This window comes from Saprospiraceae bacterium, assembly GCA_016710235.1.
In the GTDB taxonomy this organism is placed as follows: Bacteria; Bacteroidota; Bacteroidia; order Chitinophagales; family Saprospiraceae; genus Vicinibacter.
In genome coordinates this window covers 3085041-3200383 of record JADJLG010000001.1, presented here as the reverse complement: position 1 = coordinate 3200383, position 115343 = coordinate 3085041, and the positions used below count along the sequence as shown (strand labels likewise).

Sequence of the window (115343 nt, the reverse complement as noted above, 5' to 3'; positions counted from 1 at the left end):
CCATTTAAATAAACTGATAATACCTGCGTCCCGGGAATGTCAGCTTCCTTGCAATGCAGCAAATCTCTGTCTAAAACGATGATATCGGCAGATTTGCCGGGAATCAAACTGCCTGTTCTTTTTTCATGAAATGATGCATATGAGTTCCAAATAGTATATGATTTCAAGGCTTCAACTCTTGTCATGGATTCTTCTGGAAAAAATACCAAATCATTGTCCAGACGTCGCCGTGTGACAGAAGCATAGATACACTCAAAAGGGTTTATGCTTTCCACTGGCGCGTCAGTACCATTCGCTAGCCTCGCATGGTGATCCAGAAGGCTCCTCCATTTGTAGGAGGTTTCCTTCGCACGTTGGATGCCAAGACGTTTGCTAACGAAAGGAGCGTCACTGGTACAGTGAATTGCCTGTATAGAAGCAATAATGTTTTGCTCTGCAAATCTTGGAATATCACTGGGATCGATATGCTGGGCATGTTCAATTCTCCATCTCAGATTTGGATTTGGGTAGGATCTGAAAATATTTAACACCTCTCTATTGGCCCGATCCCCGATGGCATGAGTACACAACTGGAGTTTGCGATCAAAGCATATTTTTGCCACAGAATCAATGGATGAAATAGTCATAGTATTCTGACCGGTACTTTGTGGATTGTCGGCATAGGGACTCAGCAGCCATGCCCCATAGGAACCCAATGCTCCATCTATGTAAAGTTTGATAGACTTGCATGAAAACATGTCTTCATTGGAGGAGTGAAATGGGATTTGATCAATGGTGCGCATGATTTCAGGATAATTATCAAAATGCATGAAAGAAAGTTTGATCTTTTGTTTTCCTTCCTGAAATATCTGGTATAATGCATTCAACTCTTCTAAAGTTACTCCGGCATCCTGAAAACTGGTTATTCCATATTTGAGTGCTTCTTCTGTAGCAGATTGAGCATACACTTTAATCTTTTCCTGATAAGTTTTCTTTTGAAATTCTCTCAGCGGTCTTGTGATCAATTCCATTGCATTTTCTTCGAATACTCCTGTTATTTGGCCGCGATCATCCTTTACTATTCTACCTCCAGCAGGAGCTACACTTTCTTTGCTGATTCCCGCAATATCCATCGCCATTTGATTTGCTATTAATCCGTGACCGGAAGCATGAATGAGGACCACAGGATTTTTACTTGTAAAGGAGGATAGTTGATCATGGTAAGGATATGAGTTTACAGAAGGATGAACTGGTTTGTCCCATTTGTCCTGATGCCAACCTCTGCCTTCTATCCATGCACCGGAATCGATTTTTTCCGCAAAATGACTGGCAAGTAACACTATTTCGTCCCAATTTCGTGCATTTTGGAGTTGAAGATTATTCAGGCTTTTTCCAAGAGATAAAAAATGTGCATGGCCTTCATGTAGACCAGGCATAGCAAATTTACCTCCTAGGTCAATTACTGTAGTTTGATCAGTTTTGTAATTCAAGATTAGATCAGTTTCTCCAACCGCTATGATATTGTGAGATTTAACTGCAATAGCCGAAGCGAATGGAATACTATCGTCAGCAGTGAAGATATTTCCATTTACGAAAATCAAGTCTGCTTTTTCACTTACCTTGCATCCATAAAAATTGCTTAAGTAGAGTGGAACCAGCCACCAGTATTTCAGGAAAATATAAATGCCCCTCATGTCAGCAAATGTAAGTTCATTTGAAGAGCTATTAGGTATTTACGAAAATTTTTACAGACAGAATGTAAAACATCTCCAACCCACTTCGCTTTACGAGCCGGTCCGTTACATGATGGATCTTCCTGGGAAAAAGATACGGCCTCTTGCAGTTTTGTACTGTGGAAATTTGTGTGGAGCAAACCATCAAGATACACTGAAAGCTGCTTTAGGTTTGGAATATTTTCACAACTTTACTCTAATTCATGATGACATCATGGACGAGGCTACCACAAGAAGAGGGCACACAGCCGTCCATATCAAATATGGTGTCCCCGCATCCATTTTGGCAGGGGATGTAATGATGATTGAAGCTACCAAGTGGATATCCGAAGCCGGAAAACACTTTAATATTCTAGATCTTTTCATGACAACTTCAAGGGAAATTTGTGAAGGTCAAGCTATGGATATGGACTATTCCCTCATCACTCCTTCTACGAATGAATACCTTGAGATGATAAAATTGAAAACAGCCGTTCTTTTGGCTTGTGCTTTTCAAATGGCTTGCACTCTTGGCAACCAATCAACAGTGATGTGCAAATTGTTTTATCAACTAGGAATTGAGACGGGTTTGTGTTTTCAAATAAAAGATGATTGGTTGGACTTGTATGGTGACACGCATTTAACCGGAAAAAGGAGGGGGGGAGATATACTGGCAGGAAAAAAGAACATACTTTTCTTAGAGGCATTAGCAGCTGCAGACAGTAAAGACAAGATCAGACTTGAATTTCTGTTTTCAGCTAACTGCCCGGCAGATTTGAGATTTGCTGAAGCAATTGAAATCTATTCAAAGTATAATATCAAGGATAGAGTGGCAAATGTGGAATCCCAGTATTCTGATAGAATCTGGACATTAATTGATGAAATCGGAGCCATTGATCCTGTATGTTCTGAAGGTATAAAGCCATTTATCCAGCTCATTATAGAACGTTCATTCTAGGCTTGAGGCGCATAGAATACCAATTTTGGATATTGATCTCACTTAAAAAGGAAGACATTGCATGTTTCTATGGAGGGATCTTATTTCCCAAAGAGCTAACTTTAATAAGCTTGATTCATAGAAGAGGAAATTCTCTTTAATACCTGTTATATATTTTGCGCTTTGGGTGAAACCAAGTACTTTTGCACCTTAAATTTTTTTAGCTTTGAAAATAGCTGTATTAAAAGAAGGCAGACCTGGTGAAAAAAGGGTTGCTCTGACACCAAATATTGTAAAACAATTACTTGCAAAGGGTTTTGAAGTAAACGTAGAGTCGTCTGCAGGAGAAGCCTCTGCATTTCAAAATTCGGATTATGAAGCTGCAGGCGCTTCCATCAAACTTACTGCAGGTGATTGCATACATGGTGCTCAAGTAGTGGTAAAAATCAACCACTTCACAGAAAGCGAAATCCAAATGTTGTCTGCCGGTCAAATCGTAATGAGTTTGATGTATCATTTGACCAATCCTGAGTATGTAAAGAAGCTTGCGGAAAAGTCCGTCTCTGCATTTTCAATGGATGCTATCCCCAGAATCAGCCGTGCTCAAAGTATGGATGTATTGAGTTCGCAGGGTAATCTTGCAGGATATAAGGCAGTCATATTAGGTGCAGAAAATATGACTCGGATATTTCCTTTAATGATGACAGCTGCAGGGACTATTACTCCATCTAAAGTCTTGATTTTCGGAGTAGGTGTGGCAGGACTCCAGGCAATTGCAACGGCAAAACGATTGGGTGCGGTTGTAGAAGCTACAGATGTCAGGCCTGAAACCAAAGAACAAGCAGAGTCATTGGGGGCAAAATTTATTACGGTTAAAGATGATGGTGTTAAAGTAGAAGGTGGCTATGCAAAAGAAGTGACCGCAGAATATTTGGCAAAGCAAAAAGAAGCTGTCAATAAGTCATTATATCAAGCTGATCTGGTGATAACTACGGCACAGGTAATGGGTAGAAAAGCCCCTGTTTTGATCACTGATGAACAGGTAAAAAATATGAAGTATGGTTCTGTCATAGTCGATATGGCGGTAGAACAAGGTGGAAATTGCGAATGTTCAGAGCTGGACAAAATCGTTGTCAAGCATGGTGTAAAAATTGTTGGACTGGGCAATCTTCCCTCTACTTTAGCTACTAATGCGAGTGAACTCTATGCCAAAAACCTGCAAAATTTATTGCTACATCTCGCTGATAAGTCAGAATTCAAATGGGATTTGTCGGAAGAAATTACATCGGGAACTCTGATCGTGCATAATGGTAAAATTTTAAAGTCATAATCATGGGAATTTTAGATTTTATACGCTCCAATATTGAGATGATATACCTTGTCATTCTCATGATATTCGTAGGGATCGAGTTGATATCACACGTACCTTCTGTATTGCATACACCTTTGATGTCAGGGGCTAATGCCATACATGGCGTGGTCATTATCGGAGCGATAATAGTGACAGGCCAAGCACATGGAACTTTAAGCCTGGTGCTAGGCTTCATAGCTGTGGTGTTGGGCACACTCAATGTTGTTGGTGGATTTGTCGTCACAGACAGAATGTTAGAAATGTTTAAGAAAAAGAAATAATGGAATCTATACTGGTACTAATTTATTTGATTGCATCCGTAACCTTCATGATCGGCTTGAAAATGTTGTCCAAGCCGGATACTGCTCGCAAGGGAAACTTGATTGCAGCTGGTGGAATGGTCCTTGCTATATTTGCAACCATTTTTCTCTATCGGGATGCTCATGGGAATTCATTGCATAATCTCATTTGGATTTTTGTTGCGTTGATTATCGGTACCATTGTTGGTTGGATCATGGCAAAGAGGGTCCAAATGACTTCCATGCCTCAGATGGTTTCTTTTTTTAATGGAATGGGAGGAGCTTGTGCTGCTTTGATATCCATAATTGAGTACAATCATTTGATGCAATTGCAAGAAACAGGATCAACTGTTGATTCCTCCGCAAAAATTATAGTCATTTTGGCAGGATTGGTGATAGGATCCATTTCATTTGCCGGTTCAATTATTGCCTTCGGTAAATTGGAAGGAAAGATCAATGATTATAATTTACCGGGTCAACAAGTTTTCAATATCGGGCTTCTCTTGTCTATTTTAGTACTGTCAGTATTATTTTATCTAGGTATAGTTTCAGGCAGTCTATGGTTTTACATCATCCTTGCATTATCATTGATGTATGGAATATTGTTTGTCTTTCCTATCGGAGGAGCTGATATGCCTGTAGTGATTTCTTTGCTCAACTCTTTCACAGGAGTAGCGGCAGCTTGTGGTGGATTTTTATATGATAACTATGTAATGTTAATCGGAGGAATCCTAGTTGGCTCTGCAGGAACCATATTGACAGTAGCAATGTGCAACGCCATGAATAGGTCGCTATTGAATGTACTTGTTGGTAATTTTGGTGGTGGTGCTGCTTCTACCGGTGTTGCTGCGGGTCCTACTGGAGGTTCAACTAAAGAAATTGCCAGATCCGATGCTTCGATATTGATGAAGTATGCAAAGAAAGTTGTCATCGTGCCTGGATATGGATTAGCCGTGGCTCAGGCCCAACACATTTGTCATGAATTGGAGTCATTGCTTGAAGATTCGGGAGTTGAAGTAAAATATGCTATCCATCCGGTAGCAGGTCGAATGCCGGGCCACATGAATGTTCTTCTTGCTGAATCCAACGTAAGTTATGATAAACTCGTAGAGATGGAAGACATCAATCCTGAATTTAACACCACAGACGTTGTGTTGGTCGTTGGTGCAAATGACGTAGTCAATCCAGCTGCGAAAACTGATCCTTCGTCACCTATCTACGGAATGCCAATCCTTGAGGTTGAACAAGCTAAGAACGTGATCGTCATGAAACGATCCATGAAAGCAGGTTATGCGGGCATTGACAATGCGCTTTTTTATCAACCAAAAACCTACATGTTGTTTGGAGATGCAAAAGATACTCTGACCAAATTGGTTGCTGAGATCAAATCGCTTTAATTCAGTATTTAGATTAAGATATTTTTACTGAAGTCATAGTGAGTGAACCACCTACAGCTTTGTCATTGTAAAAAGTGGCATTTTCATTCTTTTCCTGAAGAGCTAAAGTATAAAGCAACGGAATGTAATGTTCAGGAGTCGGAATAGCAAGTTGAATAGCTTTGTCTTGGCTCTTATAATCGGCCAGAGATAGATGGTTGTGGTTGGTGATGTTTTCCTTCATCCAATTGGAAGCTTGTTGAGCCCAATCAAAAGCATAATCTTCATTCAGTTTATTCCATGCAACCATACCAAGGTTGTGAACCAAATTGCCACTTCCAATGATCAAGACTCCTTTTCTTCTTAAAAAGCTGAGATCTTTTGCAAATTTGTAATGTTCTGAAGCCGATTTTCTAATATCCAAACTCAATTGAATTACAGGAACATCCGCATGTGGATAGAGATGTTTTACCACACTCCAACACCCGTGATCTAATCCCCAGGACATATCTTTTTGAGTGGATATCAACTTTTGGCTCAGCTCTTGGGCTAATTCAGGAGAGCCTGGAGCAGGGTACTGTACCTCGTACAAAGCCTGTGGAAATCCACCAAAATCATGGATCGTTTTAGGATTGGACATTGCAGTCACCTGGGTTCCATTGGTTTCCCAATGAGCTGACACACAAAGTATTGCTATCGGTTTTGAAATTTCTTGACCGATCTTTCTAAAACCTTGGACAAACTCATTTTCCTCGATGGCATTCATAGGAGAGCCATGACCCAAAAACAATGCTGGCATTAAATCCGTATTCGGCAATTCCTGCCCGGTCTTATAGAGATCGTATAATTTGTACATAGCTCCAAATGTTGGTAATAACGCCAAAGATTGGATAAACCTTTTTCGATTCATAATCATGCAGAAAACGCGAATATATGCTTCTCGGTTCACTAGTCTGAGTCAAACTTAGGCATCGTGCAAAACCATAGCAAAGGAATGACTAACACTCCAAGCAGGAGAGCAATCCACTTAGTCGTAATTCAAGAAATATTTAGTTGGCTTATGTTGGATCCAAAATGGAACTGACTACGAATAATCTAAAACGTTGTTCTCCTCGTGTAATGCACTTTGAAAAAAGCAAAAATAAATATTATTCCTAAATCGAGAACTTTAAGAATCGTACAGTCTGATCTCTATTTGAAAATTTCTATTTTAGAGTTAGGTATCAACACAGGTTTATTTGAATTATTGAATATCTAAAACGACGTTCTTTTAGGAATGGAAAATTGGATCTCAGTCAAGATTAGCAAGTAGATCTCACTAAGATTCCATTTTTTTGTATAAATTATCCAACAATCACTGTTTGGCTATAAAAGCAGATGAGTGAAATAAACCTGGTCTCTTAGATTAGAAACAGCTAGTATTTTAGACATCTTCAATGAAATAAAATTTACGATTATTAATTTGATCCGATTATTTTCAAAATGTCTAGCTCTTAGATATTCCCTTGAGTATAATTCATGCTTAAGGGTTTGCCTGATTATGGTTCAGATCAATAAGATTAAGATAAATATTTTTAAAAAATAATGATTACTACCCTAATTATATCTTACACATAAATTCTTGGGTCGATATTTATCTATGCGATTCCCATTTTTTTAAGATGGCGCGTATGTGAAACAATGGCATTCCATACATTGGAATATTCATTGTATTTTATTTGAAACTCATCACAAGTTTCCCGGATGATCTTACTGATAGCCGGATAGTGAACATGCGAAATTTTTGGAAATAAATGATGCTCGATCTGAAAATTTAAACCTCCCACGAACCAGGAAACCATTTTGCTTTTTGTAGCAAAATTAACCGTTGTATTTACCTGATGAATGGCCCATTCATTTTCAATTTCATGTGTGGTCTCGGTTGGCTCCGGAAAGCTTGCTACCTCAACAGTATGCGCCAACTGGAACACTACGCTCAAAATTAAACCTGCAGTAAAACTCAGTACCAAGTACCCGATCAGCCAAGGCAGAAATCCAACAAAATAAATAGGTATCACCAGCATGATGACAAAGTAAACGATTTTTGCCAGCCAAAATGTAAAGTGTTGTGTTATTTTAAAATTTTGGATTTTTATGACACCAATTTTTCCTGAGAAATATTTTCGGAAATCAGAATAGAATACCCAAAATATCAAAAGCAGAGGATACAACATCCAAACATAGATGAATTGAAATCTATGTAAAAGGTGCCTGCCCTGAGCTGGACTCATTCTTACAAAAGGCTGGAGATCGATATCATCATCTACTCCTGCAATATTAGTATAAGTATGATGGATGACATTGTGTTTAGTGTGCCACATCAGAGCACTTGCTCCCAATAAATTAACTGAGTTTGCTGCAATAAAGTTAATGAATTTTGAATTGCTGAATGAGCCATGCCCACCGTCATGCATAACATTGAATCCAATACCGGCTGTCAAAACGCCGAGTACCAAACATTCTAAAATGCCGAGCCATGGGTTTGGAGTGAAAAACACCAATTGCGTGTAAAGCAAAAAATATGAAAGCCAGAGCAAGATCGCTTTGAAGTATAAGCTCCAATTCCCGGTTTGAGATTTCCTTTTTGATTCGAAATAAGCCTGCACTTTTGTTCTAATGGCTCTGTTGAAATCGGTATGATTAACATTATGAAATCGTGGGATATAATTTGATTCTGACACTTTTATACTTTTGGTTGGTTCTATCAATAAAATTCAAATCTTATGCAAAGAACGCTTTTTTTTACTAATTTAAGATATCTTTATTGCAAAATATCAAAAAGACATCATATAAATATCATGGCGCATTTGTTAATTGTTTAAACGCTTATTTATCCGAATGAATTATTATTTTTCGAGATTCATACAGGCGATTCCCAAGATAGATTTGCAATACATAGGTAGCGCTCGTGAGCTGCAGTTTTCCTGTATCAAGTCTTTCAACATATTTTCCATATTCTTTTGGCTCCTGATCGAGAAATTTATAAATGGTATTACCTCCTAAATCCTTTAAAATTATACTGACTTTGCTGGATTTTCGCAATTTATATGATACCAATGTGTATTCTGATCCCGGGTTAGGGTAGTTTTCGAAATCGATCTTGGTAACCGACAGATCATCATTGGTTTGTGAACTTAAGAGTTTATCGTGTGTCAGCAAATCTGTCCAAATGCTCAACTGGCCTTTGTGTAATCTTGTCCAGATAGGTCTCACGATTCCAGCGTGTGCCGTAATATTTGTATAATCACCAAAGAAAACATTTGGACTAGGTACAAATGGAGAATCACTTATTTTTTTATTGGTGAAATTTTGTCCTCCGTCAATTGAAAAGGCAAGAAACACATCAGTACTGTCTCCTTTCCTATTCCTCCGATCATAGAAAATGCAATACAAATTCCCATTGGTTTGATCAATTGTCATCCAAGGGAAAAACTGTTGAGCCGTTCCAGTGTCATCATTTATTTTCTGTGGGGCTGACCAATGGTCACCTTTGTCGGTTGATTTTGCAAACCAAATGTCAGTATCATTCTCTCCATTCCTTTGGTCTGCCCAGCAAATGTATATAGTTCCCCTGTTTGGGCCATTGCTTTGGTCACACAAAGTGATGGGAAGACCATTTGCTCTAAATATGCCGCTGACATTATGATCCCAACCAAAGGGTATGGGGTCAATTTGTGATTCATGAGGCAACCAGGTTTTTCCACCGTCAAAGGAACGATTGAAAACTAAACCTTTCGGACCGGCCCATGAGACATAAACTTCTCCTTCCGGCCCCACAGCAGGAACTGCCCCTTCTGTGGTGTTGTCACTATCCACACAGTCTCCAGCTATTTGGTTAAGTCTTATGGGAGTAGTCCAGGTCTCGCCTTCATCGATTGACTTTGAAAACAGAATCGTACTGCTATCATTTGGATTGCTGCTTCCGTAAACATCAAATTGCGTCCAGGTCAAGTAGATTGTGTTTGTCACAGGATCAATTGCGCACCATTGCTTGTCTTGCGCTTTCTCATCATTGAGACCGGTAAAACTGCCATCGTTCCAAGTATTCCCATGATCAGATGTCTTTTGGCATATAATCCTATCTATCCAATTGCCGGTATCTGGGTTAGAAAGGTGAAAAAAATAAAAATTTCCTGCAGTATCCACAGCGAGGCAAGGATCCCCCCATACTCCTAGACTGGATTTTAGAATTGAAGCTGTCCAAGTTCTGCCGGTATCTGTGCTGATATAGTAATTGTTGATATTTGAAGCCGCCATCATCCTGGCTGGATTTTTCGGATCCAGAGTTATCGAAGGCTCATTCGGGTTGTGCTCATTACTGATCAATACATTCTGGCTATTCAGGATGTGGGGGAGCGCGATGCTAACGAGCATCCAAAGTCTAATTTTAATTGACATAAATGGCTTTTCAAAAATCAAATTTAGCCCAATTTTTGCTTTGCGATTCGTCGAGTTTGGCAAAAGGGCAAGAAAAATACACTGAAGTTTATAAAGGTCCAAAATACTAAAATGTTTGTTTTGGTAGGACCAGGTTCAAGCAGCAGATATCAGAGCGGCTACTTTGAAGGATTGTAATCAAGTATAGTCGAATTCATCTTTTATAATTGTTGTTCTATTAGGTAAAAATCCTCTGGAGTCTTTGAAATTGACTCGTTCTAGCCTTCTTTTTTCAGGCTTTTTTGTCTATTTAGTGTTTTGTAATTTATATTTTTTTGCTGACCGCTAAGCTTCCTCTGCCAAACAAACTGATACAACGTCTCATGGCTTTCACCTTGCATATTTTTTCTTTTCCATTGTACTGCCAATAATTCAAGTCCGTACTTTTTCCCAGAGAGCTTTTGTTTTGTTTCCTGCTATTAAGTTTTAGTAAATTGGTTGAGCTTGCGATTTTAAGCATGGCGTTTATCTGTCTTACTTTGAGCTTTTACAACAATATATGAATTAGTACCTTGGATACGCTTGGGTGTGCTGCAGAGCAGTTCTTTTGATATAGTACTTTTGTGCTTACTTAATCATTCCGCAAGCTTTGTTTTTGACTTTCCTCTGGCAGACAGACTTTTATCTAATACCCTTGTGTTGGGATTAGCTGTTTGTACTACTTTATCATGTAGTTATCACAAAGCTGGTCCAAGCAGCTTTACCCTCTGGAGATTTCGTATCGGCTAAGCATTCACTCTAGCTCTGTAGTGAATAAACCCGTTGCCCTTTTTACTTGAACATACAAGGTTTATTATTTTCAAAAAAAAAATAACATAATAGTTTGCAAAGAAGAAAAATGTTATAGTTTTGTCTCAGTTACCTCAGTTGAGATAACCCATATTGAATACTCGGAAGGCAGAGATCATCTAAATTGTGGTAATTACGTAGAGATTAAAAATAAAATGAAAAAGAGTTGTAATACATTTTCCTAGGTTTTGTATTGCAATTTTATAATAAGTTAATCAAAAAAAGTCCACAATCACCGATCGGATAGGGCACAGGCTTCCTTATTGCTAAAGAATAAAGCAAACATGTGAAAAGACTTTTTTATTGATTAAAAATAATTATAATGAAAAATAAAAAATCTTTCAAAAAAAATAATTTTATCTATTAGCACCATTGGCTTTATTATGATTGCTGTAGTTTTTTTATTTAATTCTACTTCATGCACAAAGGAAGTTGATAAAAAGCTTGATCCTAATCAAATATTGGAAGAAATGAAATTATTTGAGCATAAGTATCAACAAAAAAATGTGGATTTGAAAATCAGAACAGATAACAACGGTCAAGAGCCCAACTGTTTTGAACCTACAAGCCTTTGTAATCCTCCTGTAAGTATTGTGAATTATGAATTGGATACACCGGCCTATGCTCCCTGTAAAGCTATTGTGAAATGTACGATACAGACCTGTTATGGAACTAATGGATTAGGACAGATTACATATTTTGTAAATTTCTATAATTTCTCCGCAACACCAAAGCCGGGACCCGACTGTCAAAATTTAATTAACTGGTGGAAGCAATTGGCTATGAGTGGAAATTACGGGCAATTGAATTCAGAAAGACGGGCTTTTATTAATGCCGCTAAAGACCAATTAGAGAAAATTAATATGCAAGAATATTTACAATTATTTGGGCAACTCTTTTTATGTTCTCAAAACAATTATATTTTGAGTAGTAAATTCTATTTGGGCTCTTGTTATAAGACCTGTTTAAGTCTTAATCCTTTTGATATGATTGATTGGTACTGTAGTGATGCCTGTTGTAAAAGAACAACCGGATGGTGTGTTGAAGCAAATGGTAACATTTATCAAGGTCCACCTAATTATTTTAATATCGGTACTTGTGACAACCCTGCTGCAGCCAGTTGTCCTGCCGGATATTTTGAAATTAGTTCCTGTTCTTTAAACTGTCAACCTTAAGCGTTTACAACAATAGGGCAGTGCTAACTCTGTCCTATTGTTTTTAAAATTTTTACTTCCAAGATGTCCATGATTTGATAGTATAAAAACCGCACATGAACGAAAATAATTATCTGTTCTTCAATAAATTAAAAATTTTATACAAATGAAAAAATTATCTTTTTTACTTTTCTTACTGATATTACAAAACAGCCTATGTCAAACATCAAAGGATGATTTTATGATGGACATCAAACCAATATGGTCACATGTAGCTTTCGATTCAGCGTTCGTAAATCATCCAAAGTACTGGGGATTTGATGGCTATAATCAATATATTTTTCCAAATGTGGTGCCTCCTATTCTATTTAAAAATTCTTATTATAATGTATTAATAAATAGAACTGAATTTTTAAATGGAGCTAAGCTTGAAAAAATTGATATGAAAACAGGAAAACTAGAATGGACATCAACATTTGATCGCACCAATTCTACTAAAAGAGAATACCCTGTATTGTCGTACATAAATTCAAATAGTCAATTAGAACTCATTTGTTTTAGAGATAATGAAGACTCTACATGGACTTTTCCATCCTGGATCAGAAGCAAATTAGTTCGTCGAGTGTATGATATTAATTCAGGACAACTTATCGAATACAAAATTGGCAGTAATCTTTTATTCTATTTGGGATTTACATACATATACCCTAACTATTCTAACCATTCGACCACTCCATATACCTATGTCGCTTGTGGAGGACAAAAGCAAGATTTTTGGACACCAATACACGGATATAATTCCTCATTAGAACTTGTAACGGCAGATACCTTTTTAAGTCCTAGAACTCTAGAATATTTTGATGCATTTGGGTACGTCCGCTTCAATGGCCGATATGATACATTGGTTTCATTAAAAAGAACGAATTCTATTAAGCCTTGGAATCCAAGTTCATTATACAATATAAAAGTGGAGTTGTACAATAACAATATCGAGTTGTTGAAAACCTATGATTTAACAGATCAACTCGAAAATATGCGAAATTATAATATGAGCATTCCCATCAATAGCAGATATAATTTTATATTGAGTAACAACGAAGAATCTTTTATCCCTACGCCTATTATTATTAATTCATTTGATTATGATGGTCGGCTTCGAGAAAAAATAAAATTGGATACCGTTTTTTCACCTGTTATAACCAATTATCAAGTTAATAAATTGAGATATCAAGACGGTTTATTAATAGTACGGAATATTTTTAATTCCGATTTATTTTTCTCCATCGAATTCTTGCAAACTGACGGTAAAGGAAATATCATACACAGGAAAACTTCTAAAATGAGAGACGATTTGTTTTTAAGTGTTTTTAATATTTATGAATTGGAAGATGGAAACTTTGTATTGAACGCCTCTTTGCGATCCAGAGAAAAGAAAGAAATATTTTCCGAAAAAAATGGAAGAAGTATAGTTTGTTTATTAAACAAAGAGGATATTATTGATACGCATGTAGGAAATAAAGATATAGAAAATAAGCTTGAGAGCCAAATTAAATTTCAGGATTATGATCATTTATATGTTGAAAGCAAAGATGTCAAATCCTTATTTCTATTTAACTCATCAGGACAACGACTGAATCCAAATTTTGTTTTATCAACTGAGAATGGAATAAGTCTTACAACTTCAAATTTAATAAGCGGAATTTATTACCTACAAATTTTACATTCGAGTGGACAATCTGAAGTTGTAAAATTTTTAAAATAATGTATTGGTATGGGTTCCATCAAACTAATGATCAGGTATAATTTGCTATAACTGTATAGGTAATTGATTTACTCTTTTCATTAGTTGAAGCTGCACAACAAATGAAAGTTTTGTTCTTTGTGAATTTTGATGGTTGTATATCCTCATGAATTTACCCAGTCGTTGGTCCTGTTATCTTCTATAACCTGTTGAATACTGTCTTTTCGATGTTGAATATAATTATCTTATATTTTTATTACACCTAGTCCACTTAGTCTATTGTTTGGGTGGAAAGGAAAAACAGCCTTTAAAACATGGATTATAGAAATCTTGAGAGACTGAAGTGTAAAAAGTATAAATTACTAAAGCACACATTTTAACTTTAGCAGTATAGCTTGGCTATTTTTCTTGGCGATATATTATGGTTGAAAATTTAAAGATTATAAAGACTTCAATATAAAATCTGTTGAAGTCTATCCGGAATATTCTCTTGAGCACAGGACAAATATTCGTCGTAGGTACAAGGAAAGAGTCGGTTTTTTACAGTGCCATCTTCTTTCATTTCCTTAATCCACCATTTTCCAGAAGTTTCCGATTTGAAAAATCTCAGTGGAGAATTAGTTCCTTTGATGTCAACGATATATTCAGACATATTCTGATTTGAATAAATATCGTCATAACTTGCGAGGGAAAAACCTTCGACAAAATACCAAACCATTTGAGCAATTAATTTGGCAGATACTTTTTTGCGGTCTTCTACACTGTTCCATGAGGAAATAATGATTGATCTTAAACGGTCACCGTTTCCAGCAAGTTTCATCATGATACATGCCTCTTCAGAGCTCAAACCACTAGGTAAACATTGAATAGCTGCCGGATGGTCTGAATGTCGAATTGAATCCAGGTCCATAAAACAAAGGTCAGCACTCCTGGTGTATGGTTCGACACCATTGTGCTTACTTCTGAACTCACTTAAGGGCACTTGAAAATAATCGTGTTCGTGGATCAGATGGAAGCCGAATTGTCGTTGTGTAGCTAAGATGTATAGGTTTCTGCAGAATATATTTTCGGGTATCAACGATAGCACTTTTCTCAAATCTGGATTTACGACAGCGGTTCTAAATGGGAAGGCTATTTCTGAGTAGACTGACTGAATTTCAGCAAGCAAATCATAACTCGCACCAATCAAAATGGGTAAGACTCCGGCATCGATAAAATCATGAACTACCTGTGCTTTTTCTCTATTGGAAATCGCAGCAAAGTTCCCTGCATCAATGATGTTAAATCTATTGACCCATTTCCAGTATAAAGCATAAAATTGATCTCTAAAGTCGTTGGCACAGGTTTCATCGCAGCCAATAATTGCTAGCTTAAATTGATCCAATTGCCAAGGAGATGCAGGAAAAAAAGTAAAAACTTCTTCAGAATCCCCATGCGTGATTTCTGTTTTGAGTATTGGGGGTTTGGTAAAATAACGAATCATAAGATATACACAAAGTTATATATGATTTTTATATATCATCTGATAGTTTGATAAAAGTTTGCAAATTTGCGCTGAAATGGAAGCAATATTGAATCAATTTTTAGAGAAAAGACCTGAAATCGTTTTTGAATGGAAAGACGCATTAACTGATGCAGAAGGTTGGTTGGTCATCAATAGTTTGAATGGCGGTGCGGCAGGAGGAGGTACTCGCATGAGGCTTGGACTCAATAAGGAGGAGGTGCTTGCACTTGCCAAAGTAATGGAGATAAAATTTAAGGTTAGTGGTCCTGGAATAGGTGGCGCAAAATCTGGTATTAACTTCAATCCTGCCGATCCGGGAAAAGCAGGTGTCTTGGAAAGATGGTACAAAGCCATTAGACCATTACTGAAAACTTATTATGGAACTGGAGGTGATCTGAATGTCGATGAATCAGCAGAGGTATTACCAATACTGGAAAATCTGGACGTCTACCACCCTCAGGAGGGTGTATTGAGAGGCCATTTTCAACTGGATACAGCAAATACAAGAAAAAGATTGGAGCAATTGTCCATTGGAACTAAACTTCCGGTAGTTACAAAAGACTATTCTCCTGATGGTAATGGAAAATATAACGTTGCAGATATGATCACCGGCTTTGGAGTTTCTGAATCAATCAGGCATTATTATGATATTTATCACGATTCTGACCTGAAAGACAAAAGAGTTGTTATTCAAGGTTGGGGAAATGTCGGATCTGCTGCAGCATATTATTTGAGCCAATGTGGAGCTACAATAGTTTGTATTCAAGATAGGGAAGGTGGATTGATCGACGAAGGGGGTATGACATTTGATCGAGTTCGCGAGTTGTTTTTAAGCAAAGCCGGAAATAAATTGAATGCACCTGATTTGATTTCTCCCGATGAAGTTCAAAAAAGGAAATTTGATTTAGGTGCTGAAGTGTTTGTTCCTGCAGCTGCCTCCCGATTGATCAGCAATGAAGAAGCCCAAAATTGGATTAACAAAAAATTAACAGTAATGAGTTGTGGAGCTAATGTGCCGTTTGATGAAAACAAGTACATTTACGGTCCAATTTGCAAAGAGCTAGACCAAAAGCTTTCTCTTATCCCCGACTTTGTAGCCAATTGTGGTATGGCGCGTGTTTTTGCAAATTTAATGAGTACTTCATTAGAAGTCGAGGAAACAACAATTTTTAAGGATGTTTCTGTGACTATTCATGAAGCACTGCGTCTTTCAAAAGTACAGTCAGAAAATCTTTTTTATATAACTAAAAGATTAATTCAGAATTATTTAAATGCGTAATAATCTAATTAATAGATTATTATGTATTTTAAATATTAATTATTTAAAAGGAAAAAAAAAATGGCTGTATTTTTGCATACTTTTGCTTGTGTATTCCAAATCATAAGTGATTTGAGAAAAAGAGTTGTATATATGAATCAGAGTAAAATAACATTCCTATTCATACTCTCCTTGTTGGCGATGACAAGGATGATCGGACAGGATACTACTGTTGTGGTCACCGGTGACGGAGTAGATGCAACTGTGTCTACGGATTCAGATCCAGTAGCTATGTGGAAATCCGGTAAAGCGAAATATCCACCAAAACCAAAAAATATGTGGGAAATTGGTCTCCATGGAGGGCATTACTTCATCGATGGTGATGTTGACCCTGCTCTTCCCGGTTATGGATTCGGTTTGCATATTAGAAAGGCTGTGCATTATGCTCTATCTCTCCGTTTAGATGTAGGCTATGATTTCGCAAAAGGATTGGATCCTCAACCTTCTGGTGACAATTTGGAGAACGAACCTGAAATATTTGCAGGCTACAACGTTGCTAATCCTTGGTTTTTCAATTATAAGACACAATATTGTTATGGTGTGATTGAGGGCGTTTTGAATATTGGAAACATTTTGTTTCATAAAGACAAGAATAAATGGAACTGGTACCTTTTCTTAGGTACTGGACTTGATATGAATAGAACTTATCACGATTTAAGAGACGCCAATGGTGCTTTATATCGTGACCTTGTAGATAAAGTACCGACATCTACTTTTAATACTCGTCAAGGAAGGTTAAATATTAAAAAAGGTCTTCGAAGTATTTATGACGGAACTTATGAGACTGAAGCTTATCAGAAAAAAGGTATTTTCCGCATTAATGATAAAGACAATATACATGTTGTATTTATTGGAGGAGTAGGTGTTTCAAGGAAAATTACAAAGAGGTTTAACGTTTCGTTGGAACATCAAATGCACGTCACTGACAACGATTATCTGGATGGCCAAAAATATCGTACAAAAGTGGACCAGACAAATCAAAATGATATGCAACATTACACCAATCTTAGATTGGCATTTAACTTGGGATCTTTCAAGAAGAGAGTGGAACCTTTGTATTGGGTTAATCCTTTTGATCCGATTTACAATGATATTTCTGAGTTAAAGCAAAGACCAGTATTTGATCTTTCCGATAGTGACCAAGATGGAGTTATAGATATGTTGGATCAAGAACAAGACACTCCGGCGGGTTCACCTGTCGATACCAGAGGTATTACTTTAGACAGCGACAATGATGGGATGGCTGATTATAAAGATGAAGAGCCATATTCACCACCGGGATACCAAGTCAATGAAAAGGGTATAGCTCAACTACCAGTTCAACCTCAGATTACAGAAGAAGAGATTGGCCGCATGATTGACAAAAAAGTAGGTAGCATGGGTACTCCATCAGGACCAGGCGGTACCACAATAATCAATAATAATAATACAACTGGAGGAACTACCAATAACCCGGGAAACACAGGTGGGGTTACGAATAATAGTGGTGGAGTAGTATATTCAGGTTCAGGTTTAAGTGATTGGTTCCTTCCAATGATTCACTTCAATTTAGATGAATACTGTGTAAAGTCACAATATTTGGGCCAATTACACAATGTTGCGCAGGTCATGATATCACATCCCGAGCTGAGCGTGACTGCATTTGGGCACACGGATGTTAGAAATTCAAATGCTTACAACAATGTGTTGTCTTACAACAGAGCGAAAGCAGCAATCGAGTACTTAGTTACAAAGTATAATTTGCCAAGAGAAAGATTCAAATTGATGTACGGTGGAGAGGAAACTCCACTTGGAAACAATAATTATATGAACAGGAGAGTGGAATTCCGAATCAGCAAACCAGAAGATGTTGATATGGGAAGACCTGAAGGACCTGAAGCAGGGGATTGCCACAAAAAGCGTATGAGAAAAGCCGGTGCAGTGAAAACTGATTCCGGAACAGATGCAGATAAGAAATCAGGATATTAATCCGGAAAAAGATAAAATTAAAGAAAAAGGCAGTTCCTTACAGGGCTGCCTTTTACTTTTTTGTTGAACACATATTAAGCTTTCAGGGATTAAAGAGAAAATCTGATTGACAACAAAATCAAAGCTTCAGCTCGGCATCGTCTTTGCTTTTTGGAGAGTAAACTTGTATATTTTTGTTTTCATTTGAATCAATATTGAAGGAATTTGACGCAACTGCAATTTGTTTGTTTAGAAAAACATCCATTCGGATCAAACTTGGCGAAAGGCTGTGAGTTTGACCATAATTTGGTTTTTAACTTAATTTCAACCTTAAGATTAGGATTTAATTGAAGAGGAAAAATAAATACATTTTATCTAAGTAGTGACCTATTGTAATTCATTACTGAGAAAATTAAATATGAAGAGTGCATGTAATTAATGAACTCTATTATAAAGTAGGGTGCCGGATTATTACAATGCCCGAAGCTTTAACTTAAAACTTAAAATTCGAAAATCAGCTTCAAAGAGCTAAACTGATTGGATTTTCTAAAATCTGTTTTAAACTTTGCAAAAACTTAGCTCCCAGGGCTCCATCAACAGCTCTGTGATCGCAGGAGAGTGTAAGCCTCATTCTATTGGATACAATGATTTGATCGGCTTTGACTGCTGGCTTTTTTACAATAGAACCAACAGCCAGAATACATGCATCCGGTGGGTTTATAATGGCTGTGAATTGGTCAACATCATACATACCCAAGTTTGAAATGGTAAAGGTGTTGCCTTGCATTTCTTCGAGTTGAAGCTTTCTTGTTTTGGCTCTTTCTGCTTTGTCGTTGATTTCATCCCGAATCTGCAATAAACTTTTCTGGTCTGTATTTCTAATCACAGGTACTATCAATCCCTCTTCGACTGCCACTGCCACTCCAATGTGGATATCATGGTGTATAACCATCTTTTCTCCCATCCAAGATACATTGACAAGGGGATTTTTTCTCAAAGCCATTGCAACTGCTTTCACAATCATGTCATTGAAGGAGATTTTGGTTTCTTGCATTCCGTTCAATTGTGTTCTTGCGATCACCGCCTGATCCATATCAACCTCTGAGGTGAGATAAAAGTGAGGTGCTGCATTTTTACTTTCACTCAGCCTTCTGGCGATGGCTTTCCTCATTTGGCTCAGTTCGATGTCTGTATCGCCACTTTTGTTATAACTTGAAGAAGCTTGGACAATTGGTGCTGAAGCTGAAGGTTTTATCTCTTCGACATCTTTTTTTACAATTCTTCCATGGTCACCTGATCCATGTATTTGATTCAAATCAATCCCTTTTTCTTTGGCTATCGACTTAGCAAGTGGTGAAGCTTTGATTCTTTGATCCGCTGGGGCTTCCGCTTTAGGGAGATCTTGAATATTGTCAACGGGTTCTTGTTTTGCACTAGTCGGCTCTTTTTCAGCAACAGCTTTATTTTTACTATCTTGGCCAGATAACAAACCGCTGATATCCTCTCCTGCTTGACCTATAATAGCAATCATACCATCTACAGGGACCACACCTTGTTGGACCGCTATATGTAGTAGAACCCCTTCTTGGAAAGCTTCGAGGTCCATTGTTGCCTTATCCGTTTCAACTTCTGCCATGACGTCACCAGGCGCAATTTTGTCTCCTACTTTCTTGTGCCAAACCCGGATTACACCTTCTTGCATGGTGTCACTCAATCTAGGCATTTTAATAATATCCGCCATTGTCTGTTTTTTTTTGCGAAATTAAAGCAAAATGCTTGAAGCTCTGGATTTTCTACTTGTAGAAATGAAACTAAGTGATCGATTTGGGTTAAAAACCAGATTTTTGGCTAAATTTAATTTTACATTTTGTGTTTTGGCTATACTTTGCATTTTTTATTAATCTGGATTTTACTCGTATCACAATTGTAAGGCACATGAATTATGCATATTAATATATTACAAAAATAAATTATTCATATTTTTATGCTATGAAATTTGGTTCTGAAATTTTGAATGAGGTAGTTGAGCAGCTGGCGACATTACCTGGTGTAGGCAGACGGTCTGCTGTAAGGATGGCCCTTCATCTGGCTACAAGATCTACTGAAAAAGTAAATCTCATGGCGTCTGCGCTCGTTAAAATGGCTTCCTCTCTCAAAACATGTAAACAATGTCATGCTTTTGCCGACAGCGATTTATGCGACATTTGTGGCAACCCCAATAGGGATAGGGGAGTGATCTGCGTAGTGGAAAGTATCAGAGACATTATTGCTATTGAGGAAACCGGACAGTTTCATGGATATTACCACATCTTAGGAGGATTGATTTCACCTTTAGACGGAATTGGCCCAAGTGATTTGAAAATATCTCAACTCATTGATCGAATCCAATCGACCAAACCAGCAGAATTGATTATGGCTATTCGGCCATCTATTGAAGGAGAAACGACAATCTATTATATTGGAAGACACCTGCCATCAGATCAGAGTATAAAAGTTTCACTTATTGCAAGAGGTATTTCTTTTGGTTCGGAGCTGGAATTTGCTGATGAAATGACCTTAAGTAGATCGATTCTTTCCCGGACACCTTATCTTATCCAGGATAATGCACTGGCGTGAGACTCTCAGTGATCATTGTCAGTTATAATGTAAAGCATTTCATAGAGTTTGCTATCCGATCAGCCATATGGGCGATGAGGAATATTTCAGGTGAAATAATTGTCATTGACAATAGTTCTACTGATGGTTCTGCGGATTTTATTAGAACTGAATTTCCTGATTTGCGATTGATCGAATCTAAGGAAAATCTGGGTTTTAGCAAAGCCAACAATATTGGGATAAGTCAATCAAAAGGAGAATATATATTATTGATGAATCCTGATACCATAGTTCCCCAAAATGCATTTTCACAATGTATTGAGTTTTTAGATGTACACCGTGAAGCAGGTGCTTTGGGACTAAAAATGATTGATGGCAGTGGAAAAGTCTTACCTGAATCAAAAAGAGGATTTCCTACACCTTGGGTTTCATTTTGTAAGATGTCAGGATTGGGAAATTTATTTCCAAATTCAAATTTATTTAATGCCTATTATCTCGGAAACAGGTCTTATGATGTTTTTCAGGAAGTGGATGTATTGAGTGGAGCTTTTATGATGCTCAGAAGGAATATTTTTAAAGAAGAGCAGGTATTGGACGAAAGGTTTTTTATGTATGGTGAAGATATAGATTTATCATATCGCATCCAACTGGCCGGGTTCAAGAATTATTATTTACCTGAACCCGTGATCATACATTTTAAAGGAGAAAGCACAAAAAAGTCGAGCCTGAATCATATTAAAACATTCCATAATGCAATGTTGCTTTTTGCGGAAAAATATTCAGATCGTACCGGGAGCGTACTCGGAAGTTGGCTGTTGAAATTGGCTGTTTGGCTAAAGGGATTATCGACTGTTTTGTTTCGCGCAGTTGATAGAGTGAAGTGGTTGGTCATGGATATTTTATTCCTCGTAAGTGGTTTTTATTTTAGTAAATTGGCTTGGTCTCATTTCTATTTTAAAAATCCTTATTATTATCAATCGTACACAGTTTGGACAGGCGCAGTTATTTTTGCATTTTCCTGGATCATCAGTTTGTTTTACAATGGGGCATATGAAAAAAGCAAGCACAGCGGACAGTTGGTTAATGCGGTAATTTCTGCATTTGTATTGCACATTTTTTTCTATGCATTGATGCCTGAGGCCTGGAGATTTTCAAGAGCCATCATGTTGCTCAGTTTTGCATGGATGACGATTTATTTGTTTCTTAGCAGAGGTTTGTTTTCCTATTTTTCGACATCAAACAGATTCTTTAGAACGAAGAAAAGAATTTTGGTTAATGGACCTGAAGGGAAGTTAAATGAAATTGCTAATGCGGTGAGTCAAGCTAATAATATAGCCTCATCAGAAATAACTAGATCCGAGAAATTAAATTATAAGCGAGATTCACTTCCTGATCAGATTAACAAAATAGATGAAGTTTTTTTTTATCCATCCGGTGAAATTTTAAAAAGTATCATTCAGTTCATGGAAGATCATCAAGATCAGATGAATTTTCGATTTGTGAGTGAGGATATGAAAAATATCATTGGGAGTGATTCAAAAAATATCAAAAGTGATCTAAGCTCTTTATTGTTTTCTTATAGGCTTGACCAAAAAATATATAAGAGGCAAAAGAGATTGTTTGATCTTGTTTTTAGCCTTTTTTTACTCTTTTTTAGCCTGCCTTTGGTGTTGGTTGTGGAAAATAAAAAGAATTTCTTTCAAAATGTAGGAAGCGTGATATTAGGTAGAAAAACATGGGTATCTTGCACTCTGGCAAATATGAAATTGTCATTATGGCCAAAATTAAGGCCGGGAATAATTGATTTAAAAAATACATTTCCCGAATATTTATCTGAAGAAAATCTGAAGCAGCTTATTGACAATTATTACAGGAATTATAGCATTTGGTTAGATTTAGACATTTGCATACGAAATGTAAAACGATTGGGAAATGAATGAACAGCAGGCAATAAGTGAAATCAAATTGTTATCAGCACATTTTGATAAGGAAATCGAATTATTGAGACAAACACTTCATAAATACCCTGAATTGTCATTTGAAGAAAAAAATACTAGTGAGAGACTTAAAGAAAAGCTGTACGCTCATCATATTGAATTCACAACAGGTTGGGCTGGTTATGGTCTGATAGCGAACTTAAATCCTGAGGCTGTAGAACCATTTTCAATTGCCATACGCGCTGATATGGACGCACTTCCCATCCATGAACAGAATAAAACTTCCTATACCTCATGCTATCCAGGGATTATGCATGCTTGTGGGCATGACGTCCATATGGCAATAGTAATGGGTGCTGCCATAGTATTAAATGAAATGCAGTTGAAGCCGGATAGAAGATTGAAAATACTTTTTCAGCCGGCTGAGGAGAAATTGCCTGGAGGTGCATTAAAAATGATTCAGCAAGGTGCATTACGGAATCCACCGGTAAGTTCCATTTTTGGATTGCATGTTGAGCCTAAAATGTCGGTAGGACATGTAGGACTGTGCAAAGGTGGCTTTATGGCTTCGAGCGATGAAATTTATATTAGGATTGTGGGAAAGGGAGGACACGCTGCTCAACCTAAAATGACAAATAATCCGATTTATGCCGCTTCCAATCTTATTCAGGAGATGCGTTCACTTCCATTGTTACATGAACCCACTGCTGATACATTACTCAGTTTCGGGCGAATGAATACCGACGGAGGTGCGACAAATATTGTTCCTGAGACCCTTACTATTGAAGGAACATTCAGGTCTTTGTCTGAAACTAAGAGATTCATTATTCACAATGAATTGAAACATGTGGCTCTGAAAGTCGAGCAAGTATTTGCAGTACAAATTGAATTAGAAATTCGGAAAGGCTACCCTTCGCTTTATAATGATCCCGAGTTGACTCAAAGATCTTTTGATGCTTGCGTTTCTTTGCTGGGTGAAGATTCGGTTCATTGGATCAATCCACGGTTGACCGCAGAAGATTTTGCTTATTACTGCCATGAAGTGCCGGCATGTTTTCTGAGGTTGGGTATAGGTAAAGATCAAGGAGTGCATCATCCGCTTTTTGATGTAGATGAGCGTTGCTTGAAAGTTGGAGTTGAAGTTTTAAGCTGGATGGTTTGCGCTGAATCCTCGTTTCAAAGGCAGAAAGCTTAATTTGCTGATTATAATACTCGAGGCCTTAGATTCTGCCAGCAAAAATACCCTGGTAAACTCATTATTTCCAAGTTTTTATATATGGATTTTAATTATATACAAATAACAATCATTTACGTATAAAAAATAATTGTTATTTATAACTACATATTAATCAAATTCTTATTTTTGCCTTCGAATTGAATGATTGTTTTGAGTTAAGAAAACTAAGCGACTAAATGGCGAGAATTCTTATTGTAGATGATGAGCAAAGTATCCGCAGAGCTTTGAAGGATATTCTAGAGATGGAAAAGTACCAGGTTGATGAAGCATCAGATGGGCTGGATTGTCTGGTAAAACTCAAGCAGAACGCATACGAAGCAATTATCTTGGATATCAAGATGCCGAAAATGGATGGAATGGAAGCGTTGGATAAGATCCAACTTTTGGCTCCAGACACTCCTGTGGTAATGATCAGTGGGCATGCGACCATTGATACAGCGGTAGAGGCAGTAAAAAAGGGAGCTTTTGATTTTATCTCTAAACCGCCGGATCTCAACAGGCTGCTGATTACTTTGCGAAATGCTATCGATAAATCATCCCTAATCACAGAGAAAAAAGTACTTCAAAGAAAAGTTTCAAAGTTTAGAACACCTGAAATCGTTGGTGAATCCCGTCAGATCATGAAAGTAAGAGAAACGATTGATCTGGTAGCTCCAACTGAAGCCAGGGTATTGATCACCGGGCCGAATGGTACAGGAAAAGAACTCGTCGCCAGATGGATTCATGAAAAAAGCAATCGTTCGAAGGGCAGTATAGTTGAAGTAAATTGTGCAGCGATTCCTTCTGAACTTATAGAAAGTGAATTGTTTGGCCATGAAAAGGGTTCTTTTACCTCTGCTGTGAAGCAAAGGCTAGGCAAATTTGAATTGGCACATGGAGGAACCTTGTTTCTGGATGAGATCGGAGATATGAGTCTTTCCGCTCAGGCCAAAGTATTAAGAGCATTGCAAGAGAATAAAATTACGAGAGTTGGTGGAGATAAGGAAATTCCCGTAGACGTTCGAGTTATTGCTGCTACGAATAAGGATTTGCGTGAAGAAATCATGAGAGGTAGATTCAGAGAGGACTTATATCACAGACTTGCAGTTATTATCATTGAAGTACCAAGCTTAAATGAAAGATTGGATGATGTGCCAGTACTGGCAGAGTATTTTGTTGAACATATTTGTCATGAATATGGTATTTCATGTAAAAAACTGGATGACGGAGCTATAGAAGAATTACAAAAATACAATTGGACTGGAAATATTCGGGAACTGAGAAATGTAGTAGAAAGATTGATTATACTGTCTAAGCAAAAAATAGGAAGAAAAGAAGTGATGGACTACGTTATTCCTGCCAGTCAACGTAATAACAAGTATAAAGAACTATTTGAGCAGTTTGATAACTTGCAGGAGTTGAATAATTTCATAAAACGTGAGTTTACTGCTTATCGGGCTGAAGTTTGAATGAATGATATAATGAATGAAAAGCCTGTTTGAAAGTATTCGGACAGGCTTTTTTCTTTACTTAATCAGTAAGAAATGTTTAGATATTAATTTTAGATTTGATGCTTATGAAATCAATGAAACAATGGGGCGAGTTGAAGGCCCAGAATAGCTGGACGATGTTTAAAGTCATCGCTGAGTTAGTGGATGGATTTGAAATTCTCAATAGAATAGGTCCTTGTATTTCTATTTTTGGTTCTGCAAGGGTGAAGGAAAATCATCCTCACTATTTGTTAGCACAGAAAATTGCTGCACGGCTCACAGAAGAAGGATTTGGTGTGATTACTGGTGGAGGACCTGGTGTGATGGAAGCAGCAAACAAAGGTGCATTTTTACAAAATGGTGTAAGTGTTGGTCTAAACATTCAACTACCCTTTGAGCAAAGTTCAAACACTTTCATAGACCCTGATAAGAATTTGCATCACCGTTATTTTTTTGTAAGAAAGGTCATGTTTGTGAAGTATAGTCAGGCTTTTATTGCGCTACCAGGAGGCTTTGGTACCTTGGATGAGCTGTTCGAGGTATTGACATTGACACAAACAGAAAAAATCAGTAGAGTACCTATTATTCTTGTAGGAACGGAGTTTTGGACTCCTCTAAAGAATTGGATTCGGGAGACAATGAGTGATCAATTTCATTATGTGTCTGATCAGGATCTTAATCTTATGCCTATTGTTGATGATCCGGAAGAAGTTGTCAAAATCATACATGATTTTTATGAAGGTGACCATGCTTCAAGACTCAGACCAAATTTAGAACTTTGACGATGCTTGAGTACCAATCATTGAATTTCTGCCATGATTTCGAATGTGAATAAGATCATAGTCAGTAACGACAGTATTGTATGTTTAGATAAACAATAATATCACTAATTATAAAATTTCCATCGGATTCCAAGTTCCAGGGAGGTGTCAAAAATTGGATAGATACTCACATAAGATGGTCTTTGCTTCACCCACAGAGCGTCCAAATGGGAACCTCTTATTTCTAATTCAAAACCGGCAACATACAAACGTGCTGACGCAATCAAATTTTCTAAGATATTGGTATTTGTGGTACTGTTTTGACGATAAAAAAATTGATCGGTCAATGGGTGAAAATAAATTCCCTGTTTATCATATCTCAAATCAGCTCTCAAAGAAAGAACGATAGGGGATTGGTTACGAAAAAAATTTTGCTTATAGTACAATTCATGCTTCGTCGACCTGTAGCTTAATTCTTGTATCGTAGTGCTAAATTGTCTCCATACAATAAAATTAATTAACCCGAAGCGTCTAAATTGAAATTTTATTTTTCCATCGCAAGAAAGGAAATATATAGGTTTGTCGGCTTGAATACTCCTTGATGATTGATCAGGAATCACTTCATTTTGCAATCGGGTGGCACCAACCGTAAGATTGTCAATCCACTTGTAATTATATCCGATTTCCACTTTTTGTCGCACAATCGGTTTGAAATTATTGTTCCAGATCAAATTACTGTTATGGGATAAAACAATTTGCTGAATTTGGGGAGCATACCCTGTAGATGATAATTCTACAAAAATTAAATGATCCTTATGGATATGAAACGATGAGCTTGCCTTAAGCTGGTAATGTCTAAAATCAGTTTGATTGAGTTGAAAATATGACGACAATATGAATCTGAAAAGACCTTGCTCAAACTCACTCTTTCCTGACAATGCTATAATTGATTTTTGGAATTTGGCTGTATCTATTTCAAACCTTTGGAAGATTTGATTTATTCCGGCTTGAAGTTTGAAATTTCGGAATAATTCAAAATTAATTTTAAGTTGGTTGCTCCAATTGGAACATTTTGTAGTTAAATGTGCGAATGAGTCTTGAAGAGGGAATAATTGATAAATTCCGGATGTGCTTTCTGGACTTAGATCTAAAAAGTCTCTATTATTTGAGTGATAAATTGAATTTAAATCAAGACTAAACTTTAGATTGATTAAACTAACTCCCTGCCTCCTCAAAAATGCGCGATAGGTATAGTCTCTGTACAATGCTTTTGCACTTCCTGAATGTACAGGAATGGATTCACGAACGTCATACCTGCTCGAATTAAAAAAGCTGTCAGATATGATACCGTTATTGTATTGTGTGGAATAATTGTTAGTCATAAAAGTGAAATGCAGCTGATATTTTTTTTGCATCACACTGAACTGCGAAGAAAATGCATTGATGATATTTTTTTGATGACTGTAATTGCCTATGTGATTGATTCTATTGTAACGTAAATTCCAGTAAATTTGATCTTGGAAGGGAATTGAAAATAAAACCCCTGTTTTCAAATTATTGATGAGTCCTGATGATGAATTACCCAATGCTGCTGATTGCTGGACATTTATTTCTGCATATGGTTTGTTTGTGAAGAAATATGTGTAATCTTCCATTTTTTGCAGATATGGACTGAAGGCAGAATTATCTTTACGATAAGCTATCGTCTTTGGAAAAGTGTATAATGCTTGGGCTGTTGGGCTTCCATAATTATTTAGGGTTGGAAAAGGAGAGGCGATCTGATGACTCATTATAAATGAATCCATTGTGTGGATTTCAAGGCTATCTTCCCCATTCATAGTTGAATAACTTAATATATGAAATGGAAGCTTTGCCAATGAGTCAGAAATGCTCAAATGTGTAGAATCTAATTCTTCTTGTCCAATAGTAACTTGAACGCTAACTGTCAGAAACAGGAGCAGAAATACAAATAATTTACTACTTACTAAGTAAGTGAGATGTTTCACTGTTTTGGATAATTGAATTGTATTATTTATCTTCTTAAGAGTTGCTTAATCCTAGAATTGCCGGATTCATTCCCATGCTGGAAAATCCTCCATCATGATATAAATTTTGCATTGTCACCATCCTGCTTAGATCTGAAAACATAAGGACACAATAGTCAGCGCATGCATCTGCAGGAGCATTTCCGAGAGGTGACATTTTATCGGCGTAGTCGAAGAATTCCTGAAATCCTTTTATGCCTGATCCCGCAGTTGTCATCGTGGGAGATTGGCTAATTGTATTGACTCTGACTTTTTTTGAACTGCCAAAATGGTATCCGAAACTTCTAGCAAATGACTCTAAAAGTGCTTTTGATTCCGCCATCTCGTTATAATCTGGAAAAACTCGCTGTGCAGCTATATAGGTTAAGGCGAGAATGGATCCACCATCATTTATAGCATCTTTTTGCCAAGCACTTTGCATGAGTTTATGAAATGAAATTGCCGAAATGTCGAATGTTTTTTGCATAAAATCATAATTGAGATCCGTATATGCCTTACCTTTTCTTACATTCAAGGACATGCCTATGGAGTGTAATATAAAATCTATTTTGCCTCCCAGTTTTTCCATGGAAGTAGTCAGTAATTGATCCAAATCTGTAACAGAAGTTGCGTCTGCTGGAATGACCTCTGCATTCAGTTTTTCTCCCAGTTCGTAAATCTTTCCGAATCTCATAGCGACAGGTGCATTTGTCAGAGTGATTTTAGCACCATGTTGGACACATTTATCAGCTACCCTCCAAGCAATAGATTGTTCATCTAAAGCACCAAATATGATACCTCTTTTGTTTTGAAGCAGTGGATTTGCCATAATTTCAGGTTTTAGTTCTACAAAAGTAAGTAAAGTTTGGATATCAGGCCCTTTCCAGCAGTTCCTGTGCGTTTAGGAGGGCTGATTTTGCAGGAGGATCGCCACTAAGCATTTTCGCCACCTCATGGATCCTTTCGACAGAACTCAAAAGTCTGATGTTAGTGCGTGTTTCGTTTTTGAGATGTTCCTTATAAACAAGGAGATGTTGGTCAGCTCTACTTGCCACTTGAGGAGAATGCGTGATGGCAATCAGTTGTATTTTTTTCGCGAGTTCTGCCAAGATATTCCCCATCTGTAAAGCAATTTGTCCCGAGACACCGGTATCTATCTCATCAAATACCATAGTACCCATTTCTTTATCTTGAGCAAGTATAGATCTGATGCTCAGGTTAAGCCGCGATAGTTCCCCTCCTGAAGCCTGATTTTTTAATGGTGCAACTGACTTACCCTTATTTGCCGTAAATAAAAATTGTACTGAACTATTTCCGGATTCATTCAAAGAAGAAAGATTCAAAACTTCAATTTCAAATCTATTGTGTTCCAATCCAAGTGATTTGCAAGATGTCTCTACGTTTTTAGCAAACTTTTTGCTTGCTGTGATCCTTTTGGCATGCAGTTTTGCGGCATTGACGGATAAAATAGATTCCTTTTTTGCAATAGATACTAACAAAACTTTTCTTTGGTCTTCAAAATCATCCAAATTTTTTATTCTTGCAGCTATATCAATTTTTATTTGCAGCAACTCGCCAATCGTTGAAACGTGATGCTTGTTCATCAAACGATTGATTTGATCCACTTTATCCATTGCAAGCTGAGTAGTTTTTGGATCAAAATCAGAATTTTCAGCAATATTTTGTAGTTCATTTCCGATTTCTCTTAATTCCATTCGTAGGGGTTCAAATCGTTCCAGTATCTCATGTACCTGCTTATGTATTTGGATGGATTTCAAAAGTTGAATACATTCTGTTAGTTTGTCGATCACACCATTGTCCTGTGAAAAAATCATTGCAACTTGTGAAGTGTTTTGTATGATTTCTTCTGATTTTGATGCTGCCTTAATAAATTCTTCCAAATCTTGAAATTCAGATTCCGAAATCGTTAGCGTTGATAACTCATTATGTTGAAAAAGTATAAATTCTTGTTCTTTCAAGCTGGTCAGACGATCGGCTTCTAGATTTTTGAGGTGTTGTAGCTCTTGTTTCCAAGCTTTGAATTCCATTTTGTATTCATCCAATAATTCTCTATTTCCAGAATATTCATCAATAATTTGAAGCTGGTGTTCTGCATCCACGATATCCAATAGATCAAACTGCTGGTAAATGGATATCATTGTCTTTGAAATATCCTGAAGAAGAGAAGCGGATATCAAACTTTCATTGATGAGTGATCTGGACTTGCCATTAGCTGAGATTTCTCTTCTCAACTCCAAGGGGTTTTGTACGTCTATGTCGCATTTTTCTGAAATCATATCAAGCGTTTTCTGGTCAAGGTTAAATCTTGCTTCTACAATACATTTTTGAGTGCCCTCCCTGACAGCTTTGACATCAGATCTGCCTCCAAGGACGAGTTGAAGGGCTCCAATCAATATTGATTTACCTGCTCCTGTTTCTCCTGTAATCACTGACATTCCATCTTTCCACTCAATGAAAAGATGCTCAATGATTGCATAGTTTTTAATCTCAATGGAGCTAAGCATTTCGAAGATATTTATTTATTGATTTCTGATGCTGGAATACCGAGTTGTTGCGCAATAGTAAAGTCAGCTTGGGCTGCAGAATGATTTCCCAGAGTTCGATAAGTTCTACCTCGTTCAAGATAAAAAACGGCTCCATCAGATTTGTACCGGATTGCTTGATTGTAATATTCAATGGCTTGTTCTGATCGGTTGAGGGCACGCAGACATCTTGCGCCTTCGTACCACATGTCCGCTGATTTTGTATCTAATTTTAAGTATGCGTCAATATCGTTTAGGGCTGAAGCAAAGTCACCTCTTGAGTTATATAATATTGATCTGTTCAAATACCCAACTTTCCATTTTGGGTCCATTTGTAAACCTTTATTCAGGTCATTTAATGCTAAATCCAATTGGTTTAAATTTGCATAGACAGCACCGCGATTTACAAAATATTCCGCTGTCGGGTTTAATTCAATTGCCTTGTTATAATCCTCCAGAGCTTTTTGATTTTCACCCTTTGTAAAATAAAGCTTTGCCCGGCTATTGTAGGTTCCATGTCCAGCTTTCATGACTATAGCCTGACTGTAGTCAGCCAATGCTTTATCAAATTGCTTGAGGTCTCTGTAATAATTAGCTCTATTGTTGTAAGGCAAAGAAGTATTTGGAGAATATTCAATAACTTTTGTCCACAATGTTTCTGAGTTTTTCCATATTTTAATCTGCTTTATGCTCACCATGAATAATGCAGCCAGATAAATTCCTGTAATTGAAAAATATGCAATATTCAATTTGGGTTTTTTGATCAGCAACTCTTGTAAGCCATAACAGAAAATATAGAATAATCCAAAATACGCAACATAAGTAAATCTATCAGCTAGATAGCCCTGCCCAGCTCCAAGTATTTGTAACAGAAAAACGATGTTCGCGAAGAAGAAACCAAATCCAAAAACAATTTCTGTCTGTTTTTTCTTCCACAAAATATACATCAGAGAAAGAAGTGCTATGGCTGCAGGTAAAGATATATAGTGCCATACAGTGAGCTTTTCGTTATAAGGATACATGGGTGACATCCTATAGGGTACCAACCATTTTACAATATAAACAAAAAGGCTGTAGGAGCCAATAAAAAGCCTTTCGAAAAGATTGAAGTTTGTATTTGATTCAAGACTTCCCTGACCTTTCAAAAAATAAATACCTAGTAAACCGAACAGCATGGAACCTAAAAAATAAGGCCATTTCGAAAAGATCGATTTAATATTAATAGGTTTTTGGAAAAAATAGTCTAATACTATAAAAGTGAGAGGTAAGCTCACCATTTGAATTTTCGCAAATAAACCTATACAAAATAATGTGTATATCACATAGGATCGTTTCTTGCTATTAGAGTACAAATTTTGAATGTATAAATAAACAGCAGGAAAGAAGAATGCCGCATACAAGACGTCTTTGCGCTCCGTAATCCAGGCAACGGACTCAACTCTCAAAGGGTGAATCCCGAAAAGTATGGTACCAATGAGAGCAATTTCTGGTCTTAATTTTAACAACAATAAAATACGATATACAAAAAATACACATAGTAAATGCAACAAAAGATTCGTCCAGTGCATAGCCTGGGGGTTCATTCCAAAAAACTTGTTTTCTATTGCAAAAGTAAGAATAGGAAGAGGGTTGTAGTTACCTATTATTGGAGTTGTAAAAATCGCTTTGATTGATTTTGAGCTTACGTCAGTAATCAAAGGATTTTCATAAACATTTCGGTCGTCATCCCAATTTACAAAACCATTCTTTACGCTTGAGTAGAAACACAAAAAAGTAATAGCTAAGGCGATGAGTACGTACCACCATTTGTCATTCATCGAATCCAGCTGCTGAGGTACATTGTGAACTGGTATACTAACGTGTTGGGCTTTAATTTTTTTTTTGCTCATCTTACAGGAGGATCGAAAGCCAAAAGTATCGAATTGTATGAATATATTAAAATTAATTGGAGAATGTATGCCTGCTTTGCAGAATTACATAGATTTGTGAGTACTATTTTATTCAGTAGAAGATTTGTAATGAAAGCAAGTCAAATAGCAATGTTGGTAAATGGTTCACTGATTGGTGATCCTGATATAGTTGTACTTAAGCCGAGCAAAATAGAAGAGGGTGAACCAGGCTCCATTTGTTTTCTTGGAAACATAAAATATGAGCCTTACCTCTATACTACCAAAGCTTCGTTAGTTATAGTCGATGAAAGTTTTGAACCTCGGGAGAAGGTTTTCTGCACGCTTTTAAAAGTCCCAAACGTTTATGAAGCCGTTGCGAAGCTATTGGCTTTTTTTGAAACAACTGACTCTATTCAAAACACCGGTATAGACGATTTGGCAAGTATACATAGCTCTGCGAAATTAGGCAAGGGAGTTTCAGTAGGTGCCTTTTCTATAATATCTGAAGAAGTGGAAATCGCTGATGGTGTGACCATTTATCCCCAAGTATATATAGGGGCGAAAGTTAAAATTGGTACTGGGACAGTTCTCTTTCCAGGTGCGAGGATTTTAAAAGACTCAATCATAGGACAGAGGTGTGTGATTCAATCAAACACAGTTATAGGGAGTGATGGATTTGGGTATGCACCTGACAAAGAAGGCGTTTACAGCAAAATCGCTCAAATCGGAAATGTCGTTCTTGAAGATGATGTTGAAATTGGAGCAAATACATGTATTGATAGAGGAAGTATTGGTTCAACTATCATTAAAAAAGGCAGCAAGTTGGACAATCTAATACAGATAGCCCACAATGTACAGGTAGGCCAGCATACAGTTATCGCTGCTCAAGCAGGAATAGCCGGAAGTGCCAAGATCGGAAACCATGTGATCTTGGGAGGGCAGGTTGGTGTTGCAGGACATCTTGGTGTTGCGGATTATACTATGGTGCAAGCACAAAGTGGTATTGCGTCTTCGATTGAAAAAATGAAAGGAAAGTGGTACGGTTCTCCAGCCATAGATTATTATTCGTATCTTCGGGCGTATTCTGAATTCAAAAAGCTACCTGATTTGAGGAAGCAAGTGGATGAATTAAGAAAACAGCTGGACGAGTTAAAATCAGGTAAATGAAGCAATGCACGATCAAAAGCTCCGTTTCTCTTTCAGGTATTGGCCTCCATACTGGCGCTATGGTGCGTATGTCGTTTCATCCTGCTCCCGAAAATTCAGGAATTAAATTTAGACGCATAGACTTACCGGACCAACCCTTTATTGATGCAGATCTTTCCAAAGTAATTTCAACCAATCGGGGAACCACACTGCAGGAGGGTATTGCCCAGGTTTGGACTGTGGAACATACGCTTTCAGCACTTACTGGCCTTGGAATAGACAATGTGACGATTGAGCTCAATGGTCCTGAAATTCCCATTATGGATGGCTCAGCAGCTGCATTTGTACATTTGCTCCAGGGAGTAGGTATAGTGCAACAGAACGAAGAAAGGGAAGTCTTTGTCATTACAGAGTCTTTTACTTATGAAGACGAAAATACCGGAGCAGAATATATTGCCATGCCATCAGACAAGCTCGAAATCACTGCTTTAATTGATTTCAATTCAAAGGTGTTGGGCCAGCAATTTGCTTCAATAGAAGATTTAACTCATTATTCGGTAGAAATCGCACCCTGCAGGACTTTTGTCTTCCTTCATGAACTGGAACAGTTGATGAATCAAAACTTAATCCGAGGAGGAGATTTGGATAATGCTATTGTCATCGTGGACAGGATGATGACCCAACCTGAATTAGATGAGCTTGCAAGAAAACTCAACAAACCTAGTGTCAAAGTTGAAAGAGAAGGTGTTTTGAACACGGTTAAGTTGAACTTTCCTAATGAACCCGCTCGGCATAAATTGTTGGATGTCATTGGGGATCTTACCCTGGTGGGCAAATCTATTCAAGGCAAGATCGTTACCCACAAACCCGGACATAAGTCAAATGTAGAGTTTGGGAGAGTACTCCGCCGCAAAATTTTAGAGCAAGCCAAATTGAAAGGGCTTCCTGTGTATGATCCTGAGAAACCAGCTATTCTTGAGATACCTCAGATCCAAAAACTTCTTCCGCATAGACATCCTTTTTTATTTGTAGATAAGATCATTGAACTGAGTGAAAATATCGTGGTCGGAATAAAGAATGTTAGTTTTTCTGATGCATGTTTTTTGGGACATTTTCCTGATAATCCGGTTTTTCCAGGTGTTTTGCAAATTGAAGCCTTGGCCCAAACCGGTGGAATTTTAGCCCTCCATCAACAGGAAGAACCAGGAAATTGGGATACATATTTTGTAAAGATTGATGGTGCCAAGTTTAAACAGAAAGTTCTGCCAGGAGATACACTTATTCTTAAAATGGAGTTGCTTTCTCCCATAAGGAGAGGTATAGTTCAAATGAATGGCACGGCTTATGTAGGTAATAAATTAGTATGTGAGGGTGTCCTCACTGCCCAAATCGTCAAAAGGTCTGCTGAAAGTGATCAAAAGTAATATACATCCAGAGGCTCGTATTGGAGCCAATACTGTAATAGAGCCATTTGCTACAATTGGAGCAGATGTGGTGATTGGAAACAATTGTTGGATTGGTCCATATGTTACCATAATGGATGGATCTAGGGTTGGAAATTCTTGTAAAATATTTCCAGGGGCAGTGGTAGGTGCTATCCCTCAAGATCTGAAATTTGGAGGTGAAGCTTCAACATTGGAGATTGGAGACAACACCATCGTGAGAGAATATTGTACTCTAAATAGAGGTACTAAAGCATTAATGACTACCCGGATTGGCTCGAATTGCCTTCTTATGGCCTATGTTCATGTCGCACATGATTGTATTGTTGGAAATAATGTTATTCTTGCCAATAATGTGAATCTGGCTGGACACATTACTATAGATGATTATGCCATACTTGGAGGATTAACAGCAGTTCACCAATTTGTACAAATTGGACGACATGTAATGGTTGGTGGAGGATCTTTAGTAATGAAAGACGTCCCTCATTATGTGAAGGCAGCCAGAAACCCATTGTCTTATGAAGGAGTGAATTCTATCGGATTGAGGAGGAGAGGTTTTACTCAAGAACAAATCAATAATATCCACGAAATTTACAGGTACCTTTTTATAAAGAACAGTAATATATCACAGGGATTGAAAATGGTTCAAGCAGAACTTCCTGATACGGCCGAGAAGGATGAAATTGTACAGTTCATAATGGCATCTCAACGAGGCATTATGAAAGGGTATCACAGTACAATATCATGAAAATAAGCCTGGAAGGAGTCTCTAAAAAGTTTAATTCTTCCTGGGTGATCAACAACTTTGATTTTGAATTCAATGAAGGAATATCTTACGGCATAGCCGGTAGAAATGGAGTTGGTAAGTCTACATTAATGCAACTTATTGGCGGAATGATCAGACCCAACAAAGGAAAAGTTCATTGGGTAGTGAATGGAAAAGAGACCAGGGAACATATTGAGCCATTGATCTGTATGGCAGCTCCTTATATGGACTTGCCTTCTTATTTTACTATAAATGAATTATTGGATTTTCACTTTACATTTAAAAGCTACATTGACAATATTTCCAGTCGTGACTTTTGGGATCTGACTGATCTGAAAAGTCATCAAAGAAAAACAATTCTTGAACTCTCTTCGGGACTATATCAGAGATTAAAATTAGCGCTTGCGATACTCTCTGAGGGAGAGGTTCTCCTTTTAGATGAACCAACCACTAATTTAGACTCCGAAGCAAGAAAATGGTTCTCAAAACTGTTGCACGATTTTGCAAAAAACAGAACTGTAATTATAGCCTCCAACGACGAACAGGATTTTTTTCATACCCAAATAAAAATTGAGTTAAAACAGTATATGAAAGTATAAAATACTTACCTTGGGCACTTATTTAGTTCATATGCCAAGTTTAACTCCTTATTCAGGTCCATTTGGAAAAAAGGAATTGCTTCATCTTTTACGCCGTACACTTTTTGGTGTGAGAATTTCAGATCTCAAACAACTTAACGGCAAATCATTAATTTCAGTTATTGATCTATTGTTGATGGATCCTCCCCCAGATGCCGGACCTTTGAAGACTTATTTTACAGTAAGCAACAATGTCAAAACTGACAATCTGGATACCACTGTGCCTATGGGAACCAGCTGGGCAAATATACCTATTCCTATTGGAGCAAACCCAAACCCAAATGGGTACAGAAGACTCAGTTATAAAAATTGGTGGACTGGACTACAGATACATCAAGATATTAGCATATATGAAAAAATGGTGCTATTCTGGCACAATCATTTTGCAACTGAAGATTCTGTTGTAGAACAAGCATTGTTGTCATATTATACCAATGTTGCTCTGCGCAAAAACACACTAGGTTCATTTCGACAAATGGTAAAAGATATCACTCTGGATCCTGGAATGCTGCGCTACCTCAATGGAAATTTAAATAAGAAAAGCGCCCCGGATGAGAATTATGGTAGGGAGCTTCAAGAACTGTTTTGTATCGGAAAAGGATCAGGATCGGGATATACAGAAGACGATGTAAAAGCAGCAGCCAGAGTGCTCACTGGGTGGACTTTTATCACCCAAAAGAAAGACGCGAACAATGCGAATTATGCAATCCTTCCTGAGACTAGTTTTGTGAGTGCAAATCATGATGTTGCTGTAAAACAATTTTCAGCATTTTATAAGAACAAACAAATCCTTCGCACACCAAAAGCTGGTGAGGAGAGATTAATGGCTGAATTGGAAATCGATGATATGATTTCAATGTTATTGGAAACTGACGAATGTGCAAAATTCCTTTGTAGGAAATTGTGGATTTATTTTGTATATTATGATATAACTCCAGACATTGAATCCAATGTGATCGAACCTCTGGCAGAAATTTTTAGGAAGAATTATGACATAAAAGAAGTATTGCGTGCACTGTTCACGAGCGATTACTTTTTTAAATCTGAAAATTTTGGTTGTATGCTTAAAAGTCCTACAGACTTTACGATAGGAATGTTACGGACTTTTCAGTTGCCAATTCCCAAACCGGATGATGCAGTACATTCAGATTTAGCTTATGTAAATTTTTCTCAAATCAGAAATTATGTGATTAAAGGTGGATTTGATGTTGGTGATCCACCAAATGTTGCAGGTTGGCCGGCGTATTACCAAGCTCCCGTTTTTCATGAATATTGGTTAGATACGACAACTTATCCGGAACGGAAAAATTTCTTTGAAGCTGTAGGTAAGTCAGGCCTCAATAGTGGAAATTCAGTATTTCTGGACGCAAATAAAAACCAAAAATTAACTATTGATTATGTGAGTTTTGTGAAGCAGTTTGCTCATCCTGAAGATCCAAATGAATTAATCAATGAAGCAATCGAATTACTATTCGGAGTAAGTATTTCAGATGCGGTAAAAAGTCAAATAAAAACAACCTATTTATTACTTGGTCAAAGTTCAGATTATTATTGGACAGATGCTTATCAGATTTTTATCGGGGATCCATCTACGAGTGATCCAGAAGCAAAACGAGTGCCAAGCATGTTACAAGATTTATTTATCTATTTGCAATCAGCAGCAGAATATCACCTGTGCTAATATTTTCATTAAATTATTAATTTTTTAAAATGAAAAGAAGATCGTTTGTCCAATCCGTTCCACTGGCAATAGGTGGGGTCTCCCTGAATGCGTATAGTGCATCGCCGTTTTTCGGTGGTTTAGATTCTCTTTTGTATGATACTGATCGTGTGCTGGTGATCGTGCAGCTAACTGGAGGTAATGACGGTTTGAATACAGTCATCCCATTGGACCAATATGCCGCGCTGTCTTTAGATACCATCAGGAAAAATGTTTTACTCCCTGAGTCTTCAGTACTAAAATTATCCGGTACATTCGGAAAGACAGGATTGCATCCGGCAATGAATAGGTTCAGCGAATTATGGGATGATGGTCGGTTGAGTATAGTGCAAGGCGTTGGTTATCCTCAATTTAGTTTTTCCCATTTCCGATCTACTGATATTTGGATTACCGGTAGTGATACAAAAGAGTATCTCAACTCCGGTTGGACAGGTAGATATTTAAATTATGAATATCCTAACTTTCCCGTTGGTTTCCCAAATTCTATTATGCCTGATCCTCCTTCTATCCGGATTGGTGGCAGTGTTGGTTTAGGGCTTCAGAACCAAGGCGTGAATATGGGCATAGCCATCAACAACACTAAAGATTTACTCAACCTTACAGGAAATATTTTCAAAGATCCGGCACCTGTAAATTGCACCGGTAAGGAATTGCTTTATGTAAGAGAAGTTCAAAGACAGACAGATAAATTTGGAGATGCAGTTGAGTTAGCAGCAAATAAGGGAAAGAACTTAACATCGCTCTACCCAAAATCTTCACCTGCTGAACCCGGCGCTGCATTGGGAAGTGCACTTTCAATAGTTGCAAAATTAATCTCAGGTGGGTTAAAAACCCGCGTCTACTGGGTCAGCACAGGTGGTTTTGACACACACTCCGCTCAAGTGAACAGTACTGACCATACTCAAGGAAATCATGCCAACTTACTGAAAGGAGTCTCAGATGCGATTTATGCATTTACCGACGATTTAAAGTTAATGGGTTTGAGTGATAGAGTATTGGGAATGACATTTTCAGAATTTGGTAGAAGAATCGTATCCAATGCATCAGGGGGCACTGATCATGGTGCAGCTCAACCGATGTTCTTGTTCGGCTCAAAAGTTTCTGCTAGTGTTATAGGACAAAATCCTGTAATTGATTCCGCTTCGACATCAAAATCCAATCTGCCAATGCAGTACGATTTTAGATCCGTATATGCTTCTATATTGCAAGATTGGTTTTGTGTTCCGCAACCGGATTTGGATGCCATCATGCTTAATAATTACCAGCAGATTCCAATTCTCCAGAAATCAAACTGCATACCAACCTCTGTTCATGACTCTAATAACAGAGCTGGCCAGAATTTGGTATCAGCATATCCCAATCCTTTCGTTTCAAATACAACTATTAAATTTGAAAGTTTGGGAGGTCACACCATGATTCAAATTATCTCTGATTCAGGCCATGTGATTCGGACTTTAATCAATGAAAACATGTCGGTCGGATTGTATCAGGTAAATTGTGATTTAGAAGGTATGCCTGAAGGAATTTACTATGTTCGATTGCAAAACGAATCCATCCAGCAAGTCAAAAGTATGATGAAGGTAAGATAAGTCTTTTTAAAATCTTGAGAGGATCTGGAAGCAAAAAATTTCAGAATTTCCCTAATCTTGATTTACGAATTATACCAAACTATTTCCTGGATTAATGAATCAGCTGATTAATGCAAATAATTTTCTCGGGTAATTGAGCCGACATTGGACTATTATTTTCAATACCAATCTTTAGTTTTTGACCGGGTAAAATATCAAAGTAATTAGGAAAATATCTAATATTTTCAGATTCTTGGAGATAAACACCTTTTGCCGGATTGTTGCATGTAATGAAAAACGAGTAGACTCCATTGTATTCTGTAATTGATGTCATTTCAAACTGCGTTTCTTCCCACTTTATTTTCTTTGGGACATCAAACAGATGCCATTTTATGTTGGACATTTTTTGATTGAAAGGCTGAAGGACTAGTATGTGATTGTGTACATCAAATGGAAAACTCAATTTCGCAATATCTAGCTCATACACTATTTTGGATTCGTTCGCTTTGAGTTGGAAATTTATTTTTTCTTGCCATATTGTTTTACCCTTAGTCTCAATAATTTTAATGTCAAGTGAATCCGTGTAAGGATATAGCAAGTCTGATGTTGCAAAGACATGTACAAGGTTAAACTTAGACTCTGCTGAGATCAATACTGGTTTAAAGATTTCTTTAGTTTTATGCTGCAAGGCTTTCCATCGACCTGAATACTCTCTACCTGACCAGGAAATTCCGGGCCAACAATCATTGTACTGCCAGTATAAAGTACCCATGCAGTATGGTTTGGCTCTTCGATGCGCTTCTATTCCTACAGCCATTCCGTCAGCCTGAGTCAATTGGCTCAGGTATATCAAATTTGGAAAATTTGTAGGATCTGGAAAATCGTGCTGTATGTATTTTGAAATGAGCTTATTGCCTCGAGGATGTTTTTGATGTGAAAGTAAGGACGGAGATTGAAGATCCCATTCTGAAGAATCAGCGATTTGCACAATAGTTGACAATGATGGCAACGACTGGAATCCGGCTTCACTCATAAATCTGGGAACTCGGGTTTCAAAAACATCGAACGGCATCTCATCGTGCCAAACTCCCCAGTCATGGGCGTCGCCTTCAGATTGAAATCTACTATCGCCTCTCCCGAAAAGTGGTGATGATTCCCAATAATCCGTCCTGCTGAATGATTGAACAGCTGCAGGTAATATGGATTTAAAGAGTTTATCATAATCCGAACTGAGCTTGGATTTGATGGACTTGGCAAGTAATGTCTGCCAGCCCCAACGATCCCATCCTTCGCTAATTTCATTATTCCCACACCATAGTGCGAGGCAAGCGTGTGCGGAAATCCTTTTTACTTGATGGTCGGCTTCGGCCAATACATTGTCCAAAAAATCTTCATCACCCGGATACATCCCACAAGCAAACATAAAATCTTGCCAAATTAAAATCCCTAAACTATCGCAGAGCTGATAAAATCTTTCCGTTTCGTAAGTTCCTCCACCCCAAATTCTCAACATATTAAAGTGACAAGCTTTGGCGTCTTGCAAAAGTTGGATTGGGTCAGCATCTGGTTTCAGAATATCAGGGGGAATATAATTAGACCCCTTGATAAAAATTTGTTCGCCATTTACCAAGAAGTAAAATGACTTTCCATCTTTATCATTCTCATGTATCAATTTGATCTGCCTTATACCGCATTGCCATTGTTTGGAAAAATGGTGATTCAAATTCTTTGACCTTGCGTTCAATGTAACACGATACAATTTTTGATTTCCGTTTCCATTAGGCCACCACAATTCCGGATTTTTGATTTTTATTTTTTTTCGAAACAAATGAGTTCCAGCTTCCAAATTTTCCTGAAATATAAACTTCCGATCATCCATCAACAACTCGAACTCGTATTCATCAGAATTTGAAGCGGTATATTCTACCATGAGTTCTAGTTCAGCCTTACCCTTTTGAATTTCGATGGTTTGTAGACTAGCATAATCACAATGAATATTCTGATTAATAATGATTTCAGGCAAACTTGAAATTCCATTAATTATCAATTTTGGGCCAAAATCCCAACCAAAATGATATTGTGGTTTACGGATAGTTACTCTGGCTTCTCCCGGTAGGGGAGTGATTTGTTTTGAATAAAGATTTTGAGATATCAAATCTGCCGACTCGATTTTAATAAGGCACTCGTTTCTACCTTTTTGTATGTAATTTTTGATATCATACCTCCACCTGCGAAATGCATTATTACTCTCACCAACCAATCTGCCATTGATCCAAATTTTGCAGTAAGTATCTAACCCGTCACATTCCCACCAGACATGACTTGCATTCATCTGGAGTTCTGTTAAATCGAAATAGCTTCTAAATTGATTGCTCTCATCGTTGTAAATTTGAGCACTGAATTCATTTATCCCATTAAATGGGCTTTGGATCATGTGATTTTCAATCAAGGCTGAAATGTGGTTTCCTGGAATCGTACATGGGTACCACTCTTTCTGAGAAGAAATATTCCATTCCCAACCGGACAGATAGATTTTTTCTGTCTGCGAATGCAAATAACTTAAGCCTAATGCTGTCATCAATAAAACAAGATACACACGCATAGCACAAAAATACTGAAACTCATTCCCTTGAGACTCAATCCTATCAGATAGATGGTCTGAAATATTGAATTGATGTTATATTGCATGAATCACTCTTCGTGAGAAGGAGCGCTGCCATTGATGATTAGATTTTGGGATTGTTTTGCCCATTCGGCAATCCCTTTTCTTTGCTCATCAGACAAGTTGGCTTCAGGATGAAGCCCAAGAGCTGTATAGTAGTTAGGTGGCATTTCTTTTTTCTCAACAACCTCTGCAATCTCTTCCATTTTATGTGCTTGTTTCCTGGCTGAATATGCTGAAAATTCGGAAAAATTTAGTTTGCCTTTGCCCTCTTTTACGTGGTGGTTTAACCAAAAGCTCACCGGTTGTATTTTTGCATACCATGGATATTTAGTCATGTTGCTATGGCAATCAAAGCAGGATGAACGCATCGTTTGCTCTAGTTCAGGAGTTATTGGGTATTTATCAAACACCAAACCCGGATGTTGGTCAGACGTGTTGTTATTGAACTTAAATAACTGTAGCAAGAGTAAGAAAATGATTAAACCGGTAAATATTTTTTTTATCATAGCGCCAAAAATAAAAAAAGGCTACCTAAAGAGGTAGCCTTATCGTTAGAAAAATAAAATTATTACTTTGCTTGCTCGCTGGAAGCACCATCTTTTGAGCAGGTTTTAGCACCTTTCTTGCAACATGATTTAGCACCTTTCTTGCAACAAGCTTTTGACTCACCACCTGTGCAAGCTTTTTTAGAATCAGACATTGAAGAGCCATCTGCACTCACAAACATCGCCTTCCCTTCGTCAAATACCACATCATTATAAGTAACAGTCCCTGCAGCATCAGTAGATTTTCTTTGAAAACTCACTTTTCCTGATTTTTCACAAACTTTTTTCTCGATAGTAGCATCAGCTTCTGCTGCTTTTAGGGCAGCTTCTGAAACGGCTGCAGATGATGCGCTGCACGATTTTGCGTCTTTTTTGGCATGTTGGCAAGTTTGTGCAGATAATTGATTGAAACTCAATCCGATAAACAATCCTAAAACGATTAAGATACTTTTCATATTTGATTTAAATTTAATTAATAATCTTTGCAAAAATAAAACGAAATATGGGATCCTTTTGTTCCCTCGATCAAATATTAACTTACATTTATGATACTATAGGTTTAACTTGCTGTCAAATAGTTAGATCTTTAAGCTTTTTAGCTTTGGAATAAAGCTTTTTGGAAAACAAGCTATGTTATTTGAAATAATATGAAAGTTACTGAGATGAAGCAATACTGCATTTATATAGGGATTTGTGCCAGTGTTTTGGCATTGTCTGTACTTTGGGCGTGTAAGAGTGCAAAAGTTATAGATTACACTAAAGAAGATTACATTCGGATTGGCTCCGGTGGCGGTTTTGTGGGCAGAGAGCTTTTTACAAATTTGTATAAAGATGGAACCTTGATAAATTCTGCTCAGGTGAAAGCCAAAATGAAAAAAACTGACGCCACCCAAATGTTCCAGAATCTCAACTCACTTGGGCTCTTTGATGCGGAGGAGAGCAATCCCGGAAACATTTATAAGTTTATTGAAATAAAAATAGGTGATCAGGTGAAAAGACTGGTATGGGATGGGTCAAAGCAAGCTGCAGAGCCGAATTTAAATTTGTTTTATTCCAATATGGAACACTTCATTCAAAAAGCTTTTAAAGAAACAAAATAAACAAGATGAAATTCAGATTTACTTTGGTATTGATAGCCTTGGCTTTCGGTTACAGTGTGGGTTTTGGTCAAATGAAAAAGAATATTCGTTTTGATCAAACAAGTAAACCAAAGACGCCGGGAATTTTGACGAAAGCGAACACCCATGAGGGAAGTAATTTCGGGTGGAGTATATTGCAAGATCTACCATCGTTGCCACTTTCTAAAAGGGTATTGGAAAATGCATCTATGCGTATGTCTGTAATAAGTCAAGATAAAAGTGATCGACCTACGAGATTCGAATGCGTCTTACCGGCTCAAACCAGGTCCGATTCCAAAGAGTTTTGGAACGATTTTATCGGGCAAAGACTAGCTTTAGAAGGTACAGGGACTCAGTTCATAGTAAAGCGAAATGAGTTGGATGAACTAGGCATCCGGCATATTCGCATGCAGCAGTATTTTGCTGGTGTACCTATTTATGCATCAGAGTATTTTATTCATCTTTACTCTAAGGATCAAAAACTGATGGCACATGGTAATGCTGAAGTCCCCTCAATTGCTCCAGTACAGGCGAGAATAAGCAGTAACCAGGCATACCAATTTGCCAAAAAACATCTGCGCGATGTAGAAAAAATAGCCACTGACGAAGTGACTTATGGTATTGGCGGATTAAGAACCGGTCTCAAGTCTCAATCATTGGAGTATTGGAAAGACAAGACTAGTAATTGGTTTTTGGTATATATACTGGATATCATGCCGCAAGCTACTGAAAGATATCAAGTCATTGTCGATGCTATAAATGGTAAAGTACTTAAAAGCAGCACAAACATTTGTAAGCTTCATTCACAAGGAGAACTTCACTCTCATGACCATAATCTTGAAGGAACATCCATGCTATCACCTCTTGGAGATGAACCAGCAAACGGTACAGATTTATTGGGTGTAAATCGCAGTTTTAGAACCTGGAAAGAAGGTTCAAGATACTATATGATTGATGGGTCGAGATCTATGTTTAACCCATCTGCTTCCAAAATGCCTGATGAACCGGTAGGTGCAATTTTTACTATTGACGCGTTAAATTCAAGAGCAGGTAGCAGCAATTTTCAAGCTGATCATATCACCTCATCAAACAATATTTGGAATAATCCTACAGCTATTTCAGCACACTACAATGCAGGCAAAGCTTATGACTATTATCTGGGTACTCATCAAAGAAACAGTATCAATGGGGAGAAAGGCACTATCATTTCTTTCATCAATGTTACGGATGAAGACGGAAAGAAAATGGACAATGCATTTTGGAACGGAGAAGCTATGTTTTATGGAAATGGAAATCAGGCATTTACTCCTTTGGCAAAAGGGTTGGATGTAGCAGGACATGAGATGTCACATGGTGTCATTCAAAATTCTGCAAATCTGACTTACGAAAATGAGTCTGGTGCACTGAATGAATCATTTGCAGACATTTTTGGAGCAATGATAGATCGTGAAGATTGGAAAATGGGTGAAGACGTTGTCGTGAAAGCATATTTTCCATCAGGAGCCCTTAGAGATTTAAGCAATCCTCACAATGGCGCTAGTCAAGGTAATTATGCTTGGCAACCCAACCATGTAAATGAACAATATAAAGGAACAGAGGATAATGGTGGCGTCCATATCAACAGTGGGATTACAAATTATGCCTATTACCTTTTTGTCCAAGAGATGGCAAAAAATATGAGCGAGGAACAGGCAAAAATTATTGCCGAAAAGGTTTATTACAGGGCATTAACAAGTTATCTGACCAGATCATCCAAATTTCTCGATTTAAGAGCATCTATCGAACAAAGTTGTAAAGACCTTTATTCCTCAAATGCAAATGTTCTGGCAGCTGCACAGTCTGCATTTAGCAAGGTTGGTATCGGTGGAGGCGGAAGCACAGGTGGTGGAAATTATCAAAAGGACCTTTCAGCTAATCCTGGCAAAGAATATATCGTGTGTACAGATCAAAACCTGGAAGGAGTTTACTTGGTAGATGAACAAAATTCAAAATTCTTCGAGTTGTCGACAAAAAGTATAATTTCTAAACCAAGTGTAACTGATGATGGCACTGAGATCTATTATGTTGCCAGTGATAATTCTATGCATGGGTTGTTTTTTAATAGTCAGACAAGTGCTTATCAAGACGTCGATCTAGATCCTGGAAATAATATTTATAGAAATGTTGTTATATCAAAAGATGGAAGGTTATTAGCTGCATTGCTCAATGCAGAAGAAAAAATTATTCATGTTTATGATTTTGTTTCTCAACAATGGAAAAGTTTTACCCTATACAATCCGACCTACACTCAGGGCGTTTCAACCGGAGAAGTGAAATATGCGGATTTTATGGATTTTGATTTATCAAGCCAATATATACTCTATGATTCATATAGCTCCATTGCAAGCAATTCAGGAGGTGCTACGGTAAATTATTGGGATATTGGATTCCTAAAGGTTTTTGAGAGCAGCTCAAAAACATTTTCAGATGGAAAAATTGAAAAACTGTTTTCCGCTCTACCAGAAAATACAAGTATAGGTAATGCAATATTTTCTAAAAATTCACCTTATATTATTGCATTTGACTATGTACAAGAAGACCTGTTTTCAACAAATTATGCCATTCTTGGTACTAATATAGAAACTGGAGAGACAGAAGCAATTCTAGACAACCGTTCGGGAACAGGATATCCAAATTATAATGTTTTGGACAATCGTGTCATTTATGAAGACGAATCAACTCAATTTAATTTGTTTAAAATTCCAATAGGAGGAACAAAAATTAGTGGAAGTGGAAATCCTGCACGAGTAATAGATGCCGCAAGGTGGGGCTCTTATTTTGGACTTGGTAAAAGAAGTTTGATAAACACCAAGGATTTACCTGCAGTTAAAAAAATGGAGTTTGGGCCTAATCCTACAACAGAATTATTGAATTTGTATTTGGAAATGGATCATTCCACTGACCTTCAATATCAGTTAGTTGATGGTTCAGGAAAAATTTGGAGAAATGGTACCGAAAAACTCATAGATGGTAGTAATCATCTTCAGATTCGGGTGGCAGATTTGACCGATGGATTATACCATTTGGTATTAAGCGTGGACAATCAAACAAAGACATTATCAATTTTTAAGTAAAATAAAATCATCTGAAATCCCAGGCGAAGAAGATTCTGGTTATTCGATTTAGTTCGATCGGTGATATTATTTTGACTTCTCCGGTACTCAGGTGCGTGCATCTGCAAATGCAGGTTGATGTGCATGTGCTAACCCGAAATACTTTTGCTGGATTGTTTTTAAGTAATCCAAATGTCAGCAAGGTTTGGACGGTTGAAAAATTCGTAGATGGAGAACTTCTTGAGGCTCTTCGGGATCAAAAATTTGAATATTGTATTGATCTCCATAAAAATTGGAGAAGCATGCAGGTATGTTGGAAATTGGGGGTTAAAACCATAAACTATTCTAAGCAGAATATCCAAAAATGGCTCAAAGTCAGACTGAAAAGTTGGTACCCATTTCAGGCGCAACATATCGTAGATCGTTATTTTGAATCTCTCAAGCCGTTAAAAGTAGGATATGACGGAGGAGGATTAGAATATTTTTTTGATCCTAGTTTTCAAGCTTCTAAGGAAATGCTCAATAGTGTAAGGCAAAATTATATTGTAGGAGTTTTAGGAGCTGCCCATGCGACAAAACAAATTCCATATGATCTTTGGAAACGGATTATTGGCGTCAGGTCTTCCAGAAAAATTGTGCTGTTGGGTGGGAAGGATGTGCTAAGCTTGGGACAAAAGCTGAGTTTAGAATTTGACAATGTAATCGATATGGTTGGAAAGTGTAGTCTTGACGAAAGCGCATTTTGGATCAAACATTCTCAGTATGTGATTAGCCCTGATACCGGATTGATGCATATGGCAGCCGCATTTGACAAACCAATATTGAGTATCTGGGGTAGTACTAGTCCAGCTTTTGGTATGTATCCTTATTTTCGGCAGCAGAGATTTCATGATGAGAGACAAGTGGTAGGATTAGCTTGCAGACCTTGTAGCAAGATTGGTTTTGCGGCCTGTCCAAAAGGACATTTTAAATGTATGCTTGATCAAAAAGCCGACCTGACAGCCTTTGAGCGGGAGCTTTGATCTATTACTTTATATTTTAATTTATTTAATATGTAATGCTTAGGATTACAGGATTTGGTATGTTCAATTTGGACAGACAAAAAATGCTTACTTTTGCGTTCTAAATTCAGATCCATGTACTTGGACCTTAAAAGACGAAATGGAAATAATCAACTTTAATCATTTTTTCTCAATGTTGTGGCGAAATAGAAGGACTTTCTTTACCGCTTTGATTTTGGGATTAATTGTATCTGTACTTGTAGCGTTTATTTTGCCCGAATACTACAGATCTACGACTAGCATTTTTACAGTAAAATTATCTCAAATTCCCATCAATGAAACTTCCTTCAGACGAGGAAATATTGGTGATTTTGGTGAAACTACTGAAGCTGAACAAGCGATCGAATTGTTGAATTCAACCAGATTGAGAGAAAAAATTATCGACAAGTGGGATTTATACAAACATTATCAAATAGATCCAAAGGCAGAAGCTGCAAAAACTTATGTTCTTAAAACCCTGGATGGAAATACCAGTATTTCAAGAACCCGGTTTAATTCAATCGAAATTTCAGTGCTTGACAAGGACCCTCAAATGGCGGCTGACATTGCAAACTCGTTCGCAGTCTTTTTGGACTCTATCAAGTATGAAATGGTTCAAAGCAGGGCATTGTCACTTCTTGGCAGTTTAGAGTCCCAAGCCAGAAAACAACAAATATTGATAGATACCCTCAAGAAATCGATGGATTTTTTTAGTAATAATGGAGTAATGAGTCAGTTCCAAAGAGGATATCTCATCGAAGCATTTGCACAATCTTCTCCGACAGAAAGAGCTCAGTTGAAAAAACTGGTCGATTCCAATATCTTATATGGAGAAGAGTTTGATAAAGTAGAACGAATTTATGAAAAAGAGATTGATAATCTCATGCAGATCAACAAATTCGTTGTCCAAACAAGGGCTGATGTGGATACTTATCTCACACAAAAATTTATCATGGATAAGGCCGTCCCAGCCCAGAAAAAGTCATTTCCTATACGATGGCTCATAGTGGTGGTTGGATTATCATTTGCTGCACTTCTCGCTATGTTATTGATTTTTATTCGAGAAAAACAATCGGATTTTCGTCAAGCAATCGGAATGAGATGATTTCTTTTTTGCAGAAGTCGGATATTCAACTCATTATATTGACGATTCTTCTGGTGATCATATCGCTGTCAGGATTGTATTTCGGCAATTGGATCACGTTATTATTACCATTGGTGATATTTTTCATTGGTGTATTGGTTTTCAAGGCTGATTTATTATTTTTCTTGTTGCCTTTTCTAATACCACTTTCAATCAATCCTTCTGAAATGTGGGAGACAATGGATTTATCTTTGTCTATTCCAGTGGAGCCACTTTTGGCAATATTTGTATTTACATTTTTTTATTTGCTTTTTTCTCATTCTCTGGATGATAAAAGAATATTTACTCATCCTTTTGCTATCATCATTTATATTTATTTAAGCTGGATATTTATTACGTCATTGTCCAGCACAGAAAAGATCGTATCGATTAAGTTTTTGATTGCCAAATTGTGGTTCATCATTCCTTCTTTTTTTCTTGCTTATTTTTATTTTAAGGCAAAAGGTTCCAAGCAAGTATTTCTTTCCCTTTTCGTAATTTCTTTGAGCATCGTAGCATTGTATAATATTATTCATCTGTGGTCTTGGGATTTTGCAGAGAAACCATCACAATGGACCATGAAGCCTTTTTTTAAAGATCACACCATATTTGGAGCAGTACTGGGTATGGGAGTGCCACTCGCATTTGGCATGGCAATATACCATAAGTTAAATTTAAAGTTGTCACTGCTGTATTATTTGTGTTTTGTAGTTTTAATGGTAGGATTATATCTGACATATTCCAGAGCTGCTTGGATAAGTATTGTGGCATCTCTATTTTATTTTTTTTTATTTGTTCTCAGGATTAAATTCAAGACACTCATGTTTGGACTTGGGCTGCTGCTGGTTTATATTTTAATCAACCAAAATAACCTGATTAGGAAGCTGGAAGAGAATAAAGTTAGCTCAAGTAATGATTTTGTGGAAAATGTAGAGTCCATTAGTAATATTTCAAGCGACCAGTCCAATTTGGAGAGGTTAAACCGATGGTATTGCGCGATTGCTATGGGAAAGGCAAAGCCGGTGTTTGGTTTTGGGCCAGGAACTTATATGTTTCATTATGCACCTTTTCAACTGAGTAGTATGCATACTGAGATCAGTACGAATTTTGGTGATGTTGGAAATGCGCATAGTGAGTACCTTGGTCCATTTGCTGAAATGGGGATTTTGGGATTATGCCTTATGATCGTGCTTTTAATTGGAGTAATCTATTATTCCTTTAAGTCATTTTATCAAAGTCATGATCAACAAGAACGGATTATCATCCTAGCAGTAAGTTGTTCACTGATCGGGTATTTTACTCATGGATTTTTGAATAATTTTCTTGATTCAGATAAGGCGGCAGTAATATTTTGGGCAATGATCTGTATAATAATTACCAAGGACATTCAAACCAGACATCGGAGTAAGGATAATTCGCACATTTAGATACGTTAAAATTATTTTAATTTGTCGGATTGACTTTATTTGAGGAAGAGAGTTTTTATTTTTGTTTAATTTTTTGAAAATTTGGCATTCGTATTTTGGAATCATTGCTAAGTAGATTATTATGGATTTAAAGATCGAGAATCTTACCAAAAGGTATGGCCCTCAACTGGCTGTGAACAATATTTCTTTCGAAATTAAATCTGGAGAGATCGTGGGATTTCTAGGTCCCAATGGAGCCGGAAAGACCACAACCATGAAGATGTTGACTCAATATATCGAACCCGATCAAGGCAAGATATGGTATGGCAACAGTCGTGCGCACACCAAAGAGATCAGAAGAGACATCGGGTATTTGCCTGAACATAATCCACTTTATGAAGACATGCCAGTGTTGGATTATCTCGCATTTTGTGCAGAATTGCAGGGTGTCGAGAAGTCTAAAATCAATAACAGATTGCGGGATATGGTGGTGTTGTGTGGACTTGATGTTGAAAAACACAAAAAAATAGGTGAGTTGTCGAAAGGCTATAGGCAACGGGTTGGATTGGCACAAGCAATCATACATAATCCTAAAGTACTCATACTGGATGAGCCTACTACCGGACTTGACCCAAATCAGATCGTTGAGATAAGAGAACTAATAAGGAAACTTGGCAGAGAAAAAACAGTAATATTGAGTACACATATTCTTCCTGAGGTTGAGGCTACTTGTGACCGAATTCTAATCATTAATAAAGGAAGCATAGTGGCAAATGGAACAGTATCTGATTTGCGAAAGAAATCTGCAGGGAATATAATATTGCAGGTTGAAATAGAAGGGGTTGAACAAGCTACACTGATTGATAAACTGAGTGCTTTAGAAGGAGTAAAATCGATCGATTTTATTGGAGATAACAGATCTCGATTAGAAGTGGCTGCAGATATTACTGCTGATATTAACAGGAAAATTTATAGACTGTGTAAGTATGAGAATTGGGATTTACTGGCAATGATTCCGATGGAAACCAAATTGGAAGATATCTTCAGAGATTTAACCATAAAATAATTATTGATATGTCGTCAGCTGTTTTTTCTATTGCAAAGCGGGAATTGAATTCTTTTTTTGATAGTCTTATGGCATATATTATGCTGATCGCTTTTCTTGGATTTAGCGGATTTTTTACCTGGATTTATGGATCCAATATTTTTTTCAGGAAAGAAGCCGATCTGGATGTGTTTTTTGGAATAGCAAAATGGACTTTGTTCTTTTTTATTCCTGCCATAACGATGAAGATGCTCGCAGAGGAAAGAAAGACAGGAACCATAGAACTATTGCTAACTAAAGCTGTCAGTTATTGGGAAGTTATACTGGGTAAATTTTTTGCTTGTCTGGCTTTAGTCACTATTGCATTGTTGTTGACATTGCCTTATTACATATCCATTGCAAAATTAGGCAATATTGATCATGGAGTTGTGTGGAGTGGATATTTAGGATTGTTGCTATTGAGTGCTGCATACATCGCACTTGGGCTTTTTGCCAGTTCAATAACAAACAATCAAATTGTCGCTTTTTTGCTCGCTTTGTTCATCGGGATATTTTTTCAATTTTTATTTGATGCGATTGCTACCGATATTACCGGAATTACAGGGACATTTATCAGTTCTCTCAGTATGGGAAGACATTTTGATTCTATCTCTAAAGGTGTATTGGATACCAAAGACTTAATATATTTTATTTCATTGACCGGTTTCGGACTTTTATTAGCCGAACTGTTTGTTTCACAAAGAATTAAAAGCAGATTATGAGCCGAACCGTAAAAATTATTTTTGCTGTCATTGTATTGCTTTTGATAAATTTTTTATCCAACTATTTTTTTTACAGAATCGATTTGACGGCAAACAAAGAGTTCACCTTGAGTCAAGCTACAAACGATATATTGAGGCAACTTGATAAAAAAGTCAAGGTCAAGGCATATTTTTCAGATAATTTACCTGTAGATATCGATAAAGGTCGGTCGGAATTTAAAGATCTATTGGGTGAGTACGCTAGTCTTTCGAAAGGCCAATTGGAATATCAGTTCATGAGTCCGAATTCGGATTCAAAACTTGAAGAGGAAGCGATGAAGGAAGGGATTCAATCTGTATTAATTAATGTGAGAGACAAAGACCAAGCCAAGCAACTGAAAGCTTTCATGGGTGCTATTGTTGAAATCGATTCAAAAAAAGAAATCATTCCTTTGATTCAACCTGGAGTTGCTATGGAATACAGCTTGACTACCGCTATAAAGAAAATGACCAGTTTAAACAGACCTAAAATTGGCTTTATTCAAGGTCATGGTGAAGCAGCATTGCAAGAATTAGCACAGGTGTATGAGAAATTGAGTGTATTGTGTGACGTGAGTTCAGTTTATCTTAATGATACGATCGATCTAAGCATGTATCGTGCTCTTGCTTTGGTAAGACCAAAGGATAGTATTCCTCCCGGAGATTTTGTATTGCTGGACAGGTATCTTAAAAACGGGGGCAAATTATTGATAGCTTGCGATCAAATGAATGTGGAGTTGCAACAAGGTATTTCCAGCCAGTTGAATACTGGAGTTCCGGCCTGGCTCAATGAAAAAGGTATTGATATAGAGAATGCTTTGGTTCGGGATATTTCTTGTGGATCGGTTCAAGTACAGCAGCAGAGTGGATTTTTTTCGTTTGCTACACCTGTTCAGTTGCCATATTTGCCCGTAATAAAGACCTTTTCGGATCATCTGATAACGAAAGGATTGGAGATGGTCATCCTCCAATTTGCGAGCCCGGTTATTTATAAGGGTAAACCCAACATGAAGTTTACGCCATTGATGTATACTTCGGATCAATCAGGCAAACAAGCAATGCCAGTTCAAATCGATATCCAACATCAATGGTCTAATGCTGATTTTCCAGACAGACAGATTTGCTTGGGTGGTGTATTGGAAGGGGATTTTGGAGCTGGAAACAATGATGGTCGATTGGTCATTTTCGGTGACGGAGATTTTCCGGTAGGAGGACGAGGAAGACAAGTCAATGACGACAATGTAAGTTTATTGGCCAATTCAGTAGATTGGTTGAGCGATGATACCGGTTTGATAGAGTTGCGAACAAAGTCCGTCACAGGACGCCCAATAAAGGAAATTGATGATGCTACACGGAATTTTTATAAGTACCTCAATTTTTTATTGCCTATTGGTCTTGCTTTGGCTTATGGTTTATTTCGGTCTACTATGAACAGAAAGAAAAGAATCCGGAGAATGGAAACCAGGTATGTTTGATCATGCAAGCTGAGAAGACCCTTTAAATGAGAAGCTGGCTTTCTCATTTCGGCTTTAAAGGAAATCAATTATATCTTACTTTAATTGTATTTACAATAGCTTTTGTATATGCTATCGCTGCCTGGAAATGTGGAAATATTTATTTGTCTGATTCATTTGAGTATGTAGTTCAAGCTTCTAATATTTTGAATCATCAAAGCAGCTATTGTAATCTTTGGCAGCAAGAACTACTACCGGAATATTGGTCATTGAGAACTCCGCTGTACGCCTGCTTTTTGAGTTTTTGGTATATATGGAGTTGCCCAGACCATCTGATTGTTTTATACCAACTGTTGGTGCAGGCTGTTGCATTTTTGTGGCTGTATCGAATTTCAGACAATCGGTCTAAGAAATTTTTTGCATTTTTTGTTATAACATTAGTCCTAAGCCCGGTAATGTTTATTTCTGCCGGTCAAATCATGTCTGATTGGATGTTCGCATGGAGTTTATTCATCGCAATCTATTTTATATTCATGTTTGAGAAGAATCATGGAATTATATATTTACTACTGTACAACTTTATGTTGTGTGTTGCCGTATTGATTAAACCGGTGCTCTTGTATTTTTTTGTAATCAATTTTGTAATTCATTTGTATATTTATTACAATAATAAAAATAAGCTGGTTTTAGCATTAAGTATTTTAATGCCTCTGGTGATTTTATTCTGGTCTATGAGAAATGAAAAACTCACCGGTGTTTTTCATTATACATATATGACTACAAATAATTTGTACAATTATAATGCCAGGCTAACACTAGAACATAAATTTAATGTGGAGTACGCAGACTCTGCAGTGACCGAATGGCGAAAGGAATCGATAAATATGAATTTTCATGATAAGTGTTTGTATCTCAATAAGCAGTCTAGTTCGACAATTTTAGAATACTGGCACAATTATATCATGTTGCAGGTTAGGGGTATGGCAAAGTTTTGGCTGGACCCAGGGAGATATGATATTGTCAATTTTTTGCCACAATTAGATCGAGGAGCATCTTTGAGTTTTTTTTATCAATGGGATAAGTTCAAATGGACAGGTATGAAACAATACATTGTCGGTGTTGGACCTTGGTTTATACTTTCACTATTTTGTTTACTCATCTTTAATATTATTTTTTTTGTTGCTGTAATTAGTTCTTGTAAAAAATTGCAGAAAAGTGATTTGGCTGCTTTAGTCAGTGTTGTGATAATCATGTACATTTGGATCATGACCGGACCTATTGGCAATGCTAGATTTAAATTGGCAGTATTGCCCATTTCATTGTGGTTGATTGGAAAATATCTTTGGACTACAAATCGCTCTCAAACTTGCAACAGACCATTGGAATATCAAGAAGATTAATTGTCGATCGGAGATTGATTAGAGGTTTCAAGCCACAACTTATTCCGTATAAATTTATATTCTCCCCGAATCTTGAGAAGGGTGTATTGTTCTTCAATATCAACCGCCTTTATAATTTCTTCATCTAGCTTCCTGATGATTTGGTCAAACTTTCTCACTTTGATATGTCTCACAGTTTGTAGAATTTCTTCCTCACTGATCGATCCGAATTCATTGAAGGTCGCTTCGGCTAAGCCATACTTATCAGACCAGTTTTTACTCAGTTCATATTTTTGGAAGGAAAATTCAAGCGCAAGATCTTTAACTTCGGGTTCTTCATGGTGAATAAAGTTGTAGAGTGGAATGATCTCTCCATGATCAAACGCATGTTGGACCATTTGTAGAATTTTTGAATACAAGGGATGTTGGAAATACTCAGTGATATCAGCAATATTGGCCAATACAAATTCGGTCACCGTGCATTGTTCGGTAGTATACAACTTTGACCCGGAGAGCATCAAAATCCGGATGATGTCTCTTTCTTGATTTTCATCTGTAAATGGCAGCCAAAAAGTTTGCTTATGGGATGTGTTTGATTCTGTTATTTCAGGGTTGTCGCGCAGTATGATTTCATCATTTTCAAGTGCCTGTTGGCGTAGTTTGAAATTTTTGCTTTTTAAATTTTCATGTATATAGACATTGCATTGGTCTATCAATGTGCTCTCCGCAACCGACATCAGTTGAGCACAAGATTGAATGTAGAACGATCGCTTGATGTTGTCTTCCATTTTTGCAATTGTCGAAACAACATCTTTTACGGCACTTGATTTTAAAATTGGATTCGTACCGGCATTTTGAAGCAAGTACTCCGCCTTATACACTATACCATCCTTTTTATGATGTTCCAAAAGTCTTATGAATTCTTCACTACCATGTTTTCTCAGATAACTATCCGGATCATCATTATCAGGTATAAATAGCAGGTATGGGTTTATATTCTCTTTCACCAAAATGTCTAATGCGCGTAAAGCAGCTTGAATACCTGCCTGATCTCCATCATAAAGAATGGTGACATTTTCGGTAAATCTTTTTATTATATGTGCTTGCTCTTCTGTAAATGATGTACCTGAGGAAGCGATGGCATGATCTATTCCTGCCTGGTGAAGAGCCATTACGTCAGTATAACCTTCCACCAAAATAGCCATATTGCTTTTTCGGATTCCTTGTCTCGAGAGGTGCAAACCAAACAAGGTTTTACTTTTGTTGTAAACTTCAGTTTCTGGGGAATTTACATATTTGGCAACTTGCTGGTTTGTTTGTAGCACTCTTCCTGCAAAGCCAATAGTTTTTCCTGAAGCATTATGCAATGGAAAAATTACTCTCTCTCTGAAAAAATCCTTTTCATAAGAATTGGTGAGGCCGCATTTTCTGAGAAGGTCTATTGAATAACTTTGGGAGACAGCCGCCTTAGTGAGTCCATCCGGCAGGTCAGGAGTAAAGCCTAGTTCAAATTTTTTTATGGTGCTTTCAAGAAATCCTCTTTGTTTGAAATAATCCAATCCAATGTTCCTTCCTAGGTCAGTTTCCCACAATATCTTTTCATAATATTTTTTTGCCCAATCATTAATCAGGTTCAAACTTTCGATACTTTGCTGAGCTTCAAGGTTTTCTTTGGTGCTGGCCAGCTCTTCTAACTGGATATTGTATTTTCTAGCCAGAAATCTTACCGCTTCTACAAACGAAAGCTGCTCAATCTCCATAATGAATTTGACTCCATCGCCTCCTTTTCCGCAGCCAAAGCATTTGAAAAGATTTTTTGTAACAGAAACGGTGAAAGAAGGAGTTCTTTCCTTGTGAAATGGACATAATCCAATTTGGCTGTGTCCTCTGGTTTTTAATTGGACATAATCTTTGACAATATCTTCAACCCTTGCGGTCTCGATGACTTGCTGGATTGAAGCAGGTTTGATCATAAGGTTTCTTGAATTTATATAGTATTTAATACATCATTCATCGTAAAGATACCTGATTTGTTTAAAAGCCATTCCGCTGCGACCACAGCACCTAATGCAAAACCAGATCTGTTGAATGCTTCGTGTCGAATGAAGATGTGGTCAATGTCTGATTTCCAGTCAACTGAATGGGTCCCAACGACATTGTCTTCTCTTATGGAATGTATTGGAAGAATACCTTCACCCAAATTCAGATCAGACGATTCTTCCCATTGAGTATATTTAGAATTGTTTTCGATGATCTGCCTGGATAAACTGATCGCCGTACCACTTGGTGAGTCAAGTTTTTGTGTATGGTGGATCTCTTCCATTGAAGCTGAGTATGCCGGGTGGAAATTCAATAATCTAGCAAGTAAAATATTGATTTGAAAGAAAATATTGACGCCAATGCTGAAATTGGATGAATACAATAAACCGAGCTGGCTGTTTTCAACAATACTTTTGACATCGTTCATTTTGTCATGCCAACCCGTTGTACCTACCACTATGTTTTTTTTTAGATTAGAACACTGTTCAATATGTTTTAATGCAAGCTCAGGTTTAGAAAACTCTATGGCAATCTCGGACCAATCCAGAATTTCACCCATCTCCGTGGTGCTCGTGTTGCTGTTGATGTATTTGCATTCGTGGCCACGCTTAGTGGCAATAGTCTCAATGGCTTTACCCATTTTTCCATAACCCAGTAGGCAGATTTTCATATGAACTTCGTGTTTTTGTCAGGTTTTTTACACAATATTAACAGGAAATGCCGCAATACCCTAAATTTGCATAAGACGAATTACAAACAGGGCTATCATGAGTTGGTTTACCAGACTGAAAGAAGGCATTTCTACCGCCACAAAATCCAAGAAAGAAACACCGGATGGTGTTTGGTACAAATGTCCGGAATGTAATGAGACTACTACTGTGAAGCAGATGAAGGAGAATTTCTACAAGTGCCCAAAATGTAATTATCATAGTAGGATAGGTTCTGATAGTTATTTTGAATTGCTGTTTGATACCAAATGGGAGCTATTGTTTGAAAATTTAGAAAGCTATGATTTCTTGCAATTCACTGATCTTCAACCATATACAAAGAGGCTTCAGGATGCAGAAAAGAATTCAGGTAAAAAAGATTCCATTTCTGTAGCATTTGGGAAAATAAATAAAAAGCCGATCGTCATTGCTGCCATGGATTTCAACTTTATAGGCGGGTCAATGGGCTCTGTCATGGGCGAAAAGATCAGCAGAGGAATAGATTACGCAATTTCCCAGAATTGTGCTTTTATGATCATTTCAAAATCGGGTGGTGCTAGAATGATGGAATCGGCATTTTCGTTGATGCAAATGGCCAAAACTTCAGCTAAGTTGAGCTTACTTGCCCAGCATAGATTGCCGTATTTTTCATTCCTGACAGATCCGACTACTGGAGGAGTAACTGCCTCATTTGCAATGTTGGGTGATATCAATTTTTCCGAACCGAATGCATTGATTGGATTTGCTGGGCCCAGAGTTGTCAAAGAGACCATCAAGCGAGAACTTCCGGAAGGTTTTCAGCGTTCAGAGTTCTTGCTGGAGAATGGATTTCTTGATTTTATAATAGATCGAAAAGATTTAAGAGAACGTTTGGGAGATTTGCTCGAAATCTTTCATTCTAGTCCTGTTGCTTCAGAATAAAGCCAGTATTCAGCAACTTCCGGTTGATAGACTTGTATTAATTTTTCAAGTAGGGTATCACCAAATTTGAAATAAAAAATCAATCCGCCTTGGACTCTTTCTTGTAAATTATCTTGCGGAAAGATTTGTTTATGAATTTTCTCGATTTTTTTTAGTTGTATGTCGTGTTTTTCCTGGACGGATTTTAGAAGTTCGTTTTCAAACTGATGAAGTTGATTTTGAAGTTTTTTCAATTCTATTTCAAAAGTTTGTTGCTGCGGCCCTGATTTTATTTCATCAGATTGAGATAATGCGTCAATGGATTGTTGTAATTGATCTTTAAAAGAATGAATATTTGAAGGAAATTTTGAATGTGTAGAGAGGTATTTTTCTTTGCTTTTTGATTCGCCATCAAGGAAATCCTCAAAATTCAACCCCAAAGCAGAAATTTGTTCATTCAGGTTTTTGTCTAAATATTGTGCGGATAATCGTCTTAATAAGATTGGAAAACTGATGTTTTGAGATTGAAATGAAAGTCTGAGTTGCATCCAATAGCTGATCTCTGCACCACCACCAACAAAAGCTACATTGGGTAAAATGAACTCTTGATACAATGGTCGTAATAATACATTCGGGCTGAAATTTTGTGCTTCTTTTGAAATTCTTTCTTTTAAATGTTCGAGGGTTCCAAAATCTTGTCCTTCAGTAGTGTGAAATCTACCATTTGTTTCAATAATTCTAGTTCGGTCATCTTGCTCATCAATATAAAATAGATTAATTTCTCTGTGACCTGCTTGAGGTACAATGCCCATTTGGCTCATTATTTTTTCAGTGCGCAGAACATTATTTTGAGTGAATCTTGCCTCCACTTCATTGCACATGATCGGAGAAAATAAATGCTTACAGAAAGTGTCGTCCGGATTAAAAAATAAAAGTCCATAATGACCAAACATATCATTGATCATTTCCCTGTAAAAGTCTGCATATTGATTTTCTTTGAGCGAACTGAAGTTTCTTAATTTTTGGACGAATAACTGACTATTGAGCTCAAATTTGAAAATAGATTCTAATTGATCTATTATTTCATCAAGACCGTCTAGGTTTTGTCTTCCACTTACTTTGTTTACTTCTTGCCTCCAACTTAGTTTTTGTGAAAAGAAATTTACCTCATTGATTTCCAGTAAGTCATGATCTTCAGCGCCACAATAAAAAACGGGAACAAAATGATAATTAGGAAATTTATTATTCAATTGTTTACTAACTGATATTGTAGAACAAATTTTGTAAATAAAATAAGCCGGCCCTGTCAACAGCAAAGGTTGGTGTGCACAGCAAATAGAAAACGTTCGTTCGTCAGATAATTTTTCTATATTTTCCTTGACGGCATCTGAGACCTTTGTATTGCTGTATTGTTGATTGAAAATGCTACTGATGTGATGTCTGATAGAATATGTTTTCTGTTTGACGTTGATTTGGTTTTCTATATGTTGAAAATTCGGTTTTTGTTCAATCAAAGGGTCGAAATCAATGGATTGTAACCAATACTCAAGGTCATTCTTTTTAAAATATGAAATCTTTTCTGCCGGAAAGGATTTAAAATGTAGTTCTTGATTGTCCAATCGATTTGATATTTTTGCAAAAGTAGGTAAAAATTTACCATAGGATGAGCTGACAGATTATGAAGTACTTGATTGATCAATTGGTCTTTGCTGTTTTGACTATGCTAGCGGCAATTGTATTGATTTCTGCTATCATTTATCAAGCCCCGGTCGACCTGTCAAGAATGTATTTTGGACAGAGGACTGATGAGGCTGCGGTGAATCAAATGAGGAAACAGATGCATTTGGATGAGCCCGTATCCAAAAGGATAGCCTATTACTTAATAGGGCTGAGTCCGATTCGATGGGAGGGGGTGAGTTCTGGTGAAAGCAAGGGGCAGGGTAAAGGAATTAAGATCTATAGCGGAGAAACCAAAGTACTGTATCTTTCATTACCGGATTTGGGTACTTCTTATTCAACGGGAAGATCTGTATGGGAAATGCTCAGGACAGCAGTGCCTCCGACTCTGATTCTGGGTTTGATTTCAATGATAATTGCCAGTATTTTTGGTATTGGCCTTGGATTGCTGGGAGCAGCTTATCAAGGAAAATGGCAGGATCAAGCTATCCTTAGCTTTTGTACACTTGGAATCAGTGTCCCAAGCTATGTTTCCGCTATTTTTTTTAGTCTCCTGTTCGGTTTTGTTTGGTCTGGGTATACGGGTTTGGATGTTCAAGGGTCATTGTTTTCTTTGGATGATTTTGGAGAAGTGAGATTCACACCACAGCATGTCATATTACCTGCATTAGCTCTAGGTACCAGACCGGTGGCTATGATCGCTCAAATGACCAGAGTCGCTTATTTAGAAGTAATCCGGCAAGATTATATCAGGACTGCACGCTCAAAGGGAATCGCAACTGCCCAATTGATCAGAAAACATATACTGAAAAACGCTATGAACCCCATTTTTACTACAATTAGTTCATGGTTTGCGTCTGTATTGACAGGTGCTTTCTTTGTAGAATATGTTTTTAACTACAAGGGCCTTGGAGACCTGACCATCACTGCTTTAAACGCCTTTGACATACCTGTGATTTTGGGAGCTTCATTATTTACTATTTCAGTGTTTATAATGATCAATACAATTACCGATATAGTCTATCACTACATCGATCCTAGAGTAAGGATATAACAGAACAGAATTGACTAGAATTTATAGGAAAGCGAGAATATCAGGCGAGTCGGTCGAGAACCATATTTTACCTGGTCACCAAAATAACTGATGTGATCAGCAAACTCAGTAAAGTTGCCTTCGTGGCGTAGATCAAGCATGAGAGAACCGACATCAAAACCAAGGCCCAGCTGATAACCAAATGTCATGGTTTTAAACTTTTCGTCAAAGCCATTGACGTCTGTTAACTCTGAATTGCTCGAAATATGAATATGCCCTACGGGTCCTGCCATCAATCTCAGGACACTTATTTTTATACCCAACATAACTGGGATGTCTAAGTTGAAAAATCTCTCCTTCTGGATGCTGTCTATTTGAGATACAACCTTGTTTTTCAGTAACTTATAACTTACTTTATTGGAATTGAAGATCAACTCTGGTTGGATAACATAATTTCCTTTCCTATATCTCATTAAACCACCGAAGTGAAACCCATAGTTGGCATCTGCAAATATAAATCGAATGGAGTCAGCCGAGGTGGAGCCACTTAATATTTGCTCTTTTTGCTTTACATTCATAGTGCTGAGCCCGCCGATTATGCCAAAATCAAGTTGGGAAAAGAGAGGTGCAACGCAACAAAAACTTAATATTAATATATGAGTTATTTTTTTCATTGGTTTTGATTTTATTACAAAATAAACGACAAAAATGCAGAATTTCCTTGACGGGGATACCATTTATAGTTTTATTAACGACCTTTGCGCTTCCATGAGCAATATACAGTTTCAGCTGACCGAGTACATGAGCTCATTTGGTGAGTATCGTCAAATTCCAGAAAATGAGCTACCTGAGTTTTGTTTTTGGGGAAGGTCTAATGTTGGCAAAAGCTCCTTGATCAATTTTCTTTGCCAAAGGAAAGAATTGGCTAGAACATCATCTGTGCCTGGCAAAACACAAACTTTCAACCTATATGGACAAACAGGAAAATTTCATTTTATGGATTTACCCGGTTATGGTTTTGCCAAAGTCAGTAAAAGTGTGAGAGAAAAATGGGACAAGGAAATACCAAAATACTTAATGGGCAGAAAAAATCTACGTGTTGTGTTTTTGTTAGTAGATATATCCATACCTCCTCAAAATGCCGACATGCTCAAAATCGATTTTATTGGATCTCAACGTATTCCTTTGGTCATCATATTTACAAAATCAGATAAAATCAAAGCCGGGCAAAAGAAATTTCATATTGAGGAGTTAAAAAAAATTATTAGTCAAAGTTGGGAAAAATTACCTGTTATGGTAGAGACCAGTACTCAAATGAGAACAGGAAGGGAACAAGTTTTAGATATTGTCGAATCGATCATTCAAGTTGAAAATTGAAATTACGATGCCTGAGTTAAATTCAACAGAAAAAACTGTATATGAACATATATATCCGGATTTGCATGATTGGCCAATCTATAAATTTGGCCAGCAGCGAAAGGAGTTTATTCATCAGATCAATCAGGAAATTCTTCGGGATCTTTCAACACTAAAAGATTCTGAACTCGATCAGATACTTGCTAAGGCAATTTATGCAGAACGGCAGAGAGTGAAAACAAATCCCTGGAAAGCTGATCCTCCCAACCAAGCAATATTTTTTAGAAAATTACTTAAAGAGTATCATGAAAATCAGATTTCAGACGAAAACAAAAAATCAAAAAATCTGGAAACTGCATTTCGTTTGGTCAAGCGGTATTCCGAAGAAATAGCAGGTAACTTTAATATAAATACTTTCCAGTTTGTTCGGAAAGTTTCAAATGCAGTATTTTATGTTTTATTGAGTAAGCCAAAACTCTTAAGTCTTTTTTCTCAAAAGAAGATGAAAGCTGCGAATTTAAGCAGATTGAAAGTATTGGGAAATTTAGAAAATATACGTGCTCTTTTTCCTGAACATACCATAGTATTATTGCCAACTCATTCAAGCAATCTGGATTCCATATTGGTTGGTTATACCATTGACCTCGCTACAGGAATGCCGGCATTTTCTTATGGTGCCGGACTCAATCTTTTTGATTCGGAGTTTTTTGCATTTTTTATGAATAGACTCGGTGCTTACCGTGTCGATAGACGAAAAAAGAATTCAATTTACCTCAAGACTTTGGGAGTGTTTTCAAAAAATTCCATCAAGAGAGGTGTGAATACAATTTTCTTTCCCGGAGGTACCAGATCAAGATCAGGAGAAGTGGAGATGAAGTTGAAACTAGGATTGTTGAATTCTCTCATTCAGGCTCAACGAGAGCTGTTGGAAGAAAATGACAAACGAAAAGTTGTCATCGTACCTGTAGTGATCAACTACGAAAGTGTTTTGGAAGCGAGAGACTTGATGATTCAGCATCTCAAAACTACCGGACAGGAGAAATTTACAATGAGAGATAAATCACCCTCTATTTTCGAATATGTAAAATTTGCAAAAAGATTATTGACAAGGGAAAGTAGTGTGTATTTGACATTTGGTGATCCCATTGATGTATTTGGAAATCAGTTAGACAAAGATGCAAATAGCTTTAATGTTCACAATCAACACATAGACCTGAAAGATTATTTTGTACACGAAGGTAAAATCGCAATTGATACACAACGCGAATCTATTTATACCAAAGAATTGAGTGAATGTATCGTCAAGCAATTTAGGAATTACAATCTAATTTTACCATGCCATATTGTTGCCTTTGCAGCTTTCAGATTATTGGCGAAAATGAATCCACATCAGGATATGTACAATCTGGTGCAGATACCTGAAGAAGAAGTTGTATTTGGGGAAAAACAATTCCGTCAGTACATCATTTGGATTTGGACATTTCTCAAGAAAATGAAAGTATCAGACAAGCTTAAGTACATAAACCAAATTCCTGATGACATGGATGAGCTTATCAGTGAAGGTTTAGAGACTTTAGGTTGTTTTCATAATTTAAAACCTTTAACCAGAAATAAACAAGGACAGCTTTGTAGTGAAGATTTTATTACCTTGTTGTATTATTCCAACAAATTGAATAATCTATTTGCTGACGAAGAGATCAATTGGCAGGAAATTCATCTTGATCTTGACCCGCAAACCAAGTTGACATGATTTTTATTATTTTTGACCTGGAAGCTACATGTTGGAAGGATACATTTGTGCCACACCGACAAGAAGTAATTGAAGTAGGGGCCTATTCCGTTAATAGTTTCGGAGAATTTTTGGATACATTCCAAAAGTTTGTAAAACCGGTAAAATCACCCGTACTTTCAAGTTATTGCAGGAGTTTAACTGGTATAGATCAGAGAGATATTGACAAATCCGCTCGCTTTGACGTAGTCATGGATCAGATGCAGGATTGGGTCTTTCATTTTGAATCTGAATTTGTTTTTTGTAGTTGGGGAAAGAAAGACATGAGTTTGCTGTCGGCCGACGCGAATGATCTCAAACTTGATTTGAGTTGGATAACGCATTACATTGATCTCAAAGAGCAGTATAATGAGATGAAGGGGAATAACAAGCCACTTGGTCTGGCGCGATCGTTGGAAATGGAAAAAATTGATTTTGAAGGTAACGCACACAGAGCTTTACCTGATGCTTTTAATTTGTCTAAACTCTTTATTAAATATCTAGATCATTGGAGATATTAAATTTTCTGGAATTGTGAAAATCATTACACCGGATGAATTATATAACATTTCGAATGATAGGTCTATTATCATTGACGTAAGATCACCTTCTGAATTTACTGCAGGACATTTTCCCGGAGCAATTAATCTTCCCTTGTTTGGCGATCAGGAGCGCATACAAGTAGGTATACTATATAAAAAATCAGGTAAGCAAGCTGCGGTAGAGCTTGGATTAAAATTTGCTGGGGCCAAATTAGCTCAGTATTTTGAGAGAGCACAGGCTGTGTCGAAGGGGAGACATGCCATTATTTATTGTTTTCGTGGTGGGATGCGATCACAGAGCATGGCATGGTTACTTGACTTTTGTGGTATGGATATTTCAATAGTAAAAGGTGGTTACAAAGGCATTCGAAGGTGGGCACGGTCTGAGTATGAAACTCGTAATTATAAATTAATTTTGATCGGTGGAAAAACCGGGTCGGGGAAAACAAAACTTTTACAAATATTACAGAAGAAAGGTAATCAGATTTTGGATCTGGAAAATCTCGCCAACCACAAAGGTTCTGCATTTGGATGGATAGGAGAACAAAAACAGGTCAGTGCAGAGCAATTTGAAAATCTTGTTTTCAAGAGTATTTTTGCATTAACCACCGAAAAGGAAATTTTTATTGAGAATGAAAGTCGATTGATTGGATCGGTAGCTATACCAGTAGAATTATGGCAAAGCATGTTGACATCTCCTTTGGTAGTAATGGATGTTGAGTTCAATACAAGACTACAACACCTGGTAGAGGTTTATTGTAATTCTCATGAGAGTAATGACGAAAATTTAATTTTGTCGTTTAAGAAAATTGGTCGTAGAATTGGATCTGAAAAAATGAACTTAGCTATTAATTCTATAAACCAAAAGAGATATAAAGATGCCGCGGAGATTGCTCTAGATTATTATGACAAATGTTATGCTTATGATATCTCCAAAGTAGCCACAAGAAGTATTCATCAATATACAATAAAAGACTTAGAGTTTGAAAAATGGATTGATGATTTTATCGATTTTTGTAATCAAATAAAGGATGGAAAAAATTAGATTGACTCAATATAGCCATGGAGCTGGCTGTGGTTGTAAAATTTCACCTGCAGTTTTGGATGAGATTTTACAAAGCTCAATCAAGAGAGAAAGTTTCAAGAATTTATTAGTTGGATATGAGTTTAAAGATGACGCAGCAGTGTTTGATAATGGAGATGGTACAGCCATCATCAGTACCACGGATTTTTTTATGCCTATAGTGGATGATGCATTTGATTTTGGCAGAGTGGCGTCCGTCAATGCCATCAGTGATGTTTACGCAATGGGGGGAAAGCCTTTGATGGCAATTGGAATCTTAGCATGGCCTATAGAAAAGCTACCTGTACATGTCGCGGCTCAAGTACTTGAAGGCGCAAGATCAGTGTGTCATTTGGCGGGAATTCCACTAGCCGGAGGTCATAGCATCGATGCTCCTGAGCCCATTTTTGGATTGGCTGTTACCGGTAAAATTGATATAGAAAATATCAAAATGAATCGCGGCGCCAAGCCGGGTGATTTGCTCTATCTAACCAAGAAACTAGGAGTGGGGATTCTCACAACGGCCGAGAAAAAGTCATTGTTAAAACCCCAACATCAGACACTGGCATTGGATTCTATGTTGAAGTTAAACAGCATAGGAGAAAAATTTGGAAAATGCTCAGGAGTGCATGCGATGACCGATGTTACAGGATTCGGATTGGCCGGTCATCTTTTAGAAATGTGTACGGCATCAGGTGTTACTGCAGTGGTTTACGACCAGGCAATACCATTGCTTGACGATGCTGTGAAAGATTACGTGAGTCAAAAAGCAGTTCCTGGAGGAACCAATCGCAACTGGAAAAGCTACGGGTACCGTATCAGATTTGAAAACATAAGTGAAGACTATAATATTATAGCAGATCCTCAGACGAGTGGAGGACTATTGGTCGCTGTCAGTAAGGACTCCCAGGACGAATTTGAAAAAATTTGCAAAGATTTTCAAAACGAATATTTTCTGATTGGGGAACTGGAAAATCACTTATCGAATGAGGATGTATTCTTAATCATACGAAATTGATTTTCAATAATTCCTCATTATTGCTTCTTTATAAGATTGGTTGTACTGATTTTTAAGATCAATTTAAATTTTGATTGGTGCGATCGAGATATTGAAGATTAGAAAATTTGCCAATTTATTTCTGGCAAATTGTTTTTTCTCAAGTACTCATTGGCAAGGATAAAATGCCGATTGCCCATAAATTTGCCGCCGGCCAAAGGAGAGGGATGGGCGCTTTCCAGAATGAGGTGTTTGCTAGAATTTATGAGTTCCTTTTTGGAACGGGCGAAGTTACCCCAAAGCATAAAAATAATATGATTTGGTTGTTCGCTGAGTTTCTGGATTACCGCATCAGTAAAGGCATGCCATCCAATCGATTTGTGGGAGTTGGCTTCTTTGTGTTCGACTGTCAGCGAGGCATTGAGTAGAAGTACGCCTTGTTTTGCCCACTCGCTCAAATCGCCATGATCAGGTTTGGGATATCCAAATTCTTGATTCAGCTCTGCATATATATTATTCAATGAAGGAGGGATTTTGATACCTCTGGGGACTGAAAAGCAGTAACCCATGGCCTCACCTGGACCATGATATGGATCTTGACCAAGAATGACCACTCTTACACTTTCCACCGGCACTGAGTCAAATGCCCTAAATATCCATTTTCCGGGAGGATAGATTACTTTGCCCTTTGTCTTTGCATCTCGGAGGAATCGGATTAGTTCCCTAAAATACTCTTTTTCAAATTCAGGACCGAGTAGTTCTTTCCAACTGCTTTCAATACGGACTACCATTTTTATTACAATTTATCCCGACAAAAATAACCGTACATTAGAGAAAGGTATTAAATTTGCCCTCCTTTTTAAGCTAAAAGGACTAAGCATAAGAAATTTTCACTTTTGCTTTGAACATTGAGTGGGTTCCGTAGCTCAGCTGGATAGAGCATCTGCCTTCTAAGCAGAGGGTCTCAGGTTCGAATCCTGACGGAATCACTTTTTTTGCTCCCTTATTATAAAGTTAGTATAATTTGTGTTTTTATAACGGGAGAATATTATTGTTGAATGACTTAAATATTCATTACCTGAGCACCTTCGAGAAATGATATTTACTTTTAATAAGTTACGATATTTCGGAGTTTTCTGGATTATATTTTTGAAAGTGAGTAACATTTTAAGTTCTCAGTGTATTGAAAAAATCCCTCTTGAAATTGATCATGATATTAATCCAATAATTGGGAATAAAGTAGTTCCCAAATCAGGAAATTTAAGTTTAGCTTCTATTTATTTTGATGTGGATATCAGTGCATTTTCAAAGTTATCTTCTACATTAAATGAGGGGATCATTCATTTCAAAATTTCAAAAAACAAATTCAAAACAGATTTATTTGATGTAGAGATAATTAATGATTCGATTTTTAAATTTCAAGCTAGTATTTATAATAAAGTTTCCTTTGAATTTAATAAGCAGCATATTTTGAATATTGCTTGTGGAAATAATCTGATTGAGAATGATAGCATAAAATTTTTGATCAAAGTAAATCGGCTATCAAAGAAGAATCATAGTGTTAATATTGTTCCTCTTGCCAACTTCAGTTTAACTTCAACTCAAATTGATAGATATAAATTACGATATGATGCTGTGTTTAAAAAATTTATCATTCATAATTTAGTGGATACAGTGGCTTATGAATTATCTGAGCCATTTATCGTTCAGAACAAAGCATATTATTTTGATTCGCTGGATCTTTCAAATAGAACCATATGTCTTTTTTTATATCCGGATTCATTAAAATTGTTCGGGCATAAAATTGGATACTATGTGAATGATGTTTTGATGGAGAAGATAAAGAAATTTGGAAATTTACAAACGGAACTTTACGTTCTTTATTTTTGGGGGTCATGGTGTTCTCCTTGTCTGAAAAATTTAAGTAAAATCGTTAGTTTGGAAAGAATGTTGAATGTGGCCAATTCAAAAATCAAATTCATCTCAATAAAAGTGATCTTGAATAAGGATAATCGTGAATATCATCTGCCTGATTACAATGCAAATTTAAAATTCAGTTTGGAAATTGAAGAATTTGTTGGCAAGTTCATGTTGGATAAGAATCGTTCTTTCTGTAAGGGTCTTAATTGTTATTTTTTTCCCACTGCTGTTTTAGTTGCAGGGAATGGTAAAATAATGCAAAGAATTAATAATGATTATGAGAAGCTTTGAGGATTATTAGAATGATGTTTTATGATGGCAATTAAATGTCATTATATATGAATTTAATAATAATCGGATGTCACATAGGGCAATTTTGTTTCAATATTATTTTCTTAAACTTTAAGTCTGGTCTTCCATTCGGCTATTTTCATCATACATTCGATGGGAGTCATCGTCTGCACATCAATTTTTTGAATTTGTCCGATGATCTCACTTTCCTGGCTGCTGTTGCTGTCAATCAATGAAACCTGTACAAACTTTGTTTCTGCTGGTCCGGGCAAATGACTCCCAGCTTCTGTTTTTGATCTTGCAGCTTCCAATTCTTTTAGAATGTATTGAGCTCTGGAAATGATAGACTGAGGCATTCCTGCCATTTGAGCGACATGAATACCAAATGAATGTTCGCTACCGCCCTGTACCAATTTTCTGAGAAACAATACCTTGTTGTTAATTTCTTGTGTAGTCACGTGATAATTCTTAATTCCAGGAAAATGTTTTTCCAGTTCATTTAATTCATGATAATGTGTAGCAAACAGTGTTTTTGGTTTTTTATCTGTTTGTTCGTGTAAATATTCTGTAATTGCCCAAGCGATTGAAATTCCATCATACGTACTTGTCCCGCGTCCGATCTCGTCAAGGAGTACCAGAGATCTCGGCGATAAATTGTTTAAGATGGATGCCGTTTCATTCATTTCCACCATAAAAGTTGATTCACCTGATGACAAGTTGTCGCTCGCTCCAACTCTTGTAAATATTCGATCGATTACACCAATCCAGGCATGCGTAGCCGGTACATAGGACCCCATTTGAGCCATCAGACAGATCAATGCTGTCTGTCTAAGAATGGCAGATTTGCCGGACATATTCGGGCCGGTAATCATGAGAATTTGGTGGTCTTGTGGATCTAAGTAAATGTCATTTGGTATGTAGTCTTCCCCTAGTGGCAGTTGCTTTTCGATTACAGGATGTCGCCCATCTTTGATGTCAAGTGACATGCCCTCATCCAACTCCGGTTTGCAATAGTGATTGCGTATTGCAACCTGCGCAAAAGATATCAAACAGTCTAATTCAGCTATAGCCTTGGCGTTATTTTGAAGTGTGTTTACGTGCTCTTGAATGTTATCCAGGAGTTTCTGGTAGAGTTCTTCTTCTAATGTGAAGCTCCGCTCTTCAGCACTTAGGATTTTTACCTCAAGATTCTTGAGTTCTTCAGTGATATAGCGCTCCCCATTTACCATGGTTTGTTTCCGAATCCAATGTGCAGGTACCAGATTTTGATTTTTGTATTTATTTGTTACTTCCAGAAAGTAACCGAATACAGAATTGAATCCAATTTTGAGATTAGCGATACCGGTTTTCAAAGATTCCTCTCTTTGGATATCCAGGAGCATATCTTTCCCATTTGTCATCATGTGACGTAGCTCGTCCAACTCGCCGGAAACCTCCGGATTGAAAATTCCACCCTTGGATATTGTGTTTGGCGCTTCTTCTTGGAGTTGTGTAGCTAACAATTGCTCAAGATCAGTACAATCCTGCAACCCCGATGCTACTTTTTTTAAAAGTTCACTGTTAGTATGATGGATCGTATTTCGAATTGGACTGATTTTTCTCAGACAGTTCCTTATATGTAATAATTCTCTGGGGCTAATTCTTCTAAGAGGAATTTTAGAAACCAACCTTTCCAGGTCTCCGAAGGACTGCAGGTGCTGGTTGACATCTTCCACCAATTCGCTGTGGTTAATAATAAAATCTACTGCATCTAATCTTTGGCAAATCTGGTCGGGATGTATTAATGGCATCAGAATCCATTTTCGCAACATTCTGCTTCCCATTGGAGTCTTTGTCTGGTCCAGTACATGAATGAGCGCCGTTCCTTCCGGATGGATGACATCCACCAGTTCGAGATTTCTGATTGTAAATCTGTCCATCCACATAAATTGGTTCGAAGCCAATCTACTGATCTGGGCAAGGTGTGCAGGATTTTTATTCTCAGTACTTTCTAAATAATAAAGGATAGCACCGGCAGCAGTCTGACCTGTATTCATGGATTCAACACCAAATCCTTTCAGTGTTTGAACGTGAAAATGTTTCAGTAATTTTTCCCGACCAAAATTGAATTGAAATATCCAATCTTCCAGTGAATATACATAGTATTGGTCCCCAAATGTAGATTCAAATTTGTCTTTTATCGATTTGGAAAGAATTATTTCTGATGGCTGAAAGCTCTGAATTAATTTGTGTATATATGGAGTGTCACCTTCTGCAATGTAAAATTCTCCGGTTGAAATATCAGCAAAAGAAATTCCAATGTTCTCATTCGAAAATGCAATGGAGCACAAAAAGTTGTTCTTTTTTAAGTCCAGAAGTTTGTCATCTGTGGTTACTCCGGGAGTGATGACGTCTGTGATTCCACGTTGAACTACTTTTTTACCCTTGCTCGGTTTTTCTAATTGTTCACAAATGGCAACCCGATATCCAGCGCGAACCAATTTGGGTAAGTAGGCGTCTAGAGAATGAAAAGGGAAGCCTGCTAATTCTATATCATTGCCACCATTATTTCTTTTTGTCAGTACGATTCCCAATGCTGCTGAGGTTTTGAGGGCATCTTCACCAAAAGTTTCATAAAAGTCCCCCACGCGATATAGCAGTATTGCATCCGGATGCTTTGCTTTCATCGCATAGTATTGCTCCATTAAAGGAGTCATTGCAGGCACCTCAAACAATACATTTTGCTTCTTCACTTCCTTAGGATTTGGTCTACAAAAATACATTGCAAGTTACAATTATTTGATATTCAATCCAGAACCAATGTTTTTATTAGTTTCCATATTAGATTTGATTTTGTGAAAAAATTATAATTTTAATTTTATTTTTCTCAAGCGAATCCATTTTATGATTTTGTGCTACATTTGAGCATAAGAATTGAATTATGGTTCCAGTGGCATTTCGAAATCTTAATGAAGAGCAGTATCAGATGTTGCTTGACGCTGTACCTAATATTGTTGTATTAATAGCAGGTGCGGACGGAAAAATTGATCTAAAGGAGAAAAAGTTTGCCGAAAAAATCATCGGTATCAGAACTTATTCAAATCATTTTGAAGTCAAGCCGTTTTATCAGGAGTTAGACAAAAATTACAAGAATAAAATAGAAGATTTGATTACTTCACTTCCTGAAGATACAAAAAAAAGGAACGAACAAATTTCAAAATATTTAAGTATAGTCAACGCAGTCATTGCTAAATTGCCATTGAGACTTGCAGCACAGATGTACAGCTCATATTTATCTCTTGCAGAACACGTTGCTAAAGCTTCAGGAGGGATTTTAGGAATGATGGCAGTCAATGTTGATGAAAATGAATGGGTAGGTTTGCCTATGCTTGATCCTGTATTTTATGATGAGTACGAAGAGGAATAAAATCTTTTGACCACTTTAGTATTGAAATTAAATAAATATATTTTGGACGGTGCATGTTAAACTCCACTATGCATTTGATCTCAATATTCCAACTTCAATAATGCTTTATTTGATATTGATAGCCAAGATCTGATGATGAATTTGCTCATCATGAGACCATTGGGCAATATATAAGCCGGGCTGAAGATGACCCACATAAACATCGCTTTCAGGTTGAAGCACTTGCAATATGGTGCAACCTGAGCTGTTGATTAACTTGAAATTTGAAACAGTTTCCTTTCCAGAATATTTTATATATGAATCAGCTGGATTTGGATACCAATTTGCGACTTCCTTGTCCACATCTTTTGAAGAATTCAAACATTGAGCATCCAGTAACGTGAGTAAATACTCACCTGGAAAATAGGGTCCGGGATATTTTACAGTGACGGGGAATAATGTTGTATTGATGGTCAATGTTATTTCCGGTTTATAGATACCTGGAATAGCATTGTTGCTTGGAGTGCCATGCAAAATGATACAACCTGTTGTTTGCTTTGCAAATTCACAATTTGGTGGATTGCAACTGTAACTGATGCCTTCAGGCAAATTTAAAATTGCTCCGCTGGTGTCTATTTTAGCTGATTTCAAATGCAATAAAGTTGGAATTCCTGGTACTGTCAGTGTGTCAGGGATATTTACAGTAAATACAAATTCATAAGGTTTGCCAATACATGCAATTTTGTCTATCCCTCCGTTCGGATTAGCAGGGGTAATTGGTTTTGGGTAAACTCCTGCCGATGAATCTCGATAAATGCTGTCAGGTTGGCAACTTTGAGAATATGCCAATTGGAGGAAAGAGGAAATTAGAATTCCCAAAAAGATAAGAGTTTGAAATTTTAAGCTATGAATCATGCCTAAAATTAATGATTATTTGCCTTCTGCCAAAAAAAATGAATAACATTGCATTAGTAAGATTCTAAAATGCAGAAAGTGTTTTCATATAAATTGAAAGTGTGCGGTTTGGCAATGCTTTTTTTTCATTTTGTCGGACTCCTCAGTTTGTTTTCACAACAACTAATCAGAGGTGTAGTGAAGGATAAATATACAAACCAGAACTTAGAAGGGGTGGCTATAGCGTATAAAGATGGAGCTGGTGTTTTTACCAATCGCGAAGGAAGGTTTGAAATTCCCATGGACAATTCCGGCAAGGACTTGTATGCAAATTATTTGGGATACAAAACGATAAGCATCTCATGGAGCAATCAAATCATTCAGGATTTGGTAATTTATTTGGAAGAAGAAAGTTTGACACTTCAAACATCCGTCATTACCGGATCAAAATTCGAAAAACCTCTGGCAGAATCAACAGTAAGTATAGATGTCCTTAAACCTCGTCAAAGAGACCAATGGAACTCCAACACGGTCAGGGATATGATAGAGCGTGTTCCCGGTGTTCAAATCATTGATGGACAACCGGTGATCAGAGGAGGTGCAGGTTATAGTTATGGAGCCGGAAGCAGGGTCCAGCTATTGATGGATGATTTACCCATTTTACAACCAGATGCAGCTTTGCCATATTGGGATGATCTCCCTGTTGAAATAATAGGCCAGGTTGAGATACTAAAAGGAGCTTCTTCAGCTTTGTACGGGTCTTCCGCAATGAATGGCATTATCCATTTCAGGTCTCAAGTTCCTCTATCCAATCCTGTGACTTCACTGCAGACGAACGTTCGGGTATATCATTCACCAAGGGGATCGAATCAATGGTGGAACAATAAAAGCATACCATTTGAGCAACAGCACCAGATCACCCACCTCCAAAAATATGGAGATATTGATGTTTCAGCGGCACTTTCCTGGACGGATAAAAATTCCTTTCTAGAGTCGGTCTCGAGTGAAAATGCAAGAGCATATCTATCACTAAAAAAAAGATGGAATGACAGATTTACAAGTTCCCTCGGATTAAACGCAAATCGAGGAGAGAGCACTTCGTATTTTTATTGGGACGGTGAGGGATCATTTGTTGGGGAGGTCGGTAGCTATAGTACAAGCAAAAAACTAAGATTTTCGGTGGATCCCGGCATCAGTTATTTTACCCGGACTGGGTTCAGGCATAGGATATTATCGAGGTGGTATTCCATTACAAACCAGAACGACAATGACCAATCGAACAAAAGCCAAAACGTTTATGGGGAGTATCAATGCTCTAAAACAATGGATTCAATAGGTTTGCAAATGGTTGGAGGGATTTTCGCTGCGGGCAGCTTTGTCGATGCGCCATTATATGGTGATACGATTTTTAAAACTTCCAATTTAGCAATGTTCTTGCAAGCCGAGAAGAGAATGTTCAAGGACATTCTCATATCCGCCGGTTTGAGATGGGAAAGATTCGGAATTCAAGGCCCAAGTTCGATTGCTGGCAAGAACATTGATGCGCATAGTTCTGAAAGCAAGCCTGTATTTCGCTTTGGTATCAACGCCAAACTCAATAAGGCAGGATATTTGAGAGCGAGCTGGGGTCAAGCCTACAGGTTTCCTTCTCTTGCCGAAAAATTTATCAGTACTTCTGCAGGAGGATTGAAAATTAAAGCTAATCCTGAACTTACTTCAGAAACGGGACAAACAGCAGAAGCCGGTTTTAAGCAAGGTTTTGTGATTGGTGCATGGAAAGCTGTAGCTGATGCTTCCATTTTTTGGCAAGAGTATAGAGATATGATGGAGTTCAATTTGGTCTTTGAGGAGTTTCAACTTTCTTTTCAGTCTCAGAATGTCGGAGATACAAGGATTACCGGCCAGGAGCTTAGCTTTCAGACACAAGGACCGCTGGGACCATTGACTTGTACAATATTGGGAGGAATGACCTGGATAAATCCAAAATTTCTGGAATGGGATACCACAGGCAGACAGTTACCAATAAACGAATGGTCGACTGCAACTCGAGGTCAGTTAAACGTCATTGGAAGTAGTGCTTCATACAATATCTTAAAGTATAGAGCCAAACAAACTGCCAGAGGAGATATTACACTGACATACAATAGCTGGTCGCTGGGAATGGATTTACTCTATTCGGCGGATGTTCCGGCGGTGGATTATTTGTTTGAGACCGGAGCTATAATCCAGGGAGTCAAAGAATTTCATGAAAAACACGATAAAGGATATATCATCCTGGGTGCTAGATGCTCCAAGGTATTTAAAAAGTGGGAGATACAGTTGAATGTCCACAACCTCACCAATCAGACATATTCAGTTCGTCCTGGGCTCAGAGAAGCACCAATCAGTACTAGTTTGAGAATTCAATACAGAATACAAGGTAGAATAAATAGTTAGAAAAAATTATATGTATGAAATGAATAGTCAGTATCTTACAAATTATTATTACTTCTATCAGAAAAACGAAACATTTGTTAATAAATAAGCCTTAATCGGTTTTCTTGACTTATATTTGCGGATTCTAAAAAAACATATCATTTTTTTTCATTTTAAATAGAATATGGAACAGAAAGGACTAGTAAAATGGATATTGTATGCCCTTTTGGCAGTCTGTTTAATCCAATTGCTCTTTCATATACCAACACTCAGAGTAGAGAGGGAAGCAGAAGAAGCAGCTCAATTAGCAGGTGCGGGGATACAGGATGAAAACCAAAAATATATGGCTGAAAAGCAAGCGAGGTTGCATTTTTTGGATTCCATTTCCTCCGAGAAGATACTTAAGGTTCCCTTACTCAAAGATTATACGTATACGGACTTAAAGAAGCAACAATTGGCCTTGGGTCTTGACCTCAAAGGTGGTATGAGTAGTGTGCTCCAGATAGATCTTAGGGACTTGTTGGTTTCTCTATCCGGGAATAATAAAGACCCTCAGTTTATTCAGGCTTTAGATAATGCTGAAAAACAATTGCAAAACAGCCAGGCAGATTATATTACATTATTTGTCAGTGAATATAAGAAACTGAATACTGGAAAATCCTTGGCTTCCCTGTTCTCAAAATCTGCAACACTCAAAGACAAAATTACCTTTAATTCATCGGACGCAGACGTACAGGCTACCATACGAACATTGGCAGATGAAACGGTCGATATGACTTTTACCAGAATCAAGGATAGAATAGACAAGTTTGGTGCCACACAGCCGAATATCTCGCTGGATAAAGCAAGAGATATGATCGTGGTGGAACTGCCGGGTGTTGACAATCCTGAGCGAGCAAGAAAGTATCTCCAAGCTTCTGCAAAACTTGAATTCTGGGATGTTTACAGAATTTCGGATCCCGGTGTTTTCAACGGTTTCGTCAATGCGGATACCAAGTTGAAGGCAATGATGGCAGGTGATACCGCTGCAGAAACAAAGCCGAAATTCAGATTGCAAAATCGCTACGACTACAAACGCGATTCTCTAGGAAATGTGACTGATTCGACATTGGCCGGAGTGGACACGATCCCCGATGCCAATGATCCTAATCGAGAAGCTGGACCACTCTTCAAGATATTTTCTCCCAATCAAAGCAATGGGCAAAATTTTGCTTTCAGCGAAGCCGTTTTGGGGGTTGTTGACAAAGCCTATAAATCCAAAGTTTTGGATTTGCTGGCAAAACCAGAGGTAAAAGCTCTTTTCCCTCCGGATATTGAATTCAGAGTAGCCCAAAAAGCTACAAAAAATTATGAAACCAATGAATTGACCAACTTATATGACATCTATGGTATCAAGAAGAAACCCGGTACCAATGATGCTCCTTTGGACGGTTCTAGGGTAATCAGAGCTCTGACTACTTCAGATCCCCTGTCAGGTGAAGTCGTAGTATCGTTGTCAATGGATAATAAAGGTGCGAAAGTTTGGGGTGATATGACAACCCGTGCTGCGAATGATCGCAACCGTCCGATAGCTATCGTTCTTGACGATGAGGTTGTTTCATGTCCCAATGTTAATGACCCGATACTTGGGGGAAATTCCCAAATTTCAGGCCGATTCTCTATAGATGAAGCAAAAGACTTGTCTAATATTCTACAAGTAGGTAAATTGCCTGCACGGACAAAAATTGTACAAGAATCCCTTGTAGGTCCTTCCCTGGGTAAAGAAAATATCAATAAGTCATTATGGTCAATCCTAGGAGGTTTCTTCCTTGTATTGTTATTCATGGTGCTATACTATACAGTAGGCGGATTCGTATCCATCATTGCTCTTGGATTGAATATCATATTTATTCTTGCCTCTTTGGCCTCATTTGGAACCGTTCTTACCTTGCCTGGTATTGCCGGGGTGGTATTGACCATGGGTATGGCTGTTGATGCGAATATTATCATATACGAAAGGATCAAAGAAGAAATCAACGCAGGTAGGTCATATCTTCAATCAATAGCGGAAGGATTCAAACATTCATTATCGGCGATTATCGACTCGCACGTCACAGCATTGTTGTCCTCAATTGTATTGTTTTATTATGGTCTTGGTCCTATCAAAGGATTTGCTTTGGTTTTGATCGTAGGTATTATTTTCTCAGTTTTTACTTCTGTCCTGGTTTCTCGATTGATCATTGATTGGTGGTCAAGCAAAGGTAAAGAAATGAGCTTCTTCTCAGATTTTACGAGGAGAATGTTCAAGGACATTAATTTTGATTGGGTAGGCAATAGAAAATATGCTTATATCTTTTCGGGATTACTTACAATTATCGGTTTGATTTCATTTTTTACTCGTGGATTCGAACTTGGTGTGGAATTCAAAGGTGGGTATTCGGTAAACGTCCATTTTGATAGAGATATAGATGCCGAAACTTTGAGAAATGCACTTAATGTTGCTTTTGAAGGTAACCCGATTGTAAAAAGTGTAGACACTAAGAATACATATAATATTACAACATCTTACCTCATCAATGACCAATCATCAGATGTCAACAATAAGGTAAAGGCTAAATTACTAGAGGGTATCAATAAGGCCTTGGGTACCAACGTGAGTTTTGATGATTTCAGTAATCATGAAGGAAGTGGTATTCATATCCTGTCTTATAGTCAGGTAGGGCCGGTGATTGCAGATGACATCAAAAGAAGTTCGACAAAGGCAATATTGCTTTCCTTATCAGTAATTTTTATCTACATCTTGATCAGGTTCTATAAATGGCAATACAGTGCAGGAGCAATTGTTGCCCTGGTGCATGATACATTGGTCGTATTGACCTTTTTCTCTTTGTTCCATGGTATCTTGCCTTTCCCTATGGAGATCGATCAAGCATTTATCGCTGCCATACTTACAGTCATAGGTTATTCGATGAATGATACTGTTATCGTGTTTGATAGGATTAAGGAATACCTCAGTATGGACTCGACAAAGAGTGATAAGGAATTGATCAATGCTGCGATCAATACTACGCTTTCGCGTACCATCAATACCTCACTTGTAACCTTGTTGACCATCATCATCCTATTCCTTTTTGGTGGAAACAGTATCAAAGGCTTTGCTTTTGCTTTGATCATTGGTATTATTATTGGAACTTATTCTTCCATTTTTGTTGCCACACCGATCATTGTGGATTTAGGTAAAAACCTAAGATTTACGCCAAAACACAATCACGAAACTACCAGTAAAAAAGTAGCAAAGACTACATAAATATTATAAGTAAAAAAAACAGCAGCCCTTTGTAGATGATTTTACAAAGGGCTGTTTATTTTTGGACCTCATGGTATGAAGAAAGTTGAGACATTTACCTTGTTTGTTTCATTTTGCCTGTTAATTGTAGCAAGTGGATGCAAGTCATTGAAAAAATTAAGCGCCAGTCAGGCATTCCAAAGCAAAGAATATGCACTGGCAGAACAACTCTATACCAAGAAGTACAATGCTGCTAAGAAAGAAGAAGATCTAGCCTCCTTTGCATACTATGCCGGCAAATCTTGCCAATATCAAGGTAAATTCAATGCAGCCGCAGCTTGGTTTCGGCTGTCATCAGATGCAGTACCGGATCCCAAAACTATGCTTGAGCTGGCCTTCAGTTTAAAACGATCAGAAAATTTTGATGCAGCGGCAATCGCCTTTCAGAATCTGTCTCAGAAGTTTCCCAATCAACCGCTATATCGTCGCGAAATCGCGATCTGTAAGTCCAACCAAGATTGGATCAAACGCATCGACAGCACTGCTCAATTTGTCATCGAAGGGCTGGATGATGTGAATACGAATTATTCAGAGTTTTGCCCGGTATTTGATCGAGCCTCCAAGCTGTATTTTAGCTCGGATAGGAAACAAACCAATAAATCGGAATTATATGCATGGAGTTTGCATCCTTTCATGGATATCTACAGATTGAAAAACAATGGCGATGTAGAGAAAATACCCGGAGATATCAACTCAGGAGATCATGAGGCTGTTTTTTGCTTCAATGCAGATGAGTCAATTGCCTTATACACATCTTGTTCTTCTCATGATGCTGATAATACCTATTGCAAGATAGCTCAGGCTAAAGTTAGTTCGTTTCGATGGGAGTATGACCATACCCTTGATCTAGGTGGTGGTCGATCTAATGACAAGCACCCTGCTTTACATCACTCAGATTCTGTTCTGGTTTTTAGTTCAGATCGGAGCGGAGGTATTGGCAAAACCGATTTGTATATAAGCTATCTCAATGGTGACCAATGGTCCAAGCCCGAGTTATTACCTGCTCGTATCAATACAGAAGGGCAGGAGCTCTTTCCTGTATGGCAAGGCGATACGCTGTATTTTTCAAGTGACGGGTTGCCTGGTTTTGGGAGTCTGGATATATTCAAAACTTACAGACTTTCTTCGGGTGAATGGGCTTCCCCTCAAAATCTGAAGTATCCGTTCAATTCAGGGGCGGACGATTTTGGTTTGACTCCGGACACTACTTTAGCTTGGGGAGATAGCCTGGTTTACAAGTATCTATTTACTTCCAACAGATTTCAAACCAAAGGTGACGATATACTATCCATTTCCTTGTTGAGTGATAAGAGTCAAGACAGCTTGACTTCCAAACCAATTTTTTCAATCAGATTGCAATTGAATTTTTATTCTGCCGGTATGTATCGAGGTGGCATTTCGAAGGCCCCTCTCGATTCAATATTGATCACAGAGGGCTCCTCTATCACAGTAAACACAGGAACAAAAAACAGCATTACCCTGGATCTTCCGGCGAATTCTACATTTGATTTTAAATTTGGACGCAGACAACACCTCAATCAGAATTTGTCTCTAAACACTGTGGCAGTACCTCGAGATTTGACACATGATAGCACCTTGATCATTGTCCAAGAAATAAGTCTAACGCCATTTGAAGAAAATAAGGAATTCGTGCTTGAAAATGTGTTTTATGACTTTGACAAAGCCAATCTTCGTGAAGAGTCCCATCATGCTCTGGATCAGCTGGTTAGACTTTTGAATTCAAATCCCAAAGTCAATATACGCCTCGGTGCTCATACAGATTGTAGAGGTGACGAAACTTATAACAAAAAACTGGCAGTCGCACGAGCGGACTCGGTGATCGATTATCTTGTAAAACAAGGAATCAGCATTACAAGAATGACACCTGTGCCGTATGGCGAAGACGATCCTGCAATAAATTGTGCTTGTGCAGATTGTACCGAAGAACAACATCAACTCAACAGACGCACGACTTTCACCATTGAAATCGACAGATCCCGATGAGTCAGTTCAACTTTGAAGGCCTGTTTATTCTATGATTTGCTTGGCCGGCAAAGAGTCAGTGGCCTCTTTTGAAATGGCAGATTTGAGAACTTTGATAAAGGTTTTTCCATCTAACTGAAGTTCAACAATGTTCTCTTCAATTTTTGTGATTCTGCCGATTATTCCACTGGTAGTTGCTACCTGATCACCTTTTTTTAATTGATTGCCGAATTCATTTTGTAATTTCTGTTTTTTGATTTGAGGTCTCAACATAAAAAAATACATGATTCCAAAAATCAAAATATAAAACACAATCATTGACCATCCACCCATAATTTTCTATTGTCTTGGTTTTACAAAAGTTTTTACTTTAAATCGAGTTACTTGAGGATAAGTATTTGCAAAAATAAGAATGTCTTTGGACTGTAAGCCGGATTTTCCCTTTGAGTGATATTCTACAAGAATTGAATCCTTCTTTCCGGGTTCAATAAATCCTTTGGGATGCTTTGCTACAGTACATCCACAAGATGATTCAACATGTGATATCAAGCCTTTTTTATTTCCTGTATTGCGAAAGTAAAGTGTGTATTTGACTGTGTCACCTTCCGTAATTGTTCCAAAATCGATACTGTCTTGTTCCAAAACAAACTTTGCTGTATGTAATGAATCCACTGGATTTGAAGCCGTTGATGAATTTTCAATGGCCTCTAGATAAGGATTTGTCACAGTTTCAGCCGGCACCGTTGATTTTTTATTTTCTTTGCAGGAAAATGCCACAATCAACATCAAGATCATGTTCAGGTATGGCACTTCAAATTTATATTGACGATTCATTTTGGCAAAATTAGGATTAAATCGACACATTTTCATTGTTGGACCTGCAGCATCTGGCAAGACAGTTTTAGGTCAGCATTTGTGTGAGAAGTTTGGATTCAATTGGATTGATTTGGATAGCCGCCTCGAAAATCTCGTTGGAATGGACATCCCGGAATATTGGCAAAGTGAAGGAGAGCAGGCTTTTCGAATTCAGGAAAGAGAAGTTTTGCTGGACTGCATGCATCAAACACCATCCTTGATCACTGTAGGCGGAGGTTGTCCATGCTTTTTTATCAATATGAGTTTAATGATACAATATGCATGTATTCACTTACATTCTGAAGCACCTTTGCTGTTTAAACGACTGCAATTGCAAGGGAATAGGCCACTCTATCAATCTATGAACTTTCTGGATTTTGAAACATTATACAACAGTCGTCAGAAATTTTATAACAGAGCTCAATACAGATTGAACAATGTGTCTGACCTTGACTATTTATTTCAACAGGGAAAAGAAATCATCACTCAAATTTTGAATAGATAATTGATAGAAAATATGGAAGCTAAACATTGCATTATTATAGGGTCTGGACCTGCCGGATACACGGCGGCCATTTATGCTGCCAGAGCAAACATGAATCCATTGCTGTTCACGGGTGCTGAACCCGGTGGCCAATTGATGATCACCACTGAAGTAGAGAATTTTCCCGGATACCCCAAAGGAGTTCATGGTCCGGTGTTGATGGAGGACTTGCAGAAACAAGCTGAGAGATTTGGAACCGAGATCAGGTACGAAAGAATCACAGGAGTGGATCTGAATGGTCCTCTCCATAAATTATGGACTGAATCGGGAGAAATCCTTCATACACATTCTGTGATCATTGCCACAGGAGCTAGTGCAAAATGGTTGGGATTGGAATCCGAAAAACGCCTCCTCAATAAAGGAGTTTCTGCATGTGCTGTTTGTGATGGTTTTTTCTTCAAAGGAATGGATGTCGCAGTAGTAGGGGGTGGTGATACTGCTGCAGAAGAAGCTTCTTACCTCTCTAAACTTTGCACTAAGGTGCATTTATTGGTGCGAAAAGACTATATGCGTGCTTCAAAAATAATGCAAGAACGAGTACAGAACACTCCAAACATCACCATCCATTGGAATACAGAAACTGTAGAAATCAAAGGTGATCAAGAAGTAGATGCCGTGCATATCAACAATGTCCTTACCAACGAAAAAAGTACTATTCCCGTCAAAGCATTTTTTGTTGCTATCGGACATTCTCCGAATTCGCAACCGTTCAATGGCTGGTTGGACATGGATGAACAGATGTACCTGAAAACCATTGCAGGTACGAGTCGAACAAATCGAGATGGTGTGTTTGCTTGTGGAGATGTTCAGGATAGAGTTTATAGGCAGGCTGTTACAGCAGCAGGTTCAGGCTGTATGGCTGCGCTGGATGCTGAGAGATATTTGACTGCTTCAGGGATTTTGTAGGGATTCGAATCAAATTGGAATTGGCCTATATTGTCTCAGACTGCAAAGCAAATTTCCAGCTGTAGTTTCACAAAATTGCTTGACATAAACAAAAAGCAAGAAATGAGATTTCAGGCATTGGAAACTAATCTACATCCACTAATTAATTTTTTATTACAACTATTGAAAACCATTGAAGAGCACGCCCAGAAGAAGTAACTGATTTTATTCATATGGCGTCGTTTATTTATAAAAGATAACGCGTCCACCTTCTTTATGCCATTTGTACTCTGTGAGATACAGGCTGTCATTATAATAGCATCTGAAGTCTTTGTAGTCGTACATCTCGCACCGATCAGAATGGACGAGTGTGAAATCAAAGGAGATGGTATCGACGTCTCTCTCTACATTGTCAAAGTCAACGAGGTGCAGATAGTACTCCTGATGGATAGGATAGTTTACGCTGTCGCGGCCATGCTTGATAAGGCTGAATCTCATTCCACCTCCTGCAGTTATTGTGCCTTCAGTTCTAATCGTATCTCCGTACATATCGACCAATGTGGATACCTTATCAGAGTAAGGGCAGTCAAGACAATTACCTACGATAGACTCATTGGTTTCTTTGTCAAAAACATAACAAAAAAAAGCGATTTCATAAGCGCTTAATGATTGTGAACAGGGACTTTCACAGTTATAGCAGCAACTATTGAAAACCATTGAAGAGCACACCAAGAATAAGTAACTGATTTTATTCATGTAGCGTCTTTATTTATAAAACCTGATTCCCCAACCTGAAGACCAAGGGTATTCTGTGAAGTATAAGCTGTCATTATAATAGCACCTGAAGTCCTTGTAGTCGTACATCTCACACCGATCAGAATGGACGAGGGTGAAATCAAAGGAGATGGTATCGACATCCCTTTCCACATTATCAAAGTCAACTAGATGCAGATAGTACTCCTGATGGATGGGATAGTTTACACTGTCGCGGCCTTTTATTATAAGTGGAAAAATCATTTCTCCACCTGCAGTGATTGTCCCGTCATTTCTAATCGTGTCTCCATATATATCTACAAGCGTGGATACTTTATCAGAGTAGGGGCAACTTAGGCAGTGACCTATAATAGATTCATTTTTTTCTTTGTCAAATACGGTAAAAATAAAATTGATTTGATATGCCTCCAAAGATTGTCCACAGGGACTTTCACAGTTATAGCAGCAAGTATTGAAAACCATTGAAGAGCACGCCCAGAAGAAGTAACTGATTTTATTCATACGGCGTCGTTTATTTATAAAAGATAACGCGTCCACCTTCTTTATGCCATTTGTACTCAGTGAGATACAGGCTGTCATTATAATAGCATCTGAAGTCTTTGTAGTCGTACATCTCGCACCGATCAGAATGGACGAGGGTGAAATCAAAGGAGATGGTATCGACGTCTCTTTCGACATTGTCAAAGTCAACGAGGTGCAGATAGTACTCCTGATGGATAGGATAGTTTACGCTGTCGCGGCCATGTTTGATCAGAAAGAATGTCATCGCTCCATCAGTATCTATAGTCCCCTCTGTTCTAATCGTATCTCCGTACATATCGACCAGTGTAGATACTGTATTGGAGTAGGGGCAGTCAAGACAATTACCTACGATAGACTCATTGGTTTCTTTGTCAAAAACATAACAAAAAAAAGCGATTTCATAATCGCTTAATGATTGTGAACAGGGGACACCACAATCATCACAACAGCCTTTGAAAACCATTGAAGAGCACGCCCAGAAGAAGTAACTGATTTTATTCATCTGGCATTGCTTATTTATAAAAGATAACGCGTCCACCTTCTTTGTACCATTTGTACTCTGTGAGATACAGGCTGTCATTATAATAGCATCTGAAGTCTTTGTAGTCGTACATCTCGCACCGATCAGAATGGACGAGGGTGAAATCAAAGGAGATGGTATCGACATCCCTTTCCACATTGTCAAAGTCAACGAGGTGCAGATAGTACTCCTGGTGGATGGGATAGTTTACACTGTCGCGGCCATGTTTAATAAGTAAGAATCTCATCGCACCATCGGTATCTATAGTCCCCTCTGTTCTAATCGTATCTCCGTACATATCGACCAGTGTGGATACCTTATCAGAGTAGGGGCAGTCAAGACAATGACCTACGATCGATTCATTGGTTTCTTTGTCAAAAACATAACAAAAAAAATTGATTTGATATGCCTCTAAAGCTTGTGCACAAGGACTATGGCAATCAGCACAACAGCCATGGAAAAAGACAGTTAAGATTAGAATAAAATAATAAATATAGGATTTCATGATACTATTCAGGATTTGGTTATGCTAATGATTCAAAGATATAAATTTATAAATGAAATTCCAAATTTATTTCACCCTGGAAGTCGGAGCGATTACCAAAATAAAGCGCTATATCCACGAACTTATTTTATCATCCCCATGATGAATCGATCAAGATCTCACTATGAATGTTGAATCCCTTCCGCTACCTGATGATTAATTTTTTAAGAATGAATTTTCCATCTTGAGATGTGATTCTCAAAAGATATAATCCTGGTGAAATATCATTTAATCTTACTTGGTACCTGTTTTCATATTTTTCAAAATTCAGTGACTTAGAAATGCCTTCCATATCTGAAATTTGAAGAGACCTGATATCAAAACTTTGGTCGGTAATCACTTCAAAAAAATCCTGGCTTGGATTTGGAAATAGTTGAACAGAAATATCATCTAAAAAATATGATTCTGTAGTTTTACAAACAGCAGATTGTGGGCAATATGTCCGTCGGGTGAGACTACAATCCAAAACAAAAGGATTAGCTTTGTTTTCCTGATACTTTGCAATCGCATATGTCCTTGCCCATTCCAATGAATCTACAGGATCCTGAAGGTGCCAATCACAAAGAGTTTTTTTCATGCCTTCAAAAAAACTTTTGTTGGATTGTAATTCGTACATCGTGAAAAAATAAAATATCGCTCGAGCAACATTTCCTTTGTGATCTTCTCTGGGTTCAAAAAAACCATCTATAGATTCGCTATATTCATTGATTTCTTTTCCTGGTTTCAAAATGAGATCAGTGGATTTATAGAACCAGTGTTTTGTTTTTGTGTCGTCGATTTCAGAATAGGGATAATTCCATCTTGCTTCGTTTACGGCTGCTCTACTTGGATAGAGATGATGCATGTCTGATCTTGCATTTCCTGTTTCAGCACCCATGCTCTGTGGAAATGTATGCTCACATGTGATGCCATTTGGATTTCCATTTTTATATAGATCTGCGATTGCATCTTGACTCAGATGGTTGACATAGAGTGCATGTTTTGTATAAACACATCTGACCGTATCTGCCTCGTTGTAAATTTCTGTGTACATTTTTACCCGAGCTGGAGAGTAATCCAGAACTATTGAAGGTTTGAAATCATTGACCAGTTTTGTTATCAGTATTAATCCTGAGTCGTTAGGGTATAAAGTTTGGTTGTGCCATTGCGCGGCCCCATATTCTAAGCTGAATATCCATGTTAGTGCTAAGAGTATTTGTTTCCACCTCATTACGTAAAGTTACAGTGATTTCTTATTTTTACAGTTATCCATATGAAATTATGAATATTGACAGCTTTATGCAGTATTGCTTATCCAAACCTTTTACGTCTCATGACTTTCCTTTTGGTGAAGAAACTCTAGTCTTCAGGGTAAAGGGAAAGATATTTGCCTTGACAGGTTTGGAAGCAGGTCACCTGCAGGTCAATCTCAAGTATGATACAAATCTCATCGACGAGATCCGGGACAAGTATGAAGAAGTCCAGCCTGGATATCATATGAATAAGAGACATTGGAACACAGTAGATTTTGAAGGGAAGCTTTCAGACAAAATATTGAAGGAATTGATAGATCACAGTTATTCTCAGGTTGTCAAAGGCTTATCCAAAAAAGACAGGATAGGATTGGAATAATGTTTATGAAAGATTCAGTTTCATTTTTAGGATAAATTTCCTTGGTTCCAATTAGAAAATTCTTACTTTAGCATTTGTGCTTGAGAAATGGATTTTAAAGTTATTGCTTTTGCTTGGAATGCTGCATTCTTCTGTCTTTTTAATGGCTCAGTGTAGCGTTGATGCAGATGCCGGCCCTGATCAGTTTACATGTGATCCCTCGATGCCTCCTGAACTTCAGGGCAATGCTAATGGTAGCATGTTCTCTTGGAATCCGAGGACATATCTGAGTGATCCCAACAGTTTAAATCCCCTTGTAATCGCTCCACCTGGCAGATATACCTACACGCTCACCACGAGTGGCGTGAGTACTCTCAATCTTATAGACAATGGTGATTTTGAAGCCGGCCAGACCGGCTTTTCCTCCAATTATAATTTTTCCAATAGTTTATTGCCTGAAGGTACTTATAATGTCGGTCCCGATCCTTCTGCTTTTCACCCTGGCTTCAGCCCCTGTGGAGATCATACCTCTGGGTCAGGCAATCAATTGATTGTCAATGGATCTGTCAATACAAGTAATAATATCTGGTGCCAGACAGTGACCCTGATTCCCGGAAAAATGTATCTTTTTTCCGTTTCCGCTCAGAGTGTGGTTGGTGCCAATCCTCCACTTATAAGTATTAGTTTTAATGGAGTCGATGTGGGTCAGATAGCTGCGAATTCTGTCTGCAACTGGGTGACTTTTGAATATTGCTTTATGGCAAGTGCGGCAAACGTTGCTATTTGTTTGAGAGAATTGACTGGAAATGCAGGTGGCAATGACTTTACTATAGACGACATCACTATGTTTGAAAAATGCGATGACAAAGATGACGTCATTGTCGAAATTGTAGATTTAAGAGCTGTGTTGGATATTCCTGTCAAACCAAAATGTGAATCCGAAGAATTCGTATTGGATGGCAGCAGATCTTCTTCCGGCCCCAATATTAGGTATGAATGGAGTACAGATATAGGAAATATATTGAATGTCTCCGGATCAAAAGCAATGGCTAAAGGTTCCGGATTATATAAACTCAAAATAATTTATGACAACGGAACCGTCTATTGTGAGAAAGAAGTGGAAGTACTTGTTGACGTAGCAGATGATTTGGAAGGGGAAATCATCGTGACAGGTGTACCCAATTGTCAGATGGATACAGTTCTTATGACGGCATCTGTGTTCAATGGTTCAGGTAGATACCAATACAGTTGGAGTTCAAATCAACACATTATATCCGGGCAGGGGAGCCCTATCATCAAAATCACCCAATCGGGATGGTACACTGTTTTTGTTACAGATCTGGAGTCGGGATGTATATTTGAAACTCAGCAATATGTATTTGGGGATACGACCCTGCCTCAGGCGCAAATTCGGGGAGACAGCATTTTAAATTGCCGGAAAAATACCGCCTTGTTGCAATCAAAAAATATAGATACTTCGAAATACCAGATCACTTGGATTTTACCAAATAACAATCGGATAGACCGAGAGACAAGCATTACAGCAAGCCTGGAAGGTATATATCGTGTCATATTGGTGGACAAATCTACCAAATGTGCCGATACAGCACAATGGTTGATTAAGAAGGATGTTCAGCAACCTGATTTGCAACTACAATTCGATAGTCTGATCACCTGTAGCCATGATACAGCCTGGGTCAATATTTTGGGATTTGAAAATCAAAATGTACTCTACAACTGGTCCGTTTCAGGCAACACTCAACCTTCCGATACTTCTGCAAGTTGGGCATTTGTCCAATCCTCAAATGGGACGATCAGGAAGACCGATCTAAAAAATGGATGTTTTAGTGAAGATAGTTTTTATATCAGAGATGTCAGGGCAATACCTCAGTTTAAACTTAAAAAAAGTGGTGACATCAATTGTAAGAATGAGAGCATCCTCATCAGCAGTGACAAATCAAATCAACGGACTTCAAAAATTTGGAGTTCGTCATCAGGTTCAGTGATTACACATCTGTCTGATAGCGCCATATCCGTCACACAAGGAGGTTGGTATGGTTTGACTGTGACAGACAGTTTAACAGATTGTTCTTATCAGGATAGTATTTTTGTTGAATATGCAAAATTTCAGCCGCAGGTGAAATTGCGCGATAGTCTCTACTTTTCATGTGGGGATTCAGTCATTGTAGTGGATCCTTTAAACTCTACTATAAGTTCAAGCACTACCTTCCAATGGAGTACGATCAACGGCAAAATTAATTCTGATCCAAAGTCCCTCAAATTGATTGCGGCGGCACCCGGAGAATATGTTTTGATTACAATAGATACCTTGAGTCTCTGTGGTGATACTGTTAAGTTGATCATCATCCCGGATCAAAAAATCCCGCTGGTTCAGATTGATCAACCCCTAGTTTTGAATTGTAGGAATTTAACGATTCAGCTTCAGGGTAGGGTACAGACACAATCTGGTGCTCAGCTAATATTCAACTGGAGTTCATCATCATTTCCATCGATCAAAGACTCTATGATTTTGAATCCGGTCATTTCAGTCCCGGGAAAATATCAATTGGAAGTCATTGATCAATCCAATTTTTGCAAGAACTCAACAGAAGTGATCGTTCTCCAAGATACCATTCAACCCATGTCCCAAGCGGGAGTTGACACAATCTGGAAGTGCGATACCAAATCTTTGATTCTATTTGGTTTGGGTTCACAGGCTAGAAATATCAAATACTCCTGGTCGACATTAAACGGAATCATTCTTGGTCCTTCAGATCAACAAAGTTTAACCGTAGGTGGCGCTGGTTCATATGTATTGAGGGTGGAAGATGATGTAAATGGGTGTTTTGATTTGGATACAGTAACAGTCCGGTTAGATATAAATTTTCCACGTGTGACGATCAACATTCCAGATACACTCAATTGCTTGAATAAGCAAATTGAATTATTGGCAAACAATAATTCAGGTGCAGGTAACTTCAGTTACCAATGGTCCTCATCAAATGGAAACATAATAGGGAACACAGATTCAACACTCGCTTTAGTTGACAAACCAGGCTATTATAAATTTAAAATAACGAATAATTCTAATCTATGCATTGCCGAAGACAGTGTATTAGTGATAGAGAACCTATCTCAACCATTTGTCGATGCAGGTCCAGCAAGGGTTCTGACCTGTAGAGATAGTGTTGTTCAGTTGGATGGTTCGTTCCAAAATCAAAATATCACATTTGCATGGCATACTACCTCAGGCAATATTCTTTCACCAATTGATTCAAAGAGCATATTGGTTGATAAACCAGGGAAATATTATTTGCTCGTTACTGATCAGGAAAACTATTGTAATAATGTGGATTCAGTTCTGGTAACGTTGAATACGGATATCCCTCGATCTGTTTCAAAAATGGTTGAAGATTCGCCTTGCGTGGGCTTATTTGGTTCGTTTACATTGACAGATGTAAAAGGAGGTGTAAGACCTTATAATATCACAATTGATGGATTGACAACCGATTTAAATAAGAAAGTGTCACTCAGTGCGGGAAATCATTTTTTAAAAATCACTGATGCTAATGGATGCGATTTTGAAGAACGGTTTAGCATAAAAGATGGTCCCATTGTAGAAGTAGATTTGTTAGCAACTATTCAGTTGGTTCAGGGTGTCAACTATACTCTGGATCCTGTATTTTCTGTCCCTGATTCTGAAATCAGCTCAATAGAATGGTATCCGGCAAGTAATTTGAGCTGCTCATACTGCAAAAATCCTGTCGTTCAAAATTTAACATCAGATCAAAATTATTCAATCCGTATTATTACAAAAGATGGTTGTGAAGCAGAAGCCAATATTTTGATCAAAATAGTCGGTCGCGAGATTTGGTTGCCGAATATTTTCTCAGCGAATGGAGATCACATCAATGACAATTTTTTTCCTGTAATCACGCCTTCTGCTGCTGCCGCGATTGAGGAATTTGCAATTTTTGACCGATGGGGTGAACGAGTATTTTTTGCAAAGGACATTGATGCTTATACTCCGGAATTGGGCTGGGACGGATTATTCAAACATTCTCAAGTCAACCCCGGTGTTTATGTCTATTATTTGAAAGTGAAGTGGAAAGACAATACTACGGAACAACTGCATGGTGACATAACAGTAGTGAGGTAAACACATGCGAAAATTAACTATGCAAGAACTCAGACGGTTGGCTCCATCTGAATTCATCCAAAAAAATAAAATCCCCCTAAGTTTAGCTGCTGATTCCATTCGATCAGGACACAATGTTGGATCGCTGTTTCGCCTAGCTGATTGTTTTGCTTTGGAGTCTATCTTGTTGGGAGGTTATACTGCTATTCCACCACATCCTGAAATAGAAAAAACAGCCTTAGGTGCTACCAAAACGGTTTCCTGGGATAAATCCATTGATCTGGCAAAATCATTGGGCAGCATCAAATCTGAGAGAGATGCATTGATTATCGGCTTAGAACAAACAGACCTTTCTGTGTCCTTGCAATCTTATACTCCGGATTGGTCGAGACCTATCATCTTAGTCTTAGGTAACGAGGTCACAGGTATACAAAATACTGTGTTGGAACAATTGGATGTTTGCATTGAAATCCCTCAATTTGGCACAAAACATTCACTCAATGTGAGCGTAGCTGCAGGAGTGGCAGTGTGGCACTTCGTGCATGCCTGGCTTCAAGGTCAAAAGGCCTAATATCGCTGTTTGGCTTTGTGCCTGTAATGCATTCGAATCCCAACCATGATTTCTGAAGTTCGAAACTTTGAAACAGAATCATCAGACCAATATCGCCATAACTCCTCGCCGAAGCTTTGCTGAACGCCTAAACTTGGGGTAAGTGTCCAAGTTTTATTGAGGGCCAAATCCAAGCCTACACCAGCCCCGATCCCGGTAGACCACTGGCGAAGTGTTTCTTTTTGTTCAGAACTGGAGTACCTGTGAAATCCATATTGAACTGTGGGATTAATAAAAAAGTGCAAGCCTTTTTTGATCGTATTTCCTTGCTTGGAAAATGTTGGACAGTTGCAATCGTCTTTAAAGCTCAAGGGATAAATGAGAACAGGGACTTGTAAATACAGGTGTGTAGAATTCAGGTCCAAGCCGTTTCCGGAAGGATTTTTCTGAGCAAAAGAAAATCCAACACCCGGTAAAAATTCCAGTCTATAATTTTTTAATCTAAACCACCTGTTTAAAGCTACTTTTGGGCTGAGGTAGGCGTCTGTAAGCCCAATATCCGGTGTTTCACTGTAATGATCTGAGGATGACGCAATCCATATTTCAGCACCCCATTGAGCCTTTACATCTATCGAGAACCACAATGTAAGGACCCATATCAGGTTCAAACCTCTTATAGAAAATCCCTTCATATCCAAATCATTTGTTGAAATAAACGTAGTTTTGCACATTAAGTTATTTTATTGAAAACAAAAACTTTTCAAAAAGAAAAAGTCCATGTAGTCACATTGGGTTGTTCTAAGAATTTTGTAGATTCAGAAAATCTCATCACCCATTTAGCTCACCATAAGATAACTGTAGAGCACAATGCTGATCAAAATGATTCAGAAATAGTGATAATCAATACATGTGGATTTATTGACAAAGCTAAAGAGGAATCTATTGACACAATTCTGTCTTATGCAGAATTGAAAAAAACTGGGAGCCTAAAAAAATTATTTGTCACAGGGTGCTTATCTCAAAGATACAAAGACCAGCTTGAAGACGAAATTAAAGAAGTAGATGCTTTTTATGGTACAATGGAATTGCCGCTTCTGTTGAAAAATTTTGAAATCGATTATAAATCTGAATTAATCGGTGAAAGAATTTTATTGAAACCAAGTCATTACGCTTATGTAAAAATATCTGAGGGATGCAATCGCACCTGCAGTTTTTGTGCAATACCTTTAATGCGTGGAGCCCATGTGTCGCGAACCATTGAATCGATTGTGCATGAAGTCAAACACCTTACCACGCAAGGTGTGAAAGAAATTATACTCATAGCACAGGAATTGACATACTATGGTCTCGATATTTATAAACAAAGATGTTTGGATCAATTGATGCGCGAACTCTGTAAGATAGATGGCGTCGAGTGGATAAGGTTGCACTACGCTTATCCTGCTAAGTTTCCTATGGAGATTATTGAAGTGATGAAAAGCGAACCAAAGGTTTGCAAGTATTTGGATATTCCCTTGCAACACGCATCCGATCCAATACTGAAAGCAATGAAAAGGCAAACTACCCAAGCAGAAATGCAAGCACTCATTGACGAGATTAGGGATAAAATTCCGGGTATTAGTTTGCGTACCACTATGTTGTTAGGATTTCCCGGAGAGACTGAGGAGGATGTACAGCAAGTGATAGAATTTATTCAAAGAAATAGGTTTGACAGGTTGGGTGTGTTTACTTACTCACATGAAGATGGGACTTCTGCTTATGAATTGGAGGATGACATTCCACTTGAAGTAAAACAGGAAAGAGCGTCTCGGGTAATGGATATCCAGGAACAAATTTCGCTGGAGTTGAACCAAGAGAAAGTTGGTAAAATTTTCCGCGTATTGGTTGACCAGAAAATGTCTGGCAATTATGTGGGAAGGACTGAAGCAGATAGCCCTGAAGTAGATAATGAGGTACATATCAATGCTCAAAATCTTTATTTGAGAATAGGAGATTTTGTAGAAGCCAAGATCACTGCAGCTGATCATTTTGATTTGATTGCAATACCGCAATTCAAAGAATAATGAAACAAGAGGACGTAGATTTTTTTGGCTATCGACTCACGCCATTCAGGCAACTTTTACTTTGTTTTGGCATTATGATATTATTGGTCCTTGTTCTTTACATGGCTAGTTTGATGAAAATCACGACTGTGGAGAAAGAGGATTATTGGATTTGTTTTTTAGCTCCTATTTTATTTTTTGTGGTCATGAATTGTGTTGTTACTTTTTTTTCCAAGGAGCATTTGGTTTATTATCGAGAATCGTTGATGTCTTATATCATACTGACCATGTTGGCATGTCTTGGTGGGTGGATCATTACTGGTATAAATATTCTAGATCTTGTGCATTTCAAATTTGTGCTCATTGTCATCACGTTTGTATTCTTGGTTTTTTTGAGTATAATAAATTTGATGAAGTGGATCATGAAATACATTCTTACAGAAAATGAAACAGGAAGAAAGTAGTTATAGATGATAAAATCAATATTTATGATATTATTCAGCATTTTTGTATTGTTGTTGATGAATTGTGGGCAGAAACCTGTCGAGCATAAAATAATGCAAACCGAACAAAATATTAAATCAAATACCGAACAACTAGAATCAATTGCTATGGACAGTATTATTCCAATTATAAAATCAGAACAGGAGTGGAAGGAAAAATTATCTGAGATGGAGTACTACGTGTTGAGGCAAAAAGGTACGGAAAGAGCCTTTACCGGAGAGTACTGGGATAATCATGAAAATGGAATGTACAATTGTCGGGCCTGTGGATTGCCGCTATTCAATTCTGACACAAAGTTTGAATCTGGTACAGGCTGGCCGAGTTTTTTTAAGCCTATCAACTCAACCAATGTAAAGGAAATACAAGACAAATCTCATGGTATGGTACGAACTGAGGTGGTTTGTGGTAGATGTGGCGGACATTTGGGTCATGTCTTTGAAGATGGACCAAAACCTACAGGTATGAGATATTGTATGAATTCGGTTTCTTTGAAATTCATAAAACAATAAGTAAAATTTTTTTTAAAGTAAAAAATTTCAATCTTTAGAAAACCGAGCAAAAATTTATCGAATCAGCTGGACTGCTTTGGTAAATTTAAATTCGGACTTCTCTCCACACAAATCTATTTTCCCCGAAATAACGGCAATGTATGTGTCCATCGGCATTGCTTCCGAATTTTTTGTTCCATCCCATGAATGAGTTGGGTCATATGTGAAATAAACCAAATTTCCCCAGCGGTCGAAAATTGACATATCATAATTGCTAATGGATTCGGGGTTTTCAAAATAAGGCTTAAAAGTTTTATTGATATCTTCTCCTGTAGGAATGAATACGTTCGGAATCTTGATACTTTTTTCAAGTTCTCTGGTATCGGGTAATACCGCAAATGATCTTCGGACACTTTCGCATTGGTGTAAATCTTTATATTCAACAGTAAAAATTCCAAATCTATTGACTACTAATTGCGGTGTCTTTACATTTTCTCCAATCCAGTTGTAAATCAAGCTATCTCCATAATATGCATCTAGTTCAATAGTTTCCTCTCCGCACAAGTAACTGGTATCTGTTGTTAAAAATTTAAAATCGAGTCCGGGATAAGCATGAATAAAAAAAGTATCAATGATAAGGCACTGATTTGCATCTACGATTTTAATTATATGTTGGCCAGGTGATAAATTTGTAAAGTAAGTTCGTCCTATAGGCTGGACTTTGTTATCAAGTGTGACGGAATACGGAGATGCACCATTCAAATCTGAAACTGTCAAAGAGCCATTGATCTGATTTGGGCACGAAGAAACAATTTCTTTTTTGAATTCCAACTGACTGATCAAAATTACCTCAACGACACCGGAAGTTACACAACCATTGCTTTGATGAGATACGTATGTAAAATCCCCTGCATTTCTGAAAGTGAATTCTTTTCCTTCCTTGTTGCCGTAAAGTCTTACTCCTTTTGAATTATACCACACTATAGAATCTAATTTCTCCGAGTGGTTCGCAATAAAAATTAGTTGTTTATCTGAGCAAGGTAACATGAGCGTTTGAGCTAATCCTATGTCGTATAGTGTAGTGTCTACATCGATATAAACACTATCTGAGGAATTGCAATTTGTGTTTGGCGGGAGAACACTGTAAACGAAAACACCCGATTTATTTGTGATCAAAGCAATATTTTCTGTGTTGATTGTGTCAGTTTGTGGGCCAAGCCATCTAAACCTGAATTCACTTGATATATTACTGGTTTGAGGTAGTATATTACTTAGCCTGCTTTTGCAATTTAATTTAATCGTATCAGGCAGATCTATTATGGGTTTAATAAGATTTTCACTTACTTGTACAGTGTCATAGATTTCGCAAGAAGAGTTTTTGAACTTGACATGCAGAATATACGTTCCGGGAAGTGTAACAATAGGTTTGCGCGCAGAGTTGTTAGAATTGTTGATATCAGGTCCAGACCATTTTATGATTATGTTTGAATCAGCCTCATTAATCGATGATTCCAAAATTGCAAAATCTCTTTGACAATTGATTTGAACATTCGGTCCTGCCTGAGCATCCGGAAATTGTCCATTGAAATGGATTAGTATTGTGTCATGGCTCAGACAATGAGTGATGCTATCTCTGACAGTCAATATGTATTGTCCTTCTTTCTTGATAGAAATTAGTTTCTGATAAGAATTTGCACTTGTGATATCAGGCCCTGTCCAAATGATTTGGAGATTATTACCCGTAGATGAATTGGCACTTAAAAAAGTCGAATCGACTCCACAACCCAAATCAGAAGACTTGATTGCTTTTGCCATAGGGAAAACCGAAACATTGGCTACCACAACTATGTCTGTATCCCGACAGAAATTCATTGTATTGGTCAAAATTAATGTATAGTTGCCAGGCACGCGCACGAAGGGAAATCTTCGGGACATATTTCCAGCATTGATATCAGGACCTGACCACATATAAGTAATATCAGGTCCGAAACTTCCATTGTTACCTCCAATTGTAGTGCCTACAGAATCACAAGCAATCAGCTTGTCTATGCCTGCATCAGCTAGAGGGAGGTCTTTATCACTGTTGACTATTACTGTATCAGTCGCAGTACAATCATTTGTCAGGTTAATAATCTTGAGAATGTATTGGCCTGGTAATCCTACAGAAATATTGATCATATTTTTATTTGACGAATTCACATCCGGACCAAACCACTCTGTCAGATAACCCAATCCATAGTGTGATGAATCACCTTTGAGCCCAATCTGGCTGTGACCACAACTTAAAATTTGATCTTCTCCTGCATAAACATAAGGCGGCAGAGTATTATCAAATACTTCAACTGTGTCTCTTCCGGTACATCCTGAAAATGTATCTACCACAGACAATATATAGATTCCGGGTAGTGCAACGGTGGGTTGAGCAAGTCGACTGTTAAACGGAAGGATATCAGGACCCGTCCAGAAAAATTTTCTACCTATAATGGTATCCAAACGAAAAGGCTCCAAATTGACAAAATGTACACTACATGTCAGTTGGAGGTCTTGACCTGCATTAGGATCTGGAGTTTCAGCTACTATGACCTCAATTGATTTATCGGATTGGCAACCATTAGAATCAATCATTTGAGCGAGATGGTGAAGTGTTCTGTCAGGACAAATTTCAATATTTCTGGAAGTATCGATGAGATTCCAGATCACAATGTTATTGGTATCACCGATTGCTCTCAGGACAGTACACATACCGCGACATAATATCCTTTCATCTGCTTTTACTTCAAACTCTGGTAAAGGATACTGTCTGATGAAAATTCCTGCGGTATCGCTGCAATGAAAACTGTCTGTCACCATGACAGAGTAATAACCTTCTCTAAATACTACTATAGACTTTTCATCAGATGCATTTGACCACGAATAAGTCTCAAATGTTGATTTAGTGCCAATTTCTGCAAATTCTTCTTTACAAAATCCATGATCACCTGTGAATTGAATTTCAATGTCCGGCGTAAAACTAAGTGTGATAGGTGGGCAATTAAATTCCGGAACTTTGACTTCCGGTAATGCCTCAAACAACAGGTTTCTGCCAAAGCATGAGCAGCTCTGATCAGAAATTTCCTTGGGAAAGATAAATTCCAAAGTGTCATATGTCCAGAATTCTTTCCATTGAATTTCTATATTGACTTTTTGGGAAAATTTTACTTCTTCAAAATTGTCATCCAATTCCGTTAATTGAATTTCTTGAGCATTAGGTCCATAATAATCAGGGCTTCTGGAGAATCTTAGGGAATAGTTTTTGGTGCCTATTCTTAATACGCTGAGTTTGTTCAGTTCTACTTCTGTGCCATTGTCCAAGAATACCCAATGTCCACCTTTATGAATGGGAACCACATATTTCAGAGTGTCTGATTCCAGTGTATCTCCACAAGTGCTCGTTTCTACAAAACACTTCTCAAGGGGACATTTTGCCTTGAGATCATTTAATACATTTTGTTGTATCTGGCTGATGTAAGCATCCAATCTATTGTCTGAAATTTGTTGATTCTGATCAAAACTGAGAAATGCATTTTGTCTGGTTGACCAAATTAATTGAGTTGTGTCCATATGAGTTTGGATGCCGACCTGGAAACTATCAGCTGAACAATTGGAGTAATCAGCACCTGTTATATCTAACCGTAGTTTTACCAATTCGCACACTCCTTGAAAATTGAATTTCCACAAGGGGCTCGGTGGATCAAGTCCTCCAAGACTCCTAGTCTGGCCACAAGAATCAATTGGATCGGAATAGCAATTTGAGCTCGAATATATAATTTCAATTTCATGATTTAAAGTCTCGATAGTGTAAGACCGATTCTCAAAGCTAACCGCCACAGTATCATTCGAAGGACAAATTCCGGAATAGATTGTGTAAACGAACTCAACTTTACCGCATTTATTTAGTTTAACAGTGCTGTTGCCGGGAGAGATACTGTCGATGATCATTAGTATACTGTCTGCCGGATGGCAGATAGCCGTCCAAGAGCCTCCTGATGGGTTTCCGATCAACGAATAGCTAAGTCCGCAAATCATGGTATCCTTGCCTGCATCAGCACAGGGTTGTGCCATGATAGCTGTCATTACGGTCAGTAATAAACCGTTCAGTAATATTATTCGTTTCATCAATATATTATAAATAAATATAATGCCAGTTTTTCAACCGGATTGGTAAATGTCTAAATAAAAGTAATTTTAATTCGGAGGAAGGGGATTAATGCCTTGAATTCCAATGGTAAATATAAATATTTTTTTCTATGTCAGATTTGAAATGCGATCTGAATATCTACTTACCCATGGGATTTGGAGAAATTCGTGTGAGATATGAATAAAAAAACCGCAAATGAATGGTGTATCACTTGCGGTGTAAACAATGATCTATAAAATGGTAAAAATTTTATTTAAAAAACTTTCGGTAAGAAATACGTCCCAGATGATCGCTGATTGTCACTTGATATACGCCAGCATTCAAATCTTGCACGGGAATTGATTTGCTCAAAGAACCTTCTGAAAATTGCATATTCTCTGAATAAACCTGTTTTCCCTGAATATCCCATATTTTAATGCTTCCGGAAAAAGATTCAAGTATTTTCAACTCTAAAATCAACAAATCTATCACTGGATTAGGTTGTACGTCGAATTCCAATTGATCGGACAAATCTTCAACTGCTGTAGTTGGAACAACCGGTACGGAATTGGTTTCTGTATAGATTCCAATGATATTGCTGTTTTTGTTCCAGAAATAAGGAGTTGCCGGATAAGGATCAGAATTGTATCTGTAAGTGAAATTGACATTCTTTATGCTAAATTGGGAATCTGCATATCCTTGAAATACTGTTCTCACCTCCAATTTTTTTCCTCTATATGGCGAAACATCAATTTTTGAAGTCTCGAAACATACCTGATTGAACTGTCCGGTGCTCTCTATCCACAGATCGCTATTGAGTCCTTCAACTTTGGCGTTACCATAAATTTGTCCCCACATGTTACCTACGACGATATTATTTCCATAATAGGGATCTTTACAAGTCGTACACGGAGTGCAATCTCCATTTCTATTATTTGAAGAACAACCGTCAGCAAATGTAGCGTTTGCAAAAGTCCAGGGTTTAGTTGAGCTTGAATAGCCTATAGCATGGAAAGGACAACACTCTGACTGGCCTGGTAATCCGAGGGATATATAATCCAATCGGATAGCACCTTTTTTCCTTTGATCTGCTCCGGTCGATGGATCATTTGTAGGAGAAACAGTAGTTGTGGCACCGCAAAATCTAAATTGAATATGCTGTGCAGATAAAATTTCATTATTGAAAACAATTAATAAAATGAAAAGTAATTTTTTTTTCATAGGCGGAATTTGCAAACAAGAAATTAATAATTGAATAAACCTTGTGATAAAGATATGATTATTCCTAAATATGTTAGACAATAATTTTTTAGAAATTAATAAGAGACGATGGTGTCTTTTATCACTTCTATGCTGTCAATTATTTCAGATTTTGTAATGACCAGAGGAGGAGCAAGTCTGATAATATTGCCGTGTGTTGGCTTTGCTAACAAGCCTCTTTCCATAAATCCGGTGCAAAGTTCCCACGCTACATTTGAATCTTGCTCAGTGTTAATTTCTATTGCGTTTAGCAATCCTTTCCCACGGATATCGCGAACCAAAGAAATCGAACTCAATTCTTCTTTCAGCAAAGACCTGAACAAGGTACCCATGTTTGCAGCATTATCGGCCAAATTTTCTTCTTCCAATACCCGTAGGGATTCAATGGCTACAGCACAGGCTAAAGGATTTCCTCCAAATGTAGAGCCGTGTTCTCCTGCCTTGATGGTGAGCATAATCTCATCATTGGCCAATACTGCTGAGATAGGTATGAATCCTCCTGATAGTGCCTTGCCCAACAATAAAATGTCCGGTTTAATTTGGAGATGGTCGCAAGCCAATCTCATTCCGGTTCGACACAAGCCGGTCTGAATTTCATCAGCAATGAACAAGACATTTTTTGATTTGCAGAGTTCACTAGCTTCCTTGAGATATTTATCATCAGGTACTATTACCCCGGCTTCTCCTTGTATTGGTTCGAGCAGAAATCCGCATACATTTTTGTCTTGTAAAGCTTCTCTCAGCACTTCAATATTGTTATACTCCACTTTTAACAAACCGGGCACATATGGTCCAAATCCTTTATAACTGCTTGGGTCAGAAGATGCTGAAATGGCGGCAATTGTACGTCCATGAAAGTTGCCGGTAGCAACCAATATGATTGCTTGATTTGCCTCAACACCTTTGACTTCATAAGCCCACCTTCTACAGAGTTTCAAAGCAGTTTCCACAGCTTCAACTCCTGTATTCATAGGCAAGACTTTGTCATATCCGAATAAATTGGTGATGTATTGTTCATATTCACCCAATTGATCATTGTGATATGCTCTGGAACTTAAAGTAAGTCTGGAAGCCTGTTGAATCATTGCTTTCAATATTCGCGGGTGACAATGACCCTGATTTACAGCAGAATATGCTGACAGAAAATCTAGATATTTTTTACCGTGGATATCCCAAACATAAACTCCCTTTCCATTGCTGAGTACAACAGGTAAGGGATGATAGTTATGTGCGCCAAACTTTTCTTCCAGTTCGATAAAATGCTCTACCTCTCTGCTTGTATCAATAATGCTCATTTCCCTTATATTAATTGACAAAATTAGCGTTTTTTGAGGATTAAGAACGCAGTACTATCTCATATAGAAACCTTAACAGAGGTCTTGATTATTTTTTGGTGAATCTCATATACCTGAGGAAGTATGGAATGATTGCCATCATTATAAACTATATAATTGGCTATTTTTCTGAAAAAATCATCAGATGCTTGTGCCTTGATCCTCAGCTTGATTTCTCTCTCACGCCGTTTGTCTCGTTGCACAGTCCTTTGAATTCTGATGGATTCAGGAGCAAAAACATATATGATAAAATCAGGAGTATAATAATGTCCAATATTGCTAATCAATGCACTCTCTTGCAAAACATAAGGTGCTTGAAAATTTTCTGCCCATTGTAAAAAATGTTCGAAAACAGCAGGGTGGACGATATTATTTAGAATCTGCAATTGGTCCAAATTGCCAAAGACTGATTTTGCAAGAAAACCGGTATTCAAGTCACCATCCACGTAGCTTTGATCCCCAAAAGATTGTATGATTTTATTCTTGACGAGGTCATTTTGCGTCATCAGCTTTTTGGCTTCCTGATCTGAATTGTAAACAGGTATGTTAAGCACATTGAATATGGACCCTACAGTGCTTTTGCCACTGCCTATTCCTCCTGTGAGTAAGCCTTTTTTCAAATGGAGTTTTTTGAAAGTGAAATCCCTTCGATGGGAAACAATTCTGCTATATCTTTTCTTTTTCGGTTTTCTAACTTCATTTTAATTTTCATAAATATTTCCTCTTTGCTCACCAAAGGTAAATTAACTGAAATCACTGAGGGCTCACCAAGTACCGTATTGACAATTTGAACTCCAGGTTCGGGTTTCAGAAGACCAAGGATCTGTTGACTTTGTACAAAATTACATTCAATAACCCACTGTTCAATTATGTCCCGACTTACGATTTGCCCTTGAACGATTGCTTGTTCGGCCGCTTGTTTGTAAGCCCTCGTGAGTCCCGGAGCGCCTAGCAATACTCCTCCAAAATACCTGACGACAAATATGACGACGTCGGTGACTTGGTGTTTGTCAATCTGTTGCAAAATGGGCTTGCCAGCCGTACCAGAAGGTTCTCCGTCGTCAACTGTTCTGAATTCAAGACGCCCCGTGCCTAATCTGTATGCATAACAGACATGCCTCGCTTTGGAGTGTTCTTTCTGCAGATCCAATAAATGGTGCCTGACTTGTGGTGCCGTTTCTACAGGAAAAGCGTAGGCCAGGAACTTACTCCCTTTTTCATGGTATTCACCATAACTCGCATTGCCTAAAGTCAGATAAGTACTCATTCCGGCCTGATCCATTTAACTGCAATTAATAAAAGGAAATCAATTCAAAATCCTTCAACAAATCAATAAAATTATGTAGTCTGAGGACATATAGTACTCAATCATTAACATCTCATTGTTCAAATTTAGAAAAATCTTAACCTGTTTCAAATTATTCTGAACGATTTTTGTAATTGAAAGACAAAATCTTACCAACTTTAGTGAAATCCGTTTTTCTGAAATCACTCACGACGGGCGTTTTATCCCTTTTGGTGATGAAGTATCGTATTGACGACGGAATCAACAAGCAGTTGGGCTTTTTATAAATTATCAAAATTATTATTTATGACGATCATTAGTCTTATGATTTATGTCGCCATTGCTGCAGCGGTACTGACTGTATTGGTGTATTTTTGGAAGCAGGGAAAAATTTCAGTGCCGGATAGTTTTATTCAAAATTATTGCGGAGCATTATTTATTTTTTCCGGATTTGTGAAGGTTGTTGATCCATTGGGAACTGCGTACAAGATGGAGCAATATTTCCAACAGTTTCAGGCTGTAGCTGAAGGTTCCTTTTTAAAGCCTGTTGCTGGCTTGTTTCCTATGCTTGAACATGCAAGTGTTGGCTTTTCTGTGTTTGTAATAGTCCTGGAAATAGTGCTGGGGATCATGCTTTTGGTGGGTGCATATCGCAAATTGGTGGTCTGGTTATTCTTTTTGATTTTGTTATTTTTCCTTGCATTGACAGGATTTACTTATTTGACAGGATATGTTCCGGATGGTGTCAATTTTTTTGAATTTGGCAAATGGGCAGATTATGATTCCAAGAATATGAAGGTGACAGACTGTGGTTGCTTTGGAGATTTCTTGAAGCTGCATCCTAAGACCTCATTTTTTAAAGACGTGTTTTTAATGTTACCGGGTTTATGGATGCTGTTTAGATGGAGAAAACTCCATCAATTGTTTTCTCCGGTATTCAGGACCGTTTTGACCGGATTCTCTGCAGTAGCTCTTACTTTGTTCAGCTTTAGCAATTATATATGGGACGAACCGGTTTTGGACTTTAGACCTTTCAAAATAGGTGTGAACATTAGGGAGCAAAAAGAAATCGAAAAGAAAGCTGCTTCTGAAGTTAAGGTTTCTTTCAAATTAAAAAATAAAGCTGACGGCAAGGTCGTCGTTTTGACTGAGGATGAATACATGAAAAATTTCGCTCAGTATCCTAAAGTTCAGTGGCAGGTGTTGGATCAAATCAAATCTGAACCAAGCATTCCGGAGACTAAAATCAGCTATTTTGACATTGCTGATCTCAATGGAGAGGATAAGACAGATTCACTTTTGCACGAGAAAAAGAATACTTTCTTGATTATCAGCCCTAAAGCGAAATACAAGACCCATAAAGAAACCAGGCAGGTAGTCGATTCAGTTTTTGTCTATGATACCATCTGGGCCGACAGCAAGAAGCTTGAGTACAAGGTGGTCAAGAATTCCGTTGGCACCAAATCCAGAGAAGAAGTGGCGACAGTTTATGATTGGGACCCAAACTATATTGATGCTTTAAAGAAGGAAATTTTCCCTGTCGTAGATTCTTTTGCGGGACGTTCAGTAGGAGTGATGTTTATTGTGGGAGGAATGGGAGAGCAGGGGATAGGCAAGTTGAGAGAATTTCTAGCAGTGCCCTATGGATTTTATACATGTGATGACATTGTTTTAAAGACTATCATGAGGTCAAATCCGGGTTTGCTGCTTCTCAAAGATGGCGTCATCAAAGGAAAATGGCATTTTAAAAGATTGCCAGAAGCTGAAGAGATGGGACATAAATACGATTTGTTAAAAATGTAAATATTTTAAATATTTCATATATTAAATTCTGTATGCTGAGGAAATGTATGTTAATTTGCAGTCACAAAAAGCCAAGTAGAAAGGTATGCTGAGTAGGAGAAATGTTCGCGTCAAAGTGATGCAGCAATTGTATAGTTTGGCGCAAGATAAAGAACTTACTTTTGATGCGGCTATACGGGCATTTCACAATACTATTCAGTCGGCTTATCAGCTTTATCTTTTAAATCTTTATTGTCTGGTTCGAATCTGTTCCATAGCTGTTGAAGATGCTAGAGTGAGACAGAATAAGCATATCAAAACCGATGAAGATAAGGTTTTTACGGACAAATTGTATTCTAATGACTTGATTCAAAGTGTTGAAAAAAATACTTTTATCCAAAAAGAATTCAAGGATACCGGATTCAAAAATGCCGTTGATGAAGACGTTTTCAGGAAAGTTTACAAGGAGTTATTGAAAGAACCTTCATACAACGCGTATATTCTCAAATCGGACATAACGAAGGATGAGCACATAGAAATGTTGTTGGAACTCTATCGTTGTTGTAGGAAAAATGAGTTGTTCAATGAAGTGATGGATGATCACTTTGCAAGTTGGTCTGATGATAAATCCTTAGTGATAGGAGCTCTGAAAAAAACCTTGAAAACGCTTCCGTCAGATGAACGATTTTTTGATGAGCATAAACCGGATAGAGAAACTGTTTATGACTTTGGAGAATTTTTACTCAAAAAAACATACGAAGAAAGCGATAACCTGGACAAGGACATAGAGCCGATTCTTGAAAATTGGGATTCAGAGAGAGTCGCCCTCATAGATATGATCCTGATCAAAATGGGCGTGATTGAGTTGCGCAATTTTAAAACTATACCTTGTAAAGTAACCCTCAACGAGTACGTTGAATTGTCGAAAATATACAGTACTGAAAAATCTAGAGATTTCGTGAATGGGGTGTTGGATAAACTCCTGAAAGATCTTCAAGAAAAAGGCCTCGTAGCCAAGGAAGGGCGGGGGCTTATCGATGAATAGACTTACCCATGTCAAAAAAGATTTATATCCTTGACTTTGGTTCTCAAGTGACACAGTTGATCGCAAGACGTGTCAGAGAACACAATGTGTACTGTGAAATTTTACCTTTTCACAAGGCTGATAACATTGACCTGGACACCAGCTCCGGGATCATTTTATCTGGTAGCCCTGCTTCAGTCAGGCAAGAAACCCATCCTGAGGTCAATTTGGATAAATTCCTCAATAAGATTCCCATCCTGGGCATCTGCTACGGAGCACAGTTGATCGCTGCAAAAACCGGTGGGATTGTGGAGTCTTCGTCAAAAAGGGAATTTGGCAAAGCCAATGTTCATCACAAGGGTTCTGATGACATCTGGAGAGATATCTCAGATTCAACTGTGGTGTGGATGTCCCATAGTGACAGTATTACAGGTCTTGGACCGGATTTCAATGCAATTGCTCATACTGATTCTATTCCTATAGCAGCATTTAAGTCTAGGGGCTATACTTTTCCGGTTTATGCAGTACAGTTTCATCCTGAAGTGTATCATACTGTTGCAGGTTCAGCACTCATTCGAAATTTTGTTGTGGATATTTGCCAAGCCAATCAAGATTGGACACCAAATTCTTTTGTTGAAAACAGTATTGATCTGATCAAGGAACAAATTCAAGATGATGAAGTCATCATGGCAATCAGTGGAGGGGTGGATTCTTCTGTTGCTGCATTGTTGATGTCACAAGCCATCGGTTCAAAGCTTCACGCTTTTTTTATAGACAATGGTCTTTTGAGAAAAAATGAATATCAATCAGTCTTAGATCAATACAAAGAACTTGGCTTAAATGTCGAGGGTGTAGATGCAAAGGACATTTTTTATACTGCTTTGCAGGGTTTGACCGATCCTGAAGCTAAACGCAAGGTAATCGGGAAAGCTTTCATCGATGTGTTTGAAAATTGTGCAGCCCATAATCCTTCTGCGCGATGGTTGTGTCAGGGTACTATTTATCCGGATGTTATTGAGTCAGTATCCGTTTACGGTCCTTCTGCATCTATAAAGTCACATCACAATGTGGGTGGCTTGCCAGAAAAACTAAAATTGAAAATCATTGAACCCCTGAAGCTTTTGTTCAAAGATGAAGTTCGCAAGGTTGGGGCGAATCTTGGCTTGCCTGCAGGAATGTTGGGCAGACACCCATTTCCGGGCCCGGGACTGGCAATACGCATTATCGGCGAGGTGACTTCTTCCTCTGTACATCTTCTGCAGGAAGCAGATGATATTTACATATCAAAACTGAGAGAGTATAAGTTATATGACAAAATTTGGCAAGCAGGTGCTATCTTGCTGCCCATACAGTCAGTAGGTGTCATGGGAGACGAAAGAACCTATGAGCATGTGCTTGCGCTTCGGGCTGTTGATTCAGTAGATGGAATGACTGCACAGTGGAGCGATATCCCACATGATATATTGGCTGATATTTCAAATTCTATCATCAATCAGGTAAAAGGAATCAATAGAGTAGTGTATGACATCAGTTCCAAACCTCCGGCAACCATCGAGTGGGAATAATATTTCCATTCTATGGTTATGTATATTCGTTATTGGTACAGCTTGTTTTCCATCTAAGAAAGCAACTAAGTCTAAGTCTGCTGATCATACTCCACCCCAAAAAACAAGCAAGCCGAATGAAGTTCCAAAAATTGACACTGTAGTTTGGAAAGAAGAAAATCCCTCAAAGGTAAAAGATGCACCTAAAACTGAGGAGAAAGACAAGGTCGTGGTGAAGCCTAAAGAGACTGAAAAAAAAACGACACCTACAACTCCCGGAGTTCCTAAAAAAAGTACAGGTAAGCTGATGCTGCCCAAAGAAGATTCGGTATATAGGGTAGTGGCTTTGCTCCCATTCAGAGCAAATGAAATGGATACCCTCTCAACGAGATTGCCTTCCGGAAGTGAAAGATTTGTCCAATATTACTGTGGAATGAAAATGGCAGTTCAGGAATTTGAAAATGAGTTGGACAAAAAACTTTTACTTACAGTTCACGATATTCAAAGCAATGATATAAGTAAGTTTGTTCTGGAACAATACGAAAAAAGACCGCCTCACGTGATCATTGGCCCATATAAGTCAGAGGCCGTAAAATCAAGTGCCACTTGGGCTAAAGAGCACGAATCAATTTTGATCAGTCCTTGGGTAAGTAGCTCAACGATTGCAGAACAAAATCCTTTTTACGTACAAGCAAAAGCGGGATTGTATGCACATTATAAAGCTATCAATGATCATGCAAGAAAGTATTACCCTGCCTCGAATATTATATTGATATCGAAATCTCCTGAAGACTCAAAGATTAAATTCTTCAATGACAGTACTCAGTTTTCTGCAAATATCAGTGAGCAAACAATTAAAGAGGACGATCTTGCGAATTCCCAAAATCCAATTCTCACACCATTTTTAAAGGAAGACGGGCCCACTGTATTTATTTTGCCTTTTGCTTCGATCAAAGACGAAAATTATATCTACCATTTCTTGAGACGCGTCAGCTCGGAGAAGGGAAATAATGATGTAATTGTTTATGGAATGTACAAGTGGATTGAATTGAAAAGTGATATTTTAGATTATGTCAATACACTCAAAATCAGGTTGAGCATCAGCAATTATTTTGACAATGATGAATCGAATATCCGTGCTTTTAAGAAAAGATACTTCAATACATATCGTGAATTTCCTACCGAAGAAGCACTAGAAGGTTATGACCTCATGAAATATGTTGTGAGATCTTTAAAAACCAATTTGTATCCTTTTCATTGGTACTCATTGGGAAGTATGGGGAATTACCTAGAGACTGAGTTCAATGTTTCACCTGTATTTAAATCTTCAGATCAGAACAAAGACCCTTGGAATGCAGATTATTTTGAAAACTCTTTTGTGAAAATTGTCGAGATCAGATCGAATCGTTATCGGGTTATTGAATGAGTTCTTGCATGTAATTACTTCCGGGAATCGATGCTAGCAGATTGCGTGTATAATCCGTTTTTGCCTGTTTAATGATTTCATAGGACTTTCCTTCCTCCACTACTTCGCCATCCTTCATCACAAGGATCCGATCAGATATAAAATGAATCACAGAAAGATCATGAGAAATAAATAAATAACTCAGTTTGAATTTTTCTTTTAAATCCTGGAGCAAATTTAACACCTGAGCCTGCACAGAAACATCCAAAGCGGAAACAGATTCATCACAAATAATGAATCGAGGTTTCAAACCCAGTACTCTTGCTATACAAATTCTTTGACGCTGCCCACCGCTGAATTGATGCGGATATTTGTCAAAATGTTCAGGAAGCAAACCTACCTCCGCCAACAATTCTTTTGCAAGATTTATTCGTTCATTTTTATTTTTTCCAATGCCATGGACCGTCATGGGCTCGACGATAGCGTCTCCCACAGTCAAACGGGGATTCAAGGAAGAGTATGGATCCTGAAAAATAATTTGCAGGTCCTTCCGCAAAGTACGCATGTGCTCTTTGTCAGTTTGAGACAAATTTTTCCCAAGATAAGCGACGCTGCCGGTACAATGTTCCAATAACTGTAAAATCGCTTTTCCTGTTGTGGATTTGCCACTGCCGGATTCACCCACCAAACCAATCACTTCCCCTGGAAAAATGTCAAGATTAAAATTTTTGACTGTCGGTATATCCTTTTTTGATTTTTGCCACCAGGATTTTTTCTTAGGATAATAAACATTTAAATCTTTTACAGAAATCAAAGGTGCAGTACTGTGCATCGACACTAACTTTCTGTCTAACTCGGAAGGAAGAATGCATTGGGTATCATCAAAATGATTAATTCCTGTACCTCTTTCGAATTCATCCATTGTGGGAAGTCTTCTGAGTTTTTTTTGCAATGGTGGTCTGCAATAGAGTAATCCTTTGGTATATTGTTGTTGCGGATTTTTAAAAATTTCATTTACAGGGCCTTGTTCTATTTTTCTGCCATTTTTCATGACCAGGACATCGTCACATATTTCCCGTATTACTCCAAGGTCATGAGAGATGAACAACATACTCAAACCCAAATCTTGTTTAAGCCTGAGAAGCATTTCGATGATGTGCTTTTGAATCCCAACATCCAGTGCTGTCGTAGGCTCGTCAGCAATAATCAGTTTTGGATTGCAACTAAGAGCAATAGCAATGAGTACTCTTTGCAATTGTCCTCCTGACAATTGATGAGGATAGGAATTATAAACTCTCGAGGGATCCGGAAGGCCTACTTTTTCAAGCCAATATAAGACTCGGTCCTTTATCTCAGATTTTGGGTAAAGTCGGTGCGCTTGGATACCTTCACCCACCTGATAGCCGCAAGTTAATACCGGATTTAAGGAAGACATCGGCTCTTGAAAAATCATAGAAATTTTTGCACCGCGAATTGCTCTTAGTCTGTCTTCTTCCAATTCACATAAATTGCTCGTTTGCTCATTTTCTGACCACAGAATTGAACCCTCCAGCAAAGCGTTGGTCGGTAAAAGTCGCAAGATGCTCATTGCAGTGATGGTCTTGCCACTACCAGATTCGCCAACGATACCAAGAATTCTATTTTGGTGGACGCTAAAGTTGAGATCCTTTACTGCTTGAACCCTATGTTGATGTGAGTTAAAACAGACATTCAATTGTTTAACATCTAGCAGGACCATGAAAGCAAATATAATAATAAATGAAAAAGTTTTTCAATTAAAACACAACTGAGTTTAGTCTAATGAGCCTTACTATTTTGAAAAAGATGAGATTAATATTGCTGCAGACACTGCTGCATTAAGAGACTCAGCACCCAGTGACAACTTTGCCGGAATACTCACGAATATGTCGCACAAATCAATTGCCTCTTGACTGAGTCCATTTGCTTCATTTCCTATCAATATAACGATTTGTTCCGGTTTGTCTATTTCATTATAAGCCAATCCATGCAATGTGGCACCTACAAACTTATGTCCTTCAAACAATTGCTTAACTTGAGCTATAGCAAGATACTTCACTTGAACTCTGGCGATACTGGACATTGAAGATTGTACTACCTTTGAATTGCTAAAGTGCACACTTCCAGGGGCGCAGTAAATCGATGAAATACCAAACCAATCACAGGTTCTGATGATAGTGCCTAAATTTCCCGGATCACTTATCCGATCCAAAAAGACCACGGTATTCTGATTTGAAGTCGAAATATTTGAATTGAATGTTGGAAATTTAAAAATTCCCAACACTTCTTTTGTTGTCCTGAGTTGCGCTATCGAAGCCAGATCGGATTCGGATATTTCACTGACCAAATGGGCAATATTTTCTATCTTTGAGCTATGCTTGTTTAGCCATCCTGTGGTAGCATAAATTTTAATGATATCACTTGGAGCGCTTGATATCAAATCAAGTACCAACCTGGATCCTTCAGCTGAGTATTCGCTGCGCAAAATCCTTGTTTCACTTTGATGGAGGGATTTAATAAAGGTTTTTTCTTGCTTGGATAAAAACATGGAAAGTCGACGTTCAATTATTTTTGGATATTACAGTTTAGTATGCATGGTACTCATCCTAATAGGTACATCATGCAACACCACAAACTATGTCAAAGGTAATCAATCTCTCCTCAAGAAGAATAAGTTTAAAATGGTAGAGTTTGATAATGACCTGACAGAAAATCAACTTTCCGCTGATATTTTTACTTTGTACAGACAAAGGCCAAATCGCAAAGTTTTGGTTGGAATTCCCAGAGAGTGGTTTTACTATAACCTATCTAAATTGGATCCCACCAAAATGCGATATAAAATATTTAGTAATTATGCAGAAGAACCTGCTATTTTAGACAGCATCCTGGTGAAGTCAACAGAAAATAATATCAGAAACTACTTTATAAACAAAGGATACCTAAATGTAACAGTAAGTTCCACCATTAAAACCAAAAGAAAAAAATCTACGGTAACCTATCTGATTTATGCTAAAGACAGATTGAAAATCAGAAGCATAGAGTATAGTACTTTGGATACTGCAATTTTGGAAATCCTTAATTCAAATGCATCCACAGCTTTGCTCAAAAAAGGAAGTCCGGTTGACAATGCATTGTTTCAGGCAGAGAAAGCGCGTATTACTGATATTTTGAACAACAACGGCTTTGCAGATTTTACGCCGCTTTATATTCCCTCACTCAAAATCGATACCTCTGATAACTTGGCGGATTTGATCTTGCGAGTAAATCTACCTCAAGGTAAATCAAAGCATGATCAGTTTCGAATTGGTAAGGTGAATGTCATCAGACAATCAGCTGATGCTGTTGCATATGATAAAGTCGAAACAGAATTTGATTCAATAAAATTCATTCGATATGGTGACGGAGTGAAAGTGAAGAATAGTTTGCTGGCAAGGAACATTTTCACTCGTCCGGGACAACTTTATAACAAATCCAATTTATCGAAAAGTACTTCTCAATTGAATAGACTGGGGCTTTTTAGGTTTATAAATTTGGATACAAAAAAAGACAGCTCTAAGCCGGGAAATATAGATATCTCATATACATTGAATTTAAATAAAAGATGGGTGTTTGATGCTAGTAGTGATCTGAATTATACCACAGTTCGCGCTTTGGGTTCCAATCTTTTTGGAATTTCCGGAAATGTAAATTTGCGTAACAGAAACTTGCTGGGAAGTGCTGAGGTATTGTCAACCAGTCTGGAAGTTGGAACTGAAGTCAATATTACAAAGTTGTCAACATATAATGCGATTAATCTCAGGTATCAGAATAGTCTCAGGCTTGCTGATTTTTATGATATCACCGGTGGATTTGCGATCTGGAAGTCAATTGTAAAAAGATTCGGAAGAACTGTTCAAAAACCCAATAGCTTTACTTCTTTGGAGCTGGGATTTAATTATGTTTTTCTGAATGATGCATATATTTATTATTTATTGAACACTCAGGTGGCATACGATATAAGGCTAGACAGATACAAAAGAATTGACGCACATACATTCAGCATAAGTCTATATGTGCCTGAAACTTTTCCTAGGTTTGATAGTGTGATTAAGAAAAATTCATTCCTTGAATCCAGTTTTAAAGGTAAAAGACTGATTACGTCTTTTTTATTTCACGATTTCATAAAGTATAAGCAAAAGGATTTGAACGAGAGATGGACCACTTCTAATTATTATTCTGTGGAATTTTCCGGAATTGAAATATCTGCCATCAATTCATTGTATAATTTGATATTAGCTAAGGATGAAGTATTTTCGCTAAATTCTTTGCAGTTTTCCAAATTCATCAAATTGGATTGGGACAAGAGATGGTATTATACTATGAAGGATAGGAGTAGCGTCGCTTTTCGATTGACGTCGGGTGTGGCGATTCCATATGGTAGGGACAAAGTGGTACCCTATATCCGCAAATTTTTTATGGGGGGCCCTCAAAGTATGAGAGGATGGGCTATTCGAGAGCTGGGGCCTGGAGCAACAAAACCGAGTCAGGAGCAAAATGAATTTGCATTTTTTTCAGCAGGAGACATCAAACTTGAAGCAAATGCAGAGTATCGGACTGATTTATTTTGGAGATTCAAATGGGCTTGGTTTTTCGATATTGGCAATGTGTGGTTGTGGCCTCAATCAGAAGGAACGCCCGAGGCAAAATTTTCAAAGGATTTTATAAATCAGATTGCATTTAATACGGGAGTAGGTCTAAGGATGGATATTTCTTTTTGTATTCTTCGTCTGGATTATGGCGTAAAATTGAGAAATTCATATTTGAATGCAGACCAGTCACATTGGGTATTTTCTAAAAGCAATAAACTGAGCTTGGCAAATATTTGGAATGAAGGAAATTTTCATTTGGCCATCAATTATCCATTCTAGTTCAACCTGGACTTTACACCATAATTTCTACAAATAATGCATTTTTCTAAGCTGTGTCCGCGTGCCGGGCAATATTGTCTGCCATAGTAAATAATTTGCAAGTGTAGCTTATTCCAATATTTTTCAGCAAACAGAAGTTTCAGGTCTAGTTCAGTTTGAACCACATTCTTGCCATCGCTCAAACCCCATCTATAAGCCAGACGATGTATATGTGTATCCACCGGGAAGGCGGCCTGTCCAAATGCTTGTGACATGACTACACTTGCTGTTTTATGGCCCACACCGGGTAACTTTTCTAGTAGAATCATGTCAGCTGGGACTTTCCCTGAATATTCTTTTGAAAGAATTTCCGACAGCCGATGAATAGCTTTGGATTTGGAATTCGACAGACCACATGGTCGGATAATTT

At 37.7% G+C, this 115343-nt stretch carries 89 protein-coding genes and 1 tRNA gene (2 of these 90 cut by a window edge); 54 read left to right on the top strand and 36 right to left on the bottom strand.

Annotated elements, in window-relative coordinates:
• Positions 1-1673, bottom strand: partial view of an amidohydrolase gene (locus IPI99_12740; protein ID MBK7341382.1) — the 5' portion only. It extends 16 nt beyond the left edge of the window; only the first 1673 of its 1689 coding nucleotides appear in the window; the start codon lies at positions 1671-1673; its stop codon lies beyond the left edge, outside the window.
• Here IPI99_12740 and IPI99_12735 point away from each other — a divergent pair.
• The 4 genes from IPI99_12735 (at position 1672) to IPI99_12720 (ending at position 5675) form a co-directional block, all read left to right on the top strand.
• Positions 1672-2649 carry a polyprenyl synthetase family protein gene (locus tag IPI99_12735; GenBank protein MBK7341381.1) on the top strand — a complete coding sequence of 326 codons (978 nt, stop codon included), beginning with the start codon at positions 1672-1674 and terminating at the stop codon, positions 2647-2649. The genes IPI99_12740 and IPI99_12735 overlap by 2 nt on opposite strands.
• Before the next feature lie 205 nt (positions 2650-2854).
• A complete protein-coding gene (locus tag IPI99_12730) occupies positions 2855-3958 on the top strand; it encodes a Re/Si-specific NAD(P)(+) transhydrogenase subunit alpha (GenBank protein MBK7341380.1) in 1104 nt (367 codons plus the stop codon).
• A complete protein-coding gene (locus tag IPI99_12725) occupies positions 3958-4260 on the top strand; it encodes an NAD(P) transhydrogenase subunit alpha (protein ID MBK7341379.1) in 303 nt (100 codons plus the stop codon). Before IPI99_12730 ends, IPI99_12725 begins: the two co-directional genes overlap by 1 nt.
• Positions 4260-5675, top strand: coding sequence for an NAD(P)(+) transhydrogenase (Re/Si-specific) subunit beta (locus IPI99_12720; protein ID MBK7341378.1), 1416 nt, complete (start codon positions 4260-4262; stop codon positions 5673-5675). Before IPI99_12725 ends, IPI99_12720 begins: the two co-directional genes overlap by 1 nt.
• A 13-nt stretch (positions 5676-5688) precedes the next feature.
• Here the strand turns inward: IPI99_12720 and ygiD are convergent, their stop codons facing one another.
• From ygiD to IPI99_12705, 3 genes are all read right to left on the bottom strand, one after another.
• On the bottom strand, positions 5689-6564 hold the full coding sequence (gene ygiD, locus IPI99_12715) for a 4,5-DOPA dioxygenase extradiol (GenBank protein ID MBK7341377.1): 876 nt from the start codon (positions 6562-6564) through the stop codon (positions 5689-5691).
• A gap of 727 nt (positions 6565-7291) precedes the next feature.
• A complete protein-coding gene (locus tag IPI99_12710) occupies positions 7292-8356 on the bottom strand; it encodes an acyl-CoA desaturase (GenBank protein ID MBK7341376.1) in 1065 nt (354 codons plus the stop codon).
• Between the two features lie 163 nt (positions 8357-8519).
• A complete protein-coding gene (locus IPI99_12705; protein ID MBK7341375.1) occupies positions 8520-10091 on the bottom strand; it encodes a glycosyl hydrolase in 1572 nt (523 codons plus the stop codon).
• A gap of 1298 nt (positions 10092-11389) precedes the next feature.
• Here IPI99_12705 and IPI99_12700 point away from each other — a divergent pair.
• Both IPI99_12700 and IPI99_12695 read left to right on the top strand, forming a co-directional pair.
• Positions 11390-12094, top strand: a complete 705-nt coding sequence (locus IPI99_12700; protein MBK7341374.1) for a hypothetical protein — start codon at positions 11390-11392, stop codon at positions 12092-12094.
• Positions 12095-12239: 145 nt separating this feature from the next.
• Complete coding sequence (locus IPI99_12695) at positions 12240-13835, top strand: hypothetical protein (GenBank protein ID MBK7341373.1); 1596 nt, start codon at positions 12240-12242, stop codon at positions 13833-13835.
• A gap of 430 nt (positions 13836-14265) precedes the next feature.
• Here IPI99_12695 and IPI99_12690 read toward each other — a convergent pair whose 3' ends face one another.
• Positions 14266-15297, bottom strand: a complete 1032-nt coding sequence (locus IPI99_12690; GenBank protein MBK7341372.1) for a hypothetical protein — start codon at positions 15295-15297, stop codon at positions 14266-14268.
• A 76-nt stretch (positions 15298-15373) separates the two neighbouring features.
• Here IPI99_12690 and IPI99_12685 point away from each other — a divergent pair, with 76 nt between their 5' ends.
• The gene (locus IPI99_12685; protein ID MBK7341371.1) at positions 15374-16597 is read left to right on the top strand and encodes an amino acid dehydrogenase; all 1224 of its coding nucleotides are present in this window, start codon (positions 15374-15376) and stop codon (positions 16595-16597) included.
• 60 nt (positions 16598-16657) lie between these two features.
• Positions 16658-18604 (top strand): OmpA family protein, encoded by a 1947-nt coding sequence (locus tag IPI99_12680; GenBank protein MBK7341370.1) that lies wholly within the window; start codon positions 16658-16660, stop codon positions 18602-18604.
• A gap of 499 nt (positions 18605-19103) precedes the next feature.
• Here the strand turns inward: IPI99_12680 and IPI99_12675 are convergent, their stop codons facing one another.
• On the bottom strand, positions 19104-20324 hold the full coding sequence (locus IPI99_12675; protein ID MBK7341369.1) for a 2-oxo acid dehydrogenase subunit E2: 1221 nt from the start codon (positions 20322-20324) through the stop codon (positions 19104-19106).
• Between the two features lie 248 nt (positions 20325-20572).
• On the opposite strand from IPI99_12675, the gene recR reads away from it, so the two are divergent.
• The 5 genes from recR to IPI99_12650 all read left to right on the top strand — a co-directional run bounded on the left by recR (position 20573) and on the right by IPI99_12650 (position 26603).
• Complete coding sequence (recR, locus tag IPI99_12670) at positions 20573-21199, top strand: recombination protein RecR (protein ID MBK7341368.1); 627 nt, start codon at positions 20573-20575, stop codon at positions 21197-21199.
• Positions 21196-23118 (top strand): glycosyltransferase, encoded by a 1923-nt coding sequence (locus tag IPI99_12665; protein MBK7341367.1) that lies wholly within the window; start codon positions 21196-21198, stop codon positions 23116-23118. The genes recR and IPI99_12665 overlap by 4 nt, the downstream gene beginning before the upstream one ends.
• On the top strand, positions 23111-24310 hold the full coding sequence (locus IPI99_12660; protein MBK7341366.1) for an amidohydrolase: 1200 nt from the start codon (positions 23111-23113) through the stop codon (positions 24308-24310). Before IPI99_12665 ends, IPI99_12660 begins: the two co-directional genes overlap by 8 nt.
• A 218-nt stretch (positions 24311-24528) precedes the next feature.
• On the top strand, positions 24529-25800 hold the full coding sequence (locus IPI99_12655) for a sigma-54-dependent Fis family transcriptional regulator (protein MBK7341365.1): 1272 nt from the start codon (positions 24529-24531) through the stop codon (positions 25798-25800).
• Positions 25801-25907: 107 nt separating this feature from the next.
• Positions 25908-26603, top strand: a complete 696-nt coding sequence (locus IPI99_12650; protein ID MBK7341364.1) for a TIGR00730 family Rossman fold protein — start codon at positions 25908-25910, stop codon at positions 26601-26603.
• A 104-nt stretch (positions 26604-26707) separates the two neighbouring features.
• Here IPI99_12650 and IPI99_12645 read toward each other — a convergent pair whose 3' ends face one another.
• Genes IPI99_12645 through IPI99_12630 form a run of 4 tightly spaced genes read right to left on the bottom strand, consistent with a single transcriptional unit; the run spans position 26708 to position 33038 of the window.
• Positions 26708-28588 (bottom strand): hypothetical protein, encoded by a 1881-nt coding sequence (locus tag IPI99_12645; protein ID MBK7341363.1) that lies wholly within the window; start codon positions 28586-28588, stop codon positions 26708-26710.
• A gap of 34 nt (positions 28589-28622) precedes the next feature.
• The gene (locus IPI99_12640) at positions 28623-29435 is read right to left on the bottom strand and encodes an SDR family oxidoreductase (protein ID MBK7341362.1); all 813 of its coding nucleotides are present in this window, start codon (positions 29433-29435) and stop codon (positions 28623-28625) included.
• Between the two features lie 43 nt (positions 29436-29478).
• Entirely contained in the window at positions 29479-31131 is a 1653-nt protein-coding gene (gene recN, locus IPI99_12635; GenBank protein ID MBK7341361.1) for a DNA repair protein RecN, read from the bottom strand.
• A gap of 11 nt (positions 31132-31142) precedes the next feature.
• On the bottom strand, positions 31143-33038 hold the full coding sequence (locus tag IPI99_12630) for a tetratricopeptide repeat protein (protein ID MBK7341360.1): 1896 nt from the start codon (positions 33036-33038) through the stop codon (positions 31143-31145).
• A gap of 129 nt (positions 33039-33167) precedes the next feature.
• Between IPI99_12630 and lpxD the strand changes: the two genes are divergently transcribed.
• Genes lpxD through IPI99_12600 form a run of 6 tightly spaced genes read left to right on the top strand, consistent with a single transcriptional unit; the run spans position 33168 to position 40342 of the window.
• Positions 33168-34205, top strand: coding sequence for a UDP-3-O-(3-hydroxymyristoyl)glucosamine N-acyltransferase (lpxD, locus tag IPI99_12625; protein ID MBK7341359.1), 1038 nt, complete (start codon positions 33168-33170; stop codon positions 34203-34205).
• Entirely contained in the window at positions 34202-35608 is a 1407-nt protein-coding gene (locus IPI99_12620) for a bifunctional UDP-3-O-[3-hydroxymyristoyl] N-acetylglucosamine deacetylase/3-hydroxyacyl-ACP dehydratase (GenBank protein MBK7341358.1), read from the top strand. Before lpxD ends, IPI99_12620 begins: the two co-directional genes overlap by 4 nt.
• On the top strand, positions 35589-36377 hold the full coding sequence (gene lpxA, locus IPI99_12615) for an acyl-ACP--UDP-N-acetylglucosamine O-acyltransferase (GenBank protein ID MBK7341357.1): 789 nt from the start codon (positions 35589-35591) through the stop codon (positions 36375-36377). Before IPI99_12620 ends, lpxA begins: the two co-directional genes overlap by 20 nt.
• The gene (locus IPI99_12610) at positions 36374-36994 is read left to right on the top strand and encodes an ABC transporter ATP-binding protein (GenBank protein MBK7341356.1); all 621 of its coding nucleotides are present in this window, start codon (positions 36374-36376) and stop codon (positions 36992-36994) included. The genes lpxA and IPI99_12610 overlap by 4 nt, the downstream gene beginning before the upstream one ends.
• Positions 36995-37004: 10 nt before the next feature.
• On the top strand, positions 37005-38714 hold the full coding sequence (locus tag IPI99_12605) for a DUF1800 domain-containing protein (protein ID MBK7341355.1): 1710 nt from the start codon (positions 37005-37007) through the stop codon (positions 38712-38714).
• Positions 38715-38743: 29 nt separating this feature from the next.
• Positions 38744-40342, top strand: coding sequence for a DUF1501 domain-containing protein (locus IPI99_12600; protein MBK7341354.1), 1599 nt, complete (start codon positions 38744-38746; stop codon positions 40340-40342).
• A gap of 91 nt (positions 40343-40433) precedes the next feature.
• Here the strand turns inward: IPI99_12600 and IPI99_12595 are convergent, their stop codons facing one another.
• The 3 genes from IPI99_12595 to IPI99_12585 all read right to left on the bottom strand — a co-directional run bounded on the left by IPI99_12595 (position 40434) and on the right by IPI99_12585 (position 43986).
• Positions 40434-42923 (bottom strand): glycoside hydrolase family 2 protein, encoded by a 2490-nt coding sequence (locus tag IPI99_12595; protein MBK7341353.1) that lies wholly within the window; start codon positions 42921-42923, stop codon positions 40434-40436.
• A gap of 89 nt (positions 42924-43012) precedes the next feature.
• A complete protein-coding gene (locus IPI99_12590) occupies positions 43013-43492 on the bottom strand; it encodes a heme-binding domain-containing protein (GenBank protein ID MBK7341352.1) in 480 nt (159 codons plus the stop codon).
• 62 nt (positions 43493-43554) lie between these two features.
• Positions 43555-43986 (bottom strand): hypothetical protein, encoded by a 432-nt coding sequence (locus tag IPI99_12585; GenBank protein MBK7341351.1) that lies wholly within the window; start codon positions 43984-43986, stop codon positions 43555-43557.
• 207 nt (positions 43987-44193) lie between these two features.
• Between IPI99_12585 and IPI99_12580 the strand changes: the two genes are divergently transcribed.
• From IPI99_12580 to IPI99_12540, 9 genes are all read left to right on the top strand, one after another.
• On the top strand, positions 44194-44631 hold the full coding sequence (locus IPI99_12580) for a hypothetical protein (protein ID MBK7341350.1): 438 nt from the start codon (positions 44194-44196) through the stop codon (positions 44629-44631).
• Between the two features lie 5 nt (positions 44632-44636).
• Positions 44637-47762, top strand: a complete 3126-nt coding sequence (locus tag IPI99_12575) for a M4 family metallopeptidase (protein MBK7341349.1) — start codon at positions 44637-44639, stop codon at positions 47760-47762.
• A gap of 107 nt (positions 47763-47869) precedes the next feature.
• Complete coding sequence (locus tag IPI99_12570) at positions 47870-48763, top strand: glycosyltransferase family 9 protein (GenBank protein MBK7341348.1); 894 nt, start codon at positions 47870-47872, stop codon at positions 48761-48763.
• A 172-nt stretch (positions 48764-48935) separates the two neighbouring features.
• Positions 48936-49886, top strand: a complete 951-nt coding sequence (locus IPI99_12565; protein ID MBK7341347.1) for a hypothetical protein — start codon at positions 48936-48938, stop codon at positions 49884-49886.
• Positions 49883-51331, top strand: coding sequence for an O-antigen ligase family protein (locus IPI99_12560; GenBank protein ID MBK7341346.1), 1449 nt, complete (start codon positions 49883-49885; stop codon positions 51329-51331). The genes IPI99_12565 and IPI99_12560 overlap by 4 nt, the downstream gene beginning before the upstream one ends.
• A 121-nt stretch (positions 51332-51452) precedes the next feature.
• On the top strand, positions 51453-52376 hold the full coding sequence (locus IPI99_12555) for an ATP-binding cassette domain-containing protein (GenBank protein ID MBK7341345.1): 924 nt from the start codon (positions 51453-51455) through the stop codon (positions 52374-52376).
• 8 nt (positions 52377-52384) lie between these two features.
• A complete protein-coding gene (locus IPI99_12550; protein MBK7341344.1) occupies positions 52385-53116 on the top strand; it encodes an ABC transporter permease subunit in 732 nt (243 codons plus the stop codon).
• Positions 53113-54609: a Gldg family protein gene (locus IPI99_12545; protein ID MBK7341343.1), complete on the top strand. Its 1497-nt coding sequence runs from the start codon at positions 53113-53115 to the stop codon at positions 54607-54609. The genes IPI99_12550 and IPI99_12545 overlap by 4 nt, the downstream gene beginning before the upstream one ends.
• A 26-nt stretch (positions 54610-54635) precedes the next feature.
• The gene (locus tag IPI99_12540) at positions 54636-55988 is read left to right on the top strand and encodes a hypothetical protein (protein ID MBK7341342.1); all 1353 of its coding nucleotides are present in this window, start codon (positions 54636-54638) and stop codon (positions 55986-55988) included.
• Here the strand turns inward: IPI99_12540 and dnaG are convergent.
• Positions 55985-57940, bottom strand: a complete 1956-nt coding sequence (gene dnaG / locus IPI99_12535; protein MBK7341341.1) for a DNA primase — start codon at positions 57938-57940, stop codon at positions 55985-55987. The two genes, IPI99_12540 and dnaG, sit on opposite strands and share 4 nt — an antisense overlap.
• A 14-nt stretch (positions 57941-57954) precedes the next feature.
• The gene (gene dapB, locus IPI99_12530; GenBank protein MBK7341340.1) at positions 57955-58677 is read right to left on the bottom strand and encodes a 4-hydroxy-tetrahydrodipicolinate reductase; all 723 of its coding nucleotides are present in this window, start codon (positions 58675-58677) and stop codon (positions 57955-57957) included.
• Between the two features lie 97 nt (positions 58678-58774).
• Here dapB and IPI99_12525 point away from each other — a divergent pair, with 97 nt between their 5' ends.
• Positions 58775-59635: an acetyl-CoA carboxylase carboxyltransferase subunit beta gene (locus IPI99_12525; GenBank protein ID MBK7341339.1), complete on the top strand. Its 861-nt coding sequence runs from the start codon at positions 58775-58777 to the stop codon at positions 59633-59635.
• Here IPI99_12525 and bshC read toward each other — a convergent pair.
• A complete protein-coding gene (gene bshC, locus IPI99_12520) occupies positions 59608-61233 on the bottom strand; it encodes a bacillithiol biosynthesis cysteine-adding enzyme BshC (protein ID MBK7341338.1) in 1626 nt (541 codons plus the stop codon). The genes IPI99_12525 and bshC overlap by 28 nt on opposite strands.
• 59 nt (positions 61234-61292) lie before the next feature.
• Between bshC and IPI99_12515 the strand changes: the two genes are divergently transcribed.
• The gene (locus IPI99_12515) at positions 61293-62345 is read left to right on the top strand and encodes an ABC transporter permease (protein MBK7341337.1); all 1053 of its coding nucleotides are present in this window, start codon (positions 61293-61295) and stop codon (positions 62343-62345) included.
• A 14-nt stretch (positions 62346-62359) separates the two neighbouring features.
• Here IPI99_12515 and IPI99_12510 read toward each other — a convergent pair whose 3' ends face one another.
• The gene (locus tag IPI99_12510) at positions 62360-62998 is read right to left on the bottom strand and encodes an outer membrane beta-barrel protein (protein ID MBK7341336.1); all 639 of its coding nucleotides are present in this window, start codon (positions 62996-62998) and stop codon (positions 62360-62362) included.
• 34 nt (positions 62999-63032) lie between these two features.
• Here IPI99_12510 and IPI99_12505 point away from each other — a divergent pair, with 34 nt between their 5' ends.
• From IPI99_12505 to selD, 5 genes are read left to right on the top strand one after another with little or no spacing between them, the layout of a single operon-like run.
• Positions 63033-63701: a YihA family ribosome biogenesis GTP-binding protein gene (locus tag IPI99_12505; GenBank protein ID MBK7341335.1), complete on the top strand. Its 669-nt coding sequence runs from the start codon at positions 63033-63035 to the stop codon at positions 63699-63701.
• The gene (locus tag IPI99_12500; protein ID MBK7341334.1) at positions 63691-65430 is read left to right on the top strand and encodes a 1-acyl-sn-glycerol-3-phosphate acyltransferase; all 1740 of its coding nucleotides are present in this window, start codon (positions 63691-63693) and stop codon (positions 65428-65430) included. Before IPI99_12505 ends, IPI99_12500 begins: the two co-directional genes overlap by 11 nt.
• Positions 65427-65969, top strand: a complete 543-nt coding sequence (locus IPI99_12495; GenBank protein MBK7341333.1) for an exonuclease domain-containing protein — start codon at positions 65427-65429, stop codon at positions 65967-65969. The genes IPI99_12500 and IPI99_12495 overlap by 4 nt, the downstream gene beginning before the upstream one ends.
• A gap of 13 nt (positions 65970-65982) precedes the next feature.
• Positions 65983-67035: a tRNA 2-selenouridine(34) synthase MnmH gene (mnmH, locus tag IPI99_12490; GenBank protein MBK7341332.1), complete on the top strand. Its 1053-nt coding sequence runs from the start codon at positions 65983-65985 to the stop codon at positions 67033-67035.
• Positions 67022-68071 (top strand): selenide, water dikinase SelD, encoded by a 1050-nt coding sequence (gene selD, locus IPI99_12485; protein MBK7341331.1) that lies wholly within the window; start codon positions 67022-67024, stop codon positions 68069-68071. Before mnmH ends, selD begins: the two co-directional genes overlap by 14 nt.
• A 98-nt stretch (positions 68072-68169) precedes the next feature.
• Here selD and ung read toward each other — a convergent pair whose 3' ends face one another.
• Positions 68170-68841 carry a uracil-DNA glycosylase gene (gene ung / locus IPI99_12480; GenBank protein ID MBK7341330.1) on the bottom strand — a complete coding sequence of 224 codons (672 nt, stop codon included), beginning with the start codon at positions 68839-68841 and terminating at the stop codon, positions 68170-68172.
• A gap of 124 nt (positions 68842-68965) precedes the next feature.
• Here ung and IPI99_12475 point away from each other — a divergent pair.
• Together IPI99_12475 and IPI99_12470 are read left to right on the top strand one after the other, a co-directional pair.
• Positions 68966-69039, top strand: a tRNA-Arg gene (locus IPI99_12475).
• 166 nt (positions 69040-69205) lie between these two features.
• Complete coding sequence (locus IPI99_12470) at positions 69206-70261, top strand: hypothetical protein (protein ID MBK7341329.1); 1056 nt, start codon at positions 69206-69208, stop codon at positions 70259-70261.
• A gap of 104 nt (positions 70262-70365) precedes the next feature.
• Here IPI99_12470 and mutS read toward each other — a convergent pair whose 3' ends face one another.
• A complete protein-coding gene (gene mutS / locus IPI99_12465) occupies positions 70366-72957 on the bottom strand; it encodes a DNA mismatch repair protein MutS (GenBank protein MBK7341328.1) in 2592 nt (863 codons plus the stop codon).
• Between the two features lie 233 nt (positions 72958-73190).
• On the opposite strand from mutS, the gene IPI99_12460 reads away from it, so the two are divergent.
• Positions 73191-73667 carry a hypothetical protein gene (locus tag IPI99_12460; protein MBK7341327.1) on the top strand — a complete coding sequence of 159 codons (477 nt, stop codon included), beginning with the start codon at positions 73191-73193 and terminating at the stop codon, positions 73665-73667.
• A gap of 105 nt (positions 73668-73772) precedes the next feature.
• Here IPI99_12460 and IPI99_12455 read toward each other — a convergent pair whose 3' ends face one another.
• A complete protein-coding gene (locus tag IPI99_12455) occupies positions 73773-74495 on the bottom strand; it encodes a hypothetical protein (GenBank protein ID MBK7341326.1) in 723 nt (240 codons plus the stop codon).
• Between the two features lie 135 nt (positions 74496-74630).
• Between IPI99_12455 and IPI99_12450 the strand changes: the two genes are divergently transcribed.
• The 3 genes from IPI99_12450 (at position 74631) to IPI99_12440 (ending at position 82284) form a co-directional block, all read left to right on the top strand.
• Complete coding sequence (locus IPI99_12450) at positions 74631-76976, top strand: TonB-dependent receptor (protein MBK7341325.1); 2346 nt, start codon at positions 74631-74633, stop codon at positions 76974-76976.
• Between the two features lie 163 nt (positions 76977-77139).
• Positions 77140-80241: a protein translocase subunit SecDF gene (gene secDF, locus IPI99_12445; protein MBK7341324.1), complete on the top strand. Its 3102-nt coding sequence runs from the start codon at positions 77140-77142 to the stop codon at positions 80239-80241.
• A 75-nt stretch (positions 80242-80316) separates the two neighbouring features.
• On the top strand, positions 80317-82284 hold the full coding sequence (locus tag IPI99_12440) for an OmpA family protein (GenBank protein MBK7341323.1): 1968 nt from the start codon (positions 80317-80319) through the stop codon (positions 82282-82284).
• Positions 82285-82308: 24 nt separating this feature from the next.
• Here IPI99_12440 and yajC read toward each other — a convergent pair whose 3' ends face one another.
• Both yajC and IPI99_12430 read right to left on the bottom strand, forming a co-directional pair.
• Complete coding sequence (yajC, locus tag IPI99_12435; protein MBK7341322.1) at positions 82309-82581, bottom strand: preprotein translocase subunit YajC; 273 nt, start codon at positions 82579-82581, stop codon at positions 82309-82311.
• A 21-nt stretch (positions 82582-82602) separates the two neighbouring features.
• The gene (locus tag IPI99_12430) at positions 82603-83097 is read right to left on the bottom strand and encodes a DUF1573 domain-containing protein (protein MBK7341321.1); all 495 of its coding nucleotides are present in this window, start codon (positions 83095-83097) and stop codon (positions 82603-82605) included.
• 1 nt (position 83098) lies between these two features.
• Between IPI99_12430 and IPI99_12425 the strand changes: the two genes are divergently transcribed.
• Both IPI99_12425 and trxB read left to right on the top strand, forming a co-directional pair.
• Positions 83099-83623: a shikimate kinase gene (locus tag IPI99_12425; GenBank protein MBK7341320.1), complete on the top strand. Its 525-nt coding sequence runs from the start codon at positions 83099-83101 to the stop codon at positions 83621-83623.
• A 12-nt stretch (positions 83624-83635) separates the two neighbouring features.
• Positions 83636-84568, top strand: a complete 933-nt coding sequence (gene trxB, locus IPI99_12420; protein MBK7341319.1) for a thioredoxin-disulfide reductase — start codon at positions 83636-83638, stop codon at positions 84566-84568.
• Positions 84569-84790: 222 nt separating this feature from the next.
• On the opposite strand, the gene IPI99_12415 is transcribed toward trxB, so the two are convergent.
• The 5 genes from IPI99_12415 to IPI99_12395 form a co-directional block, all read right to left on the bottom strand.
• On the bottom strand, positions 84791-85303 hold the full coding sequence (locus IPI99_12415; GenBank protein ID MBK7341318.1) for a hypothetical protein: 513 nt from the start codon (positions 85301-85303) through the stop codon (positions 84791-84793).
• A 9-nt stretch (positions 85304-85312) separates the two neighbouring features.
• A complete protein-coding gene (locus IPI99_12410; protein MBK7341317.1) occupies positions 85313-85822 on the bottom strand; it encodes a hypothetical protein in 510 nt (169 codons plus the stop codon).
• A gap of 10 nt (positions 85823-85832) precedes the next feature.
• A complete protein-coding gene (locus IPI99_12405) occupies positions 85833-86345 on the bottom strand; it encodes a hypothetical protein (GenBank protein ID MBK7341316.1) in 513 nt (170 codons plus the stop codon).
• Positions 86346-86355: 10 nt separating this feature from the next.
• The gene (locus tag IPI99_12400; GenBank protein MBK7341315.1) at positions 86356-86868 is read right to left on the bottom strand and encodes a hypothetical protein; all 513 of its coding nucleotides are present in this window, start codon (positions 86866-86868) and stop codon (positions 86356-86358) included.
• Between the two features lie 184 nt (positions 86869-87052).
• Positions 87053-88117 carry an endonuclease gene (locus IPI99_12395; protein MBK7341314.1) on the bottom strand — a complete coding sequence of 355 codons (1065 nt, stop codon included), beginning with the start codon at positions 88115-88117 and terminating at the stop codon, positions 87053-87055.
• A 50-nt stretch (positions 88118-88167) separates the two neighbouring features.
• On the opposite strand from IPI99_12395, the gene IPI99_12390 reads away from it, so the two are divergent.
• The 3 genes from IPI99_12390 to IPI99_12380 all read left to right on the top strand — a co-directional run bounded on the left by IPI99_12390 (position 88168) and on the right by IPI99_12380 (position 93206).
• Positions 88168-88518, top strand: a complete 351-nt coding sequence (locus IPI99_12390; GenBank protein ID MBK7341313.1) for an MmcQ/YjbR family DNA-binding protein — start codon at positions 88168-88170, stop codon at positions 88516-88518.
• 109 nt (positions 88519-88627) lie between these two features.
• Positions 88628-92656, top strand: a complete 4029-nt coding sequence (locus tag IPI99_12385; protein MBK7341312.1) for a gliding motility-associated C-terminal domain-containing protein — start codon at positions 88628-88630, stop codon at positions 92654-92656.
• 4 nt (positions 92657-92660) lie between these two features.
• Positions 92661-93206, top strand: a complete 546-nt coding sequence (locus IPI99_12380; GenBank protein ID MBK7341311.1) for a TrmH family RNA methyltransferase — start codon at positions 92661-92663, stop codon at positions 93204-93206.
• On the opposite strand, the gene IPI99_12375 is transcribed toward IPI99_12380, so the two are convergent.
• Entirely contained in the window at positions 93203-93877 is a 675-nt protein-coding gene (locus IPI99_12375; protein MBK7341310.1) for an autotransporter domain-containing protein, read from the bottom strand. The genes IPI99_12380 and IPI99_12375 overlap by 4 nt on opposite strands.
• Before the next feature lie 51 nt (positions 93878-93928).
• Here IPI99_12375 and rimO point away from each other — a divergent pair, with 51 nt between their 5' ends.
• Genes rimO through msrB form a run of 3 tightly spaced genes read left to right on the top strand, consistent with a single transcriptional unit; the run spans position 93929 to position 96240 of the window.
• Positions 93929-95248, top strand: coding sequence for a 30S ribosomal protein S12 methylthiotransferase RimO (gene rimO / locus IPI99_12370; GenBank protein MBK7341309.1), 1320 nt, complete (start codon positions 93929-93931; stop codon positions 95246-95248).
• Positions 95248-95691 carry a hypothetical protein gene (locus tag IPI99_12365; GenBank protein MBK7341308.1) on the top strand — a complete coding sequence of 148 codons (444 nt, stop codon included), beginning with the start codon at positions 95248-95250 and terminating at the stop codon, positions 95689-95691. The genes rimO and IPI99_12365 overlap by 1 nt, the downstream gene beginning before the upstream one ends.
• Before the next feature lie 24 nt (positions 95692-95715).
• Positions 95716-96240: a peptide-methionine (R)-S-oxide reductase MsrB gene (msrB, locus tag IPI99_12360; GenBank protein MBK7341307.1), complete on the top strand. Its 525-nt coding sequence runs from the start codon at positions 95716-95718 to the stop codon at positions 96238-96240.
• 54 nt (positions 96241-96294) lie between these two features.
• On the opposite strand, the gene IPI99_12355 is transcribed toward msrB, so the two are convergent.
• From IPI99_12355 to IPI99_12335, 5 genes are all read right to left on the bottom strand, one after another.
• Entirely contained in the window at positions 96295-100374 is a 4080-nt protein-coding gene (locus tag IPI99_12355; protein MBK7341306.1) for a gliding motility-associated C-terminal domain-containing protein, read from the bottom strand.
• Between the two features lie 271 nt (positions 100375-100645).
• Entirely contained in the window at positions 100646-101596 is a 951-nt protein-coding gene (locus IPI99_12350) for a T9SS type A sorting domain-containing protein (GenBank protein MBK7341305.1), read from the bottom strand.
• A gap of 95 nt (positions 101597-101691) precedes the next feature.
• Positions 101692-102930: an ornithine--oxo-acid transaminase gene (gene rocD / locus IPI99_12345; protein MBK7341304.1), complete on the bottom strand. Its 1239-nt coding sequence runs from the start codon at positions 102928-102930 to the stop codon at positions 101692-101694.
• A gap of 59 nt (positions 102931-102989) precedes the next feature.
• Complete coding sequence (gene coaE / locus IPI99_12340; GenBank protein MBK7341303.1) at positions 102990-103589, bottom strand: dephospho-CoA kinase; 600 nt, start codon at positions 103587-103589, stop codon at positions 102990-102992.
• Positions 103586-104236, bottom strand: a complete 651-nt coding sequence (locus IPI99_12335; protein ID MBK7341302.1) for a YigZ family protein — start codon at positions 104234-104236, stop codon at positions 103586-103588. Before IPI99_12335 ends, coaE begins: the two co-directional genes overlap by 4 nt.
• 324 nt (positions 104237-104560) lie before the next feature.
• On the opposite strand from IPI99_12335, the gene IPI99_12330 reads away from it, so the two are divergent.
• The 4 genes from IPI99_12330 (at position 104561) to IPI99_12315 (ending at position 110030) form a co-directional block, all read left to right on the top strand.
• Positions 104561-106057 carry a hypothetical protein gene (locus IPI99_12330; protein MBK7341301.1) on the top strand — a complete coding sequence of 499 codons (1497 nt, stop codon included), beginning with the start codon at positions 104561-104563 and terminating at the stop codon, positions 106055-106057.
• A gap of 85 nt (positions 106058-106142) precedes the next feature.
• Positions 106143-107081, top strand: coding sequence for a transcription antitermination factor NusB (gene nusB, locus IPI99_12325; GenBank protein MBK7341300.1), 939 nt, complete (start codon positions 106143-106145; stop codon positions 107079-107081).
• Positions 107082-107089: 8 nt separating this feature from the next.
• A complete protein-coding gene (guaA, locus tag IPI99_12320; protein MBK7341299.1) occupies positions 107090-108625 on the top strand; it encodes a glutamine-hydrolyzing GMP synthase in 1536 nt (511 codons plus the stop codon).
• A complete protein-coding gene (locus IPI99_12315; protein ID MBK7341298.1) occupies positions 108582-110030 on the top strand; it encodes an amino acid ABC transporter substrate-binding protein in 1449 nt (482 codons plus the stop codon). Before guaA ends, IPI99_12315 begins: the two co-directional genes overlap by 44 nt.
• Here the strand turns inward: IPI99_12315 and IPI99_12310 are convergent.
• Positions 110020-111747 (bottom strand): ABC transporter ATP-binding protein, encoded by a 1728-nt coding sequence (locus IPI99_12310; GenBank protein MBK7341297.1) that lies wholly within the window; start codon positions 111745-111747, stop codon positions 110020-110022. The genes IPI99_12315 and IPI99_12310 overlap by 11 nt on opposite strands.
• A gap of 72 nt (positions 111748-111819) precedes the next feature.
• Positions 111820-112512 (bottom strand): hypothetical protein, encoded by a 693-nt coding sequence (locus IPI99_12305; GenBank protein MBK7341296.1) that lies wholly within the window; start codon positions 112510-112512, stop codon positions 111820-111822.
• A gap of 61 nt (positions 112513-112573) precedes the next feature.
• Here IPI99_12305 and IPI99_12300 point away from each other — a divergent pair, with 61 nt between their 5' ends.
• A complete protein-coding gene (locus IPI99_12300; GenBank protein MBK7341295.1) occupies positions 112574-114934 on the top strand; it encodes a BamA/TamA family outer membrane protein in 2361 nt (786 codons plus the stop codon).
• On the opposite strand, the gene IPI99_12295 is transcribed toward IPI99_12300, so the two are convergent.
• A protein-coding gene (locus IPI99_12295) for an endonuclease III (GenBank protein MBK7341294.1) crosses the window boundary here: on the bottom strand, positions 114931-115343 show its 3' portion. Its footprint extends 223 nt past the window's final position; the window shows 413 of its 636 coding nt (coding positions 224-636); the start codon falls outside the window, past its right edge — the gene reads right to left on this strand; its stop codon occupies positions 114931-114933. The two genes, IPI99_12300 and IPI99_12295, sit on opposite strands and share 4 nt — an antisense overlap.

Bases quoted from the DNA above. Each gene is read 5' to 3' on its own strand.
- IPI99_12735 (MBK7341381.1), top strand. From the start codon at position 1,672: ATGTCAGCAAATGTAAGTTCATTTGAAGAGCTATTAGGTATTTACGAA.
- IPI99_12720 (MBK7341378.1), top strand. From the start codon at position 4,260: ATGGAATCTATACTGGTACTAATTTATTTGATTGCATCCGTAACCTTC.
- ygiD (MBK7341377.1), bottom strand. From the start codon at position 6,564: ATGAATCGAAAAAGGTTTATCCAATCTTTGGCGTTATTACCAACATTT.
- IPI99_12705 (MBK7341375.1), bottom strand. From the start codon at position 10,091: ATGTCAATTAAAATTAGACTTTGGATGCTCGTTAGCATCGCGCTCCCC.
- IPI99_12700 (MBK7341374.1), top strand. From the start codon at position 11,390: ATGAAATTATTTGAGCATAAGTATCAACAAAAAAATGTGGATTTGAAA.
- IPI99_12695 (MBK7341373.1), top strand. From the start codon at position 12,240: ATGAAAAAATTATCTTTTTTACTTTTCTTACTGATATTACAAAACAGC.
- IPI99_12690 (MBK7341372.1), bottom strand. From the start codon at position 15,297: ATGATTCGTTATTTTACCAAACCCCCAATACTCAAAACAGAAATCACG.
- IPI99_12685 (MBK7341371.1), top strand. From the start codon at position 15,374: ATGGAAGCAATATTGAATCAATTTTTAGAGAAAAGACCTGAAATCGTT.
- IPI99_12680 (MBK7341370.1), top strand. From the start codon at position 16,658: ATGGCTGTATTTTTGCATACTTTTGCTTGTGTATTCCAAATCATAAGT.
- IPI99_12675 (MBK7341369.1), bottom strand. From the start codon at position 20,324: ATGGCGGATATTATTAAAATGCCTAGATTGAGTGACACCATGCAAGAA.
- recR (MBK7341368.1), top strand. From the start codon at position 20,573: ATGAAATTTGGTTCTGAAATTTTGAATGAGGTAGTTGAGCAGCTGGCG.
- IPI99_12660 (MBK7341366.1), top strand. From the start codon at position 23,111: ATGAATGAACAGCAGGCAATAAGTGAAATCAAATTGTTATCAGCACAT.
- IPI99_12655 (MBK7341365.1), top strand. From the start codon at position 24,529: ATGGCGAGAATTCTTATTGTAGATGATGAGCAAAGTATCCGCAGAGCT.
- IPI99_12650 (MBK7341364.1), top strand. From the start codon at position 25,908: ATGAAATCAATGAAACAATGGGGCGAGTTGAAGGCCCAGAATAGCTGG.
- IPI99_12640 (MBK7341362.1), bottom strand. From the start codon at position 29,435: ATGGCAAATCCACTGCTTCAAAACAAAAGAGGTATCATATTTGGTGCT.
- recN (MBK7341361.1), bottom strand. From the start codon at position 31,131: ATGCTTAGCTCCATTGAGATTAAAAACTATGCAATCATTGAGCATCTT.
- IPI99_12630 (MBK7341360.1), bottom strand. From the start codon at position 33,038: ATGAGCAAAAAAAAAATTAAAGCCCAACACGTTAGTATACCAGTTCAC.
- lpxD (MBK7341359.1), top strand. From the start codon at position 33,168: ATGAAAGCAAGTCAAATAGCAATGTTGGTAAATGGTTCACTGATTGGT.
- IPI99_12620 (MBK7341358.1), top strand. From the start codon at position 34,202: ATGAAGCAATGCACGATCAAAAGCTCCGTTTCTCTTTCAGGTATTGGC.
- IPI99_12610 (MBK7341356.1), top strand. From the start codon at position 36,374: ATGAAAATAAGCCTGGAAGGAGTCTCTAAAAAGTTTAATTCTTCCTGG.
- IPI99_12600 (MBK7341354.1), top strand. From the start codon at position 38,744: ATGAAAAGAAGATCGTTTGTCCAATCCGTTCCACTGGCAATAGGTGGG.
- IPI99_12595 (MBK7341353.1), bottom strand. From the start codon at position 42,923: ATGCGTGTGTATCTTGTTTTATTGATGACAGCATTAGGCTTAAGTTAT.
- IPI99_12590 (MBK7341352.1), bottom strand. From the start codon at position 43,492: ATGATAAAAAAAATATTTACCGGTTTAATCATTTTCTTACTCTTGCTA.
- IPI99_12585 (MBK7341351.1), bottom strand. From the start codon at position 43,986: ATGAAAAGTATCTTAATCGTTTTAGGATTGTTTATCGGATTGAGTTTC.
- IPI99_12580 (MBK7341350.1), top strand. From the start codon at position 44,194: ATGAAGCAATACTGCATTTATATAGGGATTTGTGCCAGTGTTTTGGCA.
- IPI99_12575 (MBK7341349.1), top strand. From the start codon at position 44,637: ATGAAATTCAGATTTACTTTGGTATTGATAGCCTTGGCTTTCGGTTAC.
- IPI99_12570 (MBK7341348.1), top strand. From the start codon at position 47,870: ATGCAGGTTGATGTGCATGTGCTAACCCGAAATACTTTTGCTGGATTG.
- IPI99_12565 (MBK7341347.1), top strand. From the start codon at position 48,936: ATGTTGTGGCGAAATAGAAGGACTTTCTTTACCGCTTTGATTTTGGGA.
- IPI99_12560 (MBK7341346.1), top strand. From the start codon at position 49,883: ATGATTTCTTTTTTGCAGAAGTCGGATATTCAACTCATTATATTGACG.
- IPI99_12555 (MBK7341345.1), top strand. From the start codon at position 51,453: ATGGATTTAAAGATCGAGAATCTTACCAAAAGGTATGGCCCTCAACTG.
- IPI99_12550 (MBK7341344.1), top strand. From the start codon at position 52,385: ATGTCGTCAGCTGTTTTTTCTATTGCAAAGCGGGAATTGAATTCTTTT.
- IPI99_12545 (MBK7341343.1), top strand. From the start codon at position 53,113: ATGAGCCGAACCGTAAAAATTATTTTTGCTGTCATTGTATTGCTTTTG.
- IPI99_12540 (MBK7341342.1), top strand. From the start codon at position 54,636: ATGAGAAGCTGGCTTTCTCATTTCGGCTTTAAAGGAAATCAATTATAT.
- dnaG (MBK7341341.1), bottom strand. From the start codon at position 57,940: ATGATCAAACCTGCTTCAATCCAGCAAGTCATCGAGACCGCAAGGGTT.
- dapB (MBK7341340.1), bottom strand. From the start codon at position 58,677: ATGAAAATCTGCCTACTGGGTTATGGAAAAATGGGTAAAGCCATTGAG.
- IPI99_12525 (MBK7341339.1), top strand. From the start codon at position 58,775: ATGAGTTGGTTTACCAGACTGAAAGAAGGCATTTCTACCGCCACAAAA.
- IPI99_12515 (MBK7341337.1), top strand. From the start codon at position 61,293: ATGAAGTACTTGATTGATCAATTGGTCTTTGCTGTTTTGACTATGCTA.
- IPI99_12510 (MBK7341336.1), bottom strand. From the start codon at position 62,998: ATGAAAAAAATAACTCATATATTAATATTAAGTTTTTGTTGCGTTGCA.
- IPI99_12505 (MBK7341335.1), top strand. From the start codon at position 63,033: ATGCAGAATTTCCTTGACGGGGATACCATTTATAGTTTTATTAACGAC.
- IPI99_12495 (MBK7341333.1), top strand. From the start codon at position 65,427: ATGATTTTTATTATTTTTGACCTGGAAGCTACATGTTGGAAGGATACA.
- selD (MBK7341331.1), top strand. From the start codon at position 67,022: ATGGAAAAAATTAGATTGACTCAATATAGCCATGGAGCTGGCTGTGGT.
- ung (MBK7341330.1), bottom strand. From the start codon at position 68,841: ATGGTAGTCCGTATTGAAAGCAGTTGGAAAGAACTACTCGGTCCTGAA.
- mutS (MBK7341328.1), bottom strand. From the start codon at position 72,957: ATGACTCCTTTAATGGAGCAATACTATGCGATGAAAGCAAAGCATCCG.
- IPI99_12450 (MBK7341325.1), top strand. From the start codon at position 74,631: ATGCAGAAAGTGTTTTCATATAAATTGAAAGTGTGCGGTTTGGCAATG.
- secDF (MBK7341324.1), top strand. From the start codon at position 77,140: ATGGAACAGAAAGGACTAGTAAAATGGATATTGTATGCCCTTTTGGCA.
- IPI99_12440 (MBK7341323.1), top strand. From the start codon at position 80,317: ATGAAGAAAGTTGAGACATTTACCTTGTTTGTTTCATTTTGCCTGTTA.
- yajC (MBK7341322.1), bottom strand. From the start codon at position 82,581: ATGATTGTGTTTTATATTTTGATTTTTGGAATCATGTATTTTTTTATG.
- IPI99_12430 (MBK7341321.1), bottom strand. From the start codon at position 83,097: ATGAATCGTCAATATAAATTTGAAGTGCCATACCTGAACATGATCTTG.
- trxB (MBK7341319.1), top strand. From the start codon at position 83,636: ATGGAAGCTAAACATTGCATTATTATAGGGTCTGGACCTGCCGGATAC.
- IPI99_12415 (MBK7341318.1), bottom strand. From the start codon at position 85,303: ATGAATAAAATCAGTTACTTATTCTTGGTGTGCTCTTCAATGGTTTTC.
- IPI99_12410 (MBK7341317.1), bottom strand. From the start codon at position 85,822: ATGAATAAAATCAGTTACTTCTTCTGGGCGTGCTCTTCAATGGTTTTC.
- IPI99_12405 (MBK7341316.1), bottom strand. From the start codon at position 86,345: ATGAATAAAATCAGTTACTTCTTCTGGGCGTGCTCTTCAATGGTTTTC.
- IPI99_12400 (MBK7341315.1), bottom strand. From the start codon at position 86,868: ATGAAATCCTATATTTATTATTTTATTCTAATCTTAACTGTCTTTTTC.
- IPI99_12395 (MBK7341314.1), bottom strand. From the start codon at position 88,117: ATGAGGTGGAAACAAATACTCTTAGCACTAACATGGATATTCAGCTTA.
- IPI99_12390 (MBK7341313.1), top strand. From the start codon at position 88,168: ATGAATATTGACAGCTTTATGCAGTATTGCTTATCCAAACCTTTTACG.
- IPI99_12380 (MBK7341311.1), top strand. From the start codon at position 92,661: ATGCGAAAATTAACTATGCAAGAACTCAGACGGTTGGCTCCATCTGAA.
- IPI99_12375 (MBK7341310.1), bottom strand. From the start codon at position 93,877: ATGAAGGGATTTTCTATAAGAGGTTTGAACCTGATATGGGTCCTTACA.
- IPI99_12365 (MBK7341308.1), top strand. From the start codon at position 95,248: ATGAAACAAGAGGACGTAGATTTTTTTGGCTATCGACTCACGCCATTC.
- msrB (MBK7341307.1), top strand. From the start codon at position 95,716: ATGATATTATTCAGCATTTTTGTATTGTTGTTGATGAATTGTGGGCAG.
- IPI99_12355 (MBK7341306.1), bottom strand. From the start codon at position 100,374: ATGAAACGAATAATATTACTGAACGGTTTATTACTGACCGTAATGACA.
- IPI99_12350 (MBK7341305.1), bottom strand. From the start codon at position 101,596: ATGAAAAAAAAATTACTTTTCATTTTATTAATTGTTTTCAATAATGAA.
- rocD (MBK7341304.1), bottom strand. From the start codon at position 102,930: ATGAGCATTATTGATACAAGCAGAGAGGTAGAGCATTTTATCGAACTG.
- IPI99_12335 (MBK7341302.1), bottom strand. From the start codon at position 104,236: ATGAGTACTTATCTGACTTTAGGCAATGCGAGTTATGGTGAATACCAT.
- IPI99_12330 (MBK7341301.1), top strand. From the start codon at position 104,561: ATGACGATCATTAGTCTTATGATTTATGTCGCCATTGCTGCAGCGGTA.
- nusB (MBK7341300.1), top strand. From the start codon at position 106,143: ATGCTGAGTAGGAGAAATGTTCGCGTCAAAGTGATGCAGCAATTGTAT.
- guaA (MBK7341299.1), top strand. From the start codon at position 107,090: ATGTCAAAAAAGATTTATATCCTTGACTTTGGTTCTCAAGTGACACAG.
- IPI99_12315 (MBK7341298.1), top strand. From the start codon at position 108,582: ATGACATCAGTTCCAAACCTCCGGCAACCATCGAGTGGGAATAATATT.
- IPI99_12310 (MBK7341297.1), bottom strand. From the start codon at position 111,747: ATGGTCCTGCTAGATGTTAAACAATTGAATGTCTGTTTTAACTCACAT.
- IPI99_12300 (MBK7341295.1), top strand. From the start codon at position 112,574: ATGGAAAGTCGACGTTCAATTATTTTTGGATATTACAGTTTAGTATGC.